Below are 115,343 nucleotides of genomic sequence, written 5' to 3'. Positions count from 1 at the left end.
CTGAATATCGCCATCAGGCACGCCATCACTATAAGTCTGCTGATAATGAAAGCCTTCGCGCCAGATGTTCATTTCTAACTTTTTAGACAACGCATTGACGACAGAGATGCCAACGCCATGTAGACCGCCCGACACTTTATAACTGTTGTCATCGAACTTACCGCCCGCGTGCAGTACCGTCATAATGACCTGTGCCGCTGATACGCCTTCTTCTGGATGGATATCAACCGGAATACCACGACCATTATCCATGACACTGACCGACTCATCTTCATGAATAACGATATCAATCTGGTCACAGTGATTGGCAAGTGCCTCATCGATGGAGTTATCGACGACCTCAAAGACCATATGATGCAGACCCGTACCATCATCGGTATCACCGATATACATCCCAGGACGCACGCGCACTGCCTCAAGACCGCGCAACACGCGGATATCTTTGGAGCTATAATCGGACGGATTGCTTTCAGTAACCACGTCAGCAGTTACCTCAGAGACGCTGGGCTGAACACTAGTATCTGACATCAGTTGCTCGTTATCGGTAAATGAATCACTCATTGGTATTCCTTAATCAAGCCATATCAGCGGTTTATGACGAGCGCACCACGACGGTGACACCTCATGACGTTATCTTAGATTTTACTCGTTTAGAATAAAAATCTTTCATTAGAAGCTCGTGGGGATTTATAGACCATGAAAGTCACGTTGTTATTAACATCGTCAGCGCCTTGAGGTTTTTTATCACCACTACCAAAGCGCAAGATAATTAATAAAACAGCGTGTTATCAACCACTTAGAGAATTATTTATATCGATAATAAATAATATAAAGCCAATAGATAACTTACTGAAAATAGGACGAAAATAAAGCCTTATTTTAGCATTTTTTTGCTTATAAGTCACTGTTTAGCAGTAGGTTTGCGAAAACTAGCCCTGCAGATAAGGACACAAAAACGCGTCATAGTATAAAGATAGCGTTAAGATAAAAATAAGCGTTTTAGCACGAGGAAAAAGGAAGTGGAAGCATAGAAATAAATAGGTTTTGAGCAAGACTTTGCCGTAAAAGTAGCCGTCATAAGTATAAGAAGAAAGGTATAAATGGGTGCTTAATAGGTCATTACGGATAAGCCGTTAAGATACCTTGTTTCACATGAAACACATTTGCAGTTGACCAATACTTAGCAACGAGCGGCAAAATATCCGACGTCAAACTGGTCATAAATACCTGACAAGGTAGTTGCGCTAAGGTTGATAATAAGATATCTATCGCCCTATCATCAAGCTCAGCCGTAATATCGTCGAGCAAAACGACAGGCGTGGTCGTTACCAAATTTACTGTTGGTGCAGCATTTGTCATCTCGGAGCGGTTAAGCAATAAAGGCAATTGTGATAACCGCAGTGCCGTGATTAGCAGCTTTTTTTCACCGCGAGACAAAACATTTGCTGCCTGTTCTTTGATGATAGGAAGCTTAATAACGGGGTCAGATGCAAACTCAATATTGACCTCGTTTTTTGCTGAAGCGTCCGAATGCCAATGCACATGAATGTCAGCGCGGTGACTGCCATTGCGCGTATAGCCTAATTGTAAATCTTGCGTTAAGCGTTCGTTTAACTGTTCATCAAGAGGCATACTGGTATCGTAACCTGCGTTATAACTCAAGCTTAATTGCTGCACATAGGTAGGCAATAGTTTCGAAATAGTTTGTGCAAAATAGGGCTGCCATGCGGCAAATACTTGCGCGCGGTAATGATGAATCAGGGCGGCATGACTGGCTAAACCTTTATCCCAAGCTTTTATTTCAGCACGCTGAACGCTGGTTAGATGCTTGGTTTGTTTCAGTAAGCTGTTGCGCTGCTTTAATAAGCGTTGATAGGCGAGCCACTGCGCGTGAAAACCAGGTTTCATGTGAAACACTAGCCAATCTAACAATTGGCGACGACTGGCACTGCCTTGTTCTAACATATCCATCGTCGATGGGTCTATCAATAACGTCGGCAGCTGTTCTGTCAGAATACTTTGATTATAAACTGTGGTTTGGTTTAGCCTGAGCATCGTCGTGGCATCGACCTGCTTTTGAATGGCCAATGTACTGCCGTCAGTAAGCTTGGCGTGAACTATTGCTGCTGACTGATGATGCTGGACATAGCGTTTGGGCTGACTATGGCGAAAGCTTTTACCACGGGATAGTAAAAATATTGCTTCTAGCAATGAGGTCTTACCGCTGCCATTAACACCGATAATGACATTACAGGCGGCAGTTTGCATAGTAACTTGGGTAAGATTACGCAAATGCGAGATTTGCAGACGTTCAATCATAATACTTAGAACTGCCTATTTATGTTGCCTAGCGTTGTCTAAGCCAATACCCACAACGATAAGTTATGATTACAGCTCAGCAAAAGGTCATAAAACTAAGCCTATCAAAAGATAGGCAGTCACAATTAATTGATACTAGACAATAGGTTTAACTAAATACGCATCGGCATAATCACATATTGATGCAGGTCGTCATTGAGCTGATTGACCAGTACTGAGGCATTAGATTGGCTCATGTGCATTTGTACATCACCTTGAATAACACCTAGCACATCCTGCAAGTAGGCAGAATTAAAAGACAATTCCATCGGCTCGCCTTGATACTTAGCCTGAATCATCTCAATGGCTTCATCTTGCTCAGCATTATTAGCGCGTACTTCTACCATCCCATCACTGGCAAAGTTAAATACCACACCGCGAGACTTCTCATTACTCAAAATCGCCACACGGCGCAGGACGTCAGTCATTTTTTCTTTATTAAATAACGCCAATTTATCCGTATTACTTGGCATTACTCGACGATAATCTGGAAATTTCCCATCAATAAGACGCGCCGTGAACGTCACCATCAAGTCTTGACTGACTTGACCAGTGCTATCAACGTCACCAAAAGGCAAACTGACTTGCAAAAACTCGCGACCGAAACTTAATGTCACGGAATTATCTTGGTCACCCAGCATTTTACCCAGCTCAGAAGTCAAACGTTCAAGCTCAATGACAGCTTTACGCGGTAAAATAGCCTGCATATTTAAATCGGCACTCACATCAATAACACTGCGAGCTAACGCCAATCGATGACCATCCGTTGCGACTGTGGTCAGCTGCTGTTGTGAGACATCAAACAGCATACCGGTTAGGTAATAGCGCACATCTTGAATCGCCATCGCAAACTGAGTTTTATGAATCAAATTTGTAAGGCGGCTACGGCTAATAATTAATGGTGTGATATTTTCAGGATTGCCCAAACTTGGATAATTCTCACTTGGCAACGTGCCTAACGTAAAACGGCTTTTACCACTGGTCAGTAAACAACGCTCATTTTCTTGAGTAGCTAAATTAATCTGTGCTTGTGCTGGTAATGACTTACAAATGTCTTTTAACTTTATCGCAGGCAAGGTCGTTGCACCTGACTCAATACAAGCACCAGCAGGCAATTTCAGCGTCGAGGTCAGCTCCACTTCTAAATCAGATGCCGTTAAAATCAGCTCAGATTCAGACAACTGTACTTTAATATTGCCTAAGATAATCATGTTATGGCGTTTATCGGCAGCCTTGGCGATCAAATTAATGGCTTTTAGTAACGACTCTCGATTAATCGATAATTGCATGCTGGATTACTCTTAATTGAATTGTTCTTTTAATGATAGCTTAATGACAGCCTATTGACGGTGGCTTGTATAAATATTTGAGATTTGGCCCATTATAAACCATATTCGCCAGTCGCAACATGGAAGTCACAACACAATGGTATTTTAACTCGCACCCATTTTCCCTACCCCGCTTGTAGCATCATCGATAATGATTTGTAGTCTTTATCAAATGCAGGATCGGCGGCACGTAGTTCGGCAACTTTATCACAAGCATGCATCACTGTCGTATGATCACGACCGCCAAATGACTGTCCAATATCGGGAAAGCTATTGCTGGTCAGCTCACGCGATAGCGCCATCGCGATTTGACGTGGACGCGCAATACTACGCGTCCGTTTGCGTCCCATAATGTCTTTGATTGTCACATCATAATACTCAGCGACAACTTTACGAATATTAACCATATTGATGGCTTGAACGCGCAATGCCACAATATCCTTTAATGCATATTGCACCATTTCAAGTGTAATCGGTGCTCCCGTCAAGTTGGCATTAGCAAATACTTGATTTAAAGCCCCTTCTAAGCGCCTGACATTAGAAACAACATTTTGCGCAATAAATAACGCACATTCTTTTGGAAGTATCATGCCAAAAGAGGCGGCTTTTTTCTGTAAAATCTGCACACGCGTATCAATCTCAGGCGGCTCAACGGCAACCGTTAAACCCCAAGAAAAACGTGAGCGAAAGCGCTCATCAAATTCAGTCATTTGCGAGGGGTGACGGTCAGACGCTAAAATAAGCTGTTTATCCCCACTGGTGAAATCTGCAAATAACGTTAAGAACTCATTACTACTTTTAGTTTTACCAGCTAATACATGAATATCATCAACAATTAATAAATCTACTTTTTTAATTTTCTTTTTAAAATCTTCTATTTTATTATTTCTTAAAGAATAAACCAATTGGTTAATAAAATTCTCAGAAGTAAAATAATAAAAACTCTTATTATTTTTTACATAACGATCTGCTACCGAATGCATTAAATGCGTTTTTCCCAAACCAGAAGGTCCATATATAAATAATGGATTATGGCGATTTTTTGACTGGCGTTTACTCAGCTCGTAACAAGCTTTGTAGGCCAAATTATTCGATTTACCCGTAACAAACGTCTCAAACGTAAAATCTGGGTTGAGGTAGCTTAACGATTTGGTATCTGCATCGACAGATACAGGCAGTATAAGGTCAGCGTTGCTATTAAGGCTATTTTTAGTAGCTTGAGATATTGAGGCAGGGGAGGGGCTATTTGTATCGAACAGAGCATCAGATACGTAAGAATTATCCTCTAACCCTTCATGGCTTGTGAGCGCACTATGGTTAGTATTATCGACACGTACTACAACTTCTTCGATACTGCCTTTACTATGCTTAGCGACCAACTGTTCGATATCATGTAAATGATTTTTTTTGATATACGCCACAAAATAATCATTTGGTGCGCGAACAATAAGCGTCTGCATCTCTTGATGTGCTGAGAGCGGTCTTAACCACATAGTAAAAACATTATCTTTAACGCTATAACGTAGGTCTTCTAAGCATTTACTCCAAAGCGTTGCGGTGTCTATCATGAAAAATGCGAACCTCTTAGCCAATAATAATTAATTTATCGTGACACTCATATTTATAGGGTGTAACAGACCATAACAACGTCTACACCTAAAAAAATCAGCGATCTAAAATAGTTTTCAAACCAGGCGCTAATCTAACACAAATACCCTGTGGATAACATCCTATTTTCTGTGGATAACCTTGTGGGTATTTTTACGGATGATTTCCAATCAGAAGTTATCCCTATTTGACCCACAGTTTATCCACAGGTTTACCCATATCATAAATTATTGATTTTAATAACAAATACCTACTTAACCACAGAAAAAACACTCCCTAACAACAACAATATCTATATATATATAAATTATTATTATTATTGAAATTCAAATTGTCTGTGGATAACTTCATAAAAAAGGGTAATATTCAATGGCTCTACTGGATAATGAATACTTTATAATAAAAATTATTGCCGATAGGCTTACTTATAAACTAATATAAATTCTTACTAAAAAAGATACGTAACTGTTGATTAAATATATTGAGATAAATTAGTTTATTGACCCAAATTAGTGGTAGTGATATAATCCTGCGTTATTACAAATTTAGTCCATTATTTGATAGGTGAGTTATGAAACGTACATTCCAACCAAGCGTGATTAAACGCAAGCGTACTCACGGTTTCCGTGCTCGTATGGCAACTAAAAAAGGCCGTCAAGTACTAGCACGTCGCCGTGCAAAAGGTCGTCATCGTCTTACCGTATAGTTTAATAAATCGGTAATAACACGCGATCTCCATGGTTTAAAGTGCTTGTTATACGTCTATCATAACTTAAATGAGATTTTATCTATTTATAGAGTGTTAGCAATAACTATGACACCGCCATATATCAAAAGCGCCCACATCGGCGCTTTTTTTGTCTCTATATTTTGTTGAGCTTATTCTACCCCTTACAATAGCCCTTATTCTAGGTTGTACTATGCCCAATATATGCCCAGCTATACATACTGCTCGTTTTACTAAAGAACAGCGCCTACTGAAGCCTGCGGCCTTCCGTGAGGTATTTGATGCCCCTGAGCGTAAGCTACACCAAAGCCATCTATTAGCTTTCGTCCGCACCAATGATTGCAACCAACCGCGCATAGGAATGGCTATTACTAAGCGCAAAGTACCTACTGCGGTTGCACGTAATGTCATCAAGCGCCAGATTCGTGAGCAGTTTCGAGTACAAGCTGCTCAGTTAGACAATAAAGATATTGTTTTTATTGTTAAAAAATCTATTGATGATCTTTCTAAAAAAGATTTAAAAAATCAGATTAATAATATTTTTAAAAAATTAGAAAAAAAATAAAATGATTTTATTTAAAAATATAATAAAAAAATTTTTCTATGATTTATTAATAAATATAATTAATTTTTATCAAAAAATAATTAGTCCAATAACTCCTGCTCGCTGTAGATATTATCCAACGTGCTCAAACTATGCGAAACAAGCATTACAGTGGCACGGCGTCAGTGCGGGTAGCTGGTTATCCTTAAAACGTATTGGTCGCTGTCATCCACTCGGTGGACATGGTATTGATTTTGTACCGTTACCTTTGGCGTCTTATACTTATTATTATGTGAATGTAGAGCTGTCATTAATAAAGTATCCATCGATTAAATATGACACTATTTATCGTGATAACTATAGTTATGTGGCTCTCTTGAATCACTTAATGAAATCGTAGGAAATTTGGCGTTTTATGGATGCTATGTATGGCTTAGCGGCTTATCCATACTGTTGGTATCATTTAAGGTGGTTTTTTAGTAAAATGGTGACCATTTTATGTCAATGACTGCTCACATTGTGGCTAAGATAGAATATCTGCCCTCGACATTCGGTTATGACACACGCCCTAATTTTTCACTCTAGGATAGGTTTATGCAAAAGATATTTCGGGTGATGATCATCATTGCGATGCTAATCACCGCTTATCTACTGATTTTAGCATGGCGAGATGATTATGCTGATGCGCCTGCTGTAGATGCAGTGCCAGAAACTGTTGCTTCAGTAGGCAGTGATATTCCGTCTACTACGGGTGCGGCTGGTGATCTTCCAGTACATCCGCTTCCAACTGATAGCGGTGTGGCAGTAACAGCAGCAGGCGCGGTTGCTAAAGACGCTGGACTTATCTCAGTGACGACTGATCGCTACGATATCAAAATTGATCCAGCTGGCGGCGACATCGTTTATGCTGCTCTTAAGCAATATAATGCGACGCTCGATAGTAATACGCCTTTTGTATTGTTAGAAAATGATAGCAATCGTGTCTATGTGGCTCAGTCTGGTCTTATCGGTAAAGACGGTATTGATACAGCGGAAGGTCGAGCTAAATACAGTCATACTGCCAATAGCTACAACATGGAAAAAGGGCAGCAAACGTTATCGGTACCACTGACTTATCAAAAAGACGGTGTTACAGTTACTAAGACCTTTACCTTTACTCATAATAAGTATCCTATTGATGTCAGCTATAAAATCCAAAACGTCTCTACGCAACCGTGGCAAGGTCAGTTATTCGCCCAGTTAAAGCGCGATAACAGTAAAGACCCTGGTATGTCGGATAAAGGGGCGCTGAGCATGGCCACTTATCTGGGTGGTGCTTGGGGTACGCCTGATGATCCATATAATAAGCTGAAATTTGGTAAGTTTAATGATGGCTCTTTGACTGTAACCAGTGATAAAGGCTGGGTTGGCATTGTGCAGCATTATTTTGTATCCGCATGGACACCAGAGAATTTTACTGGCAAATTCTTTAGCCGTGAGTCTGGCGACGATTATTTTATTGGTTTTAATAGCCAGCCGATCAATGTCGCGCCCAATAAGCAAACAACGCTGAGTGCAACGCTATATGCAGGACCAAAAGTACAGTCTGAGCTGAAAGATGTTGCTGTTGGTCTCAATAAAACGGTAGATTACGGTCTGTTGTGGCCAATATCGAAAGTGCTATTTGCCGTACTGGATGGTATTCATAAAATCATCGGTAACTGGGGTTGGTCAATTATCCTATTGACGATTTTGGTTAAGATTGCGTTGTTGTGGTTCTCTAATAAGAGTTACTACTCAATGGCGAAGATGCGTGCCATTGCACCGCGTCTTGCAGCATTAAAAGAAGAACACGGCGACGATCGGATGAAGATGTCGCAAGAAATGATGGGCATTTATAAAGAAGAAAAAGTCAATCCGATGGCAGGTTGCTTGCCTATCCTGCTACAAATGCCAATCTTCTTAGCCTTATATTGGGTGCTTGTTGAAAGTATTGAGCTGCGTCATGCGCCATGGATATTATGGATACATGATTTATCAGCGATGGATCCGTGGTTTATTTTACCACTACTGATGGGTGCTTCTATGTTCGTTCAGCAGCAGCTGAATCCGCAGCCTACCGATCCTATGCAAGCTAAAGTCATGAAATTCTTACCAATTATCTTTACCGCATTTATGTTGTTCTTCCCTGCAGGTTTGGTGTTGTACTGGACGGTGAATAACTTATTTAGTATGACGCATCAGTATATCGTCAATAAGAAAGTACAAGAAGAGCAGAAATTACGTACGGTTAAAGTTCTTGATTAATCATCAATGATAGGCTTCAATCAATAAAAAACCATCGCGCTTGCGGTGGTTTTTTTATGGAAAAATTAGGGTCACGTTTGACGGTTACACTTAAAAGAGTAATAAGTCATGAATAAAGGTTATTTGTGACAGCCGAAAGATTGTTTTGTTAGTCTGCACGTAGCCGTCTATAATGGAGTTTTTCGCTATTGAGAGTAGATGTGGATTCTATCGCAACGGCTGCAACGCCAACTGATTCATTAGGTTTCTCTGGGCTGTCCAATACATCTGGATTGACGACGATTGCTGCTATTGCCACGCCAATTGGTCGCGGTGGGGTGGGTGTCATACGTTTATCAGGTCCAAAAGCGTATGCGATGGCTTGCCAGTTAACGGGAAAATCCGCTTTTACGCCAAGATTGGCTAGCTTCTGCCGTTTTTATCAAGCGGATGGTACGGTGATTGATGAAGGGCTGGTATTATATTTTAAAGGACCGCATTCATTCACGGGCGAAGATGTGATTGAGCTACAAGGTCATGGTGGCGTCATCTTACAAAATCAGCTATTGGCGCGGGTGTTTGAGCTGGGCGCAAAGCAAGCGGCAGCGGGTGAGTTTTCATTTCGTGCTTTTGATAATGATAAGTTAGATTTGGTGCAAGCTGAAGCTATTGCTGATGCGATTGATGCCACGAGTGCCGCTGCCGCTAGTAGTGCGATTCGTTCCTTGAGCGGTGAGTTCTCACAAAAAATTAATCAGCTATTAGAACAGCTTATTCATTTGCGTCTGCATGTTGAGGCGGCGATTGATTTTCCGGAAGAGGAAGATGTTGATTTCTTATCGGATGGTGTGATTCAAGATAAGCTCGAACAAACGCAAGAAAAAATACAACAAGTCTTAGCAACTGCTAAACAAGGTCAGCTCTTGCGTGACGGCATTCACGTGGTATTGGCAGGTAGACCCAATGCGGGTAAATCTAGCCTCCTTAATCGTCTGGCAGGTCAAGAGCGCGCCATTGTCACCGATGTGGCGGGTACGACCCGTGATACGTTGCAAGAAACAGTGGTACTCAATGGTTTAACGCTGCATTTGACCGATACCGCAGGGTTGCGTGACACTGAAGATACGGTAGAGCGGATTGGGATTGCACGCGCTCGTACCGCCATTGCTCAGGCGGATATGCTGCTGTTGGTTTATGATGTGACCCGCGATGTTGACTCTGGCGATACGCCTTTACAACTGGCGGAGCAACTGTTCGGTGAGTTGCCTGCGTCTAAACGCTTGTTAATTATTGCCAATAAAAGTGATTTATTAACCAATGCTCTCACTAGCAGCACGATAACGGCTATGGAACAGCAAGGCTATGAACAAGTACATGTTTCATGTGAAACAGGGGCGGGCATAGAACATTTAATCGCCGCGTTGTGTGCTAAAGTAGGCTTTCATCCGCCTGAAAATAGCTTGATTGCGCGTACGCGCCATCTTGATGCGCTACGACGTACCGCGGATTATTTAGCAGAAGCGCATGAACAGTTGACGGTATTTCAAGCAGGAGAATTGGTGGCCGAAAGTTTACGCCAAGCACAGCATAGTCTGGGCGAAATTACGGGTGCTTTCAGCGCTGATGATTTATTAGGAAAGATATTTAGTAGCTTTTGTATTGGGAAATAAAGGTCATTAAGCAAAATAACGGTCTGTATTGATGTTTTAGCAGTGATGACTTGCTTCAACGCTGCTCACGATTAGAGTTATTATTAAACACACACACTATCTATCAACAAAAAAAGGAGGCGAGTATGCATTGTCCTTATTGTAATGCTTCAGAGACGAAGGTCATTGACTCGCGCCTTGCTGCTGAAGGCGCACAAGTGCGTCGGCGCAGAGTCTGTAGTGGTTGCCAAGAGCGTTTCACTACTTTTGAGATGGTCGAAGTGGTGATGCCGCGGATTATAAAATCCAGCAGTAAAATTGAGCCGTATGACAATGAAAAATTACGGCGTTCGATTCAGTTACCGCTGCAAAAGCGTCCGATTACCATTGACGAGCAAGAGGCGATGATTAGCCGTGTTGAAAAGCGAGTGCGGCAAATGGGTGAGCGCGAAATCAGTAGCAAAGTGTTAGGCGAGATTATCATGAGCGAGCTTAAAACGCTTGATGACGTTGCTTATGTGCGCTTTGCCAGTGTCTATCGCGACTTCCAAGATATTGATGCTTTTCATCAGGAAATCGCTAATATTCGCCCCATTGATAAAAATACGCCTTAAACTTATTAATCAATAAAATTAACCTTAAAATTGCATATTATTTGATTTCAATTGTTTTTTTAAAAGTTATTTTTTAATAAACCTCTTTAAGATTTATATATATTTTAATGCTATTTAATAATTCTTATCCTTTTTATCTGCTTTTTAATACTCAGCTATTCCTCTATTAAGTGTGATTCTTATGTCTATTTCCACTCATGCTCAAGCCGCCCAAGATCGCTATTTTATGATGCTCGCTATCGAGCAAGCAAAACAGGGACAATACACCGCCAGACCCAATCCGGCGGTAGGGTGCGTAATCGTGCAAAACGAGCACATAGTGGGACAAGGGTTTCATCCACAAGCAGGACAGCCGCATGCCGAAGTATTTGCCCTCAAAGATGCGGGTGCGCAAGCATTTGGTGCGACCGCTTATGTGACGCTTGAGCCTTGTAGTCATACTGGACGAACACCGCCTTGTGCGTTGGCATTAATTAATTCAGGAGTTAAGCGCGTCGTCATCGCTGGTCTTGACCCTAATCCGCAAGTAGCAGGACGCGGGGTTGCTTTACTTGAGCAAGCAGGTATTGAGGTGACGGTTGATATATTAACGGCGCAAGCGGAAGCCTTAAATCATGGCTTTTTAAAGGCGATGCGGACACAGCTGCCTTATGTACGCCTGAAGATAGCGACCAGTTTAGACGGTCGTACAGCAATGGCGACAGGTGAATCTAAATGGATTACCTCGCCAGCCTCACGCGAAGATGTACAAAAACTGCGTGCTAGAAGTGGCGCTATCATAACGGGCAGTACCACCGTGATGACTGACAATCCGCAGTTAAATGTACGCTCTCATCAATTAGGCGTGGTATTGGAAAAAATTCCTAATCCTATGGTCGTGGTGCTCGATAGACGCGCGCGCTTAGCTTATGATGTGCAGTCTGATTATCACTTATGCCGCTGTGCAAAGACGCTGTATTGGCGTGAAGATAATTTGCATGAACTACTAACTACCTTAGTCAACGATTATCAATGTTATGACGTCTTGGTAGAGGCGGGCGCTAGTGTGGCGGGTAGTTTTTTAAGCCAAAATTTAGTCGATGAATTAATTGTGTATCAAGCGCCTTGCCTACTCGGGTCGCAAGCGCGTGCGATGGTTGATTTTAATCCTTTATCATTAGCGCAGCAGCTACGATTTGATTGTTATAGTCACGAAACAATCGGTGCTGATTTGAAACTTACTTTGCTGCCTACCTAAAATTTTCTTAGCATAGACAAACTGTCTGTGCATAATTATTGAATTACCCGCATATTTATTGAGTGCTCCAATCAATGTGAATAACTAAATATTTGTCATTAGGTTTCACATGGAACTGTGTATAACTTAACGATTTAGTGTTTCACATGAAACGTAAGATTCAATAAAAAGTGCGCACTATTTAAAATAAAACCTTATTAATCATAGCTTTATATGATGATCAAATATTAATATTTACTGCATTTTTTTATTCGATATCTTGTGGATAACTTCATAAAAGGCTGCTTTTTACAGTAAATCAGTCTACCTAACAATGACTTATCCACAGCTTATTGTTTTATATCTTATAATAAGTATGAAAATTAACACTTATTATCCAAAATACATTCATAAATAACCGTCACTCGATGGGTAGATATAAACAGAACAATCAATCGTAGTGATTGATAGATTGTATGATGCCTGCAAGCAGGTGGTGTTAAGCTAAACAGCGTGGTTCACAAACGATAATTATCATAAAAAGAGGTTGAGATGTTTACTGGAATTATTGAAAGCGTGGGTAAAGTTAAAGCCATGCAGCCTGTTGGTGGTGACATTCGCTTGGTGATAGAGTCTGATAGCTTGGATTTCAGTGATGTATCATTAGGTGACTCGATTGCGTCGAATGGGATATGTTTGACCGTCGTTGATTTGGGCAGTCACCATTATGCTGTCGATGTTTCACGTGAAACTATTGCGCGTACGGCATTAGAAAGTCTAAAAACAGGTGATATCGTAAATTTAGAAAAGGCGATGCTACCGACTACCCGCTTTGGTGGGCATATTGTTGCCGGACACGTCGACGGCGTAGGCGTGGTGCGCAAATTGCAGCAAGACGCGCGTTCGATATATATTGAAATTGAAATTCCACAAGAGCTGGCGCACTATACGGCGACCAAAGGTTCAATCACGCTTGATGGTATCAGTCTGACCACCAATTTAGTCCGTGATAATATTGTCTGTTTAAATATCATTCCGCATACCGCGCAAGTGACCAATATTGCTAAGTATTGGTTGGTTGGTAATAAGGTCAATGTTGAAGTGGATATTGTGGCGCGTTACTTAGAACGACTGTTAAATAAGACGCAAACAGGTACGATGAATGCGGACAGTATGGCAAGCCCGAAAAGCCAAATTACAGAAGCATTTTTAGCTGATAATGGCTTTATGAAATAAAAGCTTGTTAGTTAAGGTTTAATCTTCAATCTTTGACCTTTAAAAAATTCGACATTAACGGTTTATAAATCGTTGTAACACTGCTTGTAGCTGCTCTTTATTGATTGGCTTGGTTAAAAATTCGTCCATGCCGACGGCAAGGCAAGCCTCGCGGTCATCGTCACTATTATTAGCGGTCAGCGCGATAATAGTGATATTGTCGCCTTGCGTGCGAATAGCTTGCGTCGCTTGCAGACCATCCATCACAGGCATGCGGCAGTCCATAAGAATCAGTGCAAACGCTTGCCGTTGCTGCTTTAACTTCTCCAAAGCTTGCAGCCCATTTTCTGCGACTACGCTATCATAGCCAAGTCTGCTTAATAATTTACAAGTAATTTTTTGGTTGGTCAGATTATCTTCTACCACTAAAATAAGTGGCTTATTAGCGTTATTATTAGCAATATCGTTGGCAGTCGTTTCCTTCTCAGCTGGCAACTCATTATCTGCATGCTGATTAACCTTAGTATGTTGACTATCAATACCTCGATTAACACTGCTTTTATTATCAACATCTTTATCGTTGCTAGAGTTGGCAGTATCATCAATGGCTAAAGTTTCGAGTGTCGGTTGGGTCAGGCGCATAAGCTCGGATAGTAAGCGGGTGATGTCTAAAGGTTTGCTTAAAAAACCATCAAAATGATCCAACAATGCTGAAGGAATACTACGTTCAGGCTTCATGCTGAGCAAAATTTTTGGCAACCTTGTGGATTGTATCCAGTCATAAAAATCAATATGCAGCACATCGTTTTCAGTAGCCTTATCAGCATCAGCATCAGCATCAGTAGCCGTTTGGTCGCGCTGTATCGATGTGACGGATGGTAATGCTACTTCCTCATTTATAACCGTATTCGTCGTCTTACCCTCTGTATTTGCAAGATAGTATTCATAGTCTATTAGTAAGACGGGCGCGTAAGTTTGAGGGTGTTGCGCCAGCTGCTCAGTAAGTGATTGCACAGCGGCGTTATCAAAAGTGCTATAGATGGTGGCACGAATAGATAACTGCTGACACAAGCGCTGCAAATAGGTGGCGCTAATGCTGTGGTTGACGATGGCAATCAGGTGAACCTGCTTGAGGCCGTCATGAAAATGGTATATCGGTTGATAAGTCGGCTTGTGCATTGGTAAATATAAGTGAAAGCAGCTGCCGCTACCTTTTTCACTCGTCAGTTGAATAAAACCACCCAATAACTGCACAAAGCTGCTTGATATGGCTAATCCCAGTCCAGTGCCACCGAATTGCTCACTAATCTGGGCGTTGGCTTGATTAAAATAAGCAAATATCTGACTCTGTTCCGTTGCACTAATGCCAATACCGGTATCTTGTATCCTAAAGTGTAACCAAGTCTGTTGTGTGTTAGTGGCGTTCTCAAGCGATTGGTTATCGGCAGATGACGCTGAATCTGTTGCAGCCCGACTAAAGCTTGCACCTTTTAGTCTATCGTTGATAATTAACTGTATGCGCTCATCGCTGATAGGTTCGACAGTCAGTGCCACATAGCCTGAGGGGGTGAATTTCACTGCATTATCAAGCAGGTTTTGTATGATTTGACGTAAGCGGTTGGTATCGGTATTGATATAGCGTGGGCAAGTGGGCATAAAAAAATATAATAGCTCGATACCTTGATGGCGAGCATTGCCGACCATTAAATCAGTGACATGTTGGCTTAATTTAAAAATATCAACTGGCTCTTGAACAAGCTGCAGCTTGCCTGCTTCAATTTTTGCCATATCCAGCATATCGTTGAGCATCGCCAGCATTGAGTGGCTGGATTGCATTAATGTGGAGAGTATCTCTTGCTGTTTGGCAGATAAAGCGCGTGGCTCTATTAAATCAAGCGTACCGATAATGGCATTTAATGGGGTGCGCAGCTCGTGACCTATCACGACTTTCAGTTGCTTCAGCTCTAGAATTTGTTGATGTTGCTGCTGCTGTTGCTGTTTTAAGTTGGCGTTTTGGGCAACCAGCTCATTGACGTTATTCAACATGACGGTAAAGCCGTGAATTTGTCCATGATCACCGAACCATGGGCTGAGATGTAACTGATACGCTTGTTTATCTTCTAAGCCATAGACCAGTAAGGTACGGGCAACTCGCTGTGAGTCAATTTTCTGTAAGTGCTGCTGCGTGGCCTTGTCGCTACCAGTCACAAAATCGGTGAGCATATAGGTGACATCGCGCTGAAAAACGGTGGTGAATAGTTGCTCAAAACGCTGATTAAAAAAGCTAATATGTCCTTGGCGCATAATCATGAGCATGGGCAGTGGGGCATGATCAACCAAGCGTTCAAGGCGGTGACTGAGCGTCTTAATACGTCGATGCTTATGGTGTAACTGATAGCTGATGCGGCTTAAAGTATGTCCTAAACGCAAAAACTCAATAGTGCTTTTTGCTTCATCGAAAGGTGGTGGGGTATAAGTCTCTTGTGTGCTCGTGGTTAAATTATCCGCGTATAGCAGCAGTTGTTCCCAATTATCACGGCGCTTTAGCATATATAACAGTGCAGTAATAAACAGCATGATTGCTGTCATGAGGGGTAGCCAATATTGATAGGATATCAAGTTGACCTGAAGCGGCTGATGGCGTAGAACAATGTAGAGTCGTTGTCCATTTTTAAGATTGAACATGCCCATTAAGTTGCTACTGGTCAGCTTATAAGTGCTCGTGGTATCCGCAGTTTGTGATTTAATATTAGGAAAAGAGACGGTGGTAAATTTACGCTCATTCGGACGCGTATGTCTGTAGATATACGTTTGACCAGAGGGCAGCATCAAAATCAACTGATAGCTGATATTTTGAAAAATAGGTCTAGCCAGTAATTTTTCAATGTCATGGTCTGTTATGACACTAGGTTCAGAAAACTCGTGTCCTAGGGTCTCAAAAACGGTTTGACTGTGTTGTTCTGTATTGGATCTGAGTATGACAAACATCATGGCATAATATAAGACCAACATAATCAGCAATGTCAGGGAATAAAAGATAAGTATGCGTTTTAATGATTGAAACTGTTGCATCGACCACGATCCTGTATCTATACACCATCTATTGACTACAATTATTGATGACCAGCATTAATTATGACAACTATTAATTATGACAAGCATTGACTACGATATTAACAATATAGCTAAGCATCGTTTGCAGGTAACTTATGAATAACATGACTAAGCTGTGAAGGTAACACGGTTTGCGGCTGGGAATATCAGCTAAAATGTAGTTTACACTTAACGTTAGAACTTATCTTTGATAACGATTATTAATAATGAGTCTAAATAGGGATAGTGAGTCTAAATAATATATTCGCGTAAAGCTAGGCATTATTAGCGTTACTTATTATGCTATATTGCTGACATGGCATAAGCGCATAAATTTACCTATAATGTGTTGCTTGCTAACCCTTCATATATTAAAAATTTATCAACACTACCTATTATGGTGCTATAACCCCAATGACTTCTGATTTAACGATATCAACCGATAGCTTACCCACTAATTCGTCTGCTATAAGTGTCTTGCGTCCATTACGCGTGGTATTTGCAGGCACGCCTGAGTTTGCTGCTATTAGTCTTGAGGCTCTCATCAGTCAGCAAGACGCGCTTAATATCGATATTGTTGCGGTCTACAGCCAGCCGGATCGCAAAGCAGGACGTGGGCAAAAGCTAGCCGCATCGGCGGTTAAGCAAGGGGCATTGGCACATGACATTCCCGTTGAGCAACCCGCGACCTTTAAAAAATCAAGTGAAGAAGGGGTTGCGGCTAGAGAGATTTTACAAAATTATCAGCCTGATGTGATGGTCGTTGCTGCTTATGGGCTTATTTTACCCCTTGGTGTGTTAACGATACCGACTTATGGTTGCCTTAATATTCATGGTTCATTATTGCCGCGCTGGCGTGGTGCAGCGCCTATTCATCGGGCGCTATTAGCCGGCGATGCGGAGACCGGCATTACCATTATGCAAATGGATAAAGGTCTAGATACCGGTGATATGCTCTATAAAGTGAGCTGTGCTATTGAGTCAGATGACAGCGCGGCAAGCCTACATGATAAGCTAGCAGCATTGGGCGCGACGGCTATTAGCACGGTGCTACAAGAATTACCCTACTATCAAGCACAAGCCACTGCGCAAGATGACAATGCCGCTAATTATGCCGAAAAGCTGATTAAAACAGAAGGTGAAATTGATTGGGCACAATCTGCGGCTCATATCGAGCGCCAAATTCGCGGCTTAACGCCGTGGCCGGGCGCGTATACTTTTTTAGATGGTCAACGCGTTAAGATTTTAGCCAGTTTGCCTGTCAATGACACGCAGCGAACCGATAAGCCTGCGGGCACCGTTATCAGTGTCGGGCGTAAAGCGATTTTAGTGGCTTGTGGCGTTGATAATAAAGTTGGTCATAATGACTTACAAGCCAGTACCTTAGCGATAACCACTCTACAATTTGCTGGTAGCAAACCCGTAAGCGCTGAGCAAATCTGTCACGGTAATCAGCTGAATGATGGAGACCAATTCACAGCTGATATTACTTAATGATTCAAACAAACATTTAAACAAAAGCTTCAAACTAATATTTAAACCAATAAGCCCAACGCAGACGCTGTCATTTGGCGCACAGGAATTTACGTAATATGAGACACCACGCAAGCGCGTCTAACACCACTAGAAATAACAAAAACAAGCCATCAAGCAACCTTAAAATGGTCGGTAGCGTACGAGCGCGCGTCATTCGTACCTTGCTTGCTATCCAAAATGGACAATCGCTGTCTAGCGTCCTTGACCCATTATTAAACAGTTTGCATGAAGGCGATAAAGGCTTTGCACATGCGCTATTATTGACGACTTTGCGTCAGTGGTTTGCACTTGAACGTCTACTTAATACGTTAGCGGTTAATAATATCGATGAGATCGAAGTCCGTACTACCATTCAAGTGGGGCTAACGCAGCTGTTATATTTACAAGTTGCTGACCATGCCGCGATTCATGAAACGGTTGAAGCGGTAAAAGAAATCGAATTTGCGCATGCCTCAGGTTTAGTAAATGCGATTTTACGTAAAGTGGTTAAAAATACCCATAAATACCGTAAAAAATGTGATAAAAATCACAGCTTACCAAACTGGCTTGCTTATCAGCTAAAGCAAGATTGGAGCGAAGAATATGCAGCCTTGACTCAAGGGCTGCGTCAGCCTGCGCCGATGTTTTTACGCGCCAACACCACGATTAATACCATCGATGCTTATCAACAATCCTTAGTTGAAGCAGATGTTAGTGCTGATATGGTCGAGTTAGTCAGTGCGTTACAACTGCCAAATGCAACTGATAATGCCGCTACGAGCGTACACACTCAAGCGTTACGTTTAGAGCAAAGCACCGCCGTTGCTGGTTTGCCGTCATTCGCAGAAGGCGCTGCCAGTGTGCAAGATATGCACGCCCAACTTGCCGCGCCCTTGATTCACCAAGCACTTATTAATAAAGTAAATGCTGATGCGCTTAAAAATGATGCAGAGAACACCAATGAGCTGCACATTTTAGATGCGTGTGCGGCACCGGGTGGCAAGCTTGCGCATTGGTTAGAGCTGTTAAATACCGATAAGCAATCGCCATTGTTTCATGTGAAACAACAAGATACTGACGAGACTAGCGATTCGACTAGCAGTCGCACGGTTAAGCTCACTGCTATTGACAATGAAGCGCCGCGTATTACGCGCATTCATGAGAATTTAGAGCGTCTACATTTAGCACAGTCTGAGCATATTAATCTTAATATCGTCTGTGCCGATGCGACAAGATGGCAAGGTATTGGTGAATCTAAACCGCAACAAGCCGATAAAAACGCGCCTGTATTTGACGCGATATTATTGGATTCGCCTTGTACCGCCACTGGTGTAATTCGTCGCCATCCAGATATCAGTCTGTTACGTGCCGAAGAAGACGTGGAACAAACCGTGTCATTACAAGCAGAAATTCTAGATAACCTGTGGGCACAACTAAAAGTTGACGGCTATTTGTTGTACGTCACTTGTTCGATATTAAAGCAAGAAAACGTCGAGCAGATGCAGGACTTTTTACGTCATCATACCAATGCTACGGCGATTGAATTTACTGAAGCCTGTAATTGGGGTATCGCTCAAGACGTTGGTCGCCAATGTTTGCCAATAGATAGCGCGAGCGGTGACGGTTTTTATTATGCGCTGCTAAAAAAAACCGTTTAATCAATATTCTTTAATAAGCACAGTTAACCATTAAAATAAAATCATTGTAGGTAGGGAAACGCTATGAAATATATCAGTACCCGTGGTCAAACGGCGCCAATGGACTTCAGCGATGTGTTGTTAATGGGGCTTGCGCCTGATGGTGGCTTGATGCTGCCTGAGCATTATCCGCAAATTGACAGTGCAACCCTTGACGAATGGCGCACGCTAAGTTATCCGAAGCTAGCGATGGCGATTATGCAACGTTTTGCTACCGATATCCCAGCGGCTGACCTACAAGATATTATTGAGCGCACTTATACCACCGACGTATTTGGTAGTGCTGATATTGTTCCGGTACGTAAACTGGAAGATAACCTCTATATTTTAGGCTTATCCAATGGTCCAACTTTAGCGTTTAAAGATGTGGCGATGCAATTTTTGGGTAATGCCTTTGAATATGTGCTGAAGAAAAAAGACGCGCGTATTACCATCATTGGCGCCACCAGTGGCGATACGGGCAGTGCGGCTGAATACGCATTGCGCGGTAAGGACAATATTGAAGTCTTTATGTTGTCACCACATGGCAAAATGAGCGAATTTCAGCGCGCGCAAATGTACAGTTTGACCGATGCCAATATTCATAATATCGCCATTGACGGTATGTTTGATGATTGCCAAGATATCGTTAAAGCCTTGCAACAAGATGCCGAATTTAAAGCGGCTTATGATTTAGGCACGGTGAATTCTATCAATTGGGGGCGTATCCTCGCGCAAATTGTCTATTACTTTAAAGCCTATTTTGCCGTCACCACTAGCAATGACGAGCAAGTCAGCTTTAGCATTCCGTCAGGGAACTTCGGTAACATCTGCGCCGGTCACATTGCCCGTGAAATGGGTTTGCCAATTGGGCGTTTAATCGTTGCGACCAATGAAAATGACGTGCTCAATGACTTCTTTAATAAAGGCGCGTATCAGCCGCGTCCGACTGCCAAAACTTATATTACCTCTAGCCCATCTATGGATATCTCCAAAGCCTCTAACTTTGAGCGTTTTGTGTATTTGCTGCTCGATAAAGACAGCGCCCGCGTTCATGAACTATTTGAAGGGGTAAAATCGGGTCAAGGTTTTGATTTAGCCGATTTAATGCAAGCGGTACAGACTCGTTATGGTTTTGCAGCCGGTAAATCTACGCATAGCGACCGCTTACAGACCATTAAAGCATTGTATGAGCAGCATGGTGAATTGGTCGATCCGCATACGGCTGATGGTATTAAAGTCGCTAAAGAATTGCAGCAAGACGGTGAAGTCATCATTTGCGCAGAAACGGCACTGCCTGTGAAATTTGCGGATACTATTGTGGAAGCGATTGGACAAGTCGATATTGCGCGTCCTGCACACACTGAAGGTTTAGAAGATTTACCACAGCACGTGGTCATCTTGGATAATGATGCCGAATTGGTGGCGGCGCAAATTCGTCAGTATGTTAATGCAAACCCAGCTTAGAGATATCCTGTTGATGTAAAAATAAGGGCTTTGTTTCACGTGAAACAAAGCCCTTATTATTGTATAACCATTAAGTTGTGAGATTTTTAATAAAATAAATAAGGTTCAGCAGCAAATATTGCTAGCATAAAGGTTACGCTTTTGTAAAATAGTGTTTAATATTGTACTATTGCTTATCTATTTGTACATTCAAAAAGTATCAGCTGGCAGCACTGCTTCAGATATCGTTATCGGTATGCGTTTATAACAATATTCTTTATAAATAACTCATTACCACAACGCCAGCGCTAACCCTTACTCATTATGGATATAAAAATGAAAACAAGCCTAAACGTGATGGCGAAAGCGCTGTTAATCACCGCCTTTAGTAGTACGCTGATGATGGCGACTGCACATGCTAATAATCCTGCACCAACCATTAAGGCAGATGCCCCCAATCGCTATATTGTGAAAAAGGGCGATACCTTATGGGATATCTCAGGTCGCTATTTAGATAGTCCGTGGCGCTGGAAAGAGATTTGGGCGACCAACAAGCAAATTAAAAACCCCAATCTCATTTATCCTAACGACATTCTTATTTTATGTGTGATTAAAGGCAAAACGCTCATCGGTGTGGATACTGGTGAAGGCTGCGCGGGTGTCGAAAAGCAATTGACCAGTAATGTGGTTGCTGGTGCCGTTGCGATCACATCGACAGCCAATAGTATCCCTGCGATTCCGTGGTCAGCGATTCAGCATTGGTTAGATAAGACTATCATTGTTAATCCAAAAGACTTTAATACTACCCCATACATTTTAGCCTCGAAAAACCGTAACTTAATTACCGCCAGTGGCGATAAGGTTTATGCTAAAGGCGTTCCGCTGATCGTCGGTCAGCGTTATGGCATCTACCGTAAAGGCGAATTATATGTCGACCCCAAAACCCAGCAGGTCATTGGTTTAGAGGTCACGCAAGTGGCGACTGGTCTGGCGACAGCGGTAGAAAGTAATGGCGTCACCAGCTTGCAGCTGACCGACAGTTATGGCAAAGAAGTTCGTGAAGGAGATCGCGTCTTTGTCGAGCTAGATAACTCGATTCCACCGGTCTTTTATCCGACCCCTGCGACCGTCAGTCGTGGCGGCACCATTATACGGGTACTGGATTCTATCAGCTCTGCTGCGCGTGGTAGTGTGGTCGCTGTGAATTTAGGTCGTAGTCATGGGGCAAAGCCGGGCGATGTGTTGACGGTGTATCGCAAAGGTCCGTTGGTCAGTGACGTGATTGACAACGACACACCTGTACGCTTGCCAAGTGAGCCTGCAGGCATGGTGATGGTCTTTAACACCTTTGATAATATCAGCTATGCTTATGTCCTAAGCTCAGAGCTACCGCTTAATGTGGGCGATCAACTGCTGCCGCCACGTGATTTATAAGCAACTGTCCTATAAAAAAGTATGAAGCCTAACAAGGCAAATACTGTCTATGAGTAGAAGGCTAAGAGAACAAAACTATGAGCAGAAGACGATGACAGCCATCTCACCGATTTTATCAAATGATCAGCGCGCAGTATTGGCGCTGTGGTATGAGGTGAATGCGTCATTATCTGCTTATGACAAACTGGTCACCGCTTTTGGTAGCGCTCAGCAAGCGTGGATTGCTAAAAGTGGCGCTTGGCAGCAGTTAGGTATCCATCACAGTCATCTAAAGCGCCACGAACAATCACAGCAAACCCTTGAAAGTATTGATAACATTGAGCAAGCATTAAGCACTGGAAAGTATCAGTTATTATTTGCTGAACAATCTGAATTTCCGACACAGTTATTACAAATATTTGACCCGCCGCCGCTCTTATTTTGCCGTGGTAATATCGAGCGGCTACAGCAAGCGCAAATTGCCATTGTTGGTAGCCGTAAGCCTACTGCTCATGCGCAAAAAATTACTTTTGATATGGCGCAATATCTGGCGCAGGTGGGTTATGTCATCACCAGTGGACTGGCGATGGGCGTGGATAAACGGGCGCATCTTGGGGCGTTGGCGCAAGCTGATTCCGAGTTTCAAGGGCGTACCATTGGCGTTATGGGGACGGGCATTGATGTCTGCTATCCCAATCATCATGACCAGCTATTTACGCAAATTATTGAGCAAGGCGGCTGTCTCATCAGTGAGCTATTGCCGCACACTCAGCCGCATAAGCATACCTTTCCACGCCGCAATCGCTTGGTTGCCGGATTGAGCTTGGCAACGATAGACACTGAAGCGGCACTCAAAAGCGGCTCATTGATTACCGCCAGATTGACCTCTGAACAAGGCAAGCAAGTCTTTGCTATTCCAAGCCATATTGACAATAGTAATGCGGAAGGCTGTCATCACTTGATACGTGAGGGTGCAACGTTAATTTATCATCCTGAGCAAGTACTGGCGGATGTTCATCTACAACTGACCCCGCATCCTATCAATACTCAAAGCAGTACATACAAAGTTGACAACGCGCAGCAATCAGCAGCGACGTTAACAACGTCAAATATTGACACCCCTATCAATATTCAGCCGCAAAGTGTGGCTGTTCATTTACCGATTTCTAGCCATCTAACCGCTGTTTATGAGCAGCTGGATTGGCATGGTCAGGATTTAGATGCATTACTGGTAGCAACCGGACTTGCACCCCCAGAATTGATTGGGCAACTGATGGAGCTTGAATTATTGGGCGTGATTGGTGTACAAGGTGGGCGTTATTTGCGTCTGTAAAGCGATTATCCCTTAACGGTTATTCTCAAGACTTCTAAAAATTTAGGGAAGGTTTTATACTGTATTATTGTGTCCTTACTTAAATTGAATCCATTGTTTTATGAAATCACCAATAATGTCTCAAACACTATCTTTAACGACTGATTCCGTCATACAAGCCGCAGAATGGTTAAAGTCAGGGCGACTGCTTGCTTATCCTACCGAGAGCGTTTGGGGTATTGGTTGTGACCCTTTTAATGAGGCGGCAGTACAGCTGTTACTAGCAATCAAGCAGCGTCCAATAGACAAAGGCATGATTGTAGTGACCGATTGTGTTGAACGTATTGAACCACTGCTCAATAATTTACGTCCTACACAGCGCCAAGCCGTCATTGATAGTTGGGATATGTCCTCTCATACAACGGCTAAACAAGCTCATACGTGGCTATTGCCTTTGCCTCAAAATTCCTCTCATCCACTTACCGTTCCGATTCCTTCTTGGATAACAGGCGCACATGATAGCGTCGCGGTGCGTGTGATTGCACATCCTGTTATTAAGCAGCTGTGTGCAAACTTGGTTTCTGCTCATAATCCTTACGGCTTTATTGTCTCCACCAGTTGTAACCCATCTGGTCAAGCGCCTGCGTTGTCTTTAGCGCAAGCTCAGGCTTATTTTGTAGAGAATAATGACGGTGCGCAAGTAGGCTATTTACAAGGTGAAACCTTAGGTTATCAGATGCCTAGCCAAATCAATGATGCGTTAACAGGGCAGGTTCTTAGATAAGCTTTCATCTACGGCTAACGTCTTATTTACCAACGATTATTAATGGCTATGCCCTACAATTGTCCTCTTGTTTTTAACTCAGGTTTTTTGCCACACTATGCATAAGGCTGGGCAAACTCGTGCCTAAAAATAATACGGCTATAAAATAATAACGTTATAAAAAATATAAGGACAACCAGTCATGGACATTTTAATTAGTGGTGGCTCAGGATTTTTAGGCAGTGCTTTTAGTGACGAGATTATCAAGCGTTATCGCACGCAAGCTAAAGAGGTGCATATTACGTGGCTGACGCGTGACAGCAGCCAAGCGCACCCTGATAATATCACCATGATGACCTATGATGAGCTTGAAAAAACGGAGAGAAGTTTCGAGGTTATTGTCAATCTAGCCGGTACGGGTATTGCGGACTCGCGTTGGAGCGATGAACGTAAAAAACATTTGCTCGCCAGTCGAGTCAAGCCAACAGAGTCGCTATTGGCATTTATCGCTCGTCGTTCCATCAAGCCTAAGCTTTTGGTGAGTGGCTCAGCCATTGGCTGGTACGGTACGCAAGGCGAGCAACCGTTGACTGAGAGCAGTACGTTTAAAACGGATTTTTCGCACCGCTTATGTGATGAATGGGAGCAGCTGGCGTTAAAGGCGACTGAACATGGCGTACCTGTTGCCATAGTACGTACTGGCGTGGTCATTCATCCGGATGGCGGTATGCTTGGCAAGCTATTAACGCCCTTTAAATTCGGACTGGGTGGACAATTAGGCGATGGTAAACAAATAATGAGCTGGATTAGTCGCGACGATTGGGTCGGGGCTGTGATTTTTATTATTGAGCAACATTTAGCTAAAAAAGCAAATGCTCAGCAAGACAGTGACTCAACTGCGAATGATACTATCATGAATGACACTATAGCGAAGACGGCGAAAGACGCGCCAGCAACAGTATACAATCTCACGGCACCGAACTCAGTGACCAACTATACATTCACTAAGGAAGTTGGCGCATGGCTGCATCGTCCTACTTTTTTCACTTTGCCAAGCCCTGTTCTAAAATTAATGTTTGGTGAGATGTCGACCTTACTTATTGATGGACAAAAGGTAATACCCCAGGCACTATTGAATGCGGGTTATCAATTTAAATATCCTACTCTAAAAGAAGCGTTAGAAAATCAGTCATAAATTGCCAGTAATCTTAATAGTTTCACGTGAAACAAGATAATGCGCTAGTAAATCTTTAATAATTTACTGGCGCATTATCTTTTTACTTTCATGATTAATCATAAATGATTGGGGACAGTAGCAAAGATACTCAATCGATATAGTGAGTGACAAAGTTTTGGCTTAAGCTATCGGCATATTTTATGATTAAAACTATTTATGATTTTACCTTTTATTATTATCACCCAACTATTAGCGTTCACAACCAGCGTCATCATGTGGTGGCTCATTCAGCCTAAAAGCCGTAGTCGAAAGCTCATATTGGTCACTATTATTGTGCTGATTAATAATGTAGCGCTGATATATGGGCTGACTGAGTTTTGGCGGGCGCGATTCCATATTTATTTAGTCGTGAGTATTTTGCAAGGCTTTATGGTTTATGCAGCGTTGATAACGGCGGTTATTGCAGGCATTTACCGTTATGGATTCAGGCAGCCATCGCGACCTAAGCTCATTCGGGCGCTAGCGGCTATCATATATATTGGTATTGTTGGATGGGCAGTATTTAATGCTTACTCTCCGGTGGTGCATCATTTGACGGTAAAAACGGATAAGCCTTTAACTAAACCGTTAACTGTAGCATTGGTATCTGATACCCATTTAGACAGATGGTTTGGCAATCGCCAATTGAAAAAATTAGTCAATCTCATTGAGGCGCAGAATGTTGATACGGTAGTTTTCGCAGGCGACATGATGAATGACCGCACCTATTATTATGATAAAACCAATATGCATGAGCAATTGTCAAAGCTGCGCGCTCCGCTTGGGATTTATGCGGTATTGGGCAATCATGATTATTCCGGTAATCAGGCAGCTATTGCTAAAGCGGTGACGCGTGCAGGGATACGGGTTATTGATAATAAAAGTGTATTGTTAGATGACTCTGTATGGCTGGTAGGACGCTCAGATGCCACTGATCCTAGACAGCGCCAATCAGCCGCAGATTTATTAGCGCCGATTGATACTGATAAGCCAGTGATATTTTTGGAACATAGTCTTTGGGATATGTATGAGATAAGTGCGCTACCGATAGATTTATATTTAACGGGGCATACTCACGGTGGGCAGATATTTCCATTAACTATATTATTGAAGTGGTTTCAACCCTTGTTATATGCGGCTAAACAGGTTGACGATACCCAGTTTTTGGTAACGTCAGGTTATGGCTTCGGTGCTGTGCCATTTAGATTAGGAACGCGCTCTGAGATTTGGGTGGTGACGTTACAATCGACTAAGCAGTAATCGCCCAATTAATAATGGTCTAAGCAAGAATCGCCTAAGTAATAAGCGTCTAAGGAATAGCCACTATCAAATCCAATTCTGCTGTTAATTTTTCTGCGTTCACCTGACAATATGGCTGATTAAACGGCTTTAGGAAAAATTATGCGCTATGCATTTTTTATGATTATCATTGTACTGTTAGAGCTGTTTAGTTTGGGCGCGGCACTAAGCTTGCAATGGTGGTTACAGCCGTGGGTGATATTGATTCCGACACTGAAGCCAGTGATATTTAGCGTAATATTTGCTGTAAGTAATGGGCTATTACTGCTCAGTGTGAGTAAGTTGTTTAGCAATGGTTACCGCTGGATAAGTGGTTGGATGTTGGTCATGCATTTTATGATGCTGACCGCGTTGTTGACCAGTTTATTGTACGGTGGCTCTTGGCTTATTAGTGTGGTTTTTGCTGAGACTAATACTTACTATGACATCAGTGGTTTATGGTTGCGTGCGTTTGCTTTGGTTGTTTTTGTAGGGCTGTTTATTTGTGCGGTATATAGCGCTTATATTCCCGTTGTGCGCAAACGGACGATTCATATTGATAAACCGATGGCTGCGCAATTACGCATCGCAGTAGCCAGTGATTTGCATATCGGGCGTTTGTTTGGGAGGAAGGCAATAGATAGACTGCAGCGTTTGGTGGTACAGTCTGAGGCAGATATGCTGTTGATGCCAGGCGATATTATGGATGACAATACCCAAGCATATACCGCTTTTGGTATGTCTAAGCAGTTAGAAAACTTATGTCAAAGTCTACCGTATGGGGTGTATGCTACTTTAGGTAATCATGATTTATATGGTCATGAACAGTCGATTAGCTACGCTTTACGGCAGGCGGGCGTACAGTTATTAACCGATGACGTGCGGTGTATAGATTATAAAAGTCAGCCGATATGGTTGGTAGGTCGCTTTGATAATCATAAGTCTCAGCGCGTGGCGACGACCGAGCTACTGGCGCAAGTGAATACGGATGAGCCTGTTATCTTATTAGACCATCGACCTAGTGATATTCTGCTTCATAGTCAGCTGCCCATTGATTTACAAGTCTCAGGTCATACGCATAATGGACAGATATTTCCTGCAAACTTCATTGTTAAGGCGATTAACCGTTTGGGCTACGGTTATGAAGCGATTGGACAGGGACACTTTGTAGTGTCGTCCGGTTATGGCTTTTGGGGCATTCCATTTCGCTTGGGGTCACGTTCTGAGATTTGGCTCATTACCTTAACAGGTCAGTCTTAAAAAGCAAAATAGACACCATATCTTCAGTCCTTTAATATCTTTTGTAATATGCCTTTTTATTTTTTATTTCAACGTCATTGCATGCGTTCATGTAGCAATTATCTGCCGTACAAAATTAGTAAATTCATCAATAATATGAATCATTTCGCGACCAATACCTTGATGGACACTCATCAAATGAGTAAAACCGTGTGGTGCGCCAAGCATGGTATGCGTCTGTACCTTGATGCCATAACCTTGTAGCTGCTTGGCATACACCAGCGCTTCGTCACGTAAAATATCCAATTCGGCAGCGACAATATAGCTCGGACATATTTGCGTATTATCACCACTGATGGGCGAGATAAGCGCGTGCGGTTGTGTTAAAGAGCTATCTTGCAGGTAAGCGGCATGAAACACTGCAATATCATTATAATTCAGAATTAAGCCTTGACCATATAACTTCCAGCTTGGATAGTCTGTGCCGATATCGGTGATTGGATATAACAACAGTTGTGCCAGCGGACGCGGTAAATTTTGTAGCTGCTCAAAAATATCAACGCTGAAGTCATTAAGCGTATTGTTATCTTCCTGTTTATCAGAGGGTTGCCCAACAGTGGCGTTACTCACCTGCTGCGCGACCAATGCGGCAAGTCCGCCACCTGAGCTATCACCCGTTAACACGATACGCGATGATGATGCACCCAAAATATGGGCATGCTTCGTCAACCAACTATAAGCCTCGAGACTGTCTCTAATCGCGGTAGGCGCAGGATGTTCCGGTGCGAGTCGGTAGTCCACACTCACCACCGCCCAACCCGTTTGCGCGCAAACGACATGACAAAACTCCTGATCTGTATTGACATCACCGAGACAGAATCCGCCGCCATGAAAAAATAACATTACCACGTTGTCAGCGTTCGGCTCATCACCACTCAGCTCATCACCATTATGTGCATGATTATTTTTTGCTTGATAACAGCGAATAATCATGTCGCCGCCGTCAGCATTAGCGATAATCTTATCTTGCCATTGCACGGTATTACCGTTTTCATTAGCGTTAATATTAAAAATTTTTCTATTGTTACTTACTTTATTTTTACTGAGTTTATTTTTAATAATGTCAATTTTAAGATGCTCGTCAGTATTTGTTTGCTGCCATACGCTTGGTGACTGAAAAGCGACCATCTCAGTTGCAAATTTTTGCCGTAACTGGAGCAACTGTGTGATTTGGATGGGCGGTTTGAGCTTATCGTTTAACCCGATGATTAATCGCATATGTGCATCAGCGTGAGGATACTGCGCAGCCGTAGGCGCGTTTAAATACTGATTAAGTTGCTCAAGCGCTGACGTGGGTAGGTCACCTAGCCCTTTGACGATATAATGCAGTAAGTGTCGTTGGTTGGCATGCTTAAAGGCAGTAGTTTCTAGTGTTTTCACCGCTCTTGTTATCAATGCCTCTGACGATGGTATCGGTAAAATTCCCATAACTTCCCTTATATGGTAAAAACAGTCCGTATAACCGTTACGAGTCAAGCGCTATCACCACCGTAATAAAAAAATAATCATCAAAATTAAGTGATACGTTTTATGCTTAACTTTTTTACAATGGTTCTTTTTTATAGTCATTGATGACCATCATAAAGACTATTTAAGCGCTATTTGCATAGATTTTAGTTAGGTTGTGTTAGCAAGTATGAAAAATCATTCTGCTTAGGCTTGAAATTTACCCTCATCACCTTTATCAAGAAGCTATTGAGCAACTATTTGTCAGTCATAAGTCAGTAAGAAAAATTAAACTGCAATATATGTATTGGCATAAACGATTAAGAGTAATAAACGACTATCGGTTAGCGCCGATTTTATTTTAAATGTAGGCATTATTATTAAAAAACATAAGGAGCTATCATGAGCGAACAAGCAGCCAATCACGAATTTGACACCCAAGATCCAAAGGCGACGCAAAGTAATATTGACCATGAGGGTAGTGTGCTAGAAGAGGCGTTGGATGAGTTTAATCCAGAAATGAATACAGGTACGAATGAAACCATCAAAAGCGAAATCGATATTGATGCTTTTAAAACGCGTATCGCCGAGCTAGAAGGCGAAGTGAAACAAGCAAAAGAACTCACTGCTCGTGCCAATGCTGAAACTTATAATGCGCAAAAACGTATTGAACATGAAGCCGATAAAAGCAAAAAATTTGCTCTACAAAAATTTGCGAGAGAATTGTTAGAAATCGTTGATAATTTAGAGCGTGCTGTTGAAAATGCGGATGCAAATGACCCCGTTATCGAAGGTGTGAAACTCACTCATAAAGCGCTGCTATCGGTGCTCAACAAAAATGGCGTTGATGTCGTTGATCCACAAGGCGATAAGTTCGACGCTGATTTCCATGAAGCCGTGGGTATTGATCCCGAAGCCGAAGCCGATACTGTAGGTACGGTTTTGCAAAAAGGCTATAGCTTAAATGGTCGCCTATTGCGCCCTGCTATGGTACGTGTTGGTCAATAAACCTTATTAGAAGTAAGGGTATTCACAAAACTTCACACAAAATAGAAAAATTGCGCTCGTATTGACTTGAAAAAATGATAGCGTAAACCGATATAAAGCAACAAGTGACTGGTTATAGTCTGATAGGTCTGGTTTGGTACGGTTCAATCTGTACCGCTAGTAACCACTACAAATTGTAAATCATATAAATTAACTTAGAATAAATTGGAGCAATGAATTATGGGTAAAGTAATTGGTATTGATTTAGGTACAACTAACTCATGCGTCGCAGTAATGGAAGGCGATAAAGTCAAAATCATTGAAAATGCTGAAGGCACACGTACCACGCCTTCAATCGTCGCTTATAAAGACGATGAAATCCTCGTGGGTCAGTCGGCTAAACGTCAAGCCGTGACCAACCCAAACAACACGTTATTTGCTATTAAGCGTTTAATTGGTCGTCGTTTCGATGACAAAGTTGTGCAAAAAGATATCGGTATGGTGCCTTATAAAATCGCCAAAGCAGATAACGGTGATGCATGGGTTGAGATTAACGGTAAAAAATTAGCGCCACCACAGGTTTCTGCTGAAATCTTGAAAAAAATGAAAAAAACCGCTGAAGACTATCTTGGTGAAGCGGTAACAGAAGCAGTCGTTACCGTTCCTGCTTACTTCAATGACTCACAGCGTCAAGCCACTAAAGATGCGGGTAAAATCGCTGGTCTTGATGTAAAACGTATCATCAACGAACCAACAGCAGCAGCACTTGCTTACGGCATGGACAAAAAGCAAGGCGATAGCGTTGTTGCGGTTTATGATTTGGGCGGTGGTACTTTTGACGTATCAATCATTGAGATTGCTGACGTTGATGGCGAGCAGCAGTTTGAAGTATTGGCAACCAACGGTGATACCTTTCTTGGCGGCGAAGACTTTGACTCAGCATTGATTGATTTCTTGGTCACTGAATTCAAAAAAGACCAAGACGTTAACCTAAAAGGTGACTCTCTAGCCATGCAGCGTCTAAAAGAAGCGGCAGAAAAAGCGAAAATTGAGTTATCAAGTGCCCAAAGTACAGAAGTAAACTTGCCATACATTACTGCTGATAGCAGTGGTCCTAAGCATTTAGTTGTTACCATCAGTCGCTCAAAACTAGAGAGCTTAACTGAAGAATTAGTTCAACGTACGATGGGTCCTTGTAAGATTGCCCTTGAAGATGCTGGTCTAAAAGCAAGTGACATCAACGATGTTATCTTGGTTGGTGGTCAGACACGTATGCCATTGGTACAGCAAAAAGTACAAGAATTCTTTGGTCAAGAGCCACGTAAAGACGTGAACCCTGACGAAGCAGTCGCAGCAGGTGCAGCTATCCAAGGTGCGGTATTGTCTGGTGAGAAAACTGACGTATTGCTACTTGACGTAACGCCATTGACGCTTGGTATCGAAACGATGGGCGGCATCTTGACGCCAATCATTGAAAAAAATACCATGATTCCAACTAAGAAATCACAGGTATTCTCAACGGCTGAAGACAACCAGCCAGCGGTTAGCATTCAGGTGTATCAAGGCGAGCGTAAAATTGCGAACCAAAATAAACAGCTTGGTCGTTTTGACTTAACCGACATTCCACCAGCACCACGTGGTCTACCACAAATCGAAGTAAGCTTCGATATCAACGCTGACGGTATCATGAATATTTCAGCGACTGATAAAGGTACTGGTAAAGCACAAAGTATCCAGATTAAAGCAGATTCTGGTTTATCGGATGAAGAAGTCGAACAAATGATTCGTGATGCAGAAGCCAATGCGGCAGAAGACGAGAAATTCGCCAATCTTGCGCAAGTGCGTAACGAAGCCGATGGTCGTATCCATGCCGTACAAAAAGCGCTAAAAGATGCTGCTGATAAAGTGACTGAAGATGATAAATCATCAGTAGAAGCGGCTATCTCTGAGCTTGAAGCGGCTGCGAAAGAAGATGACCATGATGACATCAAAGCCAAGCTTGAAGCCTTAGACAATGCTTTCTTACCAGTAAGCCAAAAAATCTACGCTGATGCAGGCGCGGGTGCTGAAGGCATGGATCCAAACATGTTCCAAGACGCGGCGGCAGGCGCAGGCGAGAATCAGAACAATGCTGCTGATGATGATGTGGTTGACGCAGAATTCACTGAAGTGAATGACGATAAAAAATAAGTTTTCTGACTGATTTGCTTAACATAAAAAACGCACCTTTCGAGGTGCGTTTTTTTATGGCCATATTATTTGTGATAATCATTAAAAATATAAAGGTTATGGCTTAACAGCACTCATCATCAGTACGTCATAGGTTAAATTAACGCAGAGCTGACCATGGTCATCGTGTGCTGAAAACTGTTGCCAATAGGCAGTCTCAAACTGCTGCAAACGCGCTTTTGTCCATCTAAATGGCTTGTTATTAGATAAGGTTGCGGTTTGATTGGTGGATACACCAGTCAGCTTCATATGTTTGAGCACGTCATAGGGATGCGCAAAGGTCAACTCAAAGCGATGGGTTAGCAGCTCAATCTGCTCAAATCCTGATGCTTCTAATGCCAATTGCCATGCATCAATAGAAGGATATGCTAACCCTTGTCCGGTTAATTTTTTAATTTGCAAAAAATTATTGGGCGTAAAGGTATTTAATAATAGCTGTCCACCAGACTCTAGTCGCTTATAGGATTGTTGAATAAAGCTCAGAGGATTATCAAACCATTGCACCGCATTGGCGCTGATAATCAAGCTATGATGGTTGCCTAAATCAATGGTTTCTGCATCGCCAATGACTACGTTAGCGCAGGGTAAAATTGACTGTAAAATGGGCGACTGCCTATCCGATAATTCATTAATAACCCAATGCTTACTTTGGATATTTTCGGCTAATAATCGCGTCATTTGACCCGTACCTGCGCCCACTTCTAATACGCTATTTTGGTTATCATGTGCAATATTCTCTAACAGCAGTTGACAGACTTGCTGCTGAATATCGGCATGCTTATCATAGTCACGTGCGCTTGCGAACTGGCGAGCAATGCTTTGTTTTCTGCTACTCAGCGCGTTAGTGAGGTCAGTATTTTTCATGAGAATAATGGTATTCCAGCTAGGCTATTTTATGTGACAGAGCCTATCACGATCTGAGGATAAGAGTAATTTAGAGACTAAGAGATTTGATTATAAATGTTCTATCAGCTTTTGGCAGTCGTCATTCGTCAGGGCAGCATTCATCACCAGTCGAATACGAGCAGTGTTTGTCGGAACTGTAGGCGGTCTGATGGGCAACGCATAAAATCCTGCCTCTTGTAGCTGTTGCGCTTTAGCCACGGCACTGCCATTATCGCCCAAGATATACGGTATAATTGGCGATTGATAGCCTGCTTGTTGCGTGTTCGACGATGCCCTATATTGTTGGTCAATCGCTTGGCTAAGCTGTAATGATAACGCCGATAAATACTTGCGCTTATCATTTAACTGCGGCATTTTTGCTAAAATAAAGCGCGTCCACGCATGATTAATGGGTGGTAGCGCAGTACTAAATATCAGCGGACGCATATGGTTAATCAGCCATTCTCTAACCGCCTCATCACAAAGAATATAAGCACCAACGGATGCAAATGCCTTGCCAAAAGTGCCAACCAGATAATCAATATCGGCTAAGGTATGCGTCTCTTCCGCCAGTCCCAAGCCTTGATTGCCTAGTATACCAACGGCATGCGCTTCGTCTACATACAGCTCAATGCGACGGTCTGTGGCTTTCAGTTGTACCAATTGACATAAATCCGCACGGTCACCATCCATGCTAAAAATACTTTCGGTGACAATGATAATGCGCTCAACGTCTGGCTCAGCTTGCGCAATCATAGCGGCTAATTGCTGATAATCATTATGACGATAACGGCGGTAGCTGCACAGCTTGCTTTGGCTCAAGCGTATACCATCAATGATACTGGCGTGTACCAATTTATCTGCCAAAATCAGCGTTTTAATAGGCAATGCGGTCAGCGCGGGTAATAAGCCAATATTGGCGTGATAGCCACTATTGATGACCAACGCTGACTTTGAAGCTGAAGAAGAACGGTTAAATGTTCCTACGGCTGCTTGATACCAATGTTGCAATTCGCGCTCTAGCCCTGTAATTTGTTCATCATTACCCGTCAATAACCGTGAAGACGTTGCACTCATTTTGGGTAATTGTGCTATTGGCAACGGCTGTAATGATTGTAAAAATTCGCTTTGGAGTGTCATATCGCTACCCAAACCAAGATAATCATTACTCGAGATATTAAGTAGGGATTGTTGTTGATAACGAATATAGCGTCCATGATGAGTAATATCTGGTAGATGACGGTATTGCTGGTCGTTTTTGAGTTGACTCAAAGACTCTTGTAGACGCACAGCGATAGGATTTGCCATCTTTATTTTTCCTTTGACATGATATCTGATAATTAAATTTATTAAATGAGTAGGGATTATTGCACAAAACCAGTAATTGTAACTAAAAATTTCATAAAGCAGCCTTTGTAACTGACAGGCTGATATACAATTGCAAAACTTAACTGAGTTACTATTAAACACTGACAGAGTGAATGACATAATTTGTTACTATGTACTAATCGTTAACAAACAAGACGATGTAGCTTTTATATTGAATAAAATGATAGTAAATAATTAAATGACTTGTTTGTCACAATTGATTTTAAGGAGATGACGATGAAAACTCTACAAAAAACTCTATTCGCACTAGTAGCTGGTTCGTTACTGAGTGTAGGTGCGCAAGCGGCTGTCTCTTACGGTAGTGGCTACACTGGTCAGCCCTATGCTGGCGTGAAAGTCGGTCAGTTTGATTTAGACGTTGATGGCGCTGATAAACCAACCGCTTATGGTGTATATGGTGGCTACAATTTCGATCCTAACTTTGGTGTCGAAGCTGAATTTGTAGGTTCTGATGACGCTGATTATAAAGGCGGCGATATCAATGCAAAAACCTATGGTGCTTATGGCACTTATCGTTATGCATTCCCTAACACTGGACTATACGCTAAAGGTAAACTAGGTGTTGCTAGAACTAAAGTAGACGCTTCTGGTACTACTTTTGCTAGAGATAGTGGTACTGATAAAGATACTAGCTTAGCTGGTGGTGTTGGTCTTGGCTACAACGTAAATCCTAATTTTGGTATCGAAGCTGAGTATGACAAATTAGGTAGTAATGCTGATTTGATGACCATTGGCGCACAACTTAAATTCTAAGTTTATCGACTCTGTAGAGTCTTACAGTTTTATAAATACTTACAGTTTTATAAATATTAGTCTTGATAAATTAGCCTTATAGCCTATATAAAAACGATCACTTAACGTGGTCGTTTTTTTTTGGTATTTTTATGATAAGAGTTCATTTTATATCATTATTTCTAAGCTTTCCTAGCTTAGCCTTTGTCCTCCTTTTATCGGCATGGTGATGGCAGAATTGTGCTACATTAAAGGCTCGGACTGTAGAGGAGAGGACGGCAATGATTGAGACTATTTTCATGGTTGAGCCGTGGCATTGGTTGGTATTAGGCTTTTTATTGATGCTTGTCGAGATGTTTATTCCAACTTTTGCCTGCCTTTGGTTTGGTGGTGCGGCGGTCATTGTCGCTGCTGTGTCATGGCTCTTACCGATTGCATTATTATGGCAAGTCCTGATTTGGCTGACCCTATCGGTTATTTTTATGTTTGCTTGGGTCAAGTATATCAAGCCATTATCCGTAGATCGCACCAAAGCAGGTCTTGGCGGCTCAGTCATTATTGGAGAGACGGGGATGATTGTTATAAAACCGCAATCGGACACGCTTGGTCGAGTACGTTTTAGTGTACCAATCGTTGGTGCAGATGAGTGGCTGTGCCGTAGCTATGATGAGAATATTGAGGTTGGTGACCGCGTGGTAGTGACGGATATCATTGGTAATGAGCTGGTCGTTGCACGTCCTAAACGCATGACAGTGCCTATAGTCAGTCGTTAATTCTCTATTAATTCATATTATAAATAATAAGAAATAACTAATACATTGCAGCATTATTGATTGTAATGGTTTAAGGAGAGATTCATGAGTAGTATCAATATTGTCATGCTGGTATTAATTGCCTTAATTGTTTTTACCGTATTAAAGGGCGTACGCATTGTACCGCAGGGCTATAAATGGATTGTGCAGCGACTGGGTAAGTACAGCCAAACGCTAGAGCCGGGTTTAAATTTAATCATTCCTTTTGTCGATACGGTGGCTTATAAAGTGACCACCAAAGATATCGTGTTAGATATCCCGTCTCAAGAAGTGATTACCCGTGATAACGTGGTGATTGTGGCGAATGCAGTGGCTTATATTAATATTGTGCGCCCTGATAAGGCAGTCTATGGTATCGAAGATTATGCCTATGGTATCCGTAATCTGGTACAGACGTCTCTGCGTTCAATCATTGGTGAGATGGATTTGGATAGTGCTTTATCGAGCCGTGATGAAATCAAAGCCAAGCTAAAACTAGCGATATCCGAGGATATTTCGGATTGGGGCATTACCTTAAAAACCGTTGAGATTCAGGATATTAACCCGTCAGCCACCATGCAGGCATCGATGGAAGAGCAGGCAGCAGCAGAGCGTCTGCGCCGTGCAACTGTGACCCGAGCTGATGGGCAAAAGCAAGCCGCTATCCTACAGGCTGATGGACGCTTGGAAGCGTCACGCCGTGATGCTGAAGCCCAAGTGGTACTAGCAAAAGGGTCAGAGGAGTCTATTCGCTTGATTACCGCTGCGATGGGGACGGAGGAGATGCCCATTGTTTACTTGCTTGGTGAGCAATATATTAAAGCGATTCGTCAGTTGGCAGAATCGGATAATGCCAAAATGGTGGTCTTGCCAGCGGATATTTTAAGCACGATTAAAGGCATGGTCGGTGATAAGTTGAAAGTGTAGCGAGAAGCATATCAGCGCTGCCTTACAAAATAAGTATTAAGCATAATGACTAACCTTTAACAAATAGTAGCCAGTACGCATCCTTTGCACTGGCTATTTTTTTGACCATTTTTTAGTTAAATTTTAAGAGGTATATGGATAACAAAATCCTACTTTATAAGATTTTTATTCAGGTATGGTTTTGCTAGCACTTATTATTTAAAACATGAGAACATACTTTTTTAGGAAATTAAAACATGTCAAAAACTAATAACAATAAAGAAGCTATTAATCACAATCATTTTATTCAAGGCAGCCCATTACCATTTAGTATATTGGATAATCAGTATGTCAATGCTGCGTATCCTAATGAGCCGCTAGATATTAGAAATGGCGGTTTTGGTTCAGACGCTGCCGCGCATCCAACCAACCCTAAGCAGTTTTATGTGCTGACCGACCGTGGACCTAATGCAGACTTTGTCGGTAGTGCGGGTACGGGAAAACGCTTTTTAATACCTGATTATACGCCCCGTATTGGGCTGTTTGAACTGCAAGATTATAGCATAATCATTAAGGTTAAAGAGATTTTACTAAAAGACGCAAACGGCACGCCTATCACAGGTTTACCGAATCCAAAAGCGTTTGGCGGTACTCATGAAATTCCTTATGATGCTCAAGGTAAGGTAATGACTGTGAATCCTGATTTGCCGTTTGATGAAATAACTAATCCCATCAATAATGATATTAATGGCTTAGACCCTGAAGGGTTGGTAGCGTTAAACGACGGTAGTTTTTGGGTGAGTGATGAGTATGGTCCGCATCTTGTGCATTATGATGCTGATGGGGTGGAAATTGGACGTATTAACCCCTTTACAAATGATGCGCGTAACACTGTTATGAGCAACGTCATAAATAATGGCATAAATAATGGCATGAGCAATGGCAAACCGCTGTTATTGCCAGCAGAATTTATCAATCGCCGCGCCAATCGCGGTATGGAAAGTCTGACCATCACTCCTGACCAAAGCACGTTGGTTGGGGTAATGGAATCGTCGATGGACAATCCGAATAAGTCAGGACGCGGCTCAAATTTGACCCGTATTATTGCGATAAATGTGCTCACTGGGCAGATATTCCAATATCTATACCGGCTCAATAGCGCGCAGCACGTCATATCTGGCATCACGGCTATTAATGAGCATGAGTTTTATGTGATTGAACATGACCGAAAATTTCCTATGCAAGATAAATCGGCGCAAAAACATATTTATAAAGTAGATATTGCTGAGGCGACTGATATCAACGATTTTTCTGCGATCAATGAATTAAGCAATCAGCATTATCAATTTGCCAAAAATAAAGATTTTGGCTTAATGGTTAATGAGCAGGCGCTAGAGCAGTTTATTGCCGAGGATAATGGCAGCTGGCAAATTTTAGCAGAGATAGGGATTACGCCAATGACCAAAATCCTAGCCGTTGATGTGTTGGCAGCAGTTGCGTATCCGCATGATAAACTAGAAGGCTTATGGCTCAGACAAGATGGTTCGTTGGGCTTATTAAATGATGATGATTTTGCCATAACCGATGTCACCATGGCGGATGGTAGTAATGCCCTTGAACAAAAATATTTGGATAGTGCAAAAACGATAGAAGATGCCAATCGGCTATATATTGTCATGCCTGATATGGTAACCGTTGCTGAATAAGGACGCCTTGCTTGGAATGTGCGAATGTGCCGCTAAAAAAAGACCTCGAATAAGAGGTCTTTTTTATTATTAATAAGCTAAATTATGAGCCAAATTAAATGACTTTAGAAAAGCGGTTCTGATGCTTTTTTTCCAGATACTCATCAAATATCATTGCCACATTGCGCCCCAGTAAGCGCCCTTTTGCTAATACCCGAATACCAGCTGCATCCATATCAATCAGTTTGTCTTGCTGCATGTCACCAAGTTTCTGAATTTCATCAATAAAATAAGTAATGGCATCAATACCAAATTTTTGGTTGAGGTCTTTAAAGTCAATATAATCATGACACAGCAGATTCATAATGACGTATTCACGCAAGCGATCTTTGATAGAGGTTTTGATCACGTTCACCGCTGGCATTGCCGCAGGGTTATTGCTGATGGCGTCAATTGTGTCTTGATATACTTGCAAGTCGGTCGGATTTTGTAAGATATAACGGCTATTGGCATTGGTGATTTGACTGATTGCCGAGACGCCAAAGCCTATTAAGTCACAGTCGCCCATGATGGTATAGCCTTGAAAATTACGGTGCAATTTACCGTCGCGTTGCGCCACGGCAAGCTCGTCATCCGGCTTGGCAAAATGGTCGATACCAATATATTGATAACCCGCTGCGGTTAGAGTGTTAATGGTAGTGCCGAGCATCGCAAGTTTATCGGCTGGTGTGGGTAAGTCTTCATCTTTAATTTGGCGTTGGGCTTTAAAACGCTTTGGCAGATGCGCGTAGTTAAAGACGGACAGACGATCCGGTGACATCTCAATAATACGGCGTACGGTATGGTCTAAAGTGGCTGGCGTCTGATGCGGTAAGCCATAAATCAAGTCAATATTAATAGAATGAAAACCCAACGCTCGCGCTTCAGCTAAGATATTGGCAATCAGTTCTGCTGAATGGACGCGATTGACCGCAATTTGTACTGCTTCTTCTAAGTCTTGTACGCCCAAGCTAATACGGTTAAAGCCAAGGTTGCGCAGTGTTTGTAAGGTGTCGTCACCCAGCTCGCGCGGATCGATTTCAATAGAATAATCGCCTTCATCTTCAGGTAAAAATTCAAACTGAGTTTGCAGAAATTCCCACAGTTGCACCAGCTCTTCATCACGTAAAAACGTTGGCGTACCACCGCCTAAATGCAGCTGTTTAACGAGTGGATTTTTACCGTCTTCTAGAGTAGGCAGCAGACGACGCTTGTGCTTAATCTCAGCCATTAAGTATTGTAAATAGTCGCCTGAGTCGCTATTTTTCTTAGTGATAATTTTATTACAGGCGCAGTAATAACACAGATGCCGACAAAACGGAATATGAAAATATAACGATAATGGCACGCGTGCTTCACGGTTTTGCAGGATTTTTGCTTCAAGACCGTCCGCTATGGGTGTGAACTCTAATGCCGTAGGATAGGAAGTATAACGTGGTCCTGAACGGTTGTATTTATTAATAAGTGCTTCATCAAATGCCGGTAGCGCCTTGCTGGCATACGAGCCACGCGGCATGGCATAAGGGCTAACGTGCTCTACCAGCGGGCGTGCCGTCATAGGCTGCTCATTAGGCGACAGTGGGGCGGCAGTGCCGTCAGGTTGGTGTGAATGATGGGACATACAACTTCCTTTTAGTGAGCGTCACTGTAACTATTGTGCTATTTGCCCGATGATAATGGGCGCTTGTAAGCGATATGATGACCGTGATTATAACAAATCCTTGCTTTGAGTGTGGAGGCTAACGAGTTTTTCACTGATTATCGCGTTCTCGTTTTACGCCTTGTTTTGGATAAAACACAACATTTGCGCACTTATAAAGAGTAGTCTATTATCAATACTATTTTATAATAAGAAGTCATTATGTCGTTTGCTCAGGTTTATACCCGCTCAGTCGTTGGTCTGCACGCGCCGCAAGTTATTATTGAGGTGCATTTATCGCAAGGGTTACCAGCGCTAACGATTGTAGGCTTGCCAGCCGCAGCGGTGCGCGAAAGTAAAGATAGGGTACGCTCGGCAATATTGAACTCAGGTTTTCAATTTCCCAATCGACGTTTAACCATTAATTTAGCGCCTGCTGATTTACCCAAAGATGGCGCGCGTCTTGATTTGCCAATTGCCATTGGTATTTTGGCGGCAAGTGGTCAGCTTGAGCCTGATGTATTATCGGCATTTGAGTTTATTGGCGAATTGGCATTGAATGGCGAGCTGCGTCAAGTGACGGGTAGCCTTGCAGTAGCACGCGCCATAAAAGCCGAATCGCTAAAAAAAGAATCGAGCGTCGCCAGCGCACCGTTACGACAATTGATTGTACCAATGGCTAATGGCAGTGAAGCCAGCCGTGTTGAAGGCGTAACCGTATTAGCCGCGCAAAGTCTCAAAGACGTCTGTGCCCATCTACAAGCGCTTGCGCACCCTGACGGGTCGCTAGAAACTCAGTTGCCGGTGGTGCCATTAAACTGTTTGCAACCAAGTGCCAGCTATCAGGTTGATTTAGCCGATGTGAAAGGCCAGCATCATGCGCGGCGGGCGCTAGAGATTGCTGCGGCTGGTGGACATTCATTATTATTTACCGGACCGCCCGGCTCTGGTAAAACCTTGATGGCATCACGATTACCGACCATCTTACCGGATTTGAGCGCGGAAGATGCATTAGAAGTTGCCAGTACCTATTCGGTAGCAGACAGCGATTATGATTACGGTACGCGACCGTTTCGGCAAGTGCATCACACCATATCGGCAGTGGCGCTAGTCGGTGGCGGCTCACGTCCAAAACCGGGTGAGATTACCTTAGCGAATAAGGGCGTATTGTTTTTAGATGAATTGCCAGAATTTGAGCGTAGCGTGTTAGAAGTATTGCGTCAGCCGTTAGAAGCCAAGCAAATTACCATTAGTCGTGCCAACTCACAGCTGACCTTTCCGGCTAATTTTCAGCTGGTTGCAGCAATGAATCCTTGTCCTTGTGGCTATGATGGTGATGGTTCAGGGCGCTGCCGCTGCCGTCCGGAACAAATCAAACGTTATCAAGATAAGCTATCGGGACCGCTCCTTGACCGCATTGACTTACACATTACCGTACCTGCGTTACCGATTGCGGATTTGCAAAACGGCACGGCTGGGGAAAGCTCAGAACAAGTACGCCTACGTGTCGATGCTGCTCATAAACGGCAAATGGCGCGCCAACAGAAAGTAAATAATGAGCTGAGTCCGAGCGAGCTAGACGCGCATATCCAATTGGGCGAGGGCGAAAAGCAGTTATTACAATTGGCACAGCAACGCCTCAATCTTTCTGCGCGCGGCTATCACCGTGTATTGCGCGTGGCACGGACGATTGCTGATTTGGCAGACAACGAGCACATCAATAGCGCCCATGTCTCCGAGGCGCTCAGTTATCGTAGCAAATAATCGCAGTAAATAAACAGTTTGATTAAGTCTTTTAAACCTTATGTTTTAATAACCAACTGAGCAATTCTGCAAACGTATCAAATACCTGATTGGGATTACTATCACGGATATCCTTGCCATAGTTATAACCGTAAGATAAGCCAACCGTCTCTATTTCAGCATTTTTACCGGCAGAGATGTCATTTATAGAGTCGCCAATCATAAGTGCTTCTGATGGTACAAAGTTCAGAGTTGCGCAGACATGCAGCAATGGCGCGGCATCAGGTTTCTTTTGCGGTAAGCTGTCACCGCCGAGTACTACCTCAAATAAAGACGTCCAGCCCATTCCCGCTAAAATATGCGGTACAAAGCGTATGGGTTTATTGGTCACCAAGGCTAAGGTAAATCCCGCTTCTTTTAACTGCTTTAAGCCTGAGTCAACGTCCGGGTAGGCGACCGTTTTACTGGTGTCATGCGCGCCATAAGCGTCAAAGAAAAGTTGCTCAGCTGCTTCCACATCGGCTAATACTAAATTGTCGTCAACTTCCACACTGCCCGATAAAGCGCGCTCGACCAGTTTTCTGGCGCCATTGCCGACCCATTTTGCAATCGTTTGTAGCGGATAGGTGGGCATACCCAGTTGACTGAGCATGATATTGGTGGCGTCCGCTAAGTCAGGAACACTATCAATCAGCGTGCCATCAAAGTCAAAAATTAACAGTTGCTTATCGATTGCTTGATTAGTCATTATTTATGCTCATTTTTTTGGATTGGGTATTATTTATTACGGGGTTTATTGTTCTTTCTTATCTCTATCTTAACGTTATTTATCTTGATAACGCTTGCGGTGCGTCTCTTTCAGTTTAATATAACCTGGGTTTTCTCGGCACAAATCCCATTTTTGCTTAAAGATGCGCGCGGATTCTGCTTTGATAGGGTCTTCCTCTTGACGCGGCAATTCTTCGCGACCATGAGCACCGCTTTGACCTTTTTTATCGTCCGGAACCGCCCCTTTGTACTTTTTACCGCCTTTATGATTGGCATAGCGTCGTGCACGAGTAAAACCCATTTGAATAAATTTGCGTGCCATATCCGCACCAACAAAGTCATCAGTGGCTAGGTAATCTAAAAACATCTGATAAATAGTCTCGCTACTCTCAAGCGCGATGTCAGGCGTGGCAAAGCGCCAATGCGGCAGTATCTCAGACTTATAGGGCTCAACCAACAATACGCCTTGCTCACCGCGACCGACTCGATAGAGTTCAGGATGGTCACGCAGGTCAAGATTTTTATAATCCAAATCGTAATCAAATTCTCTCATTATCTTACCTATCGGCTATCCATAGATAACCTTAGTATAAAGAGCCGACACTATTTAAATGTAGCATAGATATGTTATCAATCAGTGAAAGTGGCGATTAGAAAGTGAGAATTGACAGAAGCTAGCCATTATTGCAGGCATAAAAAAAACCCCAAACATAAATGCTTGAGGCTTTTTTTAACTGCTTATTTAAAAGCAAAATAAGAGTAACGAATGGTGGCTCGAGGCAGGTTCGAACTGCCGACACACGGATTTTCAATCCGTTGCTCTACCGACTGAGCTATCGAGCCATGTCGTTGAGGCGCTATTAAACTAAATATCCGCGTTGCTGTCAAGATGTTTTGGCATTATTTATTAAAATAAATCAAAAAAAAGTCTATAATGCGGCATTTTCACCCTAATATGTCCGAATTAACAGTATCGCCCATAGATTACGCTTTAACTTGTAGCAGCCCATAATCTGTCATGATACGATGAATGTCACTATCAACCGGTGCAAACTGTCGCACACCTTTTCTAACTTCGATATCATAAACTTGCTTAATAAACTTGGCTTCAATACCGCGATTGCGATTCTCTGGATGTACGGTGAGATACTGCAAGCGTTTGGTATCGGTCTGCTCATCATCAAAGCAGGCGACCGCAGCGATAGGCTTATCATTAAACATACCGACATATAGCCACTGTCCACGCTTAAACCCTTGCGCAATGATTGCTAATACTTCTGTCCCATCAGGCTGATTATCATCAGCATCATACAAGGCTTGCAGACGCTCGGCTAATTCATGTTCGCGGGTAGGCTTTTGAATGAGTGGTGCGTCTAAATTATTGATAGCAATGGCTTCTAGTGGCATAGTCAGTTCCTATAAAGTGGTCGGTAACAGCGTATCATCCGCATAAGGCAAGGATTGATAAAACTGGATAGGCTATTTTAGCAGAATAGCGCCCATTTACGCATGGTTTGCATCTTGGTCATGGCAGTCCTTCCGCGGGTTTGCTATGATAAGGATTACTCATATTTAGTCTGCCTTTATCCTACTGTTTTACGCTAGGAGAAGGTAGGCTGTAGCTCGTTGATAGTCGATATTGAATTAATTTAATGAATATGATTACTGTTTTATGGTTCTCGCATAGAGAACACGATGGGCTGATTGACAGCCCTATTTAATGGATTACTTTTATACTTATATAGGATAGCCATGACCGCCAATACTACTGGACAATCTTCAGATCAAATCCAAAATCAAGCCCAAGCAACATTGACTTCATCAAATAATAATCTACACGGTCGCCCTGCACGTGTCGCAACGGTGACGCGTAATACCGCTGAGACCCAAGTGACCTGTACGGTTAATCTGGATGGTACAGGACAAGGTACTGTCGATACTGGTGTACCGTTTTTAGATCATATGATTGATCAAATTAAGCGTCACGGTTTATTTGATTTAGAAATCAAATGTACGGGCGATACCTTTATTGATGATCACCATAGTGTGGAAGATACGGGCATTACCTTGGGTCAAGCATTTGCCAAAGCGCTTGGTGATAAAAAGGGTATTCGTCGTTATGGGCATTTTTATGCGCCACTCGATGAGTCCTTGACGCGCGCGGTGGTCGATTTATCCGGTCGTCCAGGTTTACATATGGAGATTCCATTTACCCGTTCGCATGTGGGCACTTTTGATGTGGATTTGTTTAGTGAATTTTTCTACGGTTTTGTGAATCACTCGTGGATGACGGTGCATTTGGATAATTTAAAAGGCAAAAATAGCCATCACCAAATCGAATCGACCTTTAAAGCCTTTGCTCGTGCTCTACGTATGGCTTGCGAATATGATGAGCGTGCGCTAAATACCTTGCCATCGACTAAAGAGGCGTTTTAGATGAGTCGTGCCACAAAAATTGCATTATTAGATTATGGTATGGGTAACTTGCACTCAGCCAGCAAAGCACTGTCAGCAGTTGGCGCAGAAGTGTCGATCACTAGTGATCCCAAAGTCGTGGCGGCAGCGGATAAGATTTTTTTCCCCGGTGTTGGGGCGATGCGTGATTGTATCGCTGGCATGCAGGAATCTGGCATTGATGAAGTCATTCGTCATGCTATCTTTAATAAGCCAGTGATGGCTATCTGTGTTGGCATGCAGGCATTATTTGAGCAGTCTGCTGAAAATGGCGGTACGCCTTGTCTCGGCGTTTTAGAAGGCTCAGTACCCGCCTTTAATCCAACGTGGACAGATGAGCAAGGCGCTACCATTAAAGTGCCGCATATGGGCTGGAATACCATTAGTGAGATGGATTTTAGCCATCCGCTATGGCAAGGTATTGAGGACAATGCGCACTTTTATTTTGTGCACAGCTACTACTGTGAGCCGGTTGATAAGACGCAAGTCGCTGCAGTTTGTGATTATGGTCAGCCGTTTTGTGCCAGTATTTTGCAAGACAATCTCTTTGCCACCCAGTTCCATCCGGAAAAAAGCCATACCGCAGGCTTGCAATTGTTAAAGAATTTTGTAGATTGGAAAGTTTAGATAAGAAAGTTTAAATAAGCAGGTTAGCAATACAGTTGAACATAGTGAATTAAAAAAAGGGTGGGTTTGCGTCAGCAGGGCTCACCCTTTTTATTCTGACTTTTAACGCGTATTATTAGCTACTCATATCAGCAATACCACCTGTTCTTAGATTAGGAATAAACCAGTGGATTTTGAAAATTTTAAACTAGGTATTATGGGTATTACCGGACTTGAAAAAGATGCCCTACATATTTATGTGGGCATCAGTGTCTATCTGCTCAGTTTGCTTTTATTCCGCCCCATTTTTAGAAAGTATAGTATCCGCGCTTTTATGGCGTTAATCATGGTGACTGGCTTTGCTTTGTTGGGCGAATATCTGGACAATCGCTCTACCATTAGCGAGCTGGGCGTGTTGGGGATCAGTAGCACCCAGCGCGGTAACAGTATTCATGATTTGATTAATACTTGCTTTTGGCCGTATATGCTTTACGCATTAACTAGATGGACTAATATTTTTCAGCCTGTGACTAAGCCAACAGGGCTATTGAAGTAAAGATAGTAAAATAAGCTGCTGAAGTCAGTTATAACCCACTTCACTCGTTATTGGCAATGAAGTGGATTAATTAATAAATCAATTACACTTTATTTCCCATTATAAAGTGCGCGTACCACTTCTCCAATTACCTTAATGCCATCAATCAATGTCTGCTCATCTGCCGCAATACTCATACGAATACATTCATGCGCATGCGGATACTGGGTCACATCGACACCGGGGAAGAAGTGTTGGCTTGGCACAATCAGAGTGCCTTTTTTCTTTAAAATCTCATACAGCTCGTCGGTGGTAATCTGTAAATCTTTAAACCATAACCAAAGAAAAATAGCACCTTCAGGCTTATGAATCATCATCGGATAATCGCCCATTGCCTCTTTTAACAGGCGTACCGCAGTGGTGGCTTGCTGCTGATAAAACGGCTTAATCTCATTGTCAGACAACTGCTTGATACGGTCGTCTTGTAGCAATGGCGTGGCAATCGCGGCACCAAAACGTGTTGGCGATAAATTGACCACCGCATTTAGCGCACTCACAGCGGCAATGACTTCAGGCGCGGCAACAATGATACCGGTACGCACACCCGGTAAGCCGATTTTGGACAAGCTAAAGCACAAAATCGTATTGTCATCCCACGTTAAATGCGCATCAGAATAGATGATATTGGGGAACGGCATGCCATAAGCATTATCAATAATCAGCGGCACATCATAGCGCTTGGCAATGTCGCTCAATCGGCTCATTTCTTCATCGGTCAGCACGTTGCCAGTAGGATTGGTCGGACGTGAGCAGCAAATTGCGCCAATACGACCTTCAATTAAGGCAGGTAAATTTTCTAACGCTTCAAAATCAACGCGATATTTAAAAAATCCTTCTTCGCCATCGTGGGTAACTGTATCAATATGCGGTAAAACAGCAGCAAAATGCTGACCTTCGACATGCACATCGCTATAGCCAATATATTCCGGCGCTAAGGGCAACAAAATAGACTTGTCTACTGTTTCATTATTGACGTCGTTAAATGCGCCACCGAACAGATTAAATAAATAGAAAAAGGCGTTTTGTGAGCCGTTGGTCAAGGCGACATTATCAGCGCTTAAGTTCCAATCATAATGGCGGTTAAAAAAACCAACTAATGCGTCAATAAAAGCGGCATCGCCTTGCGGATTAGAATAGTTACCGATGCTGGTTAGGGCGGTGCTATTTAGCTCATTCGTGTTATTAGCGTCATCGTTACCTAATGCTCGATACGTCTCTAAAAAAACCTCATTGACGGCATCAATACGTGCAGGATTGCCACCACCCAGCATATTAATCGGCTGATCACTTTTTAGCGCATCGCCTAGGTCGTCCATCAGCTGCGAGATGCCAGTTGGTTGCGTAAATTTTTGCCCAAATTTTGAGAAATTCATAAGAATACCGTCATTTGATAAAGTTGAAAATGTAGCGTTAGTATATCAAATGACAAACTGTAAATGAGCGAAAAGAATACTCGTGTGTAACCTCTTATGATGTGGTTTTATAGCATAGCCCGTACTCGTTCCATAATCCCGCGCCCAATCACCAAGCGCACATAAATAATGGCAATCGCCAATAGTAAGGCAACCAACGCTGCGCCACCAAATAGCAAATTAAACCAGGGCATACTAAATTGTAGATCAAACCAATAAGTAATAGCGACCCATGCGCCGACACTCGCCACCACTACAGCAAACCCTGCTGCACTGATACCTAATAGCCCAAGCTCTAGCATGTTGAGCACATACAAATCGCGCTTTTGCATGCCTAGTAATCGGAACGAGGCACTTTCTTGCATGCGGTCTTGCGAGGTGGATAACAGGGAGCTGATTAATACCATAATGCCGGTCAATAATGCCAAAAGGGTGAAAATATAAACCAAGCGGCTCATTTGCATGACCAAATCTTGCACTTGCTTGGCAATGACGTTGCCATCAATGGTCGTGACCGCAGGAAATCGTCTTACTAAATTGCCTTGCAGCTGTGGAATGTTTTCAGCTGGCACGTGGGCAGTGGCAAATTGGATTTGCGGCGCAGCGGATAACACCGACGGTTCAAAGAGGAAATAAAAATAGGGACTTGGTCCTTTCTCAAAACGGCTGCGGATACTGGTAATTTGCCCGACAATTTCAATACCTTGAATATTAAAACGCACCTGATCGCCCATGCCCACATTGAGCATACCTGCAGCAGTATCTAATATCGACATTGGCGCAATTTTTAGATCGGATGGTAAGTTTTTTTGATTCTGGGAAGGTGGATTGGTAATAGGAGCATACAGCTTGTTTTTTTGCACGGCATCAGTAATGAATTCTGTCTCCATCACCTTATCCGCATAACTTAAATTAAAAACGCGAGTTGGATCATCAAAACCTTCAGCTGGTTTAATATCCTTTGCAGCGACACCATTAGCGGTCACAATACGCGCACGAATCACTGGATAATAGCTGACAGGTGCGCCAATGATGGTATCAATCGCCTCATGCTGATCACTTTGGATATCGAGCAGGAATATATTGGGCGCATCTTCAGGATAAGCGTTAATAAATTGCTCATTAATACTGTGATTGATAATGCTGATAAGGGTCAGTACTGCGACCGATAGCGACAAGGTTACAAAAAACAGCGCCGACTGATTGCCTTTACGCGCTAGATTGTGAATAGCAATACGTTGCATCCAACCTATTTTTGTATAAGTGGCAACGCGCGCCAGTAACCAAAGCCAACCACGTGCCAGCGCCCAGAATATGCCTATAAATATCACTAAGCCTATTAATAATTGCGCTGCCAGTTTCCATGAGCTCACCTCATAGGTAAAGAAGCCATATAACCCCGTAATGACCAGCACATACCATAGTAACGGTATACGCTGATACCAAGATTGCCCTTGGAGTTGTTGACTGTTGCCTTGATTGAGTAAGGTTGCGGGCTTGGTCGTACTGAGTGGGCTGAGTCCACGTTGGGTAATTAATAACGTCAATACTAATGCCAGTACCGTGGTTTTAACAATGCTTAACGGCTCGATAGCAAGCCCAATATCCGAAGGCAAGATAGCGGTCAGATAAGGCTGGCTAAGCTTTAAAAAACCAATACTGAGCACGGTTGCCGTAACACAGGCAAGGATAGCAGTGCTGATAAATAAGCGATAATAACTGCCTTTAATCGCCCCGAGTGGTTCGCCTAATGCCATACGAATGGCATTGCTGGCTTGTTGTTTGGTGACAAAAGCGGTAATCACGCCGTACATGGCGACCGCTGATAATAGTAAGACAGCAATGACCAACAGCTTTAAGAACATCAATACATTATCAGAGATACGTGACACAGCGGTATCTGCGCTTTCAGCATCAGAAAGTTCAATATCAGGATAATTGGTTAAAATTTTGGTCAACTGCTCACGCTGAGTTGCCATCACGTCCGGCGTCCCTGCCAGCTCAATACGATAATTAACCCGACTACGCTGACCCACAAGATTAGTGGCATCCAGTGCATCTTGGGTCATGAGTATGCGCCCGCCAAAACCAAAGGCGGTTAAGGGACGATCGGGTTCTTTGGTCAATACATCGGCAATGGTAAATTGTCCCTCACCAATGCTGATGCGTTCGCCCACTTTAGCCTCTAAGCCGTTTAGCACTTCAGGCGCGACCACCACGCTATCTTTGGTTAACTGTTGCCATAAGGGTTTACCAGATGCGAGCTCCGCTTCGCCATATAACGGATAGGCAGGCGAGACACCTTTTACTTGTGCTAATAACGTTTGTTTTGCCGTTACCACCATCGCGCTAAACTGATAATCGTAAACCGTTTGCGTGTCTTTTAGCGTTTGTACTTGCTGTAAAACATCCGCTGGCCAGTCTTGCTTGCTATTCAATATCAAGTCGCCACCAACCAGCGTGCGCTGATTGTCCTCGATATAGCTATCAACCGATTGTTGTATCGAATCAAGGGTCAGATATGTTGCCAATGATAACGTTAGGGTCAATAAGAATAATATGGGATATACCCAGCGTCGCCACCAGGCGCGGCTCAGCGACTGTGTGCCTAATGTGCGCCCAAATACTTGGCTAAGTATGCCACTAGCATAATCGGTTTCTCTAGCCATGTTGTTAGCCATGTCAGCTTTTACTTTGTCGTGCTGTGGATGCTTCATGATGCCACAACCCGACCATCGTGCATGGTAATCACTCGGTCTGCCATGGCAGCAAGGGCAGGGTCATGGGTCACGACCACTAAAGCAGAACCGACTTGTTGTCTTAAATCCAATAATAGCTGCATCACTTGTGCGGCATTTTGCTCGTCCAAATTGCCCGTAGGCTCATCGGCAAACACAATCTTTGGCTGCGATACCAGTGCCCGTGCTACAGCGGTGCGTTGCTGCTCACCGCCTGATAATTGATTGGGTAAACTGTTCCGTCTATGACCAAGTCCAACGGCATCAATTAATTCATCTACCCGTGCTTTATTCGGACGACGGGCAATATCAAGTGGAAAAGCGATGTTTTCAGCAACCGTCAAGGTCGGTAATAAATGAAAGGATTGAAACACAAAGCCCATATCGCGCTGACGAATGACGGCTAGCGCATCTTCATCAAGACTGCTCAATACTTGACCAGACAATTCAACTGACCCACTATCAGGATAATCCAAAGCAGCCAATAACCCTAGCAAGGTCGATTTACCAGAGCCTGATTTGCCCATAATCACCACAAACTCACCCGCATTGACGTGAATATTGACGTCTTTAATAATCGCTAAAGTTTGCTCACCGACGTGCACCGTTTTGGTTAACTGTGTGCCCATAAGTAAGACGTTAGGTAACGTATCGGCTAGCACGTTTTGTTTTGAGTTTGCGGGCGTGTCTGTTAATGAGGTCATGGTGGGCTCTTATCTGCTGGTGTTTGTGTTTATTTCTGGGTCTGCGTCTGGGTTGCTGCTGGCGTGTTAGTGTTATTCGTATTGCCAGCACGTAATTTTTCGAGCGTTTTTTCAAGCTCAGGTTTTAATATCGGCAGGATATTGTCATTCACCACAATGGTATAACCCTCAGCTGTCGGATGAATGGCATCGGCTTGATTCAGCTTCGGGTCGCCGCCCACACCTGCTAAAAAGAAGGGAATTAGCGGCACATTCATATCTTTAGCAATTCGCGGGTACATATCAGCAAATGCTTGCACGTAGTCAGAGCCCAAATTATCATAAATCTGCATACCGCCTAAGATAACCGTACTGCCATTATCTTGTAACTCGGTAATGGCTTGACGAATATTGGCGTCAACCGTTGCCACATCAATGCCACGGATAGCATCATTGGCACCAATGGTTAAAATGGTGATGTCCGGTTTGGTCTGCGCCACCCAGTCTAAGCGATTAACCAAGCCGGTACTGGTTTCACCGCTCAAACCTGAGTTAATGACCTTAACATTGTTATAGCCAAGCTTGTGTAAGCTCTCTTCTAACTGGGCAGGATAATTGGCATCATTTGCCACGCCCAAGCCTTCCGTTAAGGAATCGCCCAAAGCCAATATTGTCAGCGCTTGCTCATTGGCTTGCTGCCCGTTTTGTGTAGGTGTGTTGGTCGTGGTCGCATTTTGTGTTTGCGAAGGCGTAACAGAGTCATCAGGGGTGGTCACAGGCTCTGGTTTCTGCTGACAACCGCTAAGAGTTATCAATGCTGCCAATATAGCAACGCTCAAAGATACTAAGCGATACGGATATGCTGACGGCTGTTTGTTTAATGTTAAAAATATCTTTTTCATATTTTTCATAGTCTTTCTCATCACCCTATTACCCTAAGTCGTTCGTTTAGTGTAGCAAATAAAAAGGCAGGTTCTGTATTCAACAGTGTTTAATTGTGAATACTGAACCTGCCTGATTTTTTAAAAACGGTCTTATTAAAGATTTTAATGAATGACGACTATTACACTTAAGCTTTTTTACCATCAACCATAATGGGACGACTCACGAGCCATGCAATACCGACGTTAACAATCATAAAAATGAGCATTAACAATAAAGGTAAATCCCAGCTATCGGTCGCTTCATGTAGCCAACCGGTACCCAGTGGACCAAAAAAGGCAATGATATAGCCCACAAATTGCGCCATACCGGACAGCTCGCTCGCCTGATTGGTGGTATAAGTGCGCATCGAAAACAGCATCATACTTAACGTAAAAATAGCCGAACAACCGGCACCCATCAAACCTGCCCATAACCATGCTAAGTCAGTAGACATATAGCTAAGACCAAGGATACCGATGACGTTTAACGTAGCGGCAAACACGGCAAGCGCTTGGATAGGGCGACCACGATTAATCAGCCACGTTAGACTTAAAATCGCTAATGGTGCCATAAACTGAAACACCGAACCCATCTGTCCTGCACTGACGGCACTCATGCCTTTACTGACTAAGATAGACGGTAAAAAGCTAGCAACCGTATAATAAAGTAAAGATTGAAGACCCAAAAATATCCCTATTTGCCACCCTAAACCGGTGCGCCACATGGAGATATCGGACGTGCCCGTGGGCAGGACGGCTTGGGTATCCGCAGAAGAACCCAAGCGCATACGCAAAAAGACCCAAATAACAATGGCGAATAAGCCTAAAATTGACCAGCCACCAAGCGACCACTGCCAGCCCACCTTTTCAGAGAGTGGTAGCACCACGCCTGCCACTATTCCTGCCGTTACGGTCATGGTCAAACTAAACAGACCGGTAACCAGTGGAATATTCTTAGGTGTGCGCATCTTAATGACCGGTGCCGCTAGCGTATTGGCAAAACCAATGGCTAGAGTCAACAGAATAGTACCGGTTAAAAACCCCGTCCACGTCGGAATCACCGCACGGATAATCATACCTATCGTCAGTAGTACAATCATGACAATTAAGGTGTTTTCAATACCAAAGCGCTTACCAATGCTTGGTGAGATAAGCGCGCCCAATGCAAAGGTCAGCATGGGTATTGCGCCCAGCCAGCCGATTTGAGTTTCAGTGATATTTAGGGCATCTTGTACCACGGGCGCAATAGAGCCAAGCGCCACGATTGGCGCGCGCATATTAGTACCCAGCAAAATCATGGCACAAAGTACGAGCCAAAAAGTAAATTTGCAAGAAGGGGTATTAATAAGTTTACGTTTATCCGAGCGTGGCTCAGATTGCAAATTAGAAGGGGTAGACATAGCAGCACGACTATTAAAATAAGAAAAAGGACACGTCATTAATGAGTGACGGTAAACCATGACTCGAAAATGACACCAAAAAAACTCCACCAAGATGGTGATTGATTTATCGGTCAGAATGAGAGAAATTCTTTCAGAGTGCAAGTATTATAGGGTGACTACTCGGCATTTGCAGAACTATAAATAAATGCGAATTATAAACGCAGCTATTAAAACAGCCATCAAAGCGAAATGCGGGATAATCTTATTCTTTTGGATAAAACGAGATATTGAGTATGTGCGAATAAAAGACATACAAAGCAATATAAAAATAGCGTCAAGTACATTGAATCATACTTGACGCTATTATAAAGGCAAATATCAGTATATTACTACCAGCGTATGGTAACAAGTCTACTAAAGTTTACTAGAAATTGATTCAAAACTTATTTAATAGTCGTGCTGTTTTGGCTTCTCTTTTCTTTTATTACAAAGGTTTGCCAAGTGCAGCCGCTTTTAGTGATAGTTCTTGCTGCTCAGCGACAATAGAGTCGCATTTATTGGGATCGTCACCACAGTACGAGCATTTTTCATTGCCCATGAGTTTGGCAACACCGCCACAAGAGCCTCTAAGCGGCTTTTTTTTAACCATATAGCCAATACCCATAAAGATAAAAAACAGTAAAAAGACGCTAAAGGTGACGGCAAACATAGGAAGTAATTGACTAAGCATGAGGTGACCTCGTGTTTAAAAAGTAGGACAAACACCGGTACAGATGAGTGTCTTTTAGTATAACAAAAATTCGCTAATGTTTTTGATTAACAAAGACTTATTGTTATGGTTTAAGGTGGTAAAGTATAAATCATGAAGACTTTTTATCGGCGCGTAGTTGTTGCATGGCAGGCGTTTCTACCACTTGCCAATCGTCAAGTTTATCGGCAGCACCTGATTTGCTCTCATCAGCCAATATGATAAATACCGCAGCGATATTTTGTGCTTTAGCCGTTGCTAGGGCTTTAGCATACGGCATGGCGGTTAATGCCGTTGCCCACGCATCGGCTAGTGCCACCGATTCAGCAGCAACCGTCACCGATGGCGCACCGCCAGCGATTGGCTCGCCTGTGGTTGGGTCAATGGTGTGGCTATAGCGCTTGCCAGCAAAGACAACCGAATTACGATAGTTGCCTGAGGTGGCTAAATGCATTTGGTTACCAGTATTTATCTTGCTACTGTTCATTGGTTGGCGAATAATAGCGATGGTTTGACGCTCACTGACCGTACTGCCTTCAATCGGTGCATCAATCGCGATTTGCCAAGGTTGCTGCTGACCACTAACGCCTGAGGTGGCAACTTCACCGCCGATTTCGACCATATAATTACGAATCTGGTATTTATTTTTTAGCACATCGGCAATCACATCAACGCCATAACCTTTTGCCACGGCTGAAAAATCAAGGGCAACACCGTCCTTGGTTTTATAGATAGTATTTTCTTTTTGCACCACGCCATCAAAGTCAACGAGTGCTTTTGCGGTCGCAATTTCTGCGGCCGTTGGCGGACTTTGTAAGCGCTCAACCGTCATGGTGCTACCAAAGCCCCACGTTTCAATAAGTGGCATTACAGTCGGGTCAAATGCACCGCCTGATTGCTTATAAACTTGTCTTGAAACTTCTAATACATGGCTAAAATCGGCATCAATAATAATGGGAGTGTCTTTAGCCAAACGATTAAATTTAGAAATGGTCGCATTTTCTTGGTAGGTCGACATACTGTCATTAATTTGCTTTAAGCGTTCATCGACTGCCGCTTGAATGGCGGTTTCATCAGCACCATCGGGCAGCTGATAGCTAATATGGTAGCTGGTGCCCATGGTCTCGCCAGTGAGATAGTTATAATCTGGCGTTTGCTGACAAGCGGTTAATACTGACGCGCTGATAGTGATACCCGTTACTAAGGTAAGTTTGCGTAAGTTGTTCTTTTTCAAGTCGCAAGCGCGGTGCTTCATTGTTAGCGTCATAAATAGTCTCCAATAGCAAAAAATGGATTAAAAAAAGGAGCATCATCGTTGACGCTCCTTTTATACATTATTTAGTGACGGTCAAGATGACTGATTATTTACTTAACCACCCGAATTAACCACCAAAATCATCAAGCATGATATTTTCATCTTCCACACCCAAACTATGCAGCATGCCGATTACCGCCGCGTTCATCATCGGTGGCCCGCACATGTAGTACTCGCAATCTTCTGGGTTTGGATGGTTTTTGAGATATTCTTCTAACAACACGTTATGAATAAAGCCGGTATAACCTGTCCAATTGTCTTCTGGTTGTGGGTCAGATAACGCCACATGCCACTGGAAGTTAGAAAAATCTTCTTGGAGCTGATCATAGTCTTCAACATAGAACATCTCACGAATAGAGCGCGCACCATACCAAAAGCTGATTTTGCGATCAGAGTTCAGACGTTTGAGCTGATCGAAAATGTGCGAGCGCATCGGTGCCATACCTGCGCCACCACCCACGAATATCATTTCCGCTTCGGTTTTCTTCGCGAAGAATTCACCATAAGGACCGGCAACCGTGACCTTATCACCAGGTACAAGGCTAAACACCCACGAGGACATTTTGCCCGGTGGAATACCGTCAGGACCACGCGGCGGTGGACTGGCGATACGGATGTTAAACTTAATTAAACCTTTCTCGTCTGGATAGTTCGCCATTGAATACGCACGGATAACCGGCTCATCCACTTTGGAGACATATTTAAAGATATCAAATTTGTCCCAATCTTCACGGTACTCTTTATCAATCACAAAGTCTTTATAATGCACTTCATGCGGTGGCGCTTCTAATTGCACATAACCACCGGCGCGGAAGTTGACCTCTTCGCCTTCTGGAATTTTGAGTACCAATTCTTTAATAAAGGTCGCTACGTTATCATTAGAGATAACTTCACATTCCCATTTTTGTACATCAAAAAATTCAGGGTCAATCTCAATTTTCATGTCTTGCTTAACCGCTACTTGACAAGCAAGGCGCATATGATTGCGAATCTCGCCTTGGGTAAAGTAGCCAGTTTCGGTGGGTAAAATAGAACCGCCACCTTCAATAACGCGGCAGCGGCACTGGGCACACGTACCACCACCACCACATGCTGAAGATAAAAATATACCTTCACTGGCAAGGGTTTGTAATAGCTTGCCGCCTGCTGCGGTTACTACATCATTGTCGGGATTATCATTGATATGAATGGTCACATCGCCTGAACTGACCAGTCTTGAGCGCGCTGCTAAAATAATAGCGACGAAGCCCATGATGATCACGGTAAACATAGCAACGCCACCAATCGCCGTCGTATAATCCATGGTAGGTATCCTTAATCTATGGGATAGGGGAGCGGGTTCACAGTAATGGTGATGCCCGTCCGCCTACCGAATAAATGCATTAAATAGGTCAAATAACTGAGTATGGTTTTAAGCATAAGTGTTGAGATAAACCACCGCTTAAATGGACATGCCACCAAAAGACATAAAGCCAAGTGACATCAGACCAACCGTAATAAAGGTAATACCCAAACCGCGCAACGGCGCTGGAATGTCAGAGTATTTAAGCTTTTCACGGATACCCGCCAAGGTCGTAATTGCAAGCGCCCAACCGAAACCAGCGCCCACGCCATAGACCATAGACTCACTAAAGTTATAATCGCGCTCGACCATAAATAACACACCGCCCATAATTGCACAGTTTACGGTAATTAATGGCAAGAATATGCCCAAAGCGTTATATAGACTTGGCACAAACTTATCTAAGAACATCTCTAGAATTTGTACCACCGCGGCAATCAGACCGATATAACTGAGCAAGCCTAAGAAGCTTAAATCGATATCAGGAAAACCTGCCCACGCCAGCGCACCATCTTTTAAGATGTACTGAAATAATAAATTATTCAAAGGTACCGTAAGTGCCATCACGAAAACCACGGCAACCCCAAGCCCGATAGCTGTGGAGACCTTTTTTGATACCGCTAAAAAGGTACACATGCCTAAGAAGTAGGCGAGCGCCATATTCTCAATAAAGACTGAGGTTATAAATAAACTAACATAATGTCCCATTAGTGACCGCCTCCATGTGCCATGCCTTTAGACTGCGGCTTCATTACAAACTCAGCATCTTCCACTTGTTCTGGTTTCCAAGTACGAATAATGACAATAAACATCGCAATAATAAAGAACGCAGAGGGTGGCAATAATAATAAGCCATTAGGCACATACCAGCCGCCATCAGTGACTGGCTGCAATATCGTCATACCAAACCAACTACCTGAACCTAAGATTTCACGAATGGTTGCCACAAACAATAAGACAGCAGAGTAGCCCATACCGTTACCAATACCATCTAAAAAGCTCGGTACAGGTGGGTTGCTCATCGCAAACGCTTCGGCACGACCCATCACGATACAGTTGGTGATAATTAAACCAACGAAGACCGATAGCCCTTTACTGACGTCATAAGCGACCGCTTTTAGAATTTGGTCAACGACGATAACCAACGAGGCAATAATCGTCATCTGTACGATAATACGGATACTTGATGGAATTTGTTTACGGATAGTCGAGATAAAAAAGCTCGAAAATGCCGTGACTAAGGTCAGCGCCACACTCATGACCAACGCGTTAGCGACGCTCGTCGTCACTGCCAACGCTGAACAGATACCCAAGATTTGCAAGCCAATCGGGTTGTTGTCAAAAATAGGCGTGACTAAAATACTTTTGGTGTCAGCCATGTTATGCCTCCTTGCCGTGTGCAGTGGTTACGGGGGTTGTTGCGGCTTTATCTAACGTCTGACCATCTTCTTTGCGTAGATGATCGAGATACGGCTTATAGCCTTGTTCACCCAACCAGAATTGAATCATGTTACTGACACCGCGACTGGTTAGAGTTGCACCGCTGATGCCATCAACCCAGTTATCTTTTGGATTACCCGCTTTGGTAACGCCCGTAGCAACTGCGCCCTTGTCATCATAAGCATGGATACCTGACCACATCGCGCGCCATTTTGGCTCTTCGATACGTGCGCCTAGACCTGGAGTTTCTTTATGGTCATAAAAGCTAATACCTTTAATGGTATTCATATCACTACCGATGGTTAAGAAGCCATAGATGGTGCCCCAAAGACCATAGCCTTGAATGGGCAACACCACCATTTCAGGTTTGCCGCTGGCATCATTTTTAACATAAACTTTGGCATATTTAGGCTTACGACCAATACTGGCAGGGTCGTTTGCGCCTAAATCTTCGCTCAATGCCTGATTCTTATTGGCTTGACTGGCATCATAAGTATTGCGATCAGGGATACCGACGGCAGCTAGTTGTTTATCATCTAAGTAAGTGCCGGTATTTAAGTCGACGATATCAATATCAAAGTCTTTAAAACGCTCAGCAACATCGGCATTGGTATCAGTCGCCGGATCAAAGAGACCTGCGGCAACCAAGATATTTTTATTACGGTCTAAGCTTGCATTGGTAATTTGCATTGGTTTTAGACCAACGGCTGCAACCGAAACCAATACGGAACACACCAAACATAGCGTTAACGCCACGATGATGGTTTTCATATTGTTACTTTTGGGCTTGAGATTACTTTTGGGCTTGGACATAGCGAACCCTCCGTGCCGTTTGGCGTTTGATATTGGCTTGCGTGACAAAATAGTCAAACAATGGGGCAAATAAGTTGGCAAACAGAATGGCAAGCATAATGCCTTCTGGGAACGCGGGGTTGACCACACGAATCAATACCGTCATAAAACCAATTAAAATACCATATGCCCAACGACCTTTATTGGTATGCGCGGCTGACACCGGATCCGTTGCCATAAATACCGCACCAAAAGCAAAACCACCAATCACTAAATGCCAATAAAATGGTAGATTCATCATCGAATTGGTATCAGAGCCAATCATATTAAAGACCGATGACGTGGCAATCAAACCAATCACGCAACCTAACATGATGCGCCATGAAGCAATCCGCGTCCATAACAGAACAACCGCACCCATTAAAATAGCAAGGGTTGATACTTCGCCAATACTACCTTGGATATTGCCAAAGAAGGCATCGCTCCACGTAATGGCTTGACCATAGACATCAACGAATTTATCTGGTGTTACGCCAAGAGCGGCAAGACCAAGCGGCGTTGCACCTGAAAAGCCGTCAACCGCTGTCCATACCGAATCGCCTGACATATAAGCCGGATAAGCAAAGTATAAGAATGCACGACCGGATAGGGCAGGGTTGAGGAAGTTTTTACCGGTTCCGCCGAATACTTCTTTAGCAACCACGACACCGAAAATGATACCTAAGGCAACTTGCCATAATGGAATATCAGGTGGCAAACATAGTGCATACAGTACTGACGTGACAAAGAAGCCTTCGTTCACTTCATGTCCACGAGTAATGGCAAAGATAATCTCACAGAAAATACCCACGGCAAAAGTGACGATATAAATCGGTAAGAATTGCATCGCCCCATAAACAAAGCACGCCCAAATACTCTCTGGGTTGTAACCGACCATGCCAGTGATAATGGTACGCCAGCCTTCAGGCTGTAGACCAAGCTGCGTCACCGCCGTTAAGGCTTGATGACCGATGTTATACATACCCCAAAACATCGCTGGGAACGTACACATCCATACGGTAATCATAATGCGTTTTAAATCAATACCGTCACGCACATGCGATGAGGCATAAGTAGTCGAGTTTGGTTGACGCAAAAAGGTATCAAACATCTCAAAAATGGCATAATACTTTGCATGTTTGCCACCCTTGGTGAAAGACGGCTCCATACGATCGAACATATTGTGTAAAAATTTCATCGTCGTTAGCCCTCCAGCTCAATGCGGGTTAAGTTATCACGCAAAATATCGCCGAATTCATATTTGCCAGGAGATACGAAGGTGCACAAGGCTAAATCTTCTTCGTCCAATTCAAGTACGCCCAAATCTACGGCGGTGATAATGTCTTCGATAATCAGCGCCCGCAACAGTTGCGTCGGCAAATAATCTTGCGGCATAATCTCTTCGTAGACCCCAATTGGCACCATCGCGCGCGGTGAACCATTGGTTGTCGTCGTGAAGTTATATTTCTTTTTACCAAAGAATTGTGAAATATAAATAGGCAGTTTTGAGAAACGGTTAGAACCGGGCGTCAAGAAATGAAAGGCAGGACGCTCATGACCTTCAGACAAGACACTGATTTGATCATGAAAGCGACCAAGATAGGCGATATTAGCGAACAGCTTACGACCCGAGAGTACAGAACCTGAAATAATTCGGTTCTCACCCTCAATGAGCTGACCTTTGGTCAATGCCGTAATATCAGCACCGCGTTCAGTTGCGACCAGATGCGAATTTTTCACCGCTGGACCTGCAAGACTGAGCAGACGGCGCGTATATAGGCGACCTGTGGTAAATAATTTACCAATGGCAATCACATCTTGATAACCAATCGTCCATACGGTCACGCCGCGCGCGATAGGATGTAAAAAGTGAATATGCGTGCCAGCAAGACCTGCTGGATGCTTGCCTGCAAAGCCATGATATTCAGTGACATTATGAGCTGCCGTTTTGGCAACTGGCGTCAACTGACTATTGCCATGATGACAGACAAAAGTCTTAGGGCTCAGCGTCGATAACACCGCTAAACCGTCATTGAATGCTTGCAGTTGCTCATTAATCAGCAGCATCGGATCAAACGCTAATGGATTGGTATCCATAGCGGTGACAAAGATAGCATGCGGACGCGCACCGATATCAGGGGAGCGGCTAAAAGGACGGGTACGAAACGCCGTCCATTCACCAGAAGCGAGCAGTTGAGTTTCAACAATGTTAGAGTCTAAGTCAGCAAGTTGCTGGGAATCATAGCGTTGAAAGTCTATTTCTTCACCGTTTGGATCAACCGCAATCACAAGGCTTTCAAACACGCGCCGCTCACCACGATTAATGGCGACGACCTTGCCAGCAGCAGGCGCAGTATAAATCACACCGACTCGTTTTTTATCTTCAAAAACGGGCTGACCTTTTGCAACGATGTCGCCTTCTTTGACGTTCATAGTGGGCTTCATACCCAGATAATCATAGCCAACAAGTGCCACATGTGCCGGTCTGTGCTCAGATATCTCGCGGGAGGGTTCACCAGTGATGGGCAAATCCAAACCTTTTTTGATGGTAATCATAAGCGAAAACTTAGTCCATAGTCTAAAACGATACCAGACGTCCTGTTTGGTAAATCGGCAATAATGACTATGAGCGTCTAATTTTAAAAGCCACTTAATCAGCAGTCGCCGAGGGCAAAACTGTGATAAAGTGCCTCAAAAATAACGCTTGGACATTACCGCTTAAGAGTATTAACGCTGACCTTAGACTCCTTAACAACACGTTAAAATCTTATTCTAATTACCAAAGGTGCGACTGGCTACCAAGATGCATGGTAATGCGGTCAGCGCCAGATACCTGCCCAAAGCTTAGTGACAAAGCCAAAGCTTAATGCTAAAGGTAGATATCTAACGTGTTCTGCATTATGCTCATACATTTTATACACATCTTAAAAACTGTACGTTCGGTGTTTTACCATCAGCATGATGCCATTTACCCTCAGTTTTTGCCATGGGGATGACACACTCAAGTGATGGATTTCACACAGAAACAAATACAAATTTGTATAAGATTATACGCTAAACAACCCTAAAATTGCCAGTTAGTAATTGCATTTCTATCATTATAGTGCTTTTGTTACGTGCCAAAATAGGTCGTCAACACTGCATAAATACGTCATTAACAAGGTATACTCTGCTATTCATTGTGTTGAAACTTGTGTTTAGTGCCAAAGTTAATAAGGTACCTACATACGCTTAAAACGAGACCAAAACTTAGTTGTTTCTAAGTCTAATTTTGAACTTAACTTTAATATCAAATGTTGTTTTTTCTGTTCTATTTTAATGTTTATCACTTAACTATTCTAAACTCATATCTTCTATAAGGAGTGCTGTATGTGTGCTGCGCCTGTAATTATTCCGGCTATTGATTTAAAAGATGGCAAATGTGTACGTCTCAAACAAGGGCGAATGGAGGATGATACGGTATTCTCTGATGACCCTGTGGCGATGGCGGCACGTTGGGTAAAAGAGGGTGCGCGTCGTTTGCATCTGGTTGATTTAAATGGTGCATTTGATGGTGTGCCTGTGCATAAGAGTGTGGTACATGACATTGCCAAAGCGTTCCCCAAGCTACCGATTCAGCTCGGCGGCGGTGTGCGCAATATGCATACGATTGAGCAGTATATTAATGCGGGTTTGACTTACATTATTATTGGGACTAAAGCGGTTGAAGATCCTGAGTTTGTTACCTTAGCCTGCCGCGAATTTGCTGGACATATTATCGTGGGTATCGATGCCAAAGACGGCATGGTTGCCACGCATGGTTGGGCAAATGTCACGGATACTAAAGCTACAGAGCTTGCTAAACGTTTCGCTGATGTTGGCGTTTCTTCAATCGTCTATACGGATATTGCCCGTGATGGCATGATGCAAGGCGTGAATGTTGAGCAAACCGTGAATCTTGCACGCGAAGGCGGTATTCCTGTGATTGCGTCAGGCGGTGTAACCGATATGCAGGATATTAAACTGTTAAAGCCGTATGGCGACTGTATCGAAGGGATTATCACGGGTCGCGCCATCTATGAGGGCACCTTGGATTTGGGTGAAGCGCAAAATTATTTAGACTGTAAATAATTATTTTAGACCGTAAATAATGACTAAATAATAGGTAATAAAGGATGCTTATGACAGCTGATTTTGACCACTTACTAAAAAGCAGATTCCTGCTAATTTGGGGTCAGACACTGTTGTTATTAAGCATCATTTGTACTTTTCCAGCTTATGCCACTGGAGAAAATAAATCTGATACGGCAAACGTATTGGATGCAGAAAACACAGAGATAAGCCGACCTAACAGCTCGGTAACGTCAACACCTTCCACAAATTCCACAACTGCTACAACTACGGAAGTATCAACCGATGCTAGGACTGAGCCTAGCAAACCCAATGATGCTACAACTATCCCCATATTACCTACTATACCGATTCCTGATTCGGCAATACCACCAGTTATCAATAGTGAGCATACCAACAATGCTCAAATCGAAACCACGCCCACGCCATTAAAAGATAATGACATTCGTCAACGTATCAGCGGTATTTTCTCTGAAATTGAAGGACTACATGCTATTAATGTCAGCGTAAATCAAGGCGTTGTCACGTTAACGGGCGAAACTCCCAACGAGAAAAAAGCCCAACAAGCCATTAATCTGACCAATCGTTTAACGGACGTCGTGACAGTCGAGGATAGAATCAACCGTACCTTAGATGTACAAGATAACGTTAATAGTGTGTATCAAGGACTAAAAAACCAAGGTAAAACCATCGTCAAAGCGTCTCCATTATTACTGGTAGGCATTGTCGTATTTGCGATGGTGACTTGGTTCGGCAATTGGTTGTCTAAACGCCAAAAAATGTGGCAACGCTTAACGCCCAATCCGTTTGTCGCTGAGCTGTTATCGCAAACCGTAAAAGTGGTTTTTATTATTGTTGGCATGATACTGGCGCTGAGCTTTATCGGTGCAGAAACCATATTGGGCACATTGCTTGGCGGTGCAGGGGTCATTGGTATTGCCGTCGGTTTTGCGGTCAAAGATACCATTGAGAACTATATTGCCTCATTAATGCTGAGTATTCGCCAACCGTTTCGCGCGCGTGACCATATCGTGATTAATGGCAAAGAAGGTATCGTCGTACGCCTCACGTCACGGGCGACTATTTTGATGACGCTCGATGGCAACCAACTACGTATTCCCAATGCAGAAGTTTTTAAAAGCACCATTTTAAATTATACTAAAAATCCTGAACGCCGCTTTACCTTTGAGTTGGGTGTTGATAATAATGATGACCCACTGGCTGCCATTAAGGTTGGCATTGATGTAATACGTACGTTAGATTTTGTATTGGATAAGCCCAAAGCCATTGCGACTATTAAGGCGGTTGGCGATTCTAATATTATTCTTGAGTTTAAAGTGTGGGTCAATCAATTAGACACGGACTTTTCTAAAGCACGTAGTATCGCCATTCGTGAAGCCAAACACGCCCTAGAGAATGCAGGTTTTAGTTTACCTGAACCTATTTATCGCCTGCGCTTTAACCATAAATTAGAAAAGGCACTGGCGAACTTACAATATAATGATGCCGTTAATAAGACCATGTCTGACCTCATGATGACAGCCAACACCTCAATATCAGAAAATGCTTCTCATATTAATAAAATCACGTTGGATGATAAAGATAAGAAACAGGCTAAAGCGCGTGCTAAGATTATTTTACAAGGTGAGAGTGCTGAGGACGTGCTGAATTCCCGTCCTGATGGGAAGCTGATGGAAAAAGTCGAACAGGAAATTGCTGAAAGCTCTAACGAGCCGGATTTATTGGATAAAAATAGCCCACAAGAATAATCATTTTCTGGAATAGGCATGAAAAATGCAGGATAACTTGTATCTATTAAATTTATTGTTAAATATACGAGATATTATCCATGCAATTGAAACATCTGATTATCTTCGCGCTGGTGGCGATGGCTTTATTATTAGGCTTTAACGTCATTAATGGCAATCGCCATGAAAACAATAGAGCAGCAACCGAAAATACTGAAACGATAGCAGACACCACCAATACCATAGCAAGTACGGCTGCCGATAGTGATGACGGTAATAATAATATAACCAGCAAGCCATTAGGCGAACAACCGAAAGCTATCATGGATAAAGCGACCACTCAGATAGATAGTGCACAGCAAGCGGACAACGCACGTTTGGCGCAAATGGATAGTGCGCAGCAATAACGTTGTAGTTTCTAATATAGTCGTTTCTATCAGTTCACACCCATAAAAAAGGCTAACGATAACGTTAGCCTTTTTTATTAAGTATCCAGTAAAGTAAAGTAAAGTAAAGTTAAGCTATGAATAACGTAACTTTACTGGTCTTTTTTACTTTTAGGTTTACCACCGCTACGACGTGGTTTGGTTTTGGTAGGAGCGGTATTGGCAGGTGTAGCCTTGGTTTGGTTCATCTGACTGGCTTGCAGTTTTTCTTGCAAATCAAAATCAATTTGCAGCAAGTCCATATTTACGCCAGCCACTTTAACGCGTACTGAATCACCAAGCCCGAATAATGTGCCTTTATCTTTACCGATCAGCTGTTGCTGCTTTTCGTCATAAACAAAGAAGTCATTACCGACATTAGAGATATGTACCAAACCATCGATATATAAGTCTTTCAACGTCACAAATAAGCCAAAGCTGGTCACTGTCGTCACGACACCATCGAACTCTTCGCCGACATGATCTTTCATATAGTGACATTTGAGCCACGACTCTACAAAGCGTGAGGCTTTTTCCGCGCGGCGTTCGGTATCTGAGGTTTGCGTACCCGCACCTTCAAGAGAGAACTCCATTGCAGGTTGCGGACTATTCGTTACTTTAGCTTTAATCGCGCGATGCAGCATTAAGTCAGGATAACGACGAATTGGCGAGGTAAAGTGGCTGTATTCATCATAGGCTAAACCGAAGTGACCGATATTATCAGGGGCATAATTCGCCTGCATCATGGAACGCAGTAGCATACTGTGCACGCTGATGGCATCGGGACGGTCTTTTGTCGCTTCAATAATACGCTGATAGTCTGCTTGCGTTGGACTTTCTTCAGGGAAGCTGATGCCAAAGTTTTTTGCATATTCGTGAATACGCAGCGACTTTTCATTATCGGGCTTATCGTGATTACGATATAAGACCGGCAGCTCATTTTCCAGTGCAAAGTTTGCCGCACAAGTATTGGCAAGCAACATACATTCTTCAATGAGCTTATGGGCATCGCCACGAGTACGCGGCAATATCGCAGCAATACCGCCTTTTTCATTGAATTCGATATAGGTTTCAACTGTTTCAAATTCCATCGCGTGACGTTCTTCGCGCTTTTTAAGCAATAAATCATACAGTTGATGCAATGTATCTACCGATTTTCTAACGGCTGGATTGTCAGTCAATGATTTAGGGATAGTCTCATCTTTTGGATTGGCAAAATAATCATTCACTTGATTATAAGTCAGACGCGCTTGTGAGTTCATCACAGCGGGATAAAACTCATAGCCCGTTACTTTGCCTGCACGTGATACTTTGATATCGGCAACCATACAGAGACGGTCGACGTTTGGATTCAATGAGCATAGACCGTTCGATAATACTTCTGGCAACATCGGAATCACGCGATGCGGGAAATAAACCGACGTTCCACGCTCATACGCATCGACATCTAGTGGAGAATTTGGCGTCACATAAAAGCTCACATCAGCAATTGCGACCAGTACACGATAGTTACCGCCCGGACGTTTTTCTGCAAATACGGCATCATCAAAGTCACGCGCATCTTCGCCATCAATCGTAACTAACGGCAAGTCCCGTAAATCGGTGCGACCTTTAAAATCTTTTTTGCTTGGCTCACGATAATCATTGGCTTGTTTAAGCGTGGCTTCACTAAAATCAGAAGGAATATCGTAGTTTAATAGCGTCGTTTCAATAATAAGTTCACGGTCATTATCATCACTGAGCAATTCCGTAATTTTACCAGTGGCAAATTCATGCTGATTAGGCCAATCAATCACATCGACTTTCACCGGACTGCCAATTTTAGCACCGACTGCTTGTACATTATCATCAGTGACCGTAATCGGTTGATGATTGTTCGGGCTACTAAGCTCTACGCAATAACCGTCTTCATCTTGCGCTAGTGTGCCGATAAAATGATTTTGACGACGTTCAGTGACTTCAACGATACGCCCTTCCGTACGACCGCGATTGTCGGTTGACGTGCCGATAGCATCGACGATATCGCCGTTAAAGACCCAGCGCATCTGCTTTTCATGCAAGAATAAATCAGGCATATCACTTAGTAATACAAAGCCAAAGCCTTTAGGATGTGCGGACACCGTACCACGAACCACGTCATGCTGCGTCACGGTACGGAAGCGATAAGGACGACCATCACGATTGACTTGTCCATCACGAACCATGGCTTTTAGGCGATTGCCTAACGCATCAAATTGGTCGGGATCAGTAATATTAAAAACTTTTGCCAGTTGTGGGTGCGTCAGTTCACCTTGCTCGGTAATCGTGCTGAGTATCAGCTCACGACTAGGAACAGGATTAATGTATTTTTTGGCTTCAGCCGAGGCGTTTGGATCATTCCAACTCATAAAGTACCGTATCTATTTTAAAATTATTAATAAAAGCTATCTTAACACGAACCACGCTGCAATATCTTGCGTCAATTATGTTATGTGTTGAGACAGCCCATCGCTTCTAACGAGTAACTGTATTAAGATTAGATATCAATATCAAGTGCACCCGACTGATCCGTTATCTTTTTAGTATCCAATTCTTTTGACACTTCAAGTACGGTGGTTTGGTTCGATTTATCTAAATATTTTTGTGCTTTATCAACTTCCACAGTCAAGGTATTGACCGTCTGCTTCATATTTTCCAGCGCTTCGATTTTATAACTGCTAATCATATCCATCGTATCATAGATATTATTAAAGGCATTTTGTAATTTATCGAGCTCAATGGTACTACTGGTTGCTTGCTCATGAATGTCAATCGATTGGCGTTTCAGCATAGCAGAAGTCGATTCAATCAAGCTACTGGTAGTTTTATTTAAGGCAGTAATTTGGTCAAGTACCAGTTTTTGATTGGTCATCGCTTGGGCGACAACGACGGCAGTACGCAAGGCAGAAACCGTGGTAGTGGTGGCGCGATCCACCCCTTTAATCAGCTCTAAATTATTCTTACGAATTGTATCTAGCGCTAAGTAGCCTTGGACATTCACCGCCAGTTGCGTTAAAAAGTCCATATTTTTTTGGCGCACATAAAATAGCATCTCTTCTTTAATAATACGCGCTTTTTCAGGGTCAGTGGCTTCCACGGCATAGACTTTCTGTTCAAGCTGCTCATCGATTTTTTTACCAACATAGATATATTGGCGAATCGACTGCATAAGCTCCCACATATTGACTTTTTCTTGCTCAATAGTGGCGTTGTCTTTGAGCAACTCATCTTTACCATTATAAAGGCTAGTCACCACGGCATTGATATGCGATTGCGCAGATTCGTATTGGCGAAAATAATCTTGCACTTTATTACCAAAGGGAATCAAACCAAATAATTTACGCGAGCTGGTCAGCTCTTTTTTACTGGGGTCTAAATCCTCAACAATACCGCGCAGCTCAGTCAGCGATTTCGCAATAGGAGAGTTATCAAATAAGCTGTCATTTAAGCTTTTTGCTGGCAGCTCCAGCATACGATTGGATATTTGCGCGGATTCACGAATTTCTTTATTGCCTAAATTATGAATCGATTGCACATTCTGCTGAAACTCAGGGCTGTGTACCGAGTTGTTAATCACATGGTTAACAAAGGCATCTACTTTGGCATCAAGTTCTGGAATATGACTGGCATCCAGTGTGACCATTTGATCTGCTTCGCTTTTTTGTATTTCTTTGACAGCGGCAGGTGGGGTTAGAGTAATAGTCGGCACAGTGGCATTATCAGGTGGCGTCAACTCTTGCATAAGGTTTCCTATTTTCAAAGTGTTAAATTTTTTATTTTAAAAGTTCTATAGTTATATTTATTATTAAATCCATCTTAAATCAAGCCAGTTAGCATTTGTTGTCTGTTAAAAGTACAGAAATAAAAGAGAATAGACGTATTCTAATCATTAAGATTACCGTGTTATGAATAGCTAATGAAGATTGATTTTGTAAAGTAGTGCATATTATAAATAACACTATATTAAAGGATGCATACTTAGCATATAAATAGCAAAAAACCACCAATATCCCGTAGCATATTGATGGTTAAAAGATATAAATAAATTATTTCAGTGACTAGAATATACCGTCAGCTTATCTTTTCTTGGTAGGACCTAATAGCATACCCATTTGGCGACCTTCCATCTTTGGATACTGCTCGACGTTTGAGATGTCAGCGGTATCTTCGATAATGCGATCAAGCTGCTTACGACCAATTTCTTGGTGCGCCATTTCGCGACCACGGAAGCGGATACTGATTTTAACTTTATCTTGATCTTCTAAGAAGCTCACGATTTTTTTCAGTTTAACCTGATAATCAGCTTCTTCAGTGCTAGGACGCAACTTCATCTCTTTGAGCTGAGTTTGCTTTTGGTTCTTTTTAGCTTCTTTCGCTTTCTGTTTTTGATCATAGAGGAAATGTTTATAATCCATGATCTTACATACTGGCGGCTTGGCTTCAGGAACCAATTCGACCAAATCTAGGCTATCATCACGTGCCGCTTTCATAGCGGTTGCGATATCGACCACGCCCATTTGTTCACCGTCTTCTTTGACCAAACGGACTTCTTTAGCACTGATATCTTCGTTGATGTTCAAACGGTTCGACTGTTTAATAGGTATTACTCCTGATCTGTTTTTTGATTCTGTCGACCTTTTTCGGCGACGGCTGTCTCAACTAAGGCGATAAATTCAGGCACGCTCATCACACCTAGGTTTTCACCTTCACGGGTTCGGACGTTAACACTACCTGATTCGACTTCTTTATCCCCTAATACTAGCATATAGGGAATACGTTCTAATGTTTTCTCTCGTATCTTAAATCCAATCTTTTCGTTACGCAAGTCACTAATAGCACGTAAACCTGCATTTTTTAACTCAGCAACGACATTTTCACAGGTTTCGGCTTGTTTATCGGTGATATTCATCACCACCACTTGCTGCGGTGCGAGCCAAACCGGCATCCAACCTGCGTAATGCTCGATAAGCATGCCAATGAAACGCTCGAATGAGCCCAAAATAGCACGATGTAGCATAATAGGTACTTCACGCTCACCTTGCTCATTGACAAAATCAGCATCCAAACGCTCAGGCATATTAGGGTCGACTTGAATCGTACCGCACTGCCAGACGCGACCTAAACAATCTTTAAGACTGAATTCAATCTTAGGACCATAAAACGCGCCTTCACCCGGTAAATATTCCCAATCAAGTCCTGAGTTATCTAGAGCATCCGCCAATGCTTTTTCAGCAAAATCCCAAGCTTCTTCGCTGCCCACGCGTTTTTCAGGACGCGTCGATAATTTCATAATAATATCTTTAAAACCAAAATCGTCATAAACGGCAAGCGTCAGCTTAATAAAATTGGCAACTTCTTGCTGAATTTGTGACTGGGTACAAAAAATATGCGCGTCATCTTGGGTAAAGCCACGGACGCGCATCAAACCATGCAACGAGCCTGACGGTTCATTACGATGACACGAGCCAAATTCTGCCATACGTAACGGCAAATCACGATAAGATTTTAAACCTTGGTTAAACACTTGCACGTGACACGGGCAGTTCATCGGTTTCACCGCATAATCACGGCTTTCACTAGAAGTGGTAAACATATTAGTCGCATAGTTACCCCAGTGACCAGAACGTTCCCACAAACTACGGTCAACGATTTGTGGCGTTTTAATTTCTTCATAGCCATTATCATTTTGTACTTTACGCATATATTGCTCAAGCACTTGATAAATCGTCCAACCATTCGGATGCCAAAACACCATGCCCGGTGCTTGTTCTTGCATATGGAACAGATTTAACGCCTTACCAATTTTACGGTGGTCACGTTTTTCTGCTTCTTCAATACGTTGAATATACGCTTTTAATTGTTTCTTATCTGCCCACGCTGTACCGTAAATACGCTGCAACTGCTCGTTTTTAGCATCACCGCGCCAATAAGCGCCGCTCATTTTGGTTAATTTAAATACTTTTAAGAAGCGAGTGTTCGGCACGTGTGGACCACGGCACATATCAACATATTCTTGATGATGATATAACCCAAAAGCGTCTTCGTTCGGCATATCATTAATAAGTTTTAACTTATAATCTTCGCCGCGTGCTTCAAAAATTTGAATCGCTTCCGCACGTGGCGTCATTTTCTTGACAACATCATAGTCCTGTTTAATCAGTTCCATCATGCGCTTTTCAATTTTTTCCATATGCTCAGGCGTGAAAGGCGTCTCACTATAGATGTCATAATAAAAGCCGTCATCAATCACCGGACCAATGACCATTTTGACATCAGGATACAGCTGCTTTACAGCGTGACCTAATAAATGCGCACAAGAGTGACGAATGATATCGACACCATCATCATCTTTTGCCGTAACGATTTCGACATTCGCATCGACAACGATAGGGTCACAAGCATCAACCAAATACCCATTCACACGCCCAGCTATTGTTGCTTTAGCAAGCCCAGCCCCAATACTTTGCGCCACTTCCATAACGGTCGTAGGGCCTTCGAAGTCTTTTACGCTACCATCGGGTAAAGTAATCGCTACCATAATCTTGAATCCAAATATTATTAAAATGTTGCCACTTATATGTAGGCGACTATTAAAGCAGAAAAACCGACATAAATGCCAGCTCAAATGTAGAGGTTATACTATTGTTATATAAATGCCGTCTATTATAAACGATTTTTGAAAGCTAATCCTGCTTTCCGTTACTATCTTAGTTTATACAAAGCGATGCGCTACGCCTCAACCTATTTTCACTATTGTTTCAATAGATTAAAGTAAGTAACTCAGCAGTTTATAAATCAAATCTTACTGTAAGTTTAGATATTTAGTCTTAAGAACCGTTTATAAGGATATATTTGTATTTAGCTGAAAGAATATTTGCATTTGTTACTTCATACTATGTATTCTAATGACAAATGTCTATTTTTGATAAAATTATACTTGTCAGGAGTTATGCTTTGAATACACTAATCAGTTCACTGTCATTATTAACATTAGGTGCAGTAATATCTATTCCCGCACAAGCAGCAATCCACTATGATTCACACGGTAACGTTGGTTATGATACGTTAGCTGAGTGCCAAACCGCTATTCAATCAGGCACTGCAAGATTTTATAAGCCAGTCACTAGTGACAAGCCGATATTACGTGGTAGTGAGGTTTCTGTAGGTACTGCTCGTCTAGGAAATCTTGCACCAGAATATAGCAGAGGAACCTGTGATATTGGTACTAGTGGTCGTAATGGTCGTGATGGTGTCGCAAGAGCTATTCAAGGCAAATATGTTCCTTATTCACCAGATATGGTTATCAACCAATATTCAGATGTATCAGGCAATATTACTCGTGTCACTATGGGACAGTGTGATAACTGGTTTAGTGGTCCTCTACCTCAAGGTATGCCAGTGGTTACAGATCCAGTACTAGTACCAGTACCAGCGCCTATTGCCCAGCCAGTGGTACTAGTGCCAACCCCATTAGCTGCAGTAAGCGCAGCAGCGGGTTCTATTCCAGTTTGGGTTCCAGTACTGGCCGGTGTAGCAGCTGTGATTCTTTTAGCCTCTGGTGGTGACTCTGATTCATCAAGTACAACAGGCACAACGGGCACTAACTAATTAGCTCAATCAGTATGTCTATTATTCCAAAAAAAAAGCCTTAATTTTTTTCGATTAAGGCGTTTTTTATCTACATCATAAAGTTGGAAAACATGCAAATAAAGAAGCAGGGTTTTAAGTTAGCCGGACTTTTGGTTGTCAGTAGTGTCTTAGTAATCAGTGCTTGCCAATCTACAACAGGATGTGCTGAAAATAGCATCAAATGTTTTGGTGCGACTAAAACCGTGTTTAAAACTAAAGAAGCAATCCCAGATTTAAAGCCGCAGTTTAACTATATTAGACTCATTATAAATGGGCATACCCTATGGTTAGCTCAAGGTTCAACAGAACCATGGCCAGCTGCAAATACTAAAGTATTTTATAGTGCCGATCGTTCAGTTTTTAAATGGTCTAATGGTCGTTTAACTTCAGTGACAACACCTTTTTTAGATTGGCGTGAATACCTACCACAAACCATGAATTGGTCTGCAACAAAGCCGTTTAAGTTTAGCCGTGATGTTGATGACGTTAATAATACTGTTGCAATGACAGAGCAAAGAGAAATAAGTCATGTTTCTGCTCCAAAACATCATGGTTATGTTGGTGATGACACTACTTTAGTGTGGGTGCATGAATATACCGTTTCACAATCTCAAATCTCACAATCCTATCCTTCTTATGATAATTGGTATGCATTTGAATCTCATAATATGAATGAGCCTGTTTATGGACAACAATGTATTTCCAAACAATACTGTCTGTCTTGGCAAGTATGGAAGACGCTATAATGTCAAAAAAACTATATCAGCCAAATTTAAATGTTAAATATCTCGTTGTTGCTTTAGCTTCAGCTCTGAATGTGTCGGTCTATGCAGATACGACGAAATCCATATATTTATCAGCAACATCTAACAGTCAGCCAAGTTTGAGCCAATCCAAGGTTCTTTCACCTCCTGAAGGAGCGAGGATGGGAGAGTGGTTAGCGCAAGAGTTAAAGCAAGCGCCAAGCCATTATTATGAGCCTGCTTTAGCATGGGAAGCTGATGTCGAGATTTCAGCCCAACAGACCGCTTATGATGTTTTAAATCAGAAACTAGAGCACTTTATTTCAGAGAGTAAAAATGCAGATGTGCTGCCATTAAAGCGGTGGTTAGAGCGTTTATCGATAACAGGAAGAGTGATTTTACCCAAGCAAGGCGCTAATTACCTGTAAGTTAATCCAAATGTAGATCCTATTTTTAAAAAAAATGACGCTGTTGTTTTACATCAGAAACCGACAACTGTGACTGTATTATTTGATGATACAAAGGCTTGCAGAGTTGAACATCAAATAGGTGTTAGCGCAAAAGACTATGTCAAAGAGTGTGAGCGTAAATTTAATAAAAATTCTGTGGCAGATGAGTTATACCTGATATCACCAGATGGCAGTATAGAGCGCTTGACCTTAGCAAAATGGAATGCACAGCAACAAAAAACTCCTTCGGTAGGCTCTTGGTTGTGGGTGCCAAGCACTATAAATAAATGGCCAAGTAATTTAGCGAAAGCGGTGGCTGAGTTTATAGGTACTCAAGGTATCGACTTACTACTTCCTTTGCAACAAAATGAGAAACCGTTAACCGTGTCACAAGCTGATGCGGAAAAATCTAGAGATTTACCGGTGAGTCCAAGTGATTGGGGGGTTACAGGCTTATTACAAACGCCTACTGCTCGGATGCAAAAATCAGGTAACTTAACCGCTCATGTTGCACATGTTGATCCTTATACTCAGTATAATATTGTCTTACAACCCTTTGATAGAGTAGAAGCGGCTGTTAGATATACTAATATTAATGACGTATCTTATGGAGCAGTGAGTCCTGATCAGGATCTAAAAGATAAGTCTTTAGATATAAAACTAAAACTATTAAATGAAAGTAAATGGGTACCTCAGCTAGCAGTGGGTTGGCGAGATCCAGCAGGTACCAGTTTATTTGGTGGTGAGTATCTGGTTGCTAACAAACGCTACGGTGATTTTGATTTTAGCTTAGGCATGGGGTGGGGCTATCTAGGTGCTCGTGGTAATCTGAAAAACCCATTAAGCCTGATTGACGATCGTTTTGATGAGCGTGTTGCTGATAAAAGTGGGTTAGGCGGAGAGATAAGCCCTAAGTCTTGGTTCACTGGAAAAACATCCTTGTTTGGTGGTGTTCAATGGCACAGTCCTTATGAACCTCTCACTGTCAAAATAGAGTACGATGGTAATGATTATAAGTCAGAGCCAGCATCCAATGAAAACAAGAACCCTAAAGATTTTCCTATAAATATCGGTGTAACTTGGCAAGATATAGATAAAGGAGTTGCGTTGAGCGCAGGTCTAGAACGTGGTGATACTATGATGTTAGGACTCACGTTACAAGGTGATTTGTCTAAATTAGGCAAGGTCAAGCCAAAAGCTCAACAAGTTCAAAACTTACAAACAATGCCAAAAACGAGCTATTCTGGCTTGAAATATAAAGTTGATTTTGGTGAGGATAAAGATGCTAATTTATCTAAAAATGCACCATTATTAAACGCCTTCTCTCAAGCTACAGGCTGGCGAGCAATCGATTTATCATTGGATAATGGACATGCCTACTTAAATGTCGAAGACTATAATGGCGTGTTTATCAAAGAACGCCTAAAACACGGTATGGAAATATTGCGTCAAGGGCTACCTACTGACACCCGTTCTATCAAAATTCAAATATCTCGTTATGGTGAAACGGTAGGTGTTTTTAATATAGATCCCAAAATATGGAACGAGCAGTACTTACAGTTACAGCCTCCTTCACAGCGTATTGAACAGCCTGTAACGATCACTTCTGTTTCACAAAGTTATCAACCGTTGGCTCAGGAAATGATTGCTCATGTAGAGAAACCAAAAGGAAGCATCACCTTCTCTCCAAGCATAAGTCAGAGTATCGGCGGTCCAGATGGCTATCTATATGGAGTCTTTGCCAATGCAAATGCAGATTATAGATTGTGGAAAGGTTCTTGGATAAGCGGTGATGCACAAGTACGTTTAGCGAGTAACTACGATAAATTTAGTTATACCGCAAATAGTAACTTGCCTCGTGTACGTACTAATATTGGCGAATATATAACCACCTCGCGGGTATTGCTACCCAATTTGCAAGTGAATCAGTTTAAATCCTTTGGTGATAATTGGTATGGCTTGGCTTATGCAGGTTATCTGGAGTCGATGTTTGCAGGTGTAGGTGCAGAGGTATTATACCGTCAACCTAATAAGACTTGGGCTATCGGTGCCGATATAAACAGAGTCCGTCAACGTGATTTTGATCAGCATTTTGGTCTACGAGACTATGAGGTAAGTACAGGTCATGTCAGCTTATATTGGGATATGCCAATATATGATGTTGATATGAAATTATCAGCAGGACAGTATTTAGCAGGTGATAAAGGCGTCACGCTTGACTTATCTCGTACCTTTAACAATGGTGTGAAGATGGGTGGCTGGTTAACGAAGACCGATGCATCAGCTGAAGAATTTGGTGAAGGAAGTATGGATAAAGGCATTTATGTCTCTATACCTTTTGATAGCTTGTTTAATCAGTGGTCTTCAGGAACAGCTAAGTTACTCTATCAACCGTTAATACGAGATGGCGGAGCCAAGCTAAACCGTAGTTATGATTTATATAACCTTACATCACCTCTTAATAATTCAACCCTAGAGACTAGAAACCCTTTGGAATATTGAAAATGGGGAAGTTATATATAATATAGCGACGTAGTATGCGGTTAGCGAAGCGTAACCTGCCAATCTCAACCAGACAGTAATAAACCACAAACTAAGCTTGACTCACATCCGAAACCGCCTATACTGCGTCCAAGTTGGAAAGGAAGAGCTAGTTTAGAAAAGAGTTTGAATCTTAACAAGATAAAAACTTTAAACGAATTAAAATAACCGCTTGACACCCCTCCAAAACCCTCTATAATACGCCCCTCAATAAGACGAACCGGAAGCCGTTAGAGAGTAAACTATTACTTAATAACCAACCAGTTAACTTACTGAAACGAATTAGAACCAAGGCTTGACAAACATATAAATCATGATATGATAGTCAGCTCGCTAAACGAGATAAGCTAATCGCTTTGATTGAATAGCAAAGAACATCATCTACTGGACGACAGTAGAGACACTATTTAAAAGCATAACTAAAGAACAACTTGTGTGGATTTTTGCTGATTCAGAATGCTAAAAATTAAAGTTGGGACTGACCTCTTTTCGGGGTGAGTGACTAACTATAAAAATTATCATTTAAGACAGCAAGAAAACTCAAAGTTAATTCATTTAAATGAAACATACGAGAGCGTAATTGCCAGATTAGATGAGCCAAGTTTAGAAGCTTCTTTAAAGAGCTTCATAGCAAGATTAAACTGAAGAGTTTGATCATGGCTCAGATTGAACGCTGGCGGCAGGCTTAACACATGCAAGTCGAGCGGTAACAGGAGAAGCTTGCTTCTTGCTGACGAGCGGCGGACGGGTGAGTAATACTTAGGAATCTACCTAGTAGTGGGGGATAGCTCGGGGAAACTCGAATTAATACCGCATACGACCTACGGGAGAAAGGGGGCAACTTGTTGCTCTCGCTATTAGATGAGCCTAAGTCGGATTAGCTAGATGGTGGGGTAAAGGCCTACCATGGCGACGATCTGTAGCTGGTCTGAGAGGATGATCAGCCACACCGGGACTGAGACACGGCCCGGACTCCTACGGGAGGCAGCAGTGGGGAATATTGGACAATGGGGGCAACCCTGATCCAGCCATGCCGCGTGTGTGAAGAAGGCCTTTTGGTTGTAAAGCACTTTAAGCAGTGAAGAAGACTCCGTGGTTAATACCCACGGACGATGACATTAGCTGCAGAATAAGCACCGGCTAACTCTGTGCCAGCAGCCGCGGTAATACAGAGGGTGCAAGCGTTAATCGGAATTACTGGGCGTAAAGGGAGCGTAGGTGGCTCGATAAGTCAGATGTGAAATCCCCGGGCTTAACCTGGGAACTGCATCTGATACTGTTGAGCTAGAGTATGTGAGAGGAAGGTAGAATTCCAGGTGTAGCGGTGAAATGCGTAGAGATCTGGAGGAATACCGATGGCGAAGGCAGCCTTCTGGCATAATACTGACACTGAGGCTCGAAAGCGTGGGTAGCAAACAGGATTAGATACCCTGGTAGTCCACGCCGTAAACGATGTCTACTAGTCGTTGGGTCCCTTGAGGACTTAGTGACGCAGCTAACGCAATAAGTAGACCGCCTGGGGAGTACGGCCGCAAGGTTAAAACTCAAATGAATTGACGGGGGCCCGCACAAGCGGTGGAGCATGTGGTTTAATTCGATGCAACGCGAAGAACCTTACCTGGTCTTGACATATCTAGAATCCTGCAGAGATGCGGGAGTGCCTTCGGGAATTAGAATACAGGTGCTGCATGGCTGTCGTCAGCTCGTGTCGTGAGATGTTGGGTTAAGTCCCGCAACGAGCGCAACCCTTGTCCTTAGTTACCAGCGGGTTAAGCCGGGAACTCTAAGGATACTGCCAGTGACAAACTGGAGGAAGGCGGGGACGACGTCAAGTCATCATGGCCCTTACGACCAGGGCTACACACGTGCTACAATGGTAGGTACAGAGGGCAGCTACACAGCGATGTGATGCGAATCTCAAAAAGCCTATCGTAGTCCGGATTGGAGTCTGCAACTCGACTCCATGAAGTAGGAATCGCTAGTAATCGCGGATCAGAATGCCGCGGTGAATACGTTCCCGGGCCTTGTACACACCGCCCGTCACACCATGGGAGTTGATTGCACCAGAAGTGGATAGCTTAACCTTCGGGAAGGCGTTCACCACGGTGTGGTTGATGACTGGGGTGAAGTCGTAACAAGGTAGCCGTAGGGGAACCTGCGGCTGGATCACCTCCTTATAGATGGCATTCGGTCAGCAAGAATTCACAACAAGTTGTTCTTTAGTTTAAGCTTACGTTTATTGCAAGCGTAATTGGGTCTGTAGCTCAGCTGGTTAGAGCACCGTGTTGATAACGCGGGGGTCAGTGGTTCAAGTCCACTTAGACCCACCATTTTATATGGGGCCATAGCTCAGTTGGTAGAGCGCCTGCCTTGCACGCAGGAGGTCAACGGTTCGACTCCGTTTGGCTCCACCACTTAATAGACAAGCTTTAGATGCTAATAAATAAACAGAATTAAGTGATCGTTATTGATTATTTACTTCTGTTTTACACAGAATCTGTGACTCGATGAGAGCATAGAAACTATTTAAAAACATAGATATGAGTCTGGGTTAGAACAACATGTTCACGTGTTGTTTCTAACCTTGATAATCAATTCCTTAACGACATCAGTTGTTATCCCAGGAATTGATTATCAAAAAAGTAAAGAGAACTGAATCAAGCGTATAAATTAGGTGATATCGTTATCATAATTAGAGCGTATGACACTTTGAAGTCAAAATCTATTTATAGGTTAAGACTACTTGGGGTTGTATGGTCAAGTAATGAAGCGCACATGGTGGATGCCTTGGCAGTCAGAGGCGATGAAAGACGTGACAGCCTGCGATAAGCTTCGGGGAGGCGGCAATATCCTGTGATCCGGAGATTTCTGAATGGGGAAACCCACTTACCATAAGGTAGGTATCTTGTACTTGTACAAGAAGCGAACGAGGGGAAGTGAAACATCTCAGTACCCTTAGGAAAAGACATCAAATGAGATTCCCCAAGTAGCGGCGAGCGAACGGGGAGAAGCCGATTAATGCTAATGTAGAAGAACAGCGTGGGAAAGCTGACCGTAGTAGGTGATAGTCCTGTATTCGAAACATTAGCGTTAACATATTAAGTAGGGCGGGACACGAGAAATCCTGTCTGAAGATGGGGGGACCATCCTCCAAGGCTAAATACTCCTGACTGACCGATAGTGAACCAGTACCGTGAGGGAAAGGCGAAAAGAACCCCTGTGAGGGGAGTGAAATAGAACCTGAAACCGTGTGCGTACAAGCAGTAGGAGCCTCAATTTATTGGGGTGACTGCGTACCTTTTGTATAATGGGTCAGCGACTTATATTCTGTAGCAAGGTTAACCGTTTAGGGGAGCCGTAGGGAAACCGAGTCTTAATAGGGCGTCTAGTTGCAGGGTATAGACCCGAAACCGAGTGATCTATCCATGAGCAGGTTGAAAGTGCCGTAACAGGCACCGGAGGACCGAACCCACTGTCGTTGAAAAGCCAGGGGATGACTTGTGGATAGGGGTGAAAGGCTAATCAAACTCGGTGATAGCTGGTTCTCCCCGAAAGCTATTTAGGTAGCGCCTCGGACGAATACCATTGGGGGTAGAGCACTGTTTCGGCTAGGGGGTCATACCGACTTACCAAACCGATGCAAACTCCGAATACCGATGAGTAATATCCGGGAGACACACGGCGGGTGCTAACGTCCGTCGTGGAGAGGGAAACAACCCAGACCGCCAGCTAAGGCCCCAAATTCCTAGTTAAGTGGGAAACGAGGTGGGAAGGCATAGACAGCTAGGAGGTTGGCTTAGAAGCAGCCATCCTTTAAAGAAAGCGTAATAGCTCACTAGTCGAGTCGGCCTGCGCGGAAGATGTAACGGGGCTCAAACTAGGAGCCGAAGCTGCGGATTTGAAACTTGTTTTCAAGTGGTAGGGGAGCGTTGTGTAAGCCTGTGAAGGTGTGTCGTAAGGCATGCTGGAGGTATCACAAGAGCGAATGCTGACGTGAGTAACGATAATGCGAGTGAAAAGCTCGCACGCCGGAAGATCAAGGGTTCCAGTCCAACGTTAATCGGGGCTGGGTGAGTCGACCCCTAAGGCGAGGCCGAAAGGCGTAGTCGATGGGAAATTGGTTAATATTCCAATACTTGTTTATAGTGCGATGGAGGGACGGAGAAGGTTATGTCAGCCTGGCGTTGGTTGTCCAGGTGAAAGGATGTAGGCTTACAGTTTAGGCAAATCCGGACTGTAATATGGCTGAGATCTGATAGCAAGCTGTACTTGTACAGTGAAGTGGCAAATACCATGCTTCCAGGAAAAGCTTCTAAGCAATAGCTATAAACGAATCGTACCCTAAACCGACACAGGTGATCAGGTAGAGAATACCAAGGCGCTTGAGAGAACTCTGCTGAAGGAACTAGGCAAAATGGTACCGTAACTTCGGGAGAAGGTACGCTGTTGATGGTGATAGGACTTGCTCCTTGAGCTTTCGACAGTCGCAGATACCAGGCTGCTGCAACTGTTTATTAAAAACACAGCACTCTGCAAACACGAAAGTGGACGTATAGGGTGTGATGCCTGCCCGGTGCTGGAAGGTTAATTGATGGGGTTAGCGTAAGCGAAGCTCTTGATCGAAGCCCCAGTAAACGGCGGCCGTAACTATAACGGTCCTAAGGTAGCGAAATTCCTTGTCAGGTAAGTTCTGACCTGCACGAATGGCATAATGATGGCAGCGCTGTCTCCAGCAGAGACTCAGTGAAATCGAAATCGCAGTGAAGATGCTGTGTACCCGCGGCTAGACGGAAAGACCCCGTGAACCTTTACTACAGCTTTACATTGAACTTTGACCTGACTTGTGCAGGATAGGTGGGAGGCTTTGAAGCCGAGACGCTAGTCTCGGTGGAGCCAATCTTGAAATACCACCCTGGTCATGTCGGGGTTCTAACTCAGGTATAACAATACCGAGGACAATGTATGGTGGGTAGTTTGACTGGGGCGGTCTCCTCCTAAAGAGTAACGGAGGAGTACGAAGGTGCGCTCAGAACGGTCGGAAATCGTTCATAGAGTATAAAGGCAAAAGCGCGCTTAACTGCGAGACCCACAAGTCGAGCAGGTACGAAAGTAGGTCTTAGTGATCCGGTGGTTCTGTATGGAAGGGCCATCGCTCAACGGATAAAAGGTACTCTGGGGATAACAGGCTGATACCGCCCAAGAGTTCATATCGACGGCGGTGTTTGGCACCTCGATGTCGGCTCATCTCATCCTAGGGCTGAAGCAGGTCCTAAGGGTATGGCTGTTCGCCATTTAAAGAGGTACGCGAGCTGGGTTTAGAACGTCGTGAGACAGTTCGGTCCCTATCTACCGTGGGCGTTGGAAATTTGAGAGGATCTGCTCCTAGTACGAGAGGACCAGAGTGGACGAACCTCTGGTGTTCGGGTTGTCACGCCAGTGGCATTGCCCGGTAGCTACGTTCGGATGGGATAACCGCTGAAAGCATCTAAGCGGGAAGCCCACCTCAAGATTAGATTTCCCTAAAGAGCCGTTGAAGACTACGACGTTGATAGGCAGGGTGTGGAAGTGCAGCGATGCATGTAGCTAACCTGTACTAATTGCTCGTTTGGCTTGACCATACAACACCCAAGTGGTTTGTATGAACCGCTCTAATTAATCTATCTTGTAAAGCGCAAGCTTTAGAATATATATATTTCGATATCACCTTAAACCTTGATTCAGTTAGGTTTATGTTGGTCGACGACAAGTTAAATTGACGTCAATAATAACAACATCAGACTCATATCTAACCCCCTTTGCTGACGACCATAGCATGATGGCACCACCTGATCCCTTCCCGAACTCAGAAGTGAAACATCATTGCGCCGATGGTAGTGTGGTTCGCCCATGTGAGAGTAGGTCATCGTCAGCTCTCTATTCAAAGTTAAACCCCCCAACGTTAATTCGTTGGGGGGTTTTCTTTTGGCTGGTTTGAGCCTGAACTCATTGATACTCAAACTCAATGGTGATGCTATGCCGCTGGCACAAAGCGCTCTTGTCTAAAAGATCAGTTAATGGTGCTTGAGGAAAAACGCGACGATGGGTCAGAGGCTAGATTTTAGTGCAATAAAACTTAGATTTAGTACCGTTACATGACTAAAAAACCTTGAATGAAACCTCCTGAATGAAGTATTTTAAGTAAAACCTGCTTTTATTTTACATAACTTTAAACGAATTAAAATAACCGCTTGACACCCCTCCAAAACCCTCTATAATACGCCCCTCAATAAGACGAACCGGAAGCCGTTAGAGAGTAAACTATTACTTAATAACCAACCAGTTAACTTACTGAAACGAATTAGAACCAAGGCTTGACAAACATATAAATCATGATATGATAGTCAGCTCGCTAAACGAGATAAGCTAATCGCTTTGATTGAATAGCAAAGAACATCATCTACTGGACGACAGTAGAGACACTATTTAAAAGCATAACTAAAGAACAACTTGTGTGGATTTTTGCTGATTCAGAATGCTAAAAATTAAAGTTGGGACTGACCTCTTTTCGGGGTGAGTGACTAACTATAAAAATTATCATTTAAGACAGCAAGAAAACTCAAAGTTAATTCATTTAAATGAAACATACGAGAGCGTAATTGCCAGATTAGATGAGCCAAGTTTAGAAGCTTCTTTAAAGAGCTTCATAGCAAGATTAAACTGAAGAGTTTGATCATGGCTCAGATTGAACGCTGGCGGCAGGCTTAACACATGCAAGTCGAGCGGTAACAGGAGAAGCTTGCTTCTTGCTGACGAGCGGCGGACGGGTGAGTAATACTTAGGAATCTACCTAGTAGTGGGGGATAGCTCGGGGAAACTCGAATTAATACCGCATACGACCTACGGGAGAAAGGGGGCAACTTGTTGCTCTCGCTATTAGATGAGCCTAAGTCGGATTAGCTAGATGGTGGGGTAAAGGCCTACCATGGCGACGATCTGTAGCTGGTCTGAGAGGATGATCAGCCACACCGGGACTGAGACACGGCCCGGACTCCTACGGGAGGCAGCAGTGGGGAATATTGGACAATGGGGGCAACCCTGATCCAGCCATGCCGCGTGTGTGAAGAAGGCCTTTTGGTTGTAAAGCACTTTAAGCAGTGAAGAAGACTCCGTGGTTAATACCCACGGACGATGACATTAGCTGCAGAATAAGCACCGGCTAACTCTGTGCCAGCAGCCGCGGTAATACAGAGGGTGCAAGCGTTAATCGGAATTACTGGGCGTAAAGGGAGCGTAGGTGGCTCGATAAGTCAGATGTGAAATCCCCGGGCTTAACCTGGGAACTGCATCTGATACTGTTGAGCTAGAGTATGTGAGAGGAAGGTAGAATTCCAGGTGTAGCGGTGAAATGCGTAGAGATCTGGAGGAATACCGATGGCGAAGGCAGCCTTCTGGCATAATACTGACACTGAGGCTCGAAAGCGTGGGTAGCAAACAGGATTAGATACCCTGGTAGTCCACGCCGTAAACGATGTCTACTAGTCGTTGGGTCCCTTGAGGACTTAGTGACGCAGCTAACGCAATAAGTAGACCGCCTGGGGAGTACGGCCGCAAGGTTAAAACTCAAATGAATTGACGGGGGCCCGCACAAGCGGTGGAGCATGTGGTTTAATTCGATGCAACGCGAAGAACCTTACCTGGTCTTGACATATCTAGAATCCTGCAGAGATGCGGGAGTGCCTTCGGGAATTAGAATACAGGTGCTGCATGGCTGTCGTCAGCTCGTGTCGTGAGATGTTGGGTTAAGTCCCGCAACGAGCGCAACCCTTGTCCTTAGTTACCAGCGGGTTAAGCCGGGAACTCTAAGGATACTGCCAGTGACAAACTGGAGGAAGGCGGGGACGACGTCAAGTCATCATGGCCCTTACGACCAGGGCTACACACGTGCTACAATGGTAGGTACAGAGGGCAGCTACACAGCGATGTGATGCGAATCTCAAAAAGCCTATCGTAGTCCGGATTGGAGTCTGCAACTCGACTCCATGAAGTAGGAATCGCTAGTAATCGCGGATCAGAATGCCGCGGTGAATACGTTCCCGGGCCTTGTACACACCGCCCGTCACACCATGGGAGTTGATTGCACCAGAAGTGGATAGCTTAACCTTCGGGAAGGCGTTCACCACGGTGTGGTTGATGACTGGGGTGAAGTCGTAACAAGGTAGCCGTAGGGGAACCTGCGGCTGGATCACCTCCTTATAGATGGCATTCGGTCAGCAAGAATTCACAACAAGTTGTTCTTTAGTTTAAGCTTACGTTTATTGCAAGCGTAATTGGGTCTGTAGCTCAGCTGGTTAGAGCACCGTGTTGATAACGCGGGGGTCAGTGGTTCAAGTCCACTTAGACCCACCATTTTATATGGGGCCATAGCTCAGTTGGTAGAGCGCCTGCCTTGCACGCAGGAGGTCAACGGTTCGACTCCGTTTGGCTCCACCACTTAATAGACAAGCTTTAGATGCTAATAAATAAACAGAATTAAGTGATCGTTATTGATTATTTACTTCTGTTTTACACAGAATCTGTGACTCGATGAGAGCATAGAAACTATTTAAAAACATAGATATGAGTCTGGGTTAGAACAACATGTTCACGTGTTGTTTCTAACCTTGATAATCAATTCCTTAACGACATCAGTTGTTATCCCAGGAATTGATTATCAAAAAAGTAAAGAGAACTGAATCAAGCGTATAAATTAGGTGATATCGTTATCATAATTAGAGCGTATGACACTTTGAAGTCAAAATCTATTTATAGGTTAAGACTACTTGGGGTTGTATGGTCAAGTAATGAAGCGCACATGGTGGATGCCTTGGCAGTCAGAGGCGATGAAAGACGTGACAGCCTGCGATAAGCTTCGGGGAGGCGGCAATATCCTGTGATCCGGAGATTTCTGAATGGGGAAACCCACTTACCATAAGGTAGGTATCTTGTACTTGTACAAGAAGCGAACGAGGGGAAGTGAAACATCTCAGTACCCTTAGGAAAAGACATCAAATGAGATTCCCCAAGTAGCGGCGAGCGAACGGGGAGAAGCCGATTAATGCTAATGTAGAAGAACAGCGTGGGAAAGCTGACCGTAGTAGGTGATAGTCCTGTATTCGAAACATTAGCGTTAACATATTAAGTAGGGCGGGACACGAGAAATCCTGTCTGAAGATGGGGGGACCATCCTCCAAGGCTAAATACTCCTGACTGACCGATAGTGAACCAGTACCGTGAGGGAAAGGCGAAAAGAACCCCTGTGAGGGGAGTGAAATAGAACCTGAAACCGTGTGCGTACAAGCAGTAGGAGCCTCAATTTATTGGGGTGACTGCGTACCTTTTGTATAATGGGTCAGCGACTTATATTCTGTAGCAAGGTTAACCGTTTAGGGGAGCCGTAGGGAAACCGAGTCTTAATAGGGCGTCTAGTTGCAGGGTATAGACCCGAAACCGAGTGATCTATCCATGAGCAGGTTGAAAGTGCCGTAACAGGCACCGGAGGACCGAACCCACTGTCGTTGAAAAGCCAGGGGATGACTTGTGGATAGGGGTGAAAGGCTAATCAAACTCGGTGATAGCTGGTTCTCCCCGAAAGCTATTTAGGTAGCGCCTCGGACGAATACCATTGGGGGTAGAGCACTGTTTCGGCTAGGGGGTCATACCGACTTACCAAACCGATGCAAACTCCGAATACCGATGAGTAATATCCGGGAGACACACGGCGGGTGCTAACGTCCGTCGTGGAGAGGGAAACAACCCAGACCGCCAGCTAAGGCCCCAAATTCCTAGTTAAGTGGGAAACGAGGTGGGAAGGCATAGACAGCTAGGAGGTTGGCTTAGAAGCAGCCATCCTTTAAAGAAAGCGTAATAGCTCACTAGTCGAGTCGGCCTGCGCGGAAGATGTAACGGGGCTCAAACTAGGAGCCGAAGCTGCGGATTTGAAACTTGTTTTCAAGTGGTAGGGGAGCGTTGTGTAAGCCTGTGAAGGTGTGTCGTAAGGCATGCTGGAGGTATCACAAGAGCGAATGCTGACGTGAGTAACGATAATGCGAGTGAAAAGCTCGCACGCCGGAAGATCAAGGGTTCCAGTCCAACGTTAATCGGGGCTGGGTGAGTCGACCCCTAAGGCGAGGCCGAAAGGCGTAGTCGATGGGAAATTGGTTAATATTCCAATACTTGTTTATAGTGCGATGGAGGGACGGAGAAGGTTATGTCAGCCTGGCGTTGGTTGTCCAGGTGAAAGGATGTAGGCTTACAGTTTAGGCAAATCCGGACTGTAATATGGCTGAGATCTGATAGCAAGCTGTACTTGTACAGCGAAGTGGCAAATACCATGCTTCCAGGAAAAGCTTCTAAGCAATAGCTATAAACGAATCGTACCCTAAACCGACACAGGTGATCAGGTAGAGAATACCAAGGCGCTTGAGAGAACTCTGCTGAAGGAACTAGGCAAAATGGTACCGTAACTTCGGGAGAAGGTACGCTGTTGATGGTGATAGGACTTGCTCCTTGAGCTTTCGACAGTCGCAGATACCAGGCTGCTGCAACTGTTTATTAAAAACACAGCACTCTGCAAACACGAAAGTGGACGTATAGGGTGTGATGCCTGCCCGGTGCTGGAAGGTTAATTGATGGGGTTAGCGTAAGCGAAGCTCTTGATCGAAGCCCCAGTAAACGGCGGCCGTAACTATAACGGTCCTAAGGTAGCGAAATTCCTTGTCAGGTAAGTTCTGACCTGCACGAATGGCATAATGATGGCAGCGCTGTCTCCAGCAGAGACTCAGTGAAATCGAAATCGCAGTGAAGATGCTGTGTACCCGCGGCTAGACGGAAAGACCCCGTGAACCTTTACTACAGCTTTACATTGAACTTTGACCTGACTTGTGCAGGATAGGTGGGAGGCTTTGAAGCCGAGACGCTAGTCTCGGTGGAGCCAATCTTGAAATACCACCCTGGTCATGTCGGGGTTCTAACTCAGGTATAACAATACCGAGGACAATGTATGGTGGGTAGTTTGACTGGGGCGGTCTCCTCCTAAAGAGTAACGGAGGAGTACGAAGGTGCGCTCAGAACGGTCGGAAATCGTTCATAGAGTATAAAGGCAAAAGCGCGCTTAACTGCGAGACCCACAAGTCGAGCAGGTACGAAAGTAGGTCTTAGTGATCCGGTGGTTCTGTATGGAAGGGCCATCGCTCAACGGATAAAAGGTACTCTGGGGATAACAGGCTGATACCGCCCAAGAGTTCATATCGACGGCGGTGTTTGGCACCTCGATGTCGGCTCATCTCATCCTAGGGCTGAAGCAGGTCCTAAGGGTATGGCTGTTCGCCATTTAAAGAGGTACGCGAGCTGGGTTTAGAACGTCGTGAGACAGTTCGGTCCCTATCTACCGTGGGCGTTGGAAATTTGAGAGGATCTGCTCCTAGTACGAGAGGACCAGAGTGGACGAACCTCTGGTGTTCGGGTTGTCACGCCAGTGGCATTGCCCGGTAGCTACGTTCGGATGGGATAACCGCTGAAAGCATCTAAGCGGGAAGCCCACCTCAAGATTAGATTTCCCTAAAGAGCCGTTGAAGACTACGACGTTGATAGGCAGGGTGTGGAAGTGCAGCGATGCATGTAGCTAACCTGTACTAATTGCTCGTTTGGCTTGACCATACAACACCCAAGTGGTTTGTATGAACCGCTCTAATTAATCTATCTTGTAAAGCGCAAGCTTTAGAATATATATATTTCGATATCACCTTAAACCTTGATTCAGTTAGGTTTATGTTGGTCGACGACAAGTTAAATTGACGTCAATAATAACAACATCAGACTCATATCTAACCCCCTTTGCTGACGACCATAGCATGATGGCACCACCTGATCCCTTCCCGAACTCAGAAGTGAAACATCATTGCGCCGATGGTAGTGTGGTTCGCCCATGTGAGAGTAGGTCATCGTCAGCTCTCTATTCAAAGTTAAACCCCCCAACGTTAATTCGTTGGGGGGTTTTCTTTTGGCTGGTTTGAGCCTGAACTCATTGATACTCAAACTCAATGGTGATGCTATGCCGCTGGCACAAAGCGCTCTTGTCTAAAAGATCAGTTAATGGTGCTTGAGGAAAAACGCGACGATGGGTCAGAGGCTAGATTTTAGTGCAATAAAACTTAGATTTAGTACCGTTACATGACTAAAAAACCTTGAATGAAACCTCCTGAATGAAGTATTTTAAGTAAAACCTGCTTTTATTTTACATAACTTTAAACGAATTAAAATAACCGCTTGACACCCCTCCAAAACCCTCTATAATACGCCCCTCAATAAGACGAACCGGAAGCCGTTAGAGAGTAAACTATTACTTAATAACCAACCAGTTAACTTACTGAAACGAATTAGAACCAAGGCTTGACAAACATATAAATCATGATATGATAGTCAGCTCGCTAAACGAGATAAGCTAATCGCTTTGATTGAATAGCAAAGAACATCATCTACTGGACGACAGTAGAGACACTATTTAAAAGCATAACTAAAGAACAACTTGTGTGGATTTTTGCTGATTCAGAATGCTAAAAATTAAAGTTGGGACTGACCTCTTTTCGGGGTGAGTGACTAACTATAAAAATTATCATTTAAGACAGCAAGAAAACTCAAAGTTAATTCATTTAAATGAAACATACGAGAGCGTAATTGCCAGATTAGATGAGCCAAGTTTAGAAGCTTCTTTAAAGAGCTTCATAGCAAGATTAAACTGAAGAGTTTGATCATGGCTCAGATTGAACGCTGGCGGCAGGCTTAACACATGCAAGTCGAGCGGTAACAGGAGAAGCTTGCTTCTTGCTGACGAGCGGCGGACGGGTGAGTAATACTTAGGAATCTACCTAGTAGTGGGGGATAGCTCGGGGAAACTCGAATTAATACCGCATACGACCTACGGGAGAAAGGGGGCAACTTGTTGCTCTCGCTATTAGATGAGCCTAAGTCGGATTAGCTAGATGGTGGGGTAAAGGCCTACCATGGCGACGATCTGTAGCTGGTCTGAGAGGATGATCAGCCACACCGGGACTGAGACACGGCCCGGACTCCTACGGGAGGCAGCAGTGGGGAATATTGGACAATGGGGGCAACCCTGATCCAGCCATGCCGCGTGTGTGAAGAAGGCCTTTTGGTTGTAAAGCACTTTAAGCAGTGAAGAAGACTCCGTGGTTAATACCCACGGACGATGACATTAGCTGCAGAATAAGCACCGGCTAACTCTGTGCCAGCAGCCGCGGTAATACAGAGGGTGCAAGCGTTAATCGGAATTACTGGGCGTAAAGGGAGCGTAGGTGGCTCGATAAGTCAGATGTGAAATCCCCGGGCTTAACCTGGGAACTGGCATCTGATACTGTTGAGCTAGAGTATGTGAGAGGAAGGTAGAATTCCAGGTGTAGCGGTGAAATGCGTAGAGATCTGGAGGAATACCGATGGCGAAGGCAGCCTTCTGGCATAATACTGACACTGAGGCTCGAAAGCGTGGGTAGCAAACAGGATTAGATACCCTGGTAGTCCACGCCGTAAACGATGTCTACTAGTCGTTGGGTCCCCTTGAGGACTTAGTGACGCAGCTAACGCAATAAGTAGACCGCCTGGGGAGTACGGCCGCAAGGTTAAAACTCAAATGAATTGACGGGGGCCCGCACAAGCGGTGGAGCATGTTGTTTAATTCGATGCAACGCGAAGAACCTTACCTGGTCTTGACATATCTAGAATCCTGCAGAGATGCGGGAGTGCCTTCGGGAATTAGAATACAGGTGCTGCATGGCTGTCGTCAGCTCGTGTCGTGAGATGTTGGGTTAAGTCCCGCAACGAGCGCAACCCTTGTCCTTAGTTACCAGCGGGTTAAGCCGGGAACTCTAAGGATACTGCCAGTGACAAACTGGAGGAAGGCGGGGACGACGTCAAGTCATCATGGCCCTTACGACCAGGGCTACACACGTGCTACAATGGTAGGTACAGAGGGCAGCTACACAGCGATGTGATGCGAATCTCAAAAAGCCTATCGTAGTCCCGGATTGGAGTCTGCAACTCGACTCCATGAAGTAGGAATCGCTAGTAATCGCGGATCAGAATGCCGCGGTGAATACGTTCCCGGGCCTTGTACACACCGCCCGTCACACCATGGGAGTTGATTGCACCAGAAGTGGATAGCTTAACCTTCGGGAAGGCGTTCACCACGGTGTGGTTGATGACTGGGGTGAAGTCGTAACAAGGTAGCCGTAGGGGAACCTGCGGCTGGATCACCTCCTTATAGATGGCATTCGGTCAGCAAGAATTCACAACAAGTTGTTCTTTAGTTTAAGCTTACGTTTATTGCAAGCGTAATTGGGTCTGTAGCTCAGCTGGTTAGAGCACCGTGTTGATAACGCGGGGGTCAGTGGTTCAAGTCCACTTAGACCCACCATTTTATATGGGGCCATAGCTCAGTTGGTAGAGCGCCTGCCTTGCACGCAGGAGGTCAACGGTTCGACTCCGTTTGGCTCCACCACTTAATAGACAAGCTTTAGATGCTAATAAATAAACAGAATTAAGTGATCGTTATTGATTATTTACTTCTGTTTTACACAGAATCTGTGACTCGATGAGAGCATAGAAACTATTTAAAAACATAGATATGAGTCTGGGTTAGAACAACATGTTCACGTGTTGTTTCTAACCTTGATAATCAATTCCTTAACGACATCAGTTGTTATCCCAGGAATTGATTATCAAAAAAGTAAAGAGAACTGAATCAAGCGTATAAATTAGGTGATATCGTTATCATAATTAGAGCGTATGACACTTTGAAGTCAAAATCTATTTATAGGTTAAGACTACTTGGGGTTGTATGGTCAAGTAATGAAGCGCACATGGTGGATGCCTTGGCAGTCAGAGGCGATGAAAGACGTGACAGCCTGCGATAAGCTTCGGGGAGGCGGCAATATCCTGTGATCCGGAGATTTCTGAATGGGGAAACCCACTTACCATAAGGTAGGTATCTTGTACTTGTACAAGAAGCGAACGAGGGGAAGTGAAACATCTCAGTACCCTTAGGAAAAGACATCAAATGAGATTCCCCAAGTAGCGGCGAGCGAACGGGGAGAAGCCGATTAATGCTAATGTAGAAGAACAGCGTGGGAAAGCTGACCGTAGTAGGTGATAGTCCTGTATTCGAAACATTAGCGTTAACATATTAAGTAGGGCGGGACACGAGAAATCCTGTCTGAAGATGGGGGGACCATCCTCCAAGGCTAAATACTCCTGACTGACCGATAGTGAACCAGTACCGTGAGGGAAAGGCGAAAAGAACCCCTGTGAGGGGAGTGAAATAGAACCTGAAACCGTGTGCGTACAAGCAGTAGGAGCCTCAATTTATTGGGGTGACTGCGTACCTTTTGTATAATGGGTCAGCGACTTATATTCTGTAGCAAGGTTAACCGTTTAGGGGAGCCGTAGGGAAACCGAGTCTTAATAGGGCGTCTAGTTGCAGGGTATAGACCCGAAACCGAGTGATCTATCCATGAGCAGGTTGAAAGTGCCGTAACAGGCACCGGAGGACCGAACCCACTGTCGTTGAAAAGCCAGGGGATGACTTGTGGATAGGGGTGAAAGGCTAATCAAACTCGGTGATAGCTGGTTCTCCCCGAAAGCTATTTAGGTAGCGCCTCGGACGAATACCATTGGGGGTAGAGCACTGTTTCGGCTAGGGGGTCATACCGACTTACCAAACCGATGCAAACTCCGAATACCGATGAGTAATATCCGGGAGACACACGGCGGGTGCTAACGTCCGTCGTGGAGAGGGAAACAACCCAGACCGCCAGCTAAGGCCCCAAATTCCTAGTTAAGTGGGAAACGAGGTGGGAAGGCATAGACAGCTAGGAGGTTGGCTTAGAAGCAGCCATCCTTTAAAGAAAGCGTAATAGCTCACTAGTCGAGTCGGCCTGCGCGGAAGATGTAACGGGGCTCAAACTAGGAGCCGAAGCTGCGGATTTGAAACTTGTTTTCAAGTGGTAGGGGAGCGTTGTGTAAGCCTGTGAAGGTGTGTCGTAAGGCATGCTGGAGGTATCACAAGAGCGAATGCTGACGTGAGTAACGATAATGCGAGTGAAAAGCTCGCACGCCGGAAGATCAAGGGTTCCAGTCCAACGTTAATCGGGGCTGGGTGAGTCGACCCCTAAGGCGAGGCCGAAAGGCGTAGTCGATGGGAAATTGGTTAATATTCCAATACTTGTTTATAGTGCGATGGAGGGACGGAGAAGGTTATGTCAGCCTGGCGTTGGTTGTCCAGGTGAAAGGATGTAGGCTTACAGTTTAGGCAAATCCGGACTGTAATATGGCTGAGATCTGATAGCAAGCTGTACTTGTACAGCGAAGTGGCAAATACCATGCTTCCAGGAAAAGCTTCTAAGCAATAGCTATAAACGAATCGTACCCTAAACCGACACAGGTGATCAGGTAGAGAATACCAAGGCGCTTGAGAGAACTCTGCTGAAGGAACTAGGCAAAATGGTACCGTAACTTCGGGAGAAGGTACGCTGTTGATGGTGATAGGACTTGCTCCTTGAGCTTTCGACAGTCGCAGATACCAGGCTGCTGCAACTGTTTATTAAAAACACAGCACTCTGCAAACACGAAAGTGGACGTATAGGGTGTGATGCCTGCCCGGTGCTGGAAGGTTAATTGATGGGGTTAGCGTAAGCGAAGCTCTTGATCGAAGCCCCAGTAAACGGCGGCCGTAACTATAACGGTCCTAAGGTAGCGAAATTCCTTGTCAGGTAAGTTCTGACCTGCACGAATGGCATAATGATGGCAGCGCTGTCTCCAGCAGAGACTCAGTGAAATCGAAATCGCAGTGAAGATGCTGTGTACCCGCGGCTAGACGGAAAGACCCCGTGAACCTTTACTACAGCTTTACATTGAACTTTGACCTGACTTGTGCAGGATAGGTGGGAGGCTTTGAAGCCGAGACGCTAGTCTCGGTGGAGCCAATCTTGAAATACCACCCTGGTCATGTCGGGGTTCTAACTCAGGTATAACAATACCGAGGACAATGTATGGTGGGTAGTTTGACTGGGGCGGTCTCCTCCTAAAGAGTAACGGAGGAGTACGAAGGTGCGCTCAGAACGGTCGGAAATCGTTCATAGAGTATAAAGGCAAAAGCGCGCTTAACTGCGAGACCCACAAGTCGAGCAGGTACGAAAGTAGGTCTTAGTGATCCGGTGGTTCTGTATGGAAGGGCCATCGCTCAACGGATAAAAGGTACTCTGGGGATAACAGGCTGATACCGCCCAAGAGTTCATATCGACGGCGGTGTTTGGCACCTCGATGTCGGCTCATCTCATCCTAGGGCTGAAGCAGGTCCTAAGGGTATGGCTGTTCGCCATTTAAAGAGGTACGCGAGCTGGGTTTAGAACGTCGTGAGACAGTTCGGTCCCTATCTACCGTGGGCGTTGGAAATTTGAGAGGATCTGCTCCTAGTACGAGAGGACCAGAGTGGACGAACCTCTGGTGTTCGGGTTGTCACGCCAGTGGCATTGCCCGGTAGCTACGTTCGGATGGGATAACCGCTGAAAGCATCTAAGCGGGAAGCCCACCTCAAGATTAGATTTCCCTAAAGAGCCGTTGAAGACTACGACGTTGATAGGCAGGGTGTGGAAGTGCAGCGATGCATGTAGCTAACCTGTACTAATTGCTCGTTTGGCTTGACCATACAACACCCAAGTGGTTTGTATGAACCGCTCTAATTAATCTATCTTGTAAAGCGCAAGCTTTAGAATATATATATTTCGATATCACCTTAAACCTTGATTCAGTTAGGTTTATGTTGGTCGACGACAAGTTAAATTGACGTCAATAATAACAACATCAGACTCATATCTAACCCCCTTTGCTGACGACCATAGCATGATGGCACCACCTGATCCCTTCCCGAACTCAGAAGTGAAACATCATTGCGCCGATGGTAGTGTGGTTCGCCCATGTGAGAGTAGGTCATCGTCAGCTCTCTATTCAAAGTTAAACCCCCCAACGTTAATTCGTTGGGGGGTTTTCTTTTGGCTGGTTTGAGCCTGAACTCATTGATACTCAAACTCAATGGTGATGCTATGCCGCTGGCACAAAGCGCTCTTGTCTAAAAGATCAGTTAATGGTGCTTGAGGAAAAACGCGACGATGGGTCAGAGGCTAGATTTTAGTGCAATAAAACTTAGATTTAGTACCGTTACATGACTAAAAAACCTTGAATGAAACCTCCTGAATGAAGTATTTTAAGTAAAACCTGCTTTTATTTTACATAACTTTAAACGAATTAAAATAACCGCTTGACACCCCTCCAAAACCCTCTATAATACGCCCCTCAATAAGACGAACCGGAAGCCGTTAGAGAGTAAACTATTACTTAATAACCAACCAGTTAACTTACTGAAACGAATTAGAACCAAGGCTTGACAAACATATAAATCATGATATGATAGTCAGCTCGCTAAACGAGATAAGCTAATCGCTTTGATTGAATAGCAAAGAACATCATCTACTGGACGACAGTAGAGACACTATTTAAAAGCATAACTAAAGAACAACTTGTGTGGATTTTTGCTGATTCAGAATGCTAAAAATTAAAGTTGGGACTGACCTCTTTTCGGGGTGAGTGACTAACTATAAAAATTATCATTTAAGACAGCAAGAAAACTCAAAGTTAATTCATTTAAATGAAACATACGAGAGCGTAATTGCCAGATTAGATGAGCCAAGTTTAGAAGCTTCTTTAAAGAGCTTCATAGCAAGATTAAACTGAAGAGTTTGATCATGGCTCAGATTGAACGCTGGCGGCAGGCTTAACACATGCAAGTCGAGCGGTAACAGGAGAAGCTTGCTTCTTGCTGACGAGCGGCGGACGGGTGAGTAATACTTAGGAATCTACCTAGTAGTGGGGGATAGCTCGGGGAAACTCGAATTAATACCGCATACGACCTACGGGAGAAAGGGGGCAACTTGTTGCTCTCGCTATTAGATGAGCCTAAGTCGGATTAGCTAGATGGTGGGGTAAAGGCCTACCATGGCGACGATCTGTAGCTGGTCTGAGAGGATGATCAGCCACACCGGGACTGAGACACGGCCCGGACTCCTACGGGAGGCAGCAGTGGGGAATATTGGACAATGGGGGCAACCCTGATCCAGCCATGCCGCGTGTGTGAAGAAGGCCTTTTGGTTGTAAAGCACTTTAAGCAGTGAAGAAGACTCCGTGGTTAATACCCACGGACGATGACATTAGCTGCAGAATAAGCACCGGCTAACTCTGTGCCAGCAGCCGCGGTAATACAGAGGGTGCAAGCGTTAATCGGAATTACTGGGCGTAAAGGGAGCGTAGGTGGCTCGATAAGTCAGATGTGAAATCCCCGGGCTTAACCTGGGAACTGCATCTGATACTGTTGAGCTAGAGTATGTGAGAGGAAGGTAGAATTCCAGGTGTAGCGGTGAAATGCGTAGAGATCTGGAGGAATACCGATGGCGAAGGCAGCCTTCTGGCATAATACTGACACTGAGGCTCGAAAGCGTGGGTAGCAAACAGGATTAGATACCCTGGTAGTCCACGCCGTAAACGATGTCTACTAGTCGTTGGGTCCCTTGAGGACTTAGTGACGCAGCTAACGCAATAAGTAGACCGCCTGGGGAGTACGGCCGCAAGGTTAAAACTCAAATGAATTGACGGGGGCCCGCACAAGCGGTGGAGCATGTGGTTTAATTCGATGCAACGCGAAGAACCTTACCTGGTCTTGACATATCTAGAATCCTGCAGAGATGCGGGAGTGCCTTCGGGAATTAGAATACAGGTGCTGCATGGCTGTCGTCAGCTCGTGTCGTGAGATGTTGGGTTAAGTCCCGCAACGAGCGCAACCCTTGTCCTTAGTTACCAGCGGGTTAAGCCGGGAACTCTAAGGATACTGCCAGTGACAAACTGGAGGAAGGCGGGGACGACGTCAAGTCATCATGGCCCTTACGACCAGGGCTACACACGTGCTACAATGGTAGGTACAGAGGGCAGCTACACAGCGATGTGATGCGAATCTCAAAAAGCCTATCGTAGTCCGGATTGGAGTCTGCAACTCGACTCCATGAAGTAGGAATCGCTAGTAATCGCGGATCAGAATGCCGCGGTGAATACGTTCCCGGGCCTTGTACACACCGCCCGTCACACCATGGGAGTTGATTGCACCAGAAGTGGATAGCTTAACCTTCGGGAAGGCGTTCACCACGGTGTGGTTGATGACTGGGGTGAAGTCGTAACAAGGTAGCCGTAGGGGAACCTGCGGCTGGATCACCTCCTTATAGATGGCATTCGGTCAGCAAGAATTCACAACAAGTTGTTCTTTAGTTTAAGCTTACGTTTATTGCAAGCGTAATTGGGTCTGTAGCTCAGCTGGTTAGAGCACCGTGTTGATAACGCGGGGGTCAGTGGTTCAAGTCCACTTAGACCCACCATTTTATATGGGGCCATAGCTCAGTTGGTAGAGCGCCTGCCTTGCACGCAGGAGGTCAACGGTTCGACTCCGTTTGGCTCCACCACTTAATAGACAAGCTTTAGATGCTAATAAATAAACAGAATTAAGTGATCGTTATTGATTATTTACTTCTGTTTTACACAGAATCTGTGACTCGATGAGAGCATAGAAACTATTTAAAAACATAGATATGAGTCTGGGTTAGAACAACATGTTCACGTGTTGTTTCTAACCTTGATAATCAATTCCTTAACGACATCAGTTGTTATCCCAGGAATTGATTATCAAAAAAGTAAAGAGAACTGAATCAAGCGTATAAATTAGGTGATATCGTTATCATAATTAGAGCGTATGACACTTTGAAGTCAAAATCTATTTATAGGTTAAGACTACTTGGGGTTGTATGGTCAAGTAATGAAGCGCACATGGTGGATGCCTTGGCAGTCAGAGGCGATGAAAGACGTGACAGCCTGCGATAAGCTTCGGGGAGGCGGCAATATCCTGTGATCCGGAGATTTCTGAATGGGGAAACCCACTTACCATAAGGTAGGTATCTTGTACTTGTACAAGAAGCGAACGAGGGGAAGTGAAACATCTCAGTACCCTTAGGAAAAGACATCAAATGAGATTCCCCAAGTAGCGGCGAGCGAACGGGGAGAAGCCGATTAATGCTAATGTAGAAGAACAGCGTGGGAAAGCTGACCGTAGTAGGTGATAGTCCTGTATTCGAAACATTAGCGTTAACATATTAAGTAGGGCGGGACACGAGAAATCCTGTCTGAAGATGGGGGGACCATCCTCCAAGGCTAAATACTCCTGACTGACCGATAGTGAACCAGTACCGTGAGGGAAAGGCGAAAAGAACCCCTGTGAGGGGAGTGAAATAGAACCTGAAACCGTGTGCGTACAAGCAGTAGGAGCCTCAATTTATTGGGGTGACTGCGTACCTTTTGTATAATGGGTCAGCGACTTATATTCTGTAGCAAGGTTAACCGTTTAGGGGAGCCGTAGGGAAACCGAGTCTTAATAGGGCGTCTAGTTGCAGGGTATAGACCCGAAACCGAGTGATCTATCCATGAGCAGGTTGAAAGTGCCGTAACAGGCACCGGAGGACCGAACCCACTGTCGTTGAAAAGCCAGGGGATGACTTGTGGATAGGGGTGAAAGGCTAATCAAACTCGGTGATAGCTGGTTCTCCCCGAAAGCTATTTAGGTAGCGCCTCGGACGAATACCATTGGGGGTAGAGCACTGTTTCGGCTAGGGGGTCATACCGACTTACCAAACCGATGCAAACTCCGAATACCGATGAGTAATATCCGGGAGACACACGGCGGGTGCTAACGTCCGTCGTGGAGAGGGAAACAACCCAGACCGCCAGCTAAGGCCCCAAATTCCTAGTTAAGTGGGAAACGAGGTGGGAAGGCATAGACAGCTAGGAGGTTGGCTTAGAAGCAGCCATCCTTTAAAGAAAGCGTAATAGCTCACTAGTCGAGTCGGCCTGCGCGGAAGATGTAACGGGGCTCAAACTAGGAGCCGAAGCTGCGGATTTGAAACTTGTTTTCAAGTGGTAGGGGAGCGTTGTGTAAGCCTGTGAAGGTGTGTCGTAAGGCATGCTGGAGGTATCACAAGAGCGAATGCTGACGTGAGTAACGATAATGCGAGTGAAAAGCTCGCACGCCGGAAGATCAAGGGTTCCAGTCCAACGTTAATCGGGGCTGGGTGAGTCGACCCCTAAGGCGAGGCCGAAAGGCGTAGTCGATGGGAAATTGGTTAATATTCCAATACTTGTTTATAGTGCGATGGAGGGACGGAGAAGGTTATGTCAGCCTGGCGTTGGTTGTCCAGGTGAAAGGATGTAGGCTTACAGTTTAGGCAAATCCGGACTGTAATATGGCTGAGATCTGATAGCAAGCTGTACTTGTACAGCGAAGTGGCAAATACCATGCTTCCAGGAAAAGCTTCTAAGCAATAGCTATAAACGAATCGTACCCTAAACCGACACAGGTGATCAGGTAGAGAATACCAAGGCGCTTGAGAGAACTCTGCTGAAGGAACTAGGCAAAATGGTACCGTAACTTCGGGAGAAGGTACGCTGTTGATGGTGATAGGACTTGCTCCTTGAGCTTTCGACAGTCGCAGATACCAGGCTGCTGCAACTGTTTATTAAAAACACAGCACTCTGCAAACACGAAAGTGGACGTATAGGGTGTGATGCCTGCCCGGTGCTGGAAGGTTAATTGATGGGGTTAGCGTAAGCGAAGCTCTTGATCGAAGCCCCAGTAAACGGCGGCCGTAACTATAACGGTCCTAAGGTAGCGAAATTCCTTGTCAGGTAAGTTCTGACCTGCACGAATGGCATAATGATGGCAGCGCTGTCTCCAGCAGAGACTCAGTGAAATCGAAATCGCAGTGAAGATGCTGTGTACCCGCGGCTAGACGGAAAGACCCCGTGAACCTTTACTACAGCTTTACATTGAACTTTGACCTGACTTGTGCAGGATAGGTGGGAGGCTTTGAAGCCGAGACGCTAGTCTCGGTGGAGCCAATCTTGAAATACCACCCTGGTCATGTCGGGGTTCTAACTCAGGTATAACAATACCGAGGACAATGTATGGTGGGTAGTTTGACTGGGGCGGTCTCCTCCTAAAGAGTAACGGAGGAGTACGAAGGTGCGCTCAGAACGGTCGGAAATCGTTCATAGAGTATAAAGGCAAAAGCGCGCTTAACTGCGAGACCCACAAGTCGAGCAGGTACGAAAGTAGGTCTTAGTGATCCGGTGGTTCTGTATGGAAGGGCCATCGCTCAACGGATAAAAGGTACTCTGGGGATAACAGGCTGATACCGCCCAAGAGTTCATATCGACGGCGGTGTTTGGCACCTCGATGTCGGCTCATCTCATCCTAGGGCTGAAGCAGGTCCTAAGGGTATGGCTGTTCGCCATTTAAAGAGGTACGCGAGCTGGGTTTAGAACGTCGTGAGACAGTTCGGTCCCTATCTACCGTGGGCGTTGGAAATTTGAGAGGATCTGCTCCTAGTACGAGAGGACCAGAGTGGACGAACCTCTGGTGTTCGGGTTGTCACGCCAGTGGCATTGCCCGGTAGCTACGTTCGGATGGGATAACCGCTGAAAGCATCTAAGCGGGAAGCCCACCTCAAGATTAGATTTCCCTAAAGAGCCGTTGAAGACTACGACGTTGATAGGCAGGGTGTGGAAGTGCAGCGATGCATGTAGCTAACCTGTACTAATTGCTCGTTTGGCTTGACCATACAACACCCAAGTGGTTTGTATGAACCGCTCTAATTAATCTATCTTGTAAAGCGCAAGCTTTAGAATATATATATTTCGATATCACCTTAAACCTTGATTCAGTTAGGTTTATGTTGGTCGACGACAAGTTAAATTGACGTCAATAATAACAACATCAGACTCATATCTAACCCCCTTTGCTGACGACCATAGCATGATGGCACCACCTGATCCCTTCCCGAACTCAGAAGTGAAACATCATTGCGCCGATGGTAGTGTGGTTCGCCCATGTGAGAGTAGGTCATCGTCAGCTCTCTATTCAAAGTTAAACCCCCCAACGTTAATTCGTTGGGGGGTTTTCTTTTGGCTAGTTTGAGCCTGAACTCGTTGATGCTTAAATTAATGTTAAATTGAAAGATCAGTCAACTTTAGGATTATTTGAAATATTATGAACCTAGTTACTCAAAATACGCCAAAAAAACAACATTATGTACCACAGTTTCTATTACGGAACTTTGCTGTCGAAAATACCGAAAGATTATTTACGTTTGATAAGCAACAAAATAAAGTATTTCCAACTACTGTAAGAGACAGTGCAAGCGAGAACGGATTTTATAATATTCAAGGATTGGATGACAAATACACTCTTGAGAATGAGTTAGGAGATTTAGAAACATTAGCTAGTAAAGTTATAGCAAAAATTTGTTTATCGGGCTCTATATCTCATTTAGATGAAAACGAACATAAAATATTATGCTTTTTTACAGCTAGTTTATTGCTACGTGTAAAAAGACAGCGTGTATTTACTTCTCAAGTAAATTATAATATAGCGAAATTTGCAAGAGGATTAGGACTTGAACCTGATACTTTTACAAATTTTAAAGAACTAACTAAAGAAGAAATTGAGTTTCAACATATCAATTTTTTGGAAGAGGAACTGTTGACATTTGCTAATGAGTTTGGAGATAAGGCTATAGGGTTACTATCTGCCCCCATCGATAAATCTTTCATAATTTCTGATAATCCTGTAGTCATGTTCTCTCATAAACCCAATAGATTTAATTCTAAAGGTACCTCAGTTCCAGCAATTGAAATATTTTTACCGATATCTAAGAAACTATGTATAACCTTCTTATGTATGGATTTTTATTATGAATTAGCTGAGAAAATTGAGATAATAGAAACTAATAGAGCTAAGAATCATGAACTGAACTTAGTCGATATTAGTTACGCTCAATCATTAATTCAATCTATTCAAACGGGTAATGCTAATGTTATTAATGAAAAGCATGTAAATTTTGTAAATACACGTCAAATTGTTGATTCATGGTCTTATATTTATAATGATAATAATGACTTTGATTTCGCAAAAAGATTAGTAGAAAAAACCCCTGCTATTAGCTTAGGTAGTATAGTGAAAAGTGGTTTCTAACAAGTTGATTGAATGAAAAAAAACTGATAGCTGTATTTACTTTCAACATCTTTTAGCCAACCATTATGTTTCTTTTAACAAGGTTTTATATTTCTAGGAGTAGAGACCTATCATTGAGTTTTTGAAAGATTATGTTTTCTTAGTTTCATATGTCACTCTGATAGGTGCTATGTTTGCTGTATATCAATTTTGGATCAATACACAGCAATCTAAGACGACTTTTGAGGACTCTATTTCTAAAGAGTATCGAGATATATTTAAAAATATCCCATACAGCGCATTGATAGGGAAAACTTTAATTGACGAAGAAGTTAATCAAGCTACAAATGGAATCTATAACTATATGGATTTTTGTAATGAACAAATATTTCTTCGCAAAACAGGTAGAGTAAGAAAAGATACTTGGAACAATTGGCAAGAGGGCATGTGTACTAACTTTTTATTACCTATATTTGTAAGTGTATCTAAAGAGGTGTTTGAAGAATTACCTAATATCTTTACAGAATTAAGAAGGGTTATGGCTGAAAACTATAGCACTGATCCAAAAAAGTGGAAATAAATACAATGAGAAATTTAAAATAAAAATGAAAGATGATATTCGACTTTTTTTTATTTCAAAACAACTCCCCAACTTCAACTACTTCTTCAAAATCAAATCCTAATTGCTCTCATTTACGCTATCGCATCTACTCGATCTTTAGCCTAGCCTAAAAATACCTCACAGCGCTGTTTAATGTTCATTTCATGTCATAAATGACGATCTGTATGATGACACAAGCAGCTAACGCCTGTTTTATTGCTAGTGCAAATATTTATGCAAGGACTAGCAATATCGAATAGCTTCATTTAATAATGCATCAGGTACCCATATCTATTTTCGTTATTCTTTTAAATTCTACAATCTCATTGTAAACACTATTAGGTCGCAGATACCGAATAATAACGTGCAATTTTATTGCTACTGTCTTTATTCACTTAATGCTATGCTGATTTTTTATTATTTATATACAGCAATTATAACAACATCAATAAGTGAGATTATACGTGAACGTTATTTATATTCATGGGCTAGACAGCGCTGCTAACTCTACTAAAGGACGGTTGTTAGAGGATTATTTCCATAAATACCATTCTGATATCAAGGTATTACGCCCTGATTTGAATAAAAGACCTGACCAAGTTTTTAAGCAAATAATCTCATTAATCGAAGGCTTAAAGAGTCACAATACTACTAAAGATAAGCAGTGTGAACCTTCAAATACTGTATTGGTAGGTAGTTCATTGGGTGGTTACTTTTCTACCCTGATAAGCAATTATACAGGCTGCCCTGCGCTATTGTTAAATCCTAGTATTCAACCACATATTACTTTACAGCGATTTGCTAAAGATTCGACTCTACTCAATAATGGTAAAGAGGAAGGTTTAAGTAATCAAGTTATTCATTCAACAGCCGGTGGTTGGGATATGACTCATGCGGATTTAAAATGGTTTGAGGAACATCAATTATCAACTGTTCATTATCCCAATAAGGTCGCTGTGCTCATCAAAGACGGTGATGAATTACTTGATGCCAATCTATCTACTGAGTTTTATAGACAACATGGCTGTTTAGTTAAGTTGCAATCTGGTGGTGATCACAGGTTTAGTGATTTTGCTGAGCAATTACCGATGGTGATTGAGACTTTAAGACAATTACAACAATAAAATAGCACTGCATATTTAATAATTACGTTGATTAGAATAGACGACATCATATGACGTAAGACGCTGCGTATTCAAACTAATGATGCTATTTTTCGTTATAATGGCTAGATAGAATTAATTATTTTGAATATTAAAGGAAGTCGTGTGAGTCAATATAATGCGCAGTCGTTAGAAGTCTTAGAGGGGCTAGAGCCCGTTCGCCGTCGACCAGGCATGTATACCGATACGACGCGCCCCAATCATTTGGCGCAGGAAGTTATCGATAATTCGGTAGATGAGGCGTTAGCAGGTTTTGCTAAAAACATTAAAGTGCAGTTATATGCAGATGGCTCGCTATCGGTGGAAGACGATGGTCGTGGTATGCCAACGGATATGCATCCTGAGTTTGGGCAAACGGGTATTGAACTGATTTTGACTCGTCTACATGCGGGTGGTAAATTTTCCACTTCTAACTATCAGGTGTCTGGTGGACTGCATGGGGTCGGTATTTCTGTTGTTAATGCGCTATCGACGCGAGTTGAAGTAACGGTGTGGCGTGAAGGCAGCCAGTTTGATATGGCGTTCGAAAATGGTACACCAGTAACAGCATTAGATGAGTCAGTCAGCTCCAATAAACGCAAGCGTGGTACCAAGGTGCGTTTTTGGGCGGACAGTCATTTTTTTGATACGCCTAAATTTAATATTAAACAGCTAAAGCACAATTTAAAAGCCAAAGCGGTATTAGCGGCAGGTCTGACGATTGAGTTTATTGATGATATTAATGATGAAAAGGTCATTTGGCAGTTTACAGATGGTGTCGTAGAGTATCTAACCGAACAGTTAGATGGGTTAGAGACACTACCACCTCAACCATTTTATTACCATTATGAAGCAAAAGATGGTGAACGTGCAGCCATTACCTTTGCACTATCTTGGCTACCGGAAGGTGGTACGCCCATTCAAGAAAGCTATGTTAATTTGATTCCTACGGCGCAAGGTGGCACCCATGTGAATGGTTTGCGTACCGGTATTTTAGAAGCGTTACGGGAGTTTTGTGACATTCATAATTTACTGCCCCGCAGTGTGAAACTAACCGCCGAAGATGTTTGGGATGGGGTCAATTATATTCTGTCCTTAAGATTCTCAGAGCCACAGTTTTCAGGACAAACGAAAGAGCGCTTGTCTAGCCGAGAAGCGGCAGGAGCCGTGCAAACGTTAGCAAAAGATGCGTTTAGTTTATGGCTGAATAAGCATGCCGAATTAGGCGCGCAGATAGCGGAACTTGCCATTCATAAGGCAGGCAGTCGTCTCAAATCTGCGAAAAAAGTAGCGCGTAAAAAAATAACTCAAGGTCCGGCTTTACCTGGAAAATTAGCAGATTGCCGAGGTGATTTGCGTGATGGTGCTGAGTTGTTTTTGGTAGAAGGTGATTCGGCAGGGGGCAGTGCCAAGCAAGCACGCGACCGTCATTATCAGGCGATATTACCGCTACGCGGTAAGATTTTAAATACATGGGAAGTCTCGTCAGATACGGTATTATCCAGTCAAGAAATTCATGATATTGCGATTGCCATCGGCGTTGATCCTGCCTCCTCGGACTTGTCTGAGCTGCGCTATGATAAGGTTTGTATTTTAGCGGATGCTGACTCTGATGGTCTGCACATTGCCACTTTGATTTGTGCATTATTTGTGAAACATTTTCCTGCATTAGTTGAAGCGGGTCATCTATTTGTCGCCATGCCACCTCTGTACCGTGTTGATGTCGGTCGCGAGGTTCATTATGCATTGGATGAGCCGGAGCTTGCTCATATTTTAGCGGGAGTTTCGGGGAATAAAAAAGCGCAAATTACCCGTTTTAAAGGGCTTGGCGAGATGAGTGCTGAACAGCTGCGCGAAACGACGATGAATCGCGATACGCGTCGTCTGGTTCAGTTGGATATGGACGATATGGTGTTAACTAATAACGTGATGGATATGTTATTGGCAAAAAAACGTGCCTCTGACCGAAAAGTATGGTTAGAACACAAAGGCAATTTGGCTGATATCGCTTTATAAGTGTTCTGATACTGATAAGATTATAAAGTTGAGCTTCATAAAACGCTGCAAAAGTTAATTTAGCAATGGTAGGATAATGTTATTATGGGGTTATCCTCTTTCTATGTGATGCCAACGTTTTGGCATCCAAGACTTTAACTCGTTCTCAGTATAGGAGTTCTATAATATTGCCGCTATCATCCAAACTTTCTACTTTATCCAATCTACCTCATATCAATAAATTGCCTAAATTAAGAAAAAAAGATTTGGGGCTTTTGGTTCCGAAACGTGGTGGTAAAGTAACGCCTATCATAGCAACTTATTTATTAAAAATAGCAGGTTGGCGTACTGTTGGGCATATACCAGACATTCCACAAGCGGTTGTGTTGGCATTACCGCACACCTCTAATGTTGATGGCATTTACGCTATTCCTAGTCTCTTTGCCTTAGATTTGAAAATTAGCATTATGGGTAAGCATACTTTATTTAAAGTGCCGGTATTGGCACATTTGTTACGATGGATAGGCATCGTTCCTATTGATCGCGGTAATAAGGGTTCTGTCTTACAATCTAGTATTGATAAATTCAAAACGGGTGAGCCATTATTTTTAGGCTTATCACCAGAAGGAACGCGTAAATATACTGAGAGTTGGAAAACGGGTTTTTATTATTTAGCATTAGGCGCTAATGTGCCCATCTTGCCTGTGGCATTAGATTATAAAACTAAAGAAGTGCGTTTTTTATCGCTGGTTCATCCTACTGGGGATATCGAGGCAGATTTATTAAAGATTTATAGTCAATATCGTGGGGTAATCCCAAGGCATCCTGAGCGTTTATCGCAACCGCTGCAGGATATAAATAATTCATTGCTTTAAAGGCATGTTATTTTAGTTCATTAACATAGAGTTATGGCTGTTGATAGTATTAAATGAATGGCTAAAACGACGGTTGACCATTAGACGTACTGACGCCACCATCGACAGGTAAATTGACCCCAGTAATCATCGCCGCTTCATCACTTGCTAAAAAGGTAATGGCTGCAGCGATATCCCCATGGGTGGCAAAGCGTCCCAGCGGACAGCGCTCTAAAAATTGATTGGTTTTAGTATCGTTATTTTGACTAATATTAGTCATATTGGTGGTGGTAATACTGGGATTAACGGCGTTAACGCGTACGCCGTCCGCACCATGCTCTAATGATAATGTCCGAGTTAAATTGCTAATGCCCGCATTAGCCGCATTATAAGCTGCCATGTTGCAGTCGCCGCCAATCCCTGAAAGTGAAGACACATTAACGATATTGCCTTTACTGGCAATCAGATGCGGCATGGCTGCTTGGCAAACATAAAATGTCTCGTTTAAATTGGTATCAATAGCTTTTTCCCAGTCTGCAGCAGACAGTTCCGTGACTTTACTTTGTACGGCTTTACCGGCATTGTTCACTAAGACATCAATCTTCTCAAATTTATTTATGATTAGTTTAATCATTTCTTGTACTTGGCTTTGCACGCTAATATCGCAAGCGACTATTAAATAGTTATCGGTGTGAATCCATGTACGGTCTTGTGGAAACTCGCTTGCTGTTTCTTCAAGCGTTTGCGTCGTAGGTCCGACTAGCACGACATTTGCGCCTTCGCGCGCGAAGCGAATGGCGGTTGCCCGACCAATTTCAGAACCTGCACCCGTCACGATGACGGTTTTTTCTTTAAAGCGTTTCATGACAGTCTGTCCTTGTTATCATCTAATAGAGGGATGGCGTTAATTTATCATAGCAAGTCACTAGAGTGAAAGCGACCGCTAAGCAATACTATGTTATCGTCTGTTCTTGTTTGAAAAACCCTAGCTTAATATTAAATATAAGCCATCGTCAGAGCTAAAAAATTAATCCTCTAAATATTATCAATAAAAAAGACAGCCTAAGCTGTCTTTTTTTATGCTGAAAAATAGTTAACCGTAATTATTCAGAATCATTATCAGTCAGTTTGCCATACTGATTCACTGAAGAAGTATCGACGATATCGGTAGTTGAAACATTTGGCGTTGTACCTGTTACGGTAGCGCTTGTTGTTGTCGTGCCCGTTGTTGCCGTGCTCGGCGTGGCTGCACGAATCGCTTCAGCTACTTTATCAGTGGTATTCGTTGTCGTTTTGGTATGACGAGTCGTTTGTACTTTTAAACCTGTACGTTCTTCGTCCATTTTATCTTGCATTTTGCGTAAGAAACGAGCGGCCGCTTCTTGACCACCAAGACCAAACGATAAAGCAAATGCTACAGCAACCGCACCTAAGGTTAGACCAAATGCGAGGTTAACGATAGAGTCTGCAATACCCATTGCTTTTAGACCCATGGCAAGTACTAAGCCCATGATTAAGACACGTACGATATTGGCTAAAAACTGCGAGCCTTTTTCAGAGCGTTCAACAACACCAGCAATGATATTGGCAAGCCAAAAGCCGATAAACAGAATAATCGCACCAAGGATAATGTTAGCACCAAAGGCGATAAACATCGTAATGATGCCTGAAATAGGCTCAAAACCAAGTAAGTCAGCAGCGGCAATCGCAGCAAATAACATGGCAAAGAACACGATAGCGTAACCAACTAAATCTGAAATCTTTTGGTTACCCATTGTCTCTTGTAGACCAACTTTAGCAGGCAACTGGTTGATTTCAGTGTTTTCGATTAAGCCTTTAATGATATTAGCAACCATACGTATGACATAATACGTCACAATTAAGATTGCGGCTGCCATAAAGATATTTGGCAGTGCTTCCATGATTTTGTTCAGCATATTCGTTGCAGGACGCGCAATCACTTCGATTTTTAGCGCATTTAAAGCGGCAATAATTGTTGGAATGATAACGACTAAAAATGCTAAAGAACCGGCAATATTAGGCAAGCTGTTCTTTTCGCTTAAGCCTGCTTTAGATGCCAGCTCTTGTACATTAAAGGTAGAAACAAGGTTGGTCACAATGCCGCGTACGACTTTGGCGATGATATAACCCACCACAAAGACCACACCAGCAATCAGGATGTTCGGGATAAAGCTAAAGATTTTATCAACCATATTGGTTAATGGGGCAAATAAGCCATTCAGCTCTAACTGACCCAACACCATGGTCAATACCACTAAAAGAATAAACCAATAAACCATGTCAGCAATCGTGCTGCTCATCGGTTTAACGCCAGCTTGGGCGCTTAAACGCTCGTCCATTGTCGTTTTAGAGAGAGCGGCATTGATTGCAGTACGCGCAACCGTTGCAATGACCCAACCAAGAACCCCAACAGCAATAGCACCAATAAGATTAGGAATAAATGCCAAGACTTGATTCACCATATTTGCAAATGGGGCTGAAATAGCATTTAAATTCAATTGGGTAAGTGCGCCTGAAATAGCAATCACAAAGATAAACCAGAAGACAATCTTCGAGATGATGCCTTCGATATCATAGGTTTTGCCTGTGGTTGAATTCATGCGTTGATTGACATTAATCTTAGCCAGTACATTGCGTACCAGTGCCGCTATGCCAAGCGCAATCAACCAACCAATGATGAAAATTAGTATAGCGCCGATAATAGAACCGATAGGTCCACCAAGATAACCGTTGAATGATGTATATGTAGGGTCCATCCTGTCCTCCTTTAAGTGTGATAAATCAGTTTTGAGACTATGCAGCGGTTAAAGCTGTAATCTCATTTTTCTGACCTATATATAGTTATAAATAATAATATTAGTATTTTTTTAGTTAAAGATATCCATATGTACAACGGTAGAGCAAAGGCACCAAGCGGCAACCTAGCAATAAGCTGATAGATTGCAGATGGCTTACTTTGCTGCAATTATTTGACTGTCAATGATAAGACTGATGATAAAAATATACATTCTGTTACTTATCATCTTAGCTTAGTTAGCTTAGCGGATATACTGGAATGATTAAAGATAGAAAGCTTAACTTCTTACTATAGTTGTGTGATAAGTTGTTATTTTTGTCGTTCTCATTAACAGAGATTGTACATTAGCCCGATATTTTCGTCGCAACCGTGGTTCCTAAAACTAAGATTTGCTATTATGGTGAGGAGGCGGCATCTCGCCACTATTTTGATAACGTGTTTGACAACTTGAGAATATTCTATGAAAAAAATCACTACCTTAACGATTAGTGCGCTGGCTAGTGCCATGTTATTGACGACGGGCTGTAGCACTAATAATGGCAATAAAGAAACTGCGGCTAAAAGCGTGGCAGTGACTGAGCAAAGTCCAGCCGCTGAAAAAGTGGGCTACAGCTTGGGCTTTATGATGGCTGAAGGTAATAAAGACGCGGTTGAAAACTTAAACCTAGATACCTTTGAAAAAGGTTTCCGTGATGGCTATGAAGGTAAAGAATCGGCATTGACCCAAGAACAAATGCAAAAAGTACTAATGGATTATCAAAAAGAACAGGAAGAAAAATTCGTGAAAGATATGCAAAGCAAAGCGGGCGAAAATAAAACCAAAGGTGCGGCATTCTTAGCTGAAAATGGCAAGAAAGCAGGCGTAAAAACTACCGCGTCTGGCTTGCAGTATAAAGTCATCACTGAAGGTAAAGGCAAAATGCCAAAAGCAACTGACGTGGTTGAAGTGAACTACGAAGGTAAATTGCTAGATGGTAAGGTATTTGACAGCTCGTATGAGCGTGGTGAGCCAATTGAGTTCCCATTAAACCAAGTTATCGCTGGCTGGACAGAAGGTCTACAGTTGATGAAAGAAGGCGGTAAGTACGAGTTCTATATCCCATCAGACCTTGCTTATGGTGAAGCGGGTAATGCCGGTATTGAGCCAAACAGCACGCTTATCTTCACTGTTGAACTACTTAAAGTGAAAGCAAAATAATCAATTTTTTATTATTGGTTAATAGCTTAAGGTTTAAACGATAAAAAGCCCTCATATTTAGGTATGAGGGCTTTTTATCGTTTAACATTCTAAAAAATGCGATACCGTGAAGATTACAGTAATTTTTGGAACACTTTAGAGTTACGACCATTATGATATTGCTGCTGGCGTGCTTCAGGTAAGGCACTGGCGTCAACTTCAACAAAGCCTTGCTCGACAAACCAATGCGCGGTACGGGTGGTCAACACAAATAATTTATGCAGACCATGACTGCGTGCTTGCTGCTCCAAAAAAGCCAGCAAATCAGCACCACGACTACCACTACGGTATTCAGGATGTACGGCTACGCAAGCGACTTCTGCCGATAACTCATCAAGGGTATTGAGTGACGCACAACCCAAAATCATGCCATCACGTTCAATAACGCTATAATTTTCAATTTCTTGCTCTAAACGCTCGCGTGAACGGGCGACTAAAATGCCTTGTTCCTCAAGTGGTTTTAGCAACTCAATAAGACCGACGACATCATCAATATTGGCACGGCGAATTTCTTCATAAGGGTCGTGACTAATCAAAGTGCCCGAACCGTCACGGGTGAATAGCTCTTCTAACAACGCGCCGTCTTTGGCATAAGAGATGATATGCGTGCGATGAACCCCTTGACGACAGGCGCTACTGGCACAATGTAAGAAATAATTAATCTCACAATTCAAATCACGTCCACGTAAAAAACGATCCACTTCATTAGGAATCATTTCGCGCAATAAACGACCGTTATCATTAATCCCCGTTTCTTCGCCTAGCAAAATCAGCTTGTCAGCGCCAAGTGCCACCGCTGCACTAAGTGCCACATCTTCGGCGAGCAAGTTAAAAACCTCACCCGTTGCTGAATAGCCCATTGAGCCTAAAATCACAATATGATTGTGCAATAAGTTATTTTTAATGGCATCAACATCGATAGAACGTACTTCACCGGTCATTTGATAGTCAACGCCATCACGGATGCCATATGGACGCGCGGTAACAAAGTTACCTGAAACCGCATCAATACGTGAGCCATACATCGGTGAATTGGCTAAACCCATAGACAGTTGCGCTTCAAGCTGTAGACGAATCGCGCCAACCGCTTGCAGAATAGACGGCATAGCAACGCGTGGCGTCACGCGAATATCTTGGTGTAACGGTGAAGTAATGCCAGCTTCTATTAGATTTTTTTCAATTTGCGGGCGTGCACCGTGTACCAATACCAGATTGATACCTAAACTGTGCAATAACGCAAAGTCATGAATCAGAGTACTAAAATTAGGGTGTTTGACCGCTTCACCACCAAACATAATCACGAACGTCTTGCCGCGATGAGTATTAATGTAAGGCGCAGAGTTGCGGAACCAATGGACGTATTCAGGATTAATTTGGGGCATGGCGCTAGTAGTCATAATAGGAGCAATTATCGTTAGAATAAAGGAAGAAGAGTGACAAAAATTTGTCGAACATTAAAGATTTACCATAGCAAAAAACGTCGTTATGAGCTATCTTTTTATTTTAGGTAAAATAATGCCAATTTATAGTGATTTAGGGATATACATAACCGCAACAAGGCGTTAGTGTAGCGATAAAGTCTTTTTGCTATGCTAAATATGACTGGCTTGTATATAGTATATTGCCCAGTAGTCGTTTTCATAGCATTTTAGCCGTAGCATGACCCATTGAAACTCATTTATTTAAAATTAAAAAGTGGCTAATGACGTATTGACGTGAATCACGTATTCACAAGGCTCGGCTATCCTATTGTTCTTCTCTTTGAGTACCTTTTTATCGACACATTAACTAGGAATAACCATTATTATGAAAAAAAATAACCATTTTGCCAATCCGTTTGCCACTTGGAGCGGTCACCGCTTGTTTCACGTTGTTGCCGGTACCTTGGTTGGTGCAATGGCAGTCACGCAAGCTTCGGCGATGTTGCCTGTTCCAGAGCCTGCAATGGGTAGCACAATCGCGGTTCAAGCGGATAATAACAGTCGCTCAACTGTACAAGCGGTCAATAGCAAGATTACGGCTGCGCTTATTAGTGTCGATGCCAATGGTAAAGAGCTATTGGTGCCGGTCACTGCCAATACCCGTTTGCAATCGGGTAATATCTTAGAGTATCAAGGTCTATTTACCAATACTAATCCTGATCGGGTGCGTAAAATGACGGTCACCATGAGTATTCCTGAGCAAGTTGAAATGCTAGGTGATCTTGCGCCAGATTTCCCTTATGGCAGTGCCGATGGCAATACCTTTGCCCGTATGCCATTACGCGCTAATATCGATGGAAAAGTGCAAGAAGTGCCATTAAAGTATTACAAAGCGGTGCGTTGGGATATTGACGGTGTTGGTCTAAATGAGACGGTGATGGTGAAATATCGCGCTCGCGTGAAATAGATTTATTATTAAGTTTTTCAAAAAAAGCACTACAGCTAATAACTGTAGTGCTTTTTTTATGCGCCAGTATTTTAAAAACTCATAACATAAATGGGATGGATTAATAAGCTAAGCATCGTTGTCATTGGACTTTCATATTCATACGCTACGATAGCGCGACACGCTATGCATCATAGTGACACGCTATCGACAATAATAAATGAATAAGGATATTGCTCATGAAGAGCCACATGAATAACCCCATGCGCCGAACATTATTGAATGCATTAACCCGAGCTGGCATGAAGGTGTTGATACCGATGCTAGCGATAACGGCATTGACTGCCTGTAATGCTGATGACGATAAAAAGAACAATAACAATAACAATGAAATAGTTTCAGGCGTCGTTCAAGAGCCTGTCGAAAGTGTTATTTATTCTAAAGTGACTTTTGTGCCTGCGGGCAGTTATGTGCATGGTGGCTTTAAAGAATCTGCAGCTGAGATTACTGCGTTTCATCCAGCAACTCAGCGCGTTTTTGTGGTCAATGCGCAAAATAAAAAAGCGGATGTATTACATCTAAAAAATATCCATAATCCTACCTTGGTGACGTCGCTTGATGTGTCAGATATTGGTAGCACGGTCAATAGTGTGGCGGTGCACGGTGATATTGTCGCTTTAGCCGTGCAAGCCAATGTAAAGACCGATAAGGGTTACGTAGTGTTATATGATGCCAAAACGTTGGCACGTATCAGCAGCATTGAAGTTGGAGCGTTACCGGATATGCTCACTTTTACTCCCGATGGTAAAACATTGCTCGTCGCCAATGAAGGCGAGCCGGATGACCAGTATCAAATCGATCCTGAAGGCTCAGTGAGCATTATTAATTTAACAGATGTCAACCGTCCTATCGTCATGACCGCAACCTTTGATGCTTATAATTCGCAAAAGCAATCTTTAATAGATTCTGGTGTGCGTATTTTTGGGCAAAAAGCCGATGGCACCATGAGCAGTGTTGCTGAAGATTTAGAGCCGGAATATATCACAGTGGCGGAAGACGGCAAGACGGCTTATGTGAGCTTACAAGAAAATAATGCCATTGCGTTTATTGATATTGCCAGTGCAACTGTGACCAGTATTAAAGCGCTCGGCGCTAAAGACCATTCAAAAATCGGTAACGAGCTGGATGTTAGCAATAAGGATGGCGGCATTAATATCACCACATGGCCTGTGATGGGCATGTATAT

Annotated in this window: 74 protein-coding genes, 9 tRNA genes and 12 rRNA genes (2 of these 95 only partly in view); 62 read left to right on the top strand and 33 right to left on the bottom strand. The window is 43.5% G+C overall.

The window, feature by feature from the left end:
* The 4 genes from gyrB to dnaA all read right to left on the bottom strand — a co-directional run.
* Positions 1-561, bottom strand: the 5' portion of a protein-coding gene (gyrB, locus tag AOC03_RS06485) for a DNA topoisomerase (ATP-hydrolyzing) subunit B (RefSeq protein ID WP_062534351.1). Its footprint begins 2,064 nt before the window's first position; only the first 561 of its 2,625 coding nucleotides appear in the window; its start codon is at positions 559-561; its stop codon lies off the left edge, out of view.
* 558 nt (positions 562-1,119) lie between these two features.
* Positions 1,120-2,319 carry a DNA replication/repair protein RecF gene (gene recF, locus AOC03_RS06480; protein ID WP_062534349.1) on the bottom strand — a complete coding sequence of 400 codons (1,200 nt, stop codon included), beginning with the start codon at positions 2,317-2,319 and terminating at the stop codon, positions 1,120-1,122.
* Between the two features lie 152 nt (positions 2,320-2,471).
* Positions 2,472-3,647 carry a DNA polymerase III subunit beta gene (dnaN, locus tag AOC03_RS06475; protein ID WP_062534347.1) on the bottom strand — a complete coding sequence of 392 codons (1,176 nt, stop codon included), beginning with the start codon at positions 3,645-3,647 and terminating at the stop codon, positions 2,472-2,474.
* A gap of 164 nt (positions 3,648-3,811) precedes the next feature.
* Positions 3,812-5,254, bottom strand: coding sequence for a chromosomal replication initiator protein DnaA (dnaA, locus tag AOC03_RS06470; RefSeq protein WP_062534345.1), 1,443 nt, complete (start codon positions 5,252-5,254; stop codon positions 3,812-3,814).
* Between the two features lie 611 nt (positions 5,255-5,865).
* Between dnaA and rpmH the strand changes: the two genes are divergently transcribed.
* The 8 genes from rpmH to AOC03_RS06430 all read left to right on the top strand — a co-directional run bounded on the left by rpmH (position 5,866) and on the right by AOC03_RS06430 (position 13,545).
* Complete coding sequence (gene rpmH, locus AOC03_RS06465) at positions 5,866-6,000, top strand: 50S ribosomal protein L34 (RefSeq protein WP_007394757.1); 135 nt, start codon at positions 5,866-5,868, stop codon at positions 5,998-6,000.
* A 214-nt stretch (positions 6,001-6,214) separates the two neighbouring features.
* A complete protein-coding gene (gene rnpA / locus AOC03_RS06460) occupies positions 6,215-6,586 on the top strand; it encodes a ribonuclease P protein component (protein WP_062534343.1) in 372 nt (123 codons plus the stop codon).
* Between the two features lies 1 nt (position 6,587).
* Positions 6,588-6,965: a membrane protein insertion efficiency factor YidD gene (gene yidD, locus AOC03_RS06455; RefSeq protein WP_062534341.1), complete on the top strand. Its 378-nt coding sequence runs from the start codon at positions 6,588-6,590 to the stop codon at positions 6,963-6,965.
* A gap of 194 nt (positions 6,966-7,159) precedes the next feature.
* The gene (gene yidC / locus AOC03_RS06450) at positions 7,160-8,851 is read left to right on the top strand and encodes a membrane protein insertase YidC (protein ID WP_062534338.1); all 1,692 of its coding nucleotides are present in this window, start codon (positions 7,160-7,162) and stop codon (positions 8,849-8,851) included.
* A gap of 254 nt (positions 8,852-9,105) precedes the next feature.
* On the top strand, positions 9,106-10,500 hold the full coding sequence (mnmE, locus tag AOC03_RS06445; RefSeq protein WP_062536562.1) for a tRNA uridine-5-carboxymethylaminomethyl(34) synthesis GTPase MnmE: 1,395 nt from the start codon (positions 9,106-9,108) through the stop codon (positions 10,498-10,500).
* Positions 10,501-10,625: 125 nt separating this feature from the next.
* Positions 10,626-11,093: a transcriptional regulator NrdR gene (gene nrdR / locus AOC03_RS06440; protein WP_062534335.1), complete on the top strand. Its 468-nt coding sequence runs from the start codon at positions 10,626-10,628 to the stop codon at positions 11,091-11,093.
* A gap of 181 nt (positions 11,094-11,274) precedes the next feature.
* Positions 11,275-12,330 carry a bifunctional diaminohydroxyphosphoribosylaminopyrimidine deaminase/5-amino-6-(5-phosphoribosylamino)uracil reductase RibD gene (ribD, locus tag AOC03_RS06435; RefSeq protein ID WP_062534334.1) on the top strand — a complete coding sequence of 352 codons (1,056 nt, stop codon included), beginning with the start codon at positions 11,275-11,277 and terminating at the stop codon, positions 12,328-12,330.
* A 531-nt stretch (positions 12,331-12,861) separates the two neighbouring features.
* On the top strand, positions 12,862-13,545 hold the full coding sequence (locus tag AOC03_RS06430; RefSeq protein ID WP_062534332.1) for a riboflavin synthase: 684 nt from the start codon (positions 12,862-12,864) through the stop codon (positions 13,543-13,545).
* 54 nt (positions 13,546-13,599) lie between these two features.
* Here the strand turns inward: AOC03_RS06430 and AOC03_RS06425 are convergent, their stop codons facing one another.
* The gene (locus AOC03_RS06425; RefSeq protein ID WP_062534330.1) at positions 13,600-16,596 is read right to left on the bottom strand and encodes a hybrid sensor histidine kinase/response regulator; all 2,997 of its coding nucleotides are present in this window, start codon (positions 16,594-16,596) and stop codon (positions 13,600-13,602) included.
* Between the two features lie 435 nt (positions 16,597-17,031).
* Here AOC03_RS06425 and fmt point away from each other — a divergent pair, with 435 nt between their 5' ends.
* From fmt to AOC03_RS06380, 9 genes are all read left to right on the top strand, one after another.
* A complete protein-coding gene (gene fmt / locus AOC03_RS06420) occupies positions 17,032-18,111 on the top strand; it encodes a methionyl-tRNA formyltransferase (protein ID WP_084785792.1) in 1,080 nt (359 codons plus the stop codon).
* Between the two features lie 98 nt (positions 18,112-18,209).
* Positions 18,210-19,790, top strand: a complete 1,581-nt coding sequence (locus tag AOC03_RS06415) for a transcription antitermination factor NusB (RefSeq protein ID WP_062534328.1) — start codon at positions 18,210-18,212, stop codon at positions 19,788-19,790.
* Between the two features lie 63 nt (positions 19,791-19,853).
* Entirely contained in the window at positions 19,854-21,275 is a 1,422-nt protein-coding gene (gene thrC / locus AOC03_RS06410; protein WP_062534326.1) for a threonine synthase, read from the top strand.
* A gap of 315 nt (positions 21,276-21,590) precedes the next feature.
* Positions 21,591-22,688 carry a LysM peptidoglycan-binding domain-containing protein gene (locus AOC03_RS06405; protein WP_204247897.1) on the top strand — a complete coding sequence of 366 codons (1,098 nt, stop codon included), beginning with the start codon at positions 21,591-21,593 and terminating at the stop codon, positions 22,686-22,688.
* A 91-nt stretch (positions 22,689-22,779) separates the two neighbouring features.
* Positions 22,780-24,000 (top strand): DNA-processing protein DprA, encoded by a 1,221-nt coding sequence (gene dprA, locus AOC03_RS06400; protein ID WP_062534322.1) that lies wholly within the window; start codon positions 22,780-22,782, stop codon positions 23,998-24,000.
* Between the two features lie 115 nt (positions 24,001-24,115).
* Positions 24,116-24,763, top strand: coding sequence for an L-threonylcarbamoyladenylate synthase (locus AOC03_RS06395; RefSeq protein ID WP_062534320.1), 648 nt, complete (start codon positions 24,116-24,118; stop codon positions 24,761-24,763).
* A gap of 181 nt (positions 24,764-24,944) precedes the next feature.
* Positions 24,945-25,937 (top strand): TIGR01777 family oxidoreductase, encoded by a 993-nt coding sequence (locus AOC03_RS06390; RefSeq protein ID WP_062534318.1) that lies wholly within the window; start codon positions 24,945-24,947, stop codon positions 25,935-25,937.
* Positions 25,938-26,135: 198 nt separating this feature from the next.
* Positions 26,136-27,218 (top strand): metallophosphoesterase, encoded by a 1,083-nt coding sequence (locus AOC03_RS06385; RefSeq protein WP_062534316.1) that lies wholly within the window; start codon positions 26,136-26,138, stop codon positions 27,216-27,218.
* A gap of 141 nt (positions 27,219-27,359) precedes the next feature.
* Positions 27,360-28,496 (top strand): metallophosphoesterase, encoded by a 1,137-nt coding sequence (locus AOC03_RS06380; protein WP_062534314.1) that lies wholly within the window; start codon positions 27,360-27,362, stop codon positions 28,494-28,496.
* Positions 28,497-28,583: 87 nt separating this feature from the next.
* Here the strand turns inward: AOC03_RS06380 and AOC03_RS06375 are convergent, their stop codons facing one another.
* The gene (locus AOC03_RS06375; RefSeq protein WP_062534312.1) at positions 28,584-29,963 is read right to left on the bottom strand and encodes an alpha/beta hydrolase; all 1,380 of its coding nucleotides are present in this window, start codon (positions 29,961-29,963) and stop codon (positions 28,584-28,586) included.
* 420 nt (positions 29,964-30,383) lie between these two features.
* On the opposite strand from AOC03_RS06375, the gene grpE reads away from it, so the two are divergent.
* On the top strand, positions 30,384-30,989 hold the full coding sequence (gene grpE / locus AOC03_RS06370) for a nucleotide exchange factor GrpE (RefSeq protein WP_062534310.1): 606 nt from the start codon (positions 30,384-30,386) through the stop codon (positions 30,987-30,989).
* Positions 30,990-31,208: 219 nt separating this feature from the next.
* Positions 31,209-33,158 (top strand): molecular chaperone DnaK, encoded by a 1,950-nt coding sequence (gene dnaK, locus AOC03_RS06365; protein WP_062534308.1) that lies wholly within the window; start codon positions 31,209-31,211, stop codon positions 33,156-33,158.
* 96 nt (positions 33,159-33,254) lie between these two features.
* Here the strand turns inward: dnaK and AOC03_RS06360 are convergent, their stop codons facing one another.
* Complete coding sequence (locus tag AOC03_RS06360; protein WP_062534307.1) at positions 33,255-34,061, bottom strand: methyltransferase domain-containing protein; 807 nt, start codon at positions 34,059-34,061, stop codon at positions 33,255-33,257.
* A gap of 90 nt (positions 34,062-34,151) precedes the next feature.
* On the bottom strand, positions 34,152-35,390 hold the full coding sequence (locus AOC03_RS06355) for an 8-amino-7-oxononanoate synthase (protein ID WP_062534305.1): 1,239 nt from the start codon (positions 35,388-35,390) through the stop codon (positions 34,152-34,154).
* 297 nt (positions 35,391-35,687) lie between these two features.
* Between AOC03_RS06355 and AOC03_RS06350 the strand changes: the two genes are divergently transcribed.
* The 4 genes from AOC03_RS06350 to AOC03_RS06335 all read left to right on the top strand — a co-directional run bounded on the left by AOC03_RS06350 (position 35,688) and on the right by AOC03_RS06335 (position 39,606).
* Complete coding sequence (locus tag AOC03_RS06350) at positions 35,688-36,224, top strand: porin family protein (protein ID WP_062534303.1); 537 nt, start codon at positions 35,688-35,690, stop codon at positions 36,222-36,224.
* Positions 36,225-36,484: 260 nt separating this feature from the next.
* Positions 36,485-36,976: an NfeD family protein gene (locus AOC03_RS06345; RefSeq protein ID WP_062534301.1), complete on the top strand. Its 492-nt coding sequence runs from the start codon at positions 36,485-36,487 to the stop codon at positions 36,974-36,976.
* 84 nt (positions 36,977-37,060) lie between these two features.
* Positions 37,061-37,921, top strand: a complete 861-nt coding sequence (locus tag AOC03_RS06340) for an SPFH domain-containing protein (protein WP_062534299.1) — start codon at positions 37,061-37,063, stop codon at positions 37,919-37,921.
* 236 nt (positions 37,922-38,157) lie between these two features.
* Complete coding sequence (locus AOC03_RS06335) at positions 38,158-39,606, top strand: esterase-like activity of phytase family protein (RefSeq protein ID WP_062534297.1); 1,449 nt, start codon at positions 38,158-38,160, stop codon at positions 39,604-39,606.
* A 94-nt stretch (positions 39,607-39,700) separates the two neighbouring features.
* On the opposite strand, the gene hemN is transcribed toward AOC03_RS06335, so the two are convergent.
* Positions 39,701-41,140 carry an oxygen-independent coproporphyrinogen III oxidase gene (gene hemN, locus AOC03_RS06330; protein WP_227514326.1) on the bottom strand — a complete coding sequence of 480 codons (1,440 nt, stop codon included), beginning with the start codon at positions 41,138-41,140 and terminating at the stop codon, positions 39,701-39,703.
* Between the two features lie 345 nt (positions 41,141-41,485).
* Between hemN and AOC03_RS06325 the strand changes: the two genes are divergently transcribed.
* Positions 41,486-43,027, top strand: coding sequence for a YifB family Mg chelatase-like AAA ATPase (locus tag AOC03_RS06325; protein WP_062534293.1), 1,542 nt, complete (start codon positions 41,486-41,488; stop codon positions 43,025-43,027).
* Between the two features lie 31 nt (positions 43,028-43,058).
* Here AOC03_RS06325 and AOC03_RS06320 read toward each other — a convergent pair whose 3' ends face one another.
* The 4 genes from AOC03_RS06320 to AOC03_RS06305 form a co-directional block, all read right to left on the bottom strand.
* A complete protein-coding gene (locus AOC03_RS06320; protein WP_062534290.1) occupies positions 43,059-43,754 on the bottom strand; it encodes a phosphoglycolate phosphatase in 696 nt (231 codons plus the stop codon).
* Between the two features lie 75 nt (positions 43,755-43,829).
* Positions 43,830-44,327 (bottom strand): DUF4385 domain-containing protein, encoded by a 498-nt coding sequence (locus tag AOC03_RS06315; protein ID WP_062534287.1) that lies wholly within the window; start codon positions 44,325-44,327, stop codon positions 43,830-43,832.
* A gap of 214 nt (positions 44,328-44,541) precedes the next feature.
* A tRNA-Phe gene (locus AOC03_RS06310) sits at positions 44,542-44,617 on the bottom strand.
* Positions 44,618-44,758: 141 nt separating this feature from the next.
* Positions 44,759-45,181 carry an acetyl-CoA sensor PanZ family protein gene (locus tag AOC03_RS06305; RefSeq protein ID WP_062534285.1) on the bottom strand — a complete coding sequence of 141 codons (423 nt, stop codon included), beginning with the start codon at positions 45,179-45,181 and terminating at the stop codon, positions 44,759-44,761.
* Between the two features lie 345 nt (positions 45,182-45,526).
* On the opposite strand from AOC03_RS06305, the gene hisB reads away from it, so the two are divergent.
* The 3 genes from hisB (at position 45,527) to AOC03_RS06290 (ending at position 47,390) form a co-directional block, all read left to right on the top strand.
* Positions 45,527-46,210: an imidazoleglycerol-phosphate dehydratase HisB gene (gene hisB, locus AOC03_RS06300; protein WP_227514203.1), complete on the top strand. Its 684-nt coding sequence runs from the start codon at positions 45,527-45,529 to the stop codon at positions 46,208-46,210.
* Positions 46,211-46,855, top strand: coding sequence for an imidazole glycerol phosphate synthase subunit HisH (hisH, locus tag AOC03_RS06295; protein WP_062534284.1), 645 nt, complete (start codon positions 46,211-46,213; stop codon positions 46,853-46,855). It begins immediately after the preceding gene.
* 166 nt (positions 46,856-47,021) lie between these two features.
* Complete coding sequence (locus AOC03_RS06290) at positions 47,022-47,390, top strand: hypothetical protein (protein WP_062534282.1); 369 nt, start codon at positions 47,022-47,024, stop codon at positions 47,388-47,390.
* Positions 47,391-47,479: 89 nt separating this feature from the next.
* Here the strand turns inward: AOC03_RS06290 and AOC03_RS06285 are convergent, their stop codons facing one another.
* From AOC03_RS06285 to AOC03_RS06225, 13 genes are all read right to left on the bottom strand, one after another.
* Entirely contained in the window at positions 47,480-48,802 is a 1,323-nt protein-coding gene (locus AOC03_RS06285; protein ID WP_062534280.1) for a valine--pyruvate transaminase, read from the bottom strand.
* Positions 48,803-48,909: 107 nt separating this feature from the next.
* The gene (locus tag AOC03_RS06280; RefSeq protein ID WP_062536557.1) at positions 48,910-51,510 is read right to left on the bottom strand and encodes an ABC transporter permease; all 2,601 of its coding nucleotides are present in this window, start codon (positions 51,508-51,510) and stop codon (positions 48,910-48,912) included.
* A 44-nt stretch (positions 51,511-51,554) separates the two neighbouring features.
* Positions 51,555-52,208, bottom strand: a complete 654-nt coding sequence (locus tag AOC03_RS06275) for an ABC transporter ATP-binding protein (protein ID WP_062536555.1) — start codon at positions 52,206-52,208, stop codon at positions 51,555-51,557.
* Between the two features lie 104 nt (positions 52,209-52,312).
* Entirely contained in the window at positions 52,313-53,173 is an 861-nt protein-coding gene (locus AOC03_RS06270; protein WP_227514202.1) for an arylesterase, read from the bottom strand.
* 158 nt (positions 53,174-53,331) lie between these two features.
* Positions 53,332-54,585, bottom strand: coding sequence for a CynX/NimT family MFS transporter (locus AOC03_RS06265; RefSeq protein ID WP_227514201.1), 1,254 nt, complete (start codon positions 54,583-54,585; stop codon positions 53,332-53,334).
* A 466-nt stretch (positions 54,586-55,051) separates the two neighbouring features.
* A complete protein-coding gene (gene nqrM, locus AOC03_RS06260; protein ID WP_062534276.1) occupies positions 55,052-55,297 on the bottom strand; it encodes a (Na+)-NQR maturation NqrM in 246 nt (81 codons plus the stop codon).
* A 130-nt stretch (positions 55,298-55,427) separates the two neighbouring features.
* Positions 55,428-56,582 (bottom strand): FAD:protein FMN transferase, encoded by a 1,155-nt coding sequence (locus AOC03_RS06255; protein ID WP_084785789.1) that lies wholly within the window; start codon positions 56,580-56,582, stop codon positions 55,428-55,430.
* 115 nt (positions 56,583-56,697) lie between these two features.
* Positions 56,698-57,933: an NADH:ubiquinone reductase (Na(+)-transporting) subunit F gene (gene nqrF / locus AOC03_RS06250; RefSeq protein WP_062534274.1), complete on the bottom strand. Its 1,236-nt coding sequence runs from the start codon at positions 57,931-57,933 to the stop codon at positions 56,698-56,700.
* Between the two features lie 138 nt (positions 57,934-58,071).
* Complete coding sequence (nqrE, locus tag AOC03_RS06245; protein WP_062534272.1) at positions 58,072-58,680, bottom strand: NADH:ubiquinone reductase (Na(+)-transporting) subunit E; 609 nt, start codon at positions 58,678-58,680, stop codon at positions 58,072-58,074.
* The gene (locus AOC03_RS06240) at positions 58,680-59,351 is read right to left on the bottom strand and encodes an NADH:ubiquinone reductase (Na(+)-transporting) subunit D (protein ID WP_062534270.1); all 672 of its coding nucleotides are present in this window, start codon (positions 59,349-59,351) and stop codon (positions 58,680-58,682) included. The genes nqrE and AOC03_RS06240 overlap by 1 nt, the downstream gene beginning before the upstream one ends.
* 1 nt (position 59,352) lies before the next feature.
* A complete protein-coding gene (locus AOC03_RS06235) occupies positions 59,353-60,225 on the bottom strand; it encodes a Na(+)-translocating NADH-quinone reductase subunit C (RefSeq protein WP_062534269.1) in 873 nt (290 codons plus the stop codon).
* The gene (locus AOC03_RS06230) at positions 60,206-61,441 is read right to left on the bottom strand and encodes an NADH:ubiquinone reductase (Na(+)-transporting) subunit B (RefSeq protein ID WP_062534266.1); all 1,236 of its coding nucleotides are present in this window, start codon (positions 61,439-61,441) and stop codon (positions 60,206-60,208) included. Before AOC03_RS06230 ends, AOC03_RS06235 begins: the two co-directional genes overlap by 20 nt.
* Positions 61,442-61,446: 5 nt before the next feature.
* On the bottom strand, positions 61,447-62,799 hold the full coding sequence (locus AOC03_RS06225; RefSeq protein ID WP_062534264.1) for a Na(+)-translocating NADH-quinone reductase subunit A: 1,353 nt from the start codon (positions 62,797-62,799) through the stop codon (positions 61,447-61,449).
* An 813-nt stretch (positions 62,800-63,612) separates the two neighbouring features.
* Here AOC03_RS06225 and hisA point away from each other — a divergent pair.
* The 3 genes from hisA (at position 63,613) to AOC03_RS06210 (ending at position 66,508) form a co-directional block, all read left to right on the top strand.
* On the top strand, positions 63,613-64,353 hold the full coding sequence (gene hisA / locus AOC03_RS06220; protein ID WP_062534262.1) for a 1-(5-phosphoribosyl)-5-[(5-phosphoribosylamino)methylideneamino]imidazole-4-carboxamide isomerase: 741 nt from the start codon (positions 63,613-63,615) through the stop codon (positions 64,351-64,353).
* A 50-nt stretch (positions 64,354-64,403) separates the two neighbouring features.
* Positions 64,404-66,122 (top strand): mechanosensitive ion channel family protein, encoded by a 1,719-nt coding sequence (locus AOC03_RS06215; RefSeq protein WP_062534260.1) that lies wholly within the window; start codon positions 64,404-64,406, stop codon positions 66,120-66,122.
* Between the two features lie 80 nt (positions 66,123-66,202).
* Positions 66,203-66,508: a hypothetical protein gene (locus AOC03_RS06210; RefSeq protein WP_062534258.1), complete on the top strand. Its 306-nt coding sequence runs from the start codon at positions 66,203-66,205 to the stop codon at positions 66,506-66,508.
* Between the two features lie 131 nt (positions 66,509-66,639).
* Here the strand turns inward: AOC03_RS06210 and rnr are convergent, their stop codons facing one another.
* The 4 genes from rnr to thrS form a co-directional block, all read right to left on the bottom strand.
* Entirely contained in the window at positions 66,640-68,913 is a 2,274-nt protein-coding gene (gene rnr, locus AOC03_RS06205) for a ribonuclease R (protein ID WP_062534256.1), read from the bottom strand.
* 128 nt (positions 68,914-69,041) lie between these two features.
* On the bottom strand, positions 69,042-70,286 hold the full coding sequence (locus AOC03_RS06200) for a toxic anion resistance protein (protein WP_062534254.1): 1,245 nt from the start codon (positions 70,284-70,286) through the stop codon (positions 69,042-69,044).
* Between the two features lie 334 nt (positions 70,287-70,620).
* A complete protein-coding gene (gene infC / locus AOC03_RS06195) occupies positions 70,621-71,124 on the bottom strand; it encodes a translation initiation factor IF-3 (protein ID WP_062534252.1) in 504 nt (167 codons plus the stop codon).
* 23 nt (positions 71,125-71,147) lie between these two features.
* On the bottom strand, positions 71,148-73,082 hold the full coding sequence (gene thrS / locus AOC03_RS06190; protein ID WP_062534250.1) for a threonine--tRNA ligase: 1,935 nt from the start codon (positions 73,080-73,082) through the stop codon (positions 71,148-71,150).
* Between the two features lie 416 nt (positions 73,083-73,498).
* Here thrS and AOC03_RS06185 point away from each other — a divergent pair, with 416 nt between their 5' ends.
* From AOC03_RS06185 to AOC03_RS06045, 29 genes are all read left to right on the top strand, one after another.
* Positions 73,499-74,152, top strand: coding sequence for a hypothetical protein (locus AOC03_RS06185; RefSeq protein ID WP_157049294.1), 654 nt, complete (start codon positions 73,499-73,501; stop codon positions 74,150-74,152).
* A gap of 92 nt (positions 74,153-74,244) precedes the next feature.
* Positions 74,245-74,919 (top strand): hypothetical protein, encoded by a 675-nt coding sequence (locus AOC03_RS06180; RefSeq protein WP_062534246.1) that lies wholly within the window; start codon positions 74,245-74,247, stop codon positions 74,917-74,919.
* Positions 74,919-75,344, top strand: coding sequence for a hypothetical protein (locus AOC03_RS12850; RefSeq protein ID WP_227514200.1), 426 nt, complete (start codon positions 74,919-74,921; stop codon positions 75,342-75,344). The genes AOC03_RS06180 and AOC03_RS12850 overlap by 1 nt, the downstream gene beginning before the upstream one ends.
* Positions 75,345-75,413: 69 nt before the next feature.
* Entirely contained in the window at positions 75,414-77,867 is a 2,454-nt protein-coding gene (locus AOC03_RS06170) for a YjbH domain-containing protein (RefSeq protein ID WP_062534242.1), read from the top strand.
* Between the two features lie 677 nt (positions 77,868-78,544).
* Positions 78,545-80,083: ribosomal RNA gene (locus tag AOC03_RS06165) — 16S ribosomal RNA — on the top strand.
* A gap of 76 nt (positions 80,084-80,159) precedes the next feature.
* Positions 80,160-80,236, top strand: a tRNA-Ile gene (locus AOC03_RS06160).
* Between the two features lie 8 nt (positions 80,237-80,244).
* Positions 80,245-80,320 (top strand) — tRNA-Ala (locus tag AOC03_RS06155).
* Positions 80,321-80,661: 341 nt separating this feature from the next.
* Positions 80,662-83,524: ribosomal RNA gene (locus tag AOC03_RS06150) — 23S ribosomal RNA — on the top strand.
* A 179-nt stretch (positions 83,525-83,703) separates the two neighbouring features.
* Positions 83,704-83,817: ribosomal RNA gene (gene rrf / locus AOC03_RS06145) — 5S ribosomal RNA — on the top strand.
* Between the two features lie 782 nt (positions 83,818-84,599).
* Positions 84,600-86,138, top strand: a 16S ribosomal RNA gene (locus AOC03_RS06140).
* Between the two features lie 76 nt (positions 86,139-86,214).
* A tRNA-Ile gene (locus AOC03_RS06135) sits at positions 86,215-86,291 on the top strand.
* 8 nt (positions 86,292-86,299) lie between these two features.
* A tRNA-Ala gene (locus AOC03_RS06130) sits at positions 86,300-86,375 on the top strand.
* 341 nt (positions 86,376-86,716) lie between these two features.
* Positions 86,717-89,579 (top strand): 23S ribosomal RNA (locus AOC03_RS06125).
* 179 nt (positions 89,580-89,758) lie between these two features.
* A 5S ribosomal RNA gene (gene rrf / locus AOC03_RS06120) occupies positions 89,759-89,872 on the top strand.
* Between the two features lie 782 nt (positions 89,873-90,654).
* Positions 90,655-92,196, top strand: a 16S ribosomal RNA gene (locus tag AOC03_RS06115).
* A gap of 76 nt (positions 92,197-92,272) precedes the next feature.
* Positions 92,273-92,349: transfer RNA gene (locus AOC03_RS06110), tRNA-Ile, on the top strand.
* 8 nt (positions 92,350-92,357) lie between these two features.
* Positions 92,358-92,433, top strand: a tRNA-Ala gene (locus tag AOC03_RS06105).
* 341 nt (positions 92,434-92,774) lie between these two features.
* A 23S ribosomal RNA gene (locus AOC03_RS06100) occupies positions 92,775-95,637 on the top strand.
* Between the two features lie 179 nt (positions 95,638-95,816).
* A 5S ribosomal RNA gene (rrf, locus tag AOC03_RS06095) occupies positions 95,817-95,930 on the top strand.
* Positions 95,931-96,712: 782 nt separating this feature from the next.
* Positions 96,713-98,251: ribosomal RNA gene (locus AOC03_RS06090) — 16S ribosomal RNA — on the top strand.
* Positions 98,252-98,327: 76 nt separating this feature from the next.
* Positions 98,328-98,404, top strand: a tRNA-Ile gene (locus AOC03_RS06085).
* 8 nt (positions 98,405-98,412) lie between these two features.
* Positions 98,413-98,488, top strand: a tRNA-Ala gene (locus AOC03_RS06080).
* A gap of 341 nt (positions 98,489-98,829) precedes the next feature.
* A 23S ribosomal RNA gene (locus AOC03_RS06075) occupies positions 98,830-101,692 on the top strand.
* 179 nt (positions 101,693-101,871) lie between these two features.
* Positions 101,872-101,985, top strand: a 5S ribosomal RNA gene (gene rrf / locus AOC03_RS06070).
* Together the 16S, 23S and 5S rRNA genes with 8 tRNA genes alongside form the textbook arrangement of a ribosomal RNA operon.
* A gap of 135 nt (positions 101,986-102,120) precedes the next feature.
* Positions 102,121-103,104: a DUF4238 domain-containing protein gene (locus AOC03_RS06065; RefSeq protein ID WP_062534241.1), complete on the top strand. Its 984-nt coding sequence runs from the start codon at positions 102,121-102,123 to the stop codon at positions 103,102-103,104.
* Positions 103,105-103,273: 169 nt separating this feature from the next.
* Positions 103,274-103,663, top strand: a complete 390-nt coding sequence (locus tag AOC03_RS06060; protein ID WP_062536549.1) for a hypothetical protein — start codon at positions 103,274-103,276, stop codon at positions 103,661-103,663.
* A 485-nt stretch (positions 103,664-104,148) separates the two neighbouring features.
* Complete coding sequence (locus AOC03_RS06055; RefSeq protein ID WP_062534239.1) at positions 104,149-104,808, top strand: YqiA/YcfP family alpha/beta fold hydrolase; 660 nt, start codon at positions 104,149-104,151, stop codon at positions 104,806-104,808.
* A 144-nt stretch (positions 104,809-104,952) separates the two neighbouring features.
* Positions 104,953-106,842: a DNA topoisomerase IV subunit B gene (gene parE, locus AOC03_RS06050; RefSeq protein WP_062534237.1), complete on the top strand. Its 1,890-nt coding sequence runs from the start codon at positions 104,953-104,955 to the stop codon at positions 106,840-106,842.
* 167 nt (positions 106,843-107,009) lie between these two features.
* Entirely contained in the window at positions 107,010-107,696 is a 687-nt protein-coding gene (locus AOC03_RS06045) for a lysophospholipid acyltransferase family protein (RefSeq protein WP_227514298.1), read from the top strand.
* A gap of 61 nt (positions 107,697-107,757) precedes the next feature.
* Here AOC03_RS06045 and AOC03_RS06040 read toward each other — a convergent pair whose 3' ends face one another.
* Both AOC03_RS06040 and AOC03_RS06035 read right to left on the bottom strand, forming a co-directional pair.
* Positions 107,758-108,540 carry an SDR family NAD(P)-dependent oxidoreductase gene (locus AOC03_RS06040; RefSeq protein ID WP_062534235.1) on the bottom strand — a complete coding sequence of 261 codons (783 nt, stop codon included), beginning with the start codon at positions 108,538-108,540 and terminating at the stop codon, positions 107,758-107,760.
* Positions 108,541-108,778: 238 nt separating this feature from the next.
* Entirely contained in the window at positions 108,779-110,452 is a 1,674-nt protein-coding gene (locus tag AOC03_RS06035; protein ID WP_062534233.1) for a mechanosensitive ion channel, read from the bottom strand.
* A 501-nt stretch (positions 110,453-110,953) separates the two neighbouring features.
* Here AOC03_RS06035 and AOC03_RS06030 point away from each other — a divergent pair.
* On the top strand, positions 110,954-111,691 hold the full coding sequence (locus AOC03_RS06030) for an FKBP-type peptidyl-prolyl cis-trans isomerase (protein WP_062534231.1): 738 nt from the start codon (positions 110,954-110,956) through the stop codon (positions 111,689-111,691).
* A gap of 113 nt (positions 111,692-111,804) precedes the next feature.
* Here the strand turns inward: AOC03_RS06030 and argA are convergent, their stop codons facing one another.
* Positions 111,805-113,127, bottom strand: a complete 1,323-nt coding sequence (gene argA / locus AOC03_RS06025) for an amino-acid N-acetyltransferase (protein WP_062534229.1) — start codon at positions 113,125-113,127, stop codon at positions 111,805-111,807.
* A gap of 409 nt (positions 113,128-113,536) precedes the next feature.
* On the opposite strand from argA, the gene AOC03_RS06020 reads away from it, so the two are divergent.
* Together AOC03_RS06020 and AOC03_RS06015 are read left to right on the top strand one after the other, a co-directional pair.
* Complete coding sequence (locus tag AOC03_RS06020; RefSeq protein ID WP_062534227.1) at positions 113,537-114,118, top strand: hypothetical protein; 582 nt, start codon at positions 113,537-113,539, stop codon at positions 114,116-114,118.
* 218 nt (positions 114,119-114,336) lie between these two features.
* Positions 114,337-115,343, top strand: partial view of a choice-of-anchor I family protein gene (locus tag AOC03_RS06015; RefSeq protein ID WP_227514297.1) — the 5' portion only. Its footprint extends 748 nt past the window's final position; only the first 1,007 of its 1,755 coding nucleotides appear in the window; the start codon lies at positions 114,337-114,339; its stop codon lies off the right edge, out of view.

Origin of the sequence: Psychrobacter urativorans (genome assembly GCF_001298525.1) — a bacterium.
Lineage (GTDB): Bacteria > Pseudomonadota > Gammaproteobacteria > Pseudomonadales > Moraxellaceae > Psychrobacter > Psychrobacter urativorans_A.
Note: the sequence above shows the minus strand (reverse complement) of the source record. Positions and strands in the feature narration are given on the sequence as shown.

Excerpts from the sequence above, each read along its gene's own strand:
- recF (WP_062534349.1), bottom strand. The coding sequence starts at position 2,319 with ATGATTGAACGTCTGCAAATCTCGCATTTGCGTAATCTTACCCAAGTT.
- dnaN (WP_062534347.1), bottom strand. The coding sequence starts at position 3,647 with ATGCAATTATCGATTAATCGAGAGTCGTTACTAAAAGCCATTAATTTG.
- dnaA (WP_062534345.1), bottom strand. The coding sequence starts at position 5,254 with ATGATAGACACCGCAACGCTTTGGAGTAAATGCTTAGAAGACCTACGT.
- rpmH (WP_007394757.1), top strand. The coding sequence starts at position 5,866 with ATGAAACGTACATTCCAACCAAGCGTGATTAAACGCAAGCGTACTCAC.
- rnpA (WP_062534343.1), top strand. The coding sequence starts at position 6,215 with ATGCCCAATATATGCCCAGCTATACATACTGCTCGTTTTACTAAAGAA.
- yidD (WP_062534341.1), top strand. The coding sequence starts at position 6,588 with ATGATTTTATTTAAAAATATAATAAAAAAATTTTTCTATGATTTATTA.
- yidC (WP_062534338.1), top strand. The coding sequence starts at position 7,160 with ATGCAAAAGATATTTCGGGTGATGATCATCATTGCGATGCTAATCACC.
- nrdR (WP_062534335.1), top strand. The coding sequence starts at position 10,626 with ATGCATTGTCCTTATTGTAATGCTTCAGAGACGAAGGTCATTGACTCG.
- ribD (WP_062534334.1), top strand. The coding sequence starts at position 11,275 with ATGTCTATTTCCACTCATGCTCAAGCCGCCCAAGATCGCTATTTTATG.
- AOC03_RS06430 (WP_062534332.1), top strand. The coding sequence starts at position 12,862 with ATGTTTACTGGAATTATTGAAAGCGTGGGTAAAGTTAAAGCCATGCAG.
- AOC03_RS06425 (WP_062534330.1), bottom strand. The coding sequence starts at position 16,596 with ATGCAACAGTTTCAATCATTAAAACGCATACTTATCTTTTATTCCCTG.
- fmt (WP_084785792.1), top strand. The coding sequence starts at position 17,032 with ATGACTTCTGATTTAACGATATCAACCGATAGCTTACCCACTAATTCG.
- AOC03_RS06415 (WP_062534328.1), top strand. The coding sequence starts at position 18,210 with ATGAGACACCACGCAAGCGCGTCTAACACCACTAGAAATAACAAAAAC.
- thrC (WP_062534326.1), top strand. The coding sequence starts at position 19,854 with ATGAAATATATCAGTACCCGTGGTCAAACGGCGCCAATGGACTTCAGC.
- AOC03_RS06405 (WP_204247897.1), top strand. The coding sequence starts at position 21,591 with ATGAAAACAAGCCTAAACGTGATGGCGAAAGCGCTGTTAATCACCGCC.
- dprA (WP_062534322.1), top strand. The coding sequence starts at position 22,780 with ATGACAGCCATCTCACCGATTTTATCAAATGATCAGCGCGCAGTATTG.
- AOC03_RS06395 (WP_062534320.1), top strand. The coding sequence starts at position 24,116 with ATGTCTCAAACACTATCTTTAACGACTGATTCCGTCATACAAGCCGCA.
- AOC03_RS06390 (WP_062534318.1), top strand. The coding sequence starts at position 24,945 with ATGGACATTTTAATTAGTGGTGGCTCAGGATTTTTAGGCAGTGCTTTT.
- AOC03_RS06385 (WP_062534316.1), top strand. The coding sequence starts at position 26,136 with ATGATTTTACCTTTTATTATTATCACCCAACTATTAGCGTTCACAACC.
- AOC03_RS06380 (WP_062534314.1), top strand. The coding sequence starts at position 27,360 with ATGCGCTATGCATTTTTTATGATTATCATTGTACTGTTAGAGCTGTTT.
- AOC03_RS06375 (WP_062534312.1), bottom strand. The coding sequence starts at position 29,963 with ATGGGAATTTTACCGATACCATCGTCAGAGGCATTGATAACAAGAGCG.
- grpE (WP_062534310.1), top strand. The coding sequence starts at position 30,384 with ATGAGCGAACAAGCAGCCAATCACGAATTTGACACCCAAGATCCAAAG.
- dnaK (WP_062534308.1), top strand. The coding sequence starts at position 31,209 with ATGGGTAAAGTAATTGGTATTGATTTAGGTACAACTAACTCATGCGTC.
- AOC03_RS06360 (WP_062534307.1), bottom strand. The coding sequence starts at position 34,061 with ATGAAAAATACTGACCTCACTAACGCGCTGAGTAGCAGAAAACAAAGC.
- AOC03_RS06355 (WP_062534305.1), bottom strand. The coding sequence starts at position 35,390 with ATGGCAAATCCTATCGCTGTGCGTCTACAAGAGTCTTTGAGTCAACTC.
- AOC03_RS06350 (WP_062534303.1), top strand. The coding sequence starts at position 35,688 with ATGAAAACTCTACAAAAAACTCTATTCGCACTAGTAGCTGGTTCGTTA.
- AOC03_RS06345 (WP_062534301.1), top strand. The coding sequence starts at position 36,485 with ATGATTGAGACTATTTTCATGGTTGAGCCGTGGCATTGGTTGGTATTA.
- AOC03_RS06340 (WP_062534299.1), top strand. The coding sequence starts at position 37,061 with ATGAGTAGTATCAATATTGTCATGCTGGTATTAATTGCCTTAATTGTT.
- AOC03_RS06335 (WP_062534297.1), top strand. The coding sequence starts at position 38,158 with ATGTCAAAAACTAATAACAATAAAGAAGCTATTAATCACAATCATTTT.
- hemN (WP_227514326.1), bottom strand. The coding sequence starts at position 41,140 with ATGCCGCGTGGCTCGTATGCCAGCAAGGCGCTACCGGCATTTGATGAA.
- AOC03_RS06325 (WP_062534293.1), top strand. The coding sequence starts at position 41,486 with ATGTCGTTTGCTCAGGTTTATACCCGCTCAGTCGTTGGTCTGCACGCG.
- AOC03_RS06320 (WP_062534290.1), bottom strand. The coding sequence starts at position 43,754 with ATGACTAATCAAGCAATCGATAAGCAACTGTTAATTTTTGACTTTGAT.
- AOC03_RS06315 (WP_062534287.1), bottom strand. The coding sequence starts at position 44,327 with ATGAGAGAATTTGATTACGATTTGGATTATAAAAATCTTGACCTGCGT.
- AOC03_RS06305 (WP_062534285.1), bottom strand. The coding sequence starts at position 45,181 with ATGCCACTAGAAGCCATTGCTATCAATAATTTAGACGCACCACTCATT.
- hisB (WP_227514203.1), top strand. The coding sequence starts at position 45,527 with ATGACCGCCAATACTACTGGACAATCTTCAGATCAAATCCAAAATCAA.
- hisH (WP_062534284.1), top strand. The coding sequence starts at position 46,211 with ATGAGTCGTGCCACAAAAATTGCATTATTAGATTATGGTATGGGTAAC.
- AOC03_RS06285 (WP_062534280.1), bottom strand. The coding sequence starts at position 48,802 with ATGAATTTCTCAAAATTTGGGCAAAAATTTACGCAACCAACTGGCATC.
- AOC03_RS06280 (WP_062536557.1), bottom strand. The coding sequence starts at position 51,510 with ATGGCTAGAGAAACCGATTATGCTAGTGGCATACTTAGCCAAGTATTT.
- AOC03_RS06275 (WP_062536555.1), bottom strand. The coding sequence starts at position 52,208 with ATGGGCACACAGTTAACCAAAACGGTGCACGTCGGTGAGCAAACTTTA.
- AOC03_RS06270 (WP_227514202.1), bottom strand. The coding sequence starts at position 53,173 with ATGAAAAATATGAAAAAGATATTTTTAACATTAAACAAACAGCCGTCA.
- AOC03_RS06265 (WP_227514201.1), bottom strand. The coding sequence starts at position 54,585 with ATGTCTACCCCTTCTAATTTGCAATCTGAGCCACGCTCGGATAAACGT.
- nqrM (WP_062534276.1), bottom strand. The coding sequence starts at position 55,297 with ATGCTTAGTCAATTACTTCCTATGTTTGCCGTCACCTTTAGCGTCTTT.
- AOC03_RS06255 (WP_084785789.1), bottom strand. The coding sequence starts at position 56,582 with ATGACGCTAACAATGAAGCACCGCGCTTGCGACTTGAAAAAGAACAAC.
- nqrF (WP_062534274.1), bottom strand. The coding sequence starts at position 57,933 with ATGGATTATACGACGGCGATTGGTGGCGTTGCTATGTTTACCGTGATC.
- nqrE (WP_062534272.1), bottom strand. The coding sequence starts at position 58,680 with ATGGGACATTATGTTAGTTTATTTATAACCTCAGTCTTTATTGAGAAT.
- AOC03_RS06240 (WP_062534270.1), bottom strand. The coding sequence starts at position 59,351 with ATGGCTGACACCAAAAGTATTTTAGTCACGCCTATTTTTGACAACAAC.
- AOC03_RS06235 (WP_062534269.1), bottom strand. The coding sequence starts at position 60,225 with ATGTCCAAGCCCAAAAGTAATCTCAAGCCCAAAAGTAACAATATGAAA.
- AOC03_RS06230 (WP_062534266.1), bottom strand. The coding sequence starts at position 61,441 with ATGAAATTTTTACACAATATGTTCGATCGTATGGAGCCGTCTTTCACC.
- AOC03_RS06225 (WP_062534264.1), bottom strand. The coding sequence starts at position 62,799 with ATGATTACCATCAAAAAAGGTTTGGATTTGCCCATCACTGGTGAACCC.
- hisA (WP_062534262.1), top strand. The coding sequence starts at position 63,613 with ATGTGTGCTGCGCCTGTAATTATTCCGGCTATTGATTTAAAAGATGGC.
- AOC03_RS06215 (WP_062534260.1), top strand. The coding sequence starts at position 64,404 with ATGACAGCTGATTTTGACCACTTACTAAAAAGCAGATTCCTGCTAATT.
- AOC03_RS06210 (WP_062534258.1), top strand. The coding sequence starts at position 66,203 with ATGCAATTGAAACATCTGATTATCTTCGCGCTGGTGGCGATGGCTTTA.
- rnr (WP_062534256.1), bottom strand. The coding sequence starts at position 68,913 with ATGAGTTGGAATGATCCAAACGCCTCGGCTGAAGCCAAAAAATACATT.
- AOC03_RS06200 (WP_062534254.1), bottom strand. The coding sequence starts at position 70,286 with ATGCAAGAGTTGACGCCACCTGATAATGCCACTGTGCCGACTATTACT.
- thrS (WP_062534250.1), bottom strand. The coding sequence starts at position 73,082 with ATGGTAGCGATTACTTTACCCGATGGTAGCGTAAAAGACTTCGAAGGC.
- AOC03_RS06180 (WP_062534246.1), top strand. The coding sequence starts at position 74,245 with ATGCAAATAAAGAAGCAGGGTTTTAAGTTAGCCGGACTTTTGGTTGTC.
- AOC03_RS12850 (WP_227514200.1), top strand. The coding sequence starts at position 74,919 with ATGTCAAAAAAACTATATCAGCCAAATTTAAATGTTAAATATCTCGTT.
- AOC03_RS06065 (WP_062534241.1), top strand. The coding sequence starts at position 102,121 with ATGAACCTAGTTACTCAAAATACGCCAAAAAAACAACATTATGTACCA.
- AOC03_RS06060 (WP_062536549.1), top strand. The coding sequence starts at position 103,274 with ATGTTTGCTGTATATCAATTTTGGATCAATACACAGCAATCTAAGACG.
- AOC03_RS06040 (WP_062534235.1), bottom strand. The coding sequence starts at position 108,540 with ATGAAACGCTTTAAAGAAAAAACCGTCATCGTGACGGGTGCAGGTTCT.
- AOC03_RS06035 (WP_062534233.1), bottom strand. The coding sequence starts at position 110,452 with ATGGACCCTACATATACATCATTCAACGGTTATCTTGGTGGACCTATC.
- AOC03_RS06030 (WP_062534231.1), top strand. The coding sequence starts at position 110,954 with ATGAAAAAAATCACTACCTTAACGATTAGTGCGCTGGCTAGTGCCATG.
- argA (WP_062534229.1), bottom strand. The coding sequence starts at position 113,127 with ATGACTACTAGCGCCATGCCCCAAATTAATCCTGAATACGTCCATTGG.
- AOC03_RS06020 (WP_062534227.1), top strand. The coding sequence starts at position 113,537 with ATGAAAAAAAATAACCATTTTGCCAATCCGTTTGCCACTTGGAGCGGT.